Here is a 115,343-nt window from a genome sequence, read left to right as displayed (position 1 = left end):
AAAGGCTACATCGTAAAGTTTTTATTTCCAAATGGAATAGAGGATAACGAACGATGGCTGCATGCTCTCATTCGAATGGACATCAGGCGGTTACAAAAATAGAAAGGGTGAACCCAATGGCATTGCGGTTATCCGTGGAAGGAAATAGAACAAAAGTAAGTGAGTTTATAGAGGCGATCAAAAAAATCCCCCAATGGAGGTTTTACCGAGGATCAAAGGTGGCAATCGGTGGAGACGAGCTGAGAATCGACTACTTTTTCGATGAAAAACCTGTCCGGCCGTCCCTCGTAACAAATCGAGCCAGCACCGTATCCCTTAGCCTTGAAAATGGCAGCAAGCTGGAGTTTGTGCTGCTGGATACAGAAGTTGCCAATATGGGCAATGGGATTACCTATGTACATGGTAAAAGTTACGACATCTTCGCTGATTCACAGGAAAGCGATTAGAGACAAAGTTATCATGACAGCAAAAAACCGGTTCAAAACAACCGGTTTAATTTGCATGTAAATCATATGGGGTTTCTTGATAGACGTAATAGTTCAACCAATTCGTAAATAATAAATTGGCATGTGAACGCCATGTATGAATGGGAAGGTTATCTGGGTTATCTTGCGGGAAATAGTTTTCTGGCAGTTTTATCGGTAGACCACTCTTAACATCTCGAATATATTCCTCGTTTAATGTAAGTAAGTCATACTCCGAGTGACCTGTTACAAAAACTTGCTTTCGATCCTTGCTGGCGAGAAGGTAAACCCCCGCTTCCTCTGATTCCGATAATATTTCCAGTTCGCTGCACTTTTCTATGTCTTCCCGGCGGATATCGGTATAGCGGGAATGAGGTGCATAAAAAAGGTCATCAAATCCACGCAATAATCTCGTATTCGGTTTTGAAACTTTGTGAGCATATATCCCGGATAACTTTTCGGGCAGAGCGTATTTGGAAATACCATAATGAAAATAGAGTGCAGCTTGCGCTCCCCAGCATATATGCAAAGTGGAAGTGACATGCGTCATTTTCCATTCCATGATTTGCTTTAGTTCATCCCAGTAATCTACTTGCTCATACTCTAAATGCTCCACTGGGGCTCCAGTGATGATCAATCCATCGAATTTATCTTCCTTTATATCTGCAAATGTCTGATAAAAAGTCTCCAAATGGCTTGGCGGTGTATTTTTTGAAGTATGCGACTGCAAATGAAGAAGACTTACCTCTAGTTGCAGAGGCGAATTGCCTAACAACCGAAGCAGTTGTGTTTCGGTTGTGATTTTGGTAGGCATGATATTCAAGATCACCATTTTGAGCGGACGTATATCTTGATGAAAAGCCCGCTTTTCTGGCATCACAAAAATGTTTTCCTTGCGGAGGATTCCAGCCGCTGGAAGATTGTCTGGAATCTTAATCGGCACAACTATTTCCTCCTATATTTTAAATTTGTTGTTATTAATGAGCCAATTCACAAACATTTTGTGCCAAATCCGCTTGATATGCACGTCTTCCGCGTCTGTTGTAAAGAGCAACAAAGGACGCTACAGCTAAGCATATCTTCGCTTGGGATTTTTGGTATCTATTTTTGCACATTTATTGTTGGCTTTTTTCAAGTGCTTGTTCTAAATCCTCAATGATGTCATCTACAGATTCAATCCCAACTGACAAACGAATAAGTTCTGGGTTAACACCAGCTGCTTTTTGTTCATCCTCTGTGAGCTGTTGGTGTGTCGTACTTGCTGGATGGATCACAAGGGACTTCGCATCACCCACATTGGCTAGATGAGAAAATAAAGATAGATTTTCAATCAAACGTTTTCCTGCTTCTCGTCCGCCCTTGATGCCAAACGTAAAGATGGCTCCTTGTCCTTTTGCTAAATATTTTTGCGCTTTTTCATAGGAGGGATGACCTTCTAACCCAGGGTGATTTACCCATGTAATACTGTCGTGATTTTCTAAAAACTTGGCAACTTTCAGCGCATTTTCACTATGTCGTTCCATGCGCAGGTGCAGGGTTTCTAACCCTTGCAGCAATAAAAATGCATTAAATGGAGAAATAGCGGCACCTGTATCTCGCAATAGCTGGACACGTGCTTTAATAATATATGCAAGGGGTCCTACTGCTTCTGTATAAGAAACGCCATGGTAACTTGGGTCTGGTTCTGTTAGATCAGGGAACTTACCATTTTTCCAATTAAACTTTCCAGAGTCTACTAAAATTCCACCAATACTCGTTCCATGTCCTCCGATAAATTTGGTTGCAGAATGAACAATGATATCTGCTCCAAAATCAAATGGGCGACTTAAATAAGGTGTGGCAAACGTGTTGTCAATAATCAGCGGTATACCTGCTTCATGCGCTACATCGGCTACTACTTCTACATCTAATACATCTAATTGAGGGTTCCCGATGATTTCTGCAAACACAGCTTTGGTTTTATCTGTTATCGCTTTGCGAAAGTTATCTGGGTTAGTCTGATCTACGAAATGCACATGAATTCCCAGCTTAGGAAGCGTGTGCCGAAATAAATTATAGGTGCCGCCATAAAGGTTGCTTGAGGCTACAATCTCATCTCCAGCTCTGGCGATATTTAAAATCGAATACGTAATCGCAGCTTGACCTGAACTAGTTGCAAGTGCTCCAACACCACCTTCCAGCTCAGCAACTCTTTTTTCTAAAATATCCGTTGTAGGATTCATAATCCGAGTATATATATTTCCAAATTCTTTTAACGCAAATAAATCAGCAGCATGCTGTGTATCGTCAAATACATACGAAGTTGTTTGATAAATAGGAACGGCTCTTGCATTGGTAGCAGGGTCTGGTGCCTGACCCCCATGAACAGTAATCGTCTCAGGTCGAAATGTACTCAATGATAATTCCCCCTTTTTTATCGCACAAAAAAAGCCTCTTTCTTATCCAGAAGAGGCTTTGGGTTTCTAAATTCCTCATCTTATCTGTTAGAGACGTTTGTCTCTACAGGAATTGGCACCTTCTAGTGAATCACTAGGGTTGCCGGGCATCATCGGGCCAGTCCCTCCGCCTCTCTGGATAAGAGATATTAAAAATATATAGTTCAACACTCGGTTTACTCGATTATATTGAATTTTGCGGCAACCGTCAATACTCTTCCTGTCCTATCTTTTCCATATTGTATTGCTTTCCCAATGACCATTTTAATAAAGGGGACGTTATAGCCGTAGTGATAATCGCAATGAGAAATAAAATACAGTAATCATTGGCAGAAATTAATTTACTGGTTAAACCAATGTTTGCAAACACGAGTATCATCAACCCACGAGCATTCATCAAAGCCCCGATGGCACTTGATTCCCCCCAACTATATCCTATCCCTTTTGCGAAGAACAAGCAGGTAAAGTATTTGCAAATAAATGCTACACCAATAAACAGGAGAATGATCCCGATATGATAACTGTTTGTAAAAGAACGCAAATCGATATTAAAACCCGAACTTACAAAGTAAATAGGAACCAAAAGAGTATTAACAAAATCGGAAATCTTCACATTGAGATCTTTTGTGACAGGGTCTAATCTAGGTATAATTAGTCCTGCTATAAAACCTCCAAAAATAGCATGCAGTCCCATTTTTTCAGTGATCAAACTGCTGCCTAAAAACAAAATGAGAAATATTGCGAAAAATTCATTTTGGAGGGTAGGAAACTTTTGGATCAAAAACTTTAAAAGAGGTCTGATCACAAAAAACATGACTACAAGATAAAGACTCAAATACAGAAATATACTAACACTGCTGAAAGATAAATTAAGAGCAGCAATAGACAAAATGATTGGTAACATCATCCATGCGATGATATCTTCTATACTCGCGCCAAATATTACAAATCTCCCCAAATTTGTTTTGATCAACTTATGCTGATCCAAAATCCGGACAAGTACAGGAAAAGCTGTCACAGAAATGCTGGCTGCCATAAACAGCGAATAAACTAATTGTGTTGTAAATTTTGGTCCTATCGATGGGTATACATACCAACTTAACAGAAACAACATAAGAAATGCCGGTATAATACCTACAAGAGCAAGGAGAACAGCGTTTTTTATTAATTTCTCCTCTTCTAGCTTTTCGTCATTTGCATGAATCCCTACAAGAAACATATACAAAGATATCCCAAACTGACTGAGGATATATAACTGATCTTTGATATTTTTATTGAACAACCATTCTTGAAAACTTGGAAACAAAAGACCTAATACAGAGGGTCCTAGTATCAGTCCTCCAATCATCTCCCCGACAACTTTTGGTTGACCAATACGAGCAGCCAAAGCACCAAATAACTGAGCAACAACAACAATGATTAATAAGCTTAATAGAAATTTAAAAAGCATCCACATTCCTACCTGTCTTATTCAAGGATGATAACAGCACTTGGGCGAAACTTGATTGTTCCTAATTTTCCAATGTCCCAGAATAATAATAACATTTTTATGTCCATTTAGGTTTGTTTCATAAATAAATAGTTAGAGCTATCACCATGAATATATCTTTTCATAATGAATATAACTTACTAAGGAAACCTACAGCACTATCTTAAACAGCTATCGTTTTCCTATATGCTTTTGCCATGCTTCCCCCTACTCGAAGTACATCTTGCATGGTATGATAGGAAAAAAGATATGTTTTTGGGAGGACGAAAAGTTGTTTGAAACCGTACTTGCATCTATGGGAATGGGAGCAGCAAAGATTGACCTACGTTTAAACAAAGAAATAGTAACAACAGGACAAGAAGTTACTGGGCAGATCGTAGCTACTGGCGGTAGTGCCGAACAAAAAGTAGAAGGACTTTCGGTTTACTTTATGCTCCAATCCGTTCATGCTCGCAGTGGCAGTGACTTAACAGAACGAATCGCAATGATTGATGTCACACATGAAGAATTTGTGATTCAGCCAAATGAAACGATTACGTTTCCATTTTCCTTTACCTGTCCAGCAAATATACCAGCTTCCTCTATCAATACAAAATACTTCTTTATTACTAACCTAGAGATTAAAAATGCACTTGATTCACATGACCGCGATTTTATCAAAGTATTGCCTGATCAACGCGTGGAGCAGTTTTTGACTGGATTTAAACAACTTGGCTTCAAGCAAACTTGGGAAGGTCTTGTCACAGATGATCAAGGTTGGTCCCAACTTATTCAGTACCATCCAACCACTTATTTTTATGGGGTTTGCAGCCAGATCGCCGTATATTTTCATCATAATCTAGAACAAGATACGATCGATGGAGTGCTGGAAGTTGGAGAACATCATACCAATAATTATTCTGCACTTATCGATATGTTTCATTTGGATGAAAAAATACGTCGATTTGAAATCACTTCTGAAGACTTAAGCACCCAAGAGAAGGCAAAAACTCGAATAGAACGCATTGTAAAACAAATGTTAAAAAAATAATCGCGAAAGCAATCTCTCTAAGGGATTGCTTTTTCCATTTTAAATATATGATCATTTCTTGAATAATATTGAAATAAACAGTATAATTAATTAAATATTATATCTATTCCATAGATATGAATTACTAGATGAGGTTAACATCTACTGTTTTGTTAAGTATATCTTCTATGGTAGATCATTCATCACTTTCTATCAACATAACAAAGACCAAAGCGTCTAACGAAGGGATATGAATACTATGTATAAAACGATCTCAATATTCAAAAATATAGAGGACTTGGAGACCTTTCAAACACACTATTTAGAGCTATTGCTTCCTCAAATCAATAATTTACCTGGCAGTATCTGCACAGACGTAACTACAGTGTCAACACTAATGTCAGGAGATTTAGGCGAATTACAGTATATGCTCGAAACACATTTTGAATCATTAGAAATTATGAATGAAGTGTTGTCTTCCCCTAAAATTAGTCAATTTATGATGAGATGGTTTGACGAAACTCCTGGTGACATATCTTACTTCACAGGTAATACAGTTCGAATTTACTCTGATGCTGCAAAACAAAAATTGGTAGAGGTAGAAGAGGAACCTCGTAACAACACGTTAAGTGAAACACAAAAATTAAAGTACATAGAAGGCTCCACCCTTGATGACTTCAAATAAAACCTTTCTCTGATTGATTTTTAATACATAACCTTTTTATATTTCTAATCCAGAATAAATATCCCATTGAAAACGACAACATATTAATAAACACCAAAGAAAAGCTGAACTAACTCTGAAACTATTCTATCTTCTACTATGTAGGTATTTCTTGTAGATTGGGGTGGTTCCATGATACATACTGAACCAATTATTGCTGTATCCAATGTCGCAGATAGTCTAAATTGGTATACCCGGTTATTAGATTGTCATCATACACACACCCATAACGAAGTGTTTGATCAACTAATTGACAAAGACGGAAAAATACTGCTCTGCCTCCATCGGTGGGGAGATCATCAACACCCATCTTTAGAAGATCCAGATAAGGGACAAGCAGGAAATGGATTACTTCTTTACTTTCGTCTAGATAATTTCGATACAGCTTGGGAAAGAGCACTGGCTCTAGGTACTCCAATCGAAGCCCATCCCCACTATAATCCATTCGCCATGCACCAAGAGTTTACACTAAAAGACCCAGATGGTTACTATATTACGATCTGCTCCGAACGTGATAAACAACTATAAAACGGATTCATGACTTGCTAAATCGATGCAGGTCTTTTTTTTATGTAAAGGGTCAAATGAAAAAGACTCCACTTAATGGAGTCTCTTTGAAGCTATCAACCCACTGCCTTTGCAGGAGGCTCTGGGGCTGGCCTTATTTGTGTTTTTACTACTGTGTTATCAGGGATCTTCTTGATCAACATCGCTTCCCCTTGACGGAGATTTTTTAGCACGTTTGGATGGATCACTAATTCTTCATCTTCTCGCACCGTTCCCATCAATCTAGACATGTTACCAAAGAGTTTTTCCTCGGTCATGGTTGTTTTCACTAGTACTTTTTGTGTCCCTACCACGTTAGACAAATATTCTGCCGAATCCGGAACGTCCTGACGGTGAACAATTTTTACGTTGGTGTTACCAATAACTTGACCAACCAATTCTTCTCCACCTGCGGCAGATAAGTCAGCTAATTCCTGTGTAGCAATAAAACAGCAAAATCCAGCGGCACGACTTTTGTTGATCATGTTTACCACTTGTTCTCCTGCAAACAAGTTAAACTCGTCAAGAATGACATAAATATAGTCTTCCCGTCCACTTTCGACAAGTGCAGAAGCTACACTTTTCAAATCCTCTACAATCATCGCACCAAGAGCTGGGGTAAAAGAAGAGTAACTAAGTCCAGAGAGGGAAAGCATTGCAACTCGTTTTGCTTTTACTGCTTCCAGCAAATCAATGGTTTTAGCTCCTTCTTCATCTTTAAACAATCTCCCTACATCACTTTCCGTCAATAAGGCCAGACGGTCTTTTAGACCATCGATTGCATCTTTGTGACCTTTATCTAGTCCATTGATGTACTCTTTTATGTTGTCCGCTTCTTCTTTTGGTAAATTTTTCAGTTTCTTAACGGTATTCATCAAATTTTTCTGAACAAGCATACTTTGTACCACATGTAAATCTATTGGTATTTCAGCTAACTGCAAGACACGAAATACCAACTGAAGATAACGCTCTGCTGCACGTTTGTAATATGGCTCTGACCATTCTTCCATCGCCATCATTTTATCTTTTAACTCGGTCGCTTTCCCATGGCGGAATGGATTGTAGTGCACATCGCCGCTATAGGAAAAGCCTTGGAATTCCCTGCCATAAGCTTCGGACATTTCTTTCATTTCTTCTAGGAAACTGATGTCCCCTTTACCGTCGACGATAATAACTGGTTTCCCCCGGCGAATAGCACTTTCTAAAATTACAGTTAACGTATTCGTTTTACCGGCCCCTGTTGCTCCACTAACAAATACGTGCATATTTACTTCTTTATCGTAAAGCGGAACAGGCTTGCCATTATCATCTAAGCCCAATACCACACCATCTTCAATAGTAGGTAAGTTGGTTAGTTTGCTTAACTTATGAACAACGGGCTTCTCCTCTTTTGGAGGTTTTACAGGAATAGGCAGCAATTCTGGGCGGTTTTTAATAAACCACATAAAAAGGCCTGTCATTAAAACGCACACTACTAATGATGCTGGTGTCATGTTCCATAAGCTGTCAGGAACAGCATCCCAAAATAACTGAGTAGCTTTCCCTACTTTAATCCCATCAAACCACTGGGAAGCCAGATTCATCAATCCGTGAATATATAAGTTAAAAAAGCTTAACGGAATTCCAATCACACAGAGCAATAGACCGCTCCATATAAACCAAGCCGGTTTCCAAGACTGCCTTACAGCGACAATGGTTAAAATAATAGATACGATGAGCGGAACAAAGAGAAACACGATTAGAAATAGAGCACCCAGCATTTCCATGGCGAGAACTCCGCCCTGTTGCTTGCGCTGGAATTCCTTAAACTGCATCAGATCATCGTCATTACCGAACATATTCTCACTCCTCTCTTAGGAAGGGAAAACCCCTGCCAAATGACAGAGGCTAGAAGAACAGCATTAACACGAGTCCACGTATAAAAGTAACGATACAAAAAATCGCTGCAACAGCTATAATTACCAGCTTTTTTTTGTTCTCAAAAATATCCGTTGCCCATTCTTTAGCAAGTTGCTTTAATAAAATCCATCCATCAGCGGCTTTTTCTTTAAAGGAGCGATTTTTTTTTGGTTCTTGTGAATCCATCATTTTCATTCTCCTTTTCTTTAAGGGTTATTACCGCCGCGTGGTGGGGTGTTAGGTGGTTTTGGTGGTTTTTGTTGCTGCTGCTTCCTCTCCACATCTTTTAATCGTTTGGAGATTTTCTCCATCCGATCTTTGTACGTGTATAGATCTTTAAAGTCAATACCAAGCATAGGACCCAGTGTATCCATCATCTGGTTCATATCTAAACCAGCTTTACCTGTAAAGCCTTCGAATATTGTTGGTGCTTTCGCCGAGCCAGCTAAATTTCTCGTTAACTCTGACTGCATGTCAGCAATTGTTTTACGGAGTTCATCAGGAGAAACGGCGCCGCCTCTTTTTTGCTCAAGGATTTCATTGATTTTCATCGCTAGAGCACTGTCATCAAACTGTTGATGTATTTTTTGTTGCGTTTTGTTTAGTTCGCTGACGGAAACAGTCCATGTTTCATCTCCAGAACCATCCATTTTCGGCATATCAAGTTTTATATTAGCATTTCCCTTTACGCCACCGAGTTTCTGTACTTCTCGTCTAAGTTTATCTTGAAATTGACTCATTTGCTGAGGAGAAGGATTTCTATCCACTTTTACACTCAACGTCTGATCTATATTCGTCAACACATTTTGGGCGTTTGTACCAAGGAACTGCAAGTCCATAACCATATCTGCAGAATTTGCTGCCTGTTGAGCCATTCTTTGTAATTCAGACTCTATTTTAACTTGATTTGCAGATTGTACAGCTTCAAATCTTGCTCTTACATTTTCTGTTTTCAGTTTTGGTTTTTGAACGGATAATTGTTGTTTTCTGCTCAATTTATTATAATTGTCCATCGCCTTATCCACTCTTGCTTGCTCTGCGGTTTGAGCTGCCTGCCAGTCCTGGATATTGTCCTCCCCAAATTGTGCAACAAGTGCATCATATTCTGGAGTACCCTTAGCTGGAATATTGGTCGGCATATGCCTTGCCATTGCATTTGCCATGGAGTTATCGCGAATGCGGTAAAGAGCTGCCTCGTTTTGCTTCGCAAATCCAGGATCTAATTGCTCTAGCCTGTTTCGACCTTCTGCTGTGGTCACATCCGCTCCATATTTATTGCGGATTTGATCTGCTAGATTTGCATCGTTCTCATTTAAGCCCTCTTTGCGATCTTCATAATCTCGATCATCTTGTCTATGTTGTTTATCTGCATCTCGTTTCTTTTTACTTTCATCTCGCTGATCACTTCTATAATCAGCTACTTTTCCTAATCCATGTTCTACTCCTTGTCGTGCTGCTCCGCCTACACCTCTTCTGGCGATCGCCATACCAGCTTTTACTCCACCGGCACTGCCGTACATAGCACTAACACCTGCGATAGCATAACCAGCACCCTTCTCTGCTATGCTGCCAGCCTTCTTGAGAACACCTTGTGCTTCCGTAGTGTAACCTGCCAAAAATCTTCCGTTCCCAAGCGGGATACTTCCAAGTTTTTGAGTGACCTCTCCAAGTGCAATATATAATCCGATCGTCAATCCAATAATAATTACCCAAGTATTTATCAATCCGGCCTTTTGAATTTGGTCAGAAGTAGCAAAATCATATACTATAACTGTTTCCACTCCCAAAAACGTTACCAGAACCACTTTCATACACAGGGCTTGGCCGATTCTCCACAATTGGGTTATTGCCGGTTCCAGACCATAGTGCGGCCACAAACTCATGATCAAATAAAAGGCAAAGACTAACCCGCGTCCCATGGCAATAAACTGCCAAATAAGAGCCAAAACAGCTACATAAGCAAAACAGAGCATCCCGACTGTCGCTAAAAACATAATAATACTGGAGTTCACAAGCCTGTCGATCGCCTTAGCAGGAGTCAGCCACAGCATTTGCTCCATGCCTTTTTTATCATTATTGGATTTCATTTTTGCATAAGCTGTTCCCAAGACTTTTTCTCGGTCATTTGATGATAGTACGTTTTGCCAAGGAATTTTATTTGCCAGTTCTGGACTGCCAAAATCAATGAGCATATACGGTAAATCAATAAAAATGCCGTACAAATTTTCCTGCAAAGCATCTGTCACTACTTTTTGTTGATCCTTATCAGATGCAGTATTGATATCTTTATTTTGATCTTGACCTGTCAGACCAGTTAGTATCGTAACCGAAACAATGGAACTCACTCGCGTCATTGTCTGTAAATAATTCCCCATGTTGGCAAAAAGAGTAGCCGATAGAGCAATGACAAGAATAGAGTTAGCAAACGTGGACCACAACTGGGTGGTTTTCCCGACTATCCAAAAGTAAACCATCCAAGCAACTGCTACTGCCCACATTAAATACATCATCGGGTCCCAAATCGTTTTCTGGATACTCGCCATCGCATTGTTGTAAGCATCGATAACAATATTGATGATCTCTAAGCTAAAAGCCCATGTGAGCCAATAGGTAACAAAATAAGCAACCGAGACATAGTTTATCCAGAGAATCGTGTTATAGATGTTGATGTAATAATTGATATCCAAATACTTTCCAACCGTCTTACCAAATACATACGATCCTGCACTGGGCACACATTCTGCTGCTTTAAAAAGCCCTCCAATAACAGGGATTAAGTCTTTCCAACTAGGACTACATTTATTTACAACATCATTTGCGGCAGTATTCTCAAAGTCTTCCACATAATCAAGGGTAAAAGTAGATAAGCCATATTTTTTAAACATGGATTTACTGGTATTATCTTTCTCTTCTTTTGGAAGGATGTCTCCAGAAGTTGGTGTGTTATATTTATTCGGATCATTTAATGCATTAGCAGTTGAAGACATTGCTAGTAAAAACACCATGGTGCATAACAACATCGCTAAATAACGCTGCCACCTCTTCACGACTTCACCCCTTTCTTTCTCTAGATGCCGCCCTCTGACACCACTTTGGATGCTTCACTCGCTTCTGGCTTCGTATTAAAGAGTTCTACTAAGTCTTTTTCTGGGGTAATGAATTGAATAAAACCTGATCTTCCCTCTAAATCTTTCATAAATCCGTAACCAGACAGCGCTTTACTCCGCCTTTGCTGGAGTACATTGCGCAGTCCTTCATCATTTACATCTAAATTCAGCGCTTCAATAGCCAGTGTTGTCTCATTTTCATCACTTGTCCCTAAGCATACATAGATACTGACGTTGTTCAAGATTTCATTATCTATATCGGAAGGGTTTTGGGTCGCAAACCAAATACCAGCATTGGCAGAACGTCCAGCACGCTCTAACCGGTTAGCAAGTGATTTCCCTTGGTCCGTACGCAGCCATATCCATGCCTCGTCCAATGCAGCAACACGGAATCCACCGCCTGTACCGCGCAAAACAAATTGTTCAGCCAAAATGGCTGTCATAGACATAACTGCTACAGACGCTTCTTGTCTTAGCCCATTGGCACGTTGTTTTTCAGGTGGCAGTTCCAGGCCTTCTAATTGGAGAAGGATAATTCCATTATCAGGAACACGTACGCCATTACCTTCACCAAACACTAATTTCCCGAGAGGCAGGCGGGCAATCCGCATCAAATATTCTGCAAGGTCACGGCCGTCTTCATCTTTGTAAAGTTCCTCCACCATTTTGGACATACTCGGATTTTCATGTTTTAAGGCTCTTTCTGCCGCAGACAGGAGCATATTTTTATCTCCGCGGGAGAGATTCCCTTCAAACTGGGAAATAACCGACACAGCGATCTCACTTGCAAACTCGGGGTCGTGTGACAACAACTGGAATGGGTCTAAGGCTCCTGGGTTTTGTCGGCCGTCTAACTTTAAGACGTGAACACGGTCTTCCAGTCCTGGTAAACGCCCTACCCAGTGACTCCGCTCGCCTTTTGGATCAACTACGAAAATACGAGCTCCCCAGAAAAGAGCTGTTTTATGGATAAGGTTATTCAATGTATGTGATTTACCAGAACCCAAGGTTCCTGTAATGACCATCGAAGCATTTTGGTTAATCTGAGGTCCTCGTTCTGGATTTAATTTCACAACAGAGCCGCGGCGTGTCAAACCTACCGGAACACCGTTCGGATCTCCTAGTATTTCCGATGCTCCCGGCATGACGATAGAAGCAGCAACCTCTGGCAGCATTTTCTTCACGTAACCGCGAGCAGGGTAACGGTCATTTGGCAGCCAAGCTTCAAATAGATTTCGTTGTTCCCCTGTGGGTCTTGCTGCTACAAAGCCTCTACGGTCAAAAAAGTTGATCACTTGCTCGGAACGGCTGTTCACTTCTTCTTGATCGTATCCATCGACCACAAATACAACACGGCTATCCAAAATCGGAGGTCGATTTTTCTTCAATTCAAACTCAAGACCTTCAGCCATACTTTCTTGCTGCATTAAATCGAGTGGAATTTGATCCACTTCTCCAATATGGCTCGTAGCATCTTTGATATCTTTGCGCTTTCTCGTTACCATACTCGTCGCCTGTTTATTCGCGATCATCTTCCATCGGAACATCGCTTCCACTGGGAAATCAAACTCACTAGTGAGTTGATGGAAGAGCTCTGTACCAGGTGAGTAAATTTCATCAGGAAAAGCCCCTAATGTGATAAAACTGACAAAACGACTTTCATTTTCTTGATCACACAGCACATAACGGAAACCATAAGCTCGACTGCCTTCGGCAAGCCAAGCGTAGTCTTGCTGACCTTTTGGCCACACACTGCGCATAGCTTGAGGTAATGGTTTCAATGGCATACCACGGTAGAAATGATGGCGGTAAAAATCTGCAATTTCATGTTCCATAAGTGGATCAAGACGACTGAGAGATCCTGCTCTCTCTTCAAATGCCCGCTTAGACCACGAATAATCAAAAGATTTCTCCAGTGCATATTCTTTTTCTTCTTTAAATACACGTTTCCCAAGTCCAAGGAAGGCTTCAAGGGCACGAATAGGTATCCCAAAAGTTTGTGTAATCCATTTATAATTTTGAGGTATGGGAAGAGGCAGCTCAAAAGCAATGATAAAATCGTAATCGGGCAATGTACCACGCTCGATTAAGTTGAGCCATGTATTCATAGATTCATAGGCTTTATGTCTTCGTTCACCCTCTACTGTGTTTACCAATCTATCAAGGTAATCCACCCAGTTAAAACGCCTGCGCATCATCCATATTTGAGCAGCTAATCCCGGTTCTTGAATCTGGCGGAAAAACTGAGTGGCATTCATCCACTCGTTCTTCTTCCCATCAATAGACAGCGGTGAATATGAAAAAGGGATGACCCGGTAAAATGCCCAGGGTCGTCCTTCTATAAAGGCAACATTCTTTTCAATCTGTGTCGGTATCGGCAGCATAATGTTTTATCCCTCCAACCATTTGGGTTAGTTGGTAATCTCCTTCTTCGGTTACATCTGGAATCGGTAACCCTCTGGACCAAAGTTTGTGTGAAAATAAAAAGGTTAGAGAGCTCCAAAAATACTGATAAGGTGGTCTGCCCTCCAAATCAACTCTGGAGAGCAGCCACGCTGCGCCAAATGGTATAATCGCATAACGGAAAACAGGCGGGATAGTAGTAGACACCCACGGAGCAATATTACCCATTACGATAAAAAATGCTTCTAAGAGAACGATAATTAATAACTCAGAAAGACTGACAGGTATGGGGAGGCGAAAACGTTCGATATGGTAGAAAACTTTTTTCAAACCCCATACCGCATCGAAAGTAATAATCCTTTCAGGCCTCATTTATCTCCACTCCTCATTTACCATTCGTGAATATATCCTGTACAGCTTTGGAAAGGCTGTCTAACATCGTTTGTCCAGATTTACCATCACTTCCAGTAAAGAGAAAGAGAATACCTGCGACTACGATCCCACCGAAAAGTGTCATCAAGCTGCCATTCATCCAAGCCCGCAATCCTAAAATAACAAGAGCAGCTATAATAACCCAGCTTGCCTGTCCCAAAATCCACTGTGCTGAGTTTGAGAACAAATTTTTGATGTCCCCGGCCAAAAAAGTCGGTATATGTTCGATAATGTGCAACATCTTAATTCCCCCTTATTTTAATTAATGGAAACAATAAACAATTTCCCATTTCTCTCTTGGAATGTTACGTGGTAATTCAATTGGAATTCCACATTATTTGTATCTTTCATAGAGATATAAACACTAACTTTTAATGGATTGTCACTACTGTCTGGCTGTATATCTTGGACTCCTACAAATTGCGCATTCAGTTTTTCTTCCCAATTGGTTGTCGGTATTGGTTTCCCATCTGCCATATAGAGTGCGCTGGCTTCTGTGTGACCTTTTAACCAGTCACTGAAGAAATCTTCTAATACCGTCGTCATAGCATCTTTTTTCGCGCTGATGTCAGCCTGAGGCTGATCTTGATCGTCTGTACTCGTTGCTCCTTCGGGCTGTGCTATCAAAGCTGGCAGTGATGATACTTGCCAAGTACTGCCTGACTTCTCTACTGGAATAGCGAGGAAAAGTGCTTTGTCATCATTTGTTTGTAATCGTGCTATAACCTGAGCTATATTGTTTTTTTGATCTTTCCATGTAGCCTGCCAAATATCCACTTCTTTTGCACTCGCACCTTGGAATGATTGCTGCTGATCACCTGTTGAAGATGTACTTGTTGAAGTTGAATTCGTCGTGGTGGAGTTATTTGATGTTGCGGAATTTTGTGTTGCAGTACCAGAGGTTTGATTTTGATCCGAATTGATCCTTATATCTGCATTAGCATTGATATAGGTTAATAGATCTGGAGTTATAAAAGGTTTTAACTTATCAATGCGGTCATCATCTTCACCATCTGGTTTGATGGAATACCAATTTTCTAAAAATAACTTCGCGACACTCTTTGCTGTTTCCGGTACTTCATTAGATGTACTTGTCTGTTTAACTGCTGGTTCATCACTCCCAGCTATTTGGAAGTAGACATCCACTAAATTTCGAATTAAGAAGACTACCAAGACAAGGTAAATAATGATTCTTGCGACTTGTTTCATCCGTGCGTTTCTTGTTGGGTTCAAGGTAATCCCCTCCCTCAAGCCAATATCAGATAAAATAATTCATTAGATCCTGAGAACATTTTATAACATCCATTCTAAGTTGACTATATGATTCAAAAAAAGAAGCATGTTATATCGATTGATAATTGTGGAAAAATAGGAGCTAAACGGAAGAATCAATTAAGCCTTTAATTAAAGATATTAAATTTTTAAGTAATTCATTTGGAATAACGACCTTTCTCCATAAAATGAAGGCGAAAACTTCAACTCAATCACTTGTAACAATCCAATTATTTTCGCAGATAATTAAATGCCTTAATCTGCCAAATACCCTTTACTTTCTGAGTAGTATCATTGTCTGTAGTATAAGGCAATTTATAAGACTTTGTCTATCTAAAAGATAAAATTCAACTTTAGATTTTTTAAATGAATTCGCACAGAAATGATATTTAAGTTAAATATGGCTGTTTTGTTAAATTATGAAAGCACTTACAGCTTCCATTCTAATTCTAACTGGTAATCTCCTAAATTCATATGATTGCTTTCTTCTAGGGTGAACTGACAAGTGATACTTTTGGAAGTCCTGACATAGGAATGCGTATGGACAATCATCTCTATTTGACCTCCGGGCAGTTCCATCTTACAGAGGATCGGCTCCCCTACTACATACGTTTGTTGATAGCGAATAGGTCCATTTCGCAATATAATCATTTTATCTTCATAGGAAAATATCCTTACGGTTGAAATTTGTTCCCCTTCCCCCTCTTGATATAAAATCTGCAATTCGTCTTCGGTTTGCAAAAATTCAGCATCGAATTGTTGTTCAATCACTTCTGGATAATCGCTATCTGCTGCATGGATCGTTGATTTAATAAACAATGTTTTAGGCATACTCTCACCTCTTTTTATAGAATACAGAAATAGGGCCCTAAAATAGCCCTATCTGAGTAGATATGAAAGTAAAATTTTATCTTATCTACATAAGTGCAACTAGGCCTCTGTCTGCGCCTTGAAAGGCTTGCCAGTCGTCAAGTTTTCTTTATAAAACCTAATAGCATTTCTCGAATAATTTTTGCCGCAGTTATCGGTGTTTTTTCTGAAGGATCATAAGCTGGCGCTACTTCTACTAAATCTGCTCCGACCACATGGACAGATGAACGTGCTACAGCATGAATACTACTTAGCAACTCTCGAGTGGTAATCCCACCTGGTTCTGGTGTGCCAGTCCCTGGAGCATGAGCTGGATCTAACACATCAATATCTATGGTTACATACACAGGTCTCCCCCCAAGGCTAGGCAGCACTTGCTCTAATGGTTGCAAAACATCAAAGGGATAAAAATGAATGCCTGCTGACTTTGTATAATCTACTTCTTCTCTTGTTATCGAGCGAATACCAAACTGGTATACATTTTCCCCACCGATTAACTCTGAGATCTTATACAGCGGTGTAGCGTGGGAGTACATCTCCCCTTCGTAATCACTGCGCAAGTCAGCATGTCCATCGAAATGAAGGACTGCTAGATTTGGATATTTTTTCGCCACTTGTTCTACTACAGGCCAAGTAACTAAATGCTCCCCACCCATGCCAATAGGAATTTTTCCCAAATCGAGTACTTTCCTTACAAAATCACCTATTTGCTGTAAACTCTTTTCTGGATTTCCAAAAGCAAGGGGGATATCTCCTGCATCATAGTAACAAATCTCTGTAAGTTCACGACCTAGATAATGACTGTACTCTTCATGTACCAATGAGGATTCCCGAATTCGGTTGGGTCCAAAGCGGGCTCCAGGTCGAAAACTTACGGTCCAATCCATAGGCATACCATACAATACAGCAGTCGATACATCTAAATCATCGGATGCACCAATAAACACATTTCCTGCGTATTTTTCATCAAATCGCATCCACTTTACTCCTTATTCTCTGTCAATTCTTGCACAAATACAGGCAGTTGAAATAATGACTTATGCATACTAGCTTGATAATACTTGGTGTCTATCGCAGCAAACTTTGTCTCATCTGCCTCTAATGGATCGTATTGTTTGGAGCCAAGAGTAAAACTCCACAAGCCGCTTGGATAAGTAGGAATGCTTGCTGTATACAAACGAGTTACTGGAAAAGTACTGGAAATATCAGCATAGACTTGACGAATAAGGTCTCTATTAAACCAAGGAGATTCCGTTTGGGCGACCATAATCCCATCTGATCTCAATGCTTCAGACACTTTTTGATAAAAGGGTTTTTGGAACAATCCAACGGCTGGCCCAACGGGCTCTGTAGAATCAATCAAAACAACATCATATGTATTTGGATGCTCTTCAATATGACGTATACCATCTACTACTTGAATATCGACACGAGGATCAGACAGTCCAGAAGCAATAGCTGGGAAGTATTCTTTGGAAGCTTCAATTACCCGGCCGTCAATCTCCGCTAATACAACACGCTCTACAGAAGGGTGTTTTAGTACTTCACGAACAACCCCGCCATCACCTCCACCAACAATCAGCACTTGTTTTGGGTTTGGATGGGTATGAAGTGCTACATGAGAAATCATCTCATGATAGACAAATTCATCTTTATCTGTTGTCATCACCATGCCGTCTAACACGAGCAAATTTCCAAATTGATGTGTTTCTACTACATCCAAAGTCTGAAATTCAGTGACCTCTGAGTGAAGTGTTCTTTTTATTTTTGTAGTAATACCATGATTTTTCGTCTGTTTTTCTGTATACCATAGTTCCATATCCATTTTTTCATTTCTCCCTTACGCATATAAGATATGTTGTCCTTATCCTATCCAAGTCGAGCCTGTTGCATTATTCCACTCCCGCATGAATTTTTGTGTATTCTCGCCACAAAAATAAATATGAATGAATTTCCTCTTTTTCCCACAAACTATGTGTGATGTTTTACTAGTATGGTCGTGGAAAAGAGGAATACATCATGAAGAGTGATTCAAACGCTATTGATGATTTCACTTGGTGGAGACGCTTTAAACAAATTAAAAATATCTTTCGATTACTCACCATCTGTGGGTTTATCTGCTCTGTATGTCTACTCGTACTCGTTCTGTATCTCAAATCCAAACCGCTGCCACCACCAGATATCGGTGCATCCAGCATGATTTATGACGATCAAAATATGCTTATGGATCGAATAGATAATGGAGAATTGCGAGAACCTGTTCACCTGAATAAAATCCCAAAAGCCTTGGTGGGGGCCACTCTAGCTGTAGAAGACCAAAACTTCTATCACCATTTTGGTTTTTCTATAAAAGGAATCTTAAGAGCCGCTTGGGCTAATATAAAAGCAGGTCGTGTAACACAAGGCGCAAGTACGATTACCCAGCAGTTAGCAAGAAACTTGTACCTCACTCATGATCGCACATGGAGCCGAAAAATAAAAGAAGCATTGCTCACGATTCAACTCGAACTTCATTATAGTAAACAAGAAATTTTGGAGATGTATTTGAACAAAATCTATTATGGCAATGGAGCATACGGGGTTAATCGGGCTTCTCAAATGTATTTCCAACAACCAGTAGATAAATTAAATTTATCCCAATGTGCCTTTTTGGTAGGGATACCTAGAGGGCCAGCATACTATTCTCCTTACGAACATTACCAACGTGCGAAATCACGACAACACATTATTTTAAATCTTATGGCTCAAAACCATATGATTACCAAACAAGAAGCATATAAGGCGGGTATTGGTGAACTAGCAATTCATAGTCCAACCAAACTAGAAACCCAGAGGGCTAATTATTTTCGTGATTACATCATTCGTACAGCAGTAAATCAGTATGGATTAGATGAGAGCTGGGTTCGCAGCGGCGGCTTAAAAATTTATACCACCTTAAATCGAAAAATGCAAAAAGATGCTGAAAAAGCAGTGACCACAACACTTTTAAATCATCCAAAATTGCAAGGAGCACTATTATCCGTTGATCCTCGTACAGGTCAAATCAAAGCGATGGTAGGAGGTCGAGACTATCAATCCTCTCCCTATAATCGTGTATTTGCCCATCGACAGCCAGGCTCATCCTTTAAACCAATCCTGTACTTAAGCGCTTTGGAACATGGGTTTACTCCTATTACGAAGATTATGAGCCAGCCAACTTCTTTTAGTTATGGAAGTAGCGTTTATCGTCCTAGCAATTATCAACAGAACTACGCCAATAAACCAATTACGTTACGAGAAGCTATTGCCAAATCCGATAACATCTATGCAGTTACAACAGAGTTTCAAATAGGAATCGACAAAGAGATAGAGATGGCAAAACGACTTGGAATAGCAAGCAATCTGTCCCCAACACCATCGTTAGCTCTTGGTAGTTATCCAGTCACACCATTTGAAATGACAGGGGCCTATACTGCCTTTGCAGCTAACGGAAACCGACAAGAATTATTTGGGATCCGTAAAATTGTTGCTTCTGATGGGACAACTATTGTCTCAAACGAACCGAAGTCAACTACTGTTACTACCCCAGCAAATGCTTTTTTGATGACAAATTTACTTCGGAGCGTATTCCAATCCGGCGGTACAGGACAAAGAGTAAAACAAATGTTTTCTGGAGCTATAGCAGGAAAAACAGGTACTACCAATCGTGATGGGTGGTTGATCGGGTATAATCCAAATTTATTAACAACAGTATGGGTAGGCTATGACAAGAGAAGAGCGCTCTCTCATGATAAAGCAAGGCTGTCCCAATATATCTGGGGAAAATATATGAAACAAGTAGCATCGTACCAACCACTCGGGATGTTTAGTATTCCAACAGGTGTAAAAGCCGTCTATATCGATGAACAATCTGGATACTTGGCTAATGAAAATTGCCCAAGTCAAAAAATGGAGTACTTTGCAGAGGGAACGGAACCGACTATACCTTGCCCTGTACAGGAGCAGAACCCTCCATCTCTGTCTCCATCTCTGTCTCCGTCTCCATCTGTATCTCCATCTCGATCTCCATCATTAGTAGACAAAATAGCAAAATGGTTAGGCTTTTAATTAATCAACTAGGTAAAAAAACATCAAAAAAGGCGGATTCTACCAAATGGTGGAAGTCCGCCTTTTTTGTGTCCTAGTAAGGTTCCAAACATTGTAATCCTATCACAACTACAATATCTTACAATACTTTCTAAGTTATGTTCATATTATTGTCACTTATTCAGCGAGTAGTGTCTTTAACTCTTCAGAACTATTTTCCCACATACTTGGATCATGTTTGATGAAAAAGTCCTGCAATTGTTTCTTTTCTTGTTGATCCAATTCATCTAAACGAATTTTACGCTTTAATGCATCATCCATACGGTTTACATGCTGGGCCAAGTTTTTCCAACCTCTTCGTGTTTCCTTATTAACAACCATCGGACATGCTGCAACTCCAGCATAGTATGGACCATGCTCATTACGATCAACTGCTATCCAGACAACCCAGTACAGTTCTCCATCTACTTCATCTTTATTCGTCATAAATTTTATTCCACGTTCCAATGCACTTTTTGCATGAATCAGCCCAAGGTCAATCTTGGCTTGATCTTTATTCACCCAGAGAGCAGATAGATTGCTAAGATTTAAAACACCTGTATGGTAAGCACCGTGTGTCGTCGATTTGCCAGTAACAATTTGAAACTGCGGCTTTTGTTTTTTTTCATCCATCAGAATTCCTCCTCATGATACCTTTAGCTACTAATCTCTAGATTAGCCTCTAAATCAGGTTCCATACAAGAGGAATCTTCCAAAACGCGAGGGATATGAATATGGAAAGTAGTACCTCTTCCTGGGAGACTAGTCATATGAATCTGTCCCCCATGTTCTGTAATGATCCGATGACAAATAGATAATCCCATACCAGTTCCTTCATCTTTTGTTGTAAAAAATGGATCAAAAATACGGTTCATATTTTCAGGTTTGATACCTTCTCCACTATCGTGAATATGAATGCAAACTCGATCACGCATTTCTTTCCAACTCAGTTCAACTCTTCCTTTTACAACAAGTGCGTCAAGACCATTTTGAATCAAATTAATCAATACTTGCTTTAATTGTTCCCCATCTGCCTCCATCTGGACAGGATTTTTTGGGGGATGGCAAGTGAGCTCATGCCCCATCAATATTGCCTTAGGTTCCATCAAACTAAAAACATCATTCATTAACTGATCTAAACTAAATGTTGAATATTTTGTAGGTCGAACCTCGCTCAGATTGAGAAATTGTCTTAATAAATCGTTAATTCGGTCAATTTCTGGAAGGATAATAGATTCCCATTTTTTCACTTCACTTGACTCTTTAGCAGAAATTTGAACAAATCCTCGAATCGAAGTAAGAGGGTTTCGAATTTCATGTGCAAGACCAGCAGCCAGTTGACCCACGGCTGATAGTTTTTCCAAATGCCGTCGTTTTTCTTCTTCATTATGACGTACTCTCCGCTGCTCAATAGCCAGCCGTTCCTCTGCTCTTCGAATGAGCTCATCTGCATTTTTCGCATCTTCTGGATAGGTTGCGGTCCCAATACAATACCGAAGATATGGCAGTTGATTGCGCAGTTCTTCCATTACAATATCTATCGATTGAAGAACATTACGAAGATCTGCATTGTCCGCAAGTAAACCGATTGCAAACTGGTCCCCATCATATCTTGCAAGGTGTACATAAGGCGGCAAATATTTTTTCAAATAAGAGCCTAAGCGAATCAGCAATTGATCGCCAAACTCTATACCTTCTTTCATATTAATGCGTTTAAAATCGGTCAAATCAATGCTGATTACATGGTAAGCTTCATGATTACAACATTTCTCTAAGCCCCTATGAACTTGTTCTTGAAAGCCGCCCAGATTGTATAGTCCTGTCAAATAATCCCTTCGATACGTCTCTTCAATCTCATCATTATAATCCCAAAGACGATGTTGAGCTTCTTTTAGCTTATTGACTAGATGGAGATTTTTTCCACGAATCAAACGGAGTTCATGGAAGGCATGCCGTACCTTACCGCCAATCCAACTCACGAGAACAAAGGTAATAAATTTAGAAGCCATATCGTAATTTTGGCTGGAATACCAAGAAGTAGAGAATTTAAGCCCCAAATATACACCTGCAAACAACAATGTCATTATACTAATGCGCTCTCGGTCTGATCGAACAAGTACTATCCCAAAGACGATGAGGTACACTGGAAATATAGATAGTTTCAAAGTGAGGGTATCGATCAAAGCTAACATAAACAGAACACAGAACATATATGAATATCTAGGCAAACGGGCAATAGCTCGATTACTCATTAAAAGTAGGCCAGTTAATAAAAGAATAGAAGCAGCTAAAACAGTACTATATAAAAGAGGATGGCTGACAAACCATGGATCAAACACATGATATAAAAATCGAGTATAAAAACGCTGACAATCTTCTTGCAAGTTGATCCTCCTGTTCTTAATCCATCTTTATTTTGGCTGAGTTTACCTTTTCAATCCTGAAAGTGGTATTTCAACTTGTTTCCACTTTTTCCGTGAAGAATCCTCCTAATAATGGGTATTTCGACAAAACATATCAAATTTCGCTATTTTATATTTCTTCGATTATAAGATTTTTAAGCAAAAAAAATACTTTTCCTCATTAGATGGGAAAAGCACGTAAGGGATAAATTACCCTTAACCCATATAATTCACTAAATGTGTAAATCCTTTTTCGTCACGAACCTCTTTTTTTTCGGTTTCTGTTTGATTGGCAACTTTTTCCCACATGGGATAAGCTTCTTCTACAGCAACTTGTTCTCTTTTGAGCAGAGTAAGTTTTTGAGCATCGTCTCCATAAGCATACATTGCTTGTGGTTCATTAACATATTGAGCTTGTCCGACATGACGAGGAACAAACAATTGTTGATCTTGAAGCAAAGTATGCACAACGGTTTCTTTCAAAATATTCTTGATTTCTTCGCTGCGGTAACCGCTTTCCAAGTTCTTTATCCATTGATAAACAGGACCATCATCAGGTGTAAAAGTAACGTTGCGCTGAGTAGGAACATAATCACTTTTGGTTTGGATTTGTTCTTTCAACATTCTAGGATCGCAAATGGATTGTAATGGAAAATAATTGTTGCGAAGATAAGATTGGATGCAATATTTTACCAACATTGGAAATTGACCTTTTGGCAGAATTTCATACCAGTAACGAACGAGACGATCTTTTTTTCCTAAATATACACCAACTGTGATAGATGACATTTGTAAACACACCTTTTTCCAAAATTTTTCTCATCCAATTTAACAAACTTAAATGCTGAACAATTAAATTTGTTAAATTACTTTGAATTAATAATAATGGTAGCAGTATCCAATAGTCTGCGTCAACAGAATACTTTGTCGAATAAGCTCGTATATTCTCGGAAATGAAAAAAACATGCTTTTTGCATGTTAATTTTCTGTTACAACAGCAAAGATCGCACGTCAAAATCACCAAAAATGGAAAAATTAAACCAATTATACAATCTGCTTGCGAATTCTTCTTATATTGTTATACATTTGTAAATTTTTTAATCTACGGAACATTCCATAGGTAGGTCTAGTGTTCACTTCAAACACCCATATGTTCCCATTAATGTCAAGGCCAGCATCAATACCTAATTCACGAAGCCCTTTGAATCGGTCCGATAATACATATGCAACCCGATATGCTAATTTCTTAAGTTCTTCCATTTTCTTAGGTGCATTATCCGGAAAGACTTTAGCAACGGCGTCCCTCGCAGTATAAGGCTTTCCACCCTTGCAAAAGTTAGTCACGATTTTTCCTGGTGCAGCAAGCTTTGCAGCTATCCCTGTCAGCTCCCATGTATGCTCTAGTCGCTGGAGCATCAAACGAATATCAAATGGACGACCATTTATCGTCGCTAATGGTATTCCTTGTTGAATAAGGTAACGTTTATTAGGCTTTAAATAAGTATCAATGAGTGCATTAACTCTTTCCCTTGGCACAATTTTATGGTGCTTTAAACTTTTACACTCCACTAGTTCATCTATTACTTTCTTTACACGAATAATGCCAACACCACCGCCGCCTTTGTCAGGTTTAACAAATACGGTACCAAATGTATCCAACATGGTAAGCAGGCGATCTTCTCGATACCAAACCGTTTTGGGCATATAGGATTTCATCCATGAATCACGCTCTAAAATGATGGTCTTTAAACCTTTACTGGCGATTTCCTGAAACGCTCTCTTCTTTTTGACAACCATAACTCTCCCTCCTCTAACATCCATCCTATTCCCGAAATACTAGGGAAGCTCGCCCATTTTTACAGTTTTTTTAAGAAGTGTCCAGAATCGAAATAAACACACTCCTTGACAACTCCGCACGGCTAAAGCCGTGGGATTCTTGGGTAGTCCTCCAACCTACAAGGAAATTTACCAAGCTTAGACCGTGAGCCCCACGGCAAGTAATCTTTTACCTTCTTGCAAAATATTTTTGGCCGCATTGATGTCTCGGTCATGGTGAACGTTACATTCTGGGCATGTCCATTTTCGCAGCTGTAGTTTCTTCACTTCTTTATTTTTATAGCCACAACTCGAACAACGCTGGCTAGATGGGAAGGATTTTCCTACTCTCACCAATTTTCTTCCGTATTCTTTTGCTTTGTATTCCAACATCGTAACAAACTCCGACCACGAAGCATCGGTGATCGATTTTGCCAGCTTATGATTTTTCACCATGTTCTTCACTTGTAACGTTTCGATACTGATGACTTGGTTTTCGTTCACCAGTTTCGTGGATAGTTTATGTAAAAAATCATGGCGGGCATGGGTAATTTTCTCATGGATGCGAGCCACTTGGATGCGGGCTTTGTGCCAGTTGGAACCGTCTTTTTTTCTACGTGCCATCGCTTGCTGCGCTTTAGCTAGCTTTTGTTCATAGTGGCGAAAAACTCGGTTCGCATTTATTTTCGTTCCATCATCAAAAATAGCAAAGTCTTTCAGCCCCAAATCGATTCCAATGGCTTCTTTTCTCGCGGGAACGGATCGCAAGTAGCATCCCTCGCAAAGGATGGATATGTTGTATTTTCCTGTTGAGGTTCGACGAATCGTGACGGACAAAATACGACCACTTATTTCTCGGGAGGGGACAAACGTAACCCATCCTAATTTTGGTAATTTGATTTTGTTTCCTTCGATTTCGATGGTCGGTCTGCCATGTTTGGGATAGTTACACTGACTGGTATACGCTTGCACCCGATTTTTCCTACTCTTGAAACGCGGGGCATCGTTTTGTTTTTGGAAAAAGCGCCGAAAGGCGTCCGCAAGGTGTTTCAAGGTATTTTGCAGAGAAGTGGAATCAACTTCTTTCAGCCACTCGAATTCTCGTTTTTTCTCGGTCAAAACACGGGAACAAGTGGAATAGGTCAGCCCTTTCCTGGTCTCTTGATACACTTTGTTCCATTCCCCAAGAAAATGATTGAATACAAAACGGTTGCAACCGATGGATTTGTGGATCAGCATAGCTTGTGCTGGGGTCGGTCGAAGTCGATAGGAAAAGGATTTATGCATGAGATCACCTCCTTGTTGGAATTTTGCGAACATTTATAGATCGTATGTTTGCAATTTGTCAAGTATAGTAAAAAAATAGTCAGACTTGTGAGAGGACAAAAGGTATCCCTCGTCTGACGCTCGCTTCCATCCCACTACCCCTACCGTGGGTTTTCTCGCTCACAATGTTATAAGTTGTTTTCTTACATCTAATTATGCGAAAATAGCTTTATCTGTGGAAACGGGAGTTGGGTAAGTTGAATGCGAAGATTTTAGTAGTGGAAGATGAAAAACCGATCGCGGATATCATAAAGTTCAATTTAGAAAAAGAAGGCTATCAAGTCGAATGTATCCATGATGGGGATGAAGCAATTCAAGCTGCTTTGTCCGCACCGCCTGATCTGATGTTACTCGATTTGATGTTACCAGGATCAGATGGTATTGAGGTTTGCCGAAGAGTGAGACAAGTATCGGAACTGCCTATTATTATGCTTACTGCAAAAGATTCTGAAGTGGATAAAGTAATTGGGTTAGAAATGGGCGCAGATGATTATGTGACAAAACCATTTAGCAATCGAGAATTACTAGCACGTGTAAAAGCAAATTTACGCCGCAGTAAACAATCCGAAGAAAAAACAACGATTCAAGCCCCAGATAAAAATATCTTATCTATAGGAGACTTAGCAATTGATGGTGCGAGCTTTGTGGTGAAAAAGAGAGATAAGACGATCGATCTAACACATCGCGAGTTCGAATTATTATCCTACTTATCAAAACACCTCAATCAAGTATTAACACGCGAACACTTGTTACAATCGGTTTGGGGCTATGATTATTTTGGGGATGTTCGTACAGTTGATGTTACTATTCGTCGTCTACGTGAAAAAATTGAGGATGACCCTGGAGCACCTGGATATATTATCACGAGACGTGGAATCGGGTACACCATGCGAAATCCGCAGTCGGAGTAAACAACATGTTACAAGCATTTAAAAATTTACAATGGAAACTAGTTGTTATATTCTCTCTATTGATTCTCATATCGGTTCAATTAATTGGAGTAACATTTATCAATTCCTTACAAAAGTTTTACTCGGATGACTTTATTGAAAGCTTACGGTCACAGGCCAACTTATTGAATTCACCTATGACCCAAGTACTCGAAGAGAATAAATCCTTAACAGAAACCAAACAGGAAACCGATAAATTTTTGAAACAATTGCTTTACCTGAATACAAAAAACGGTACGACAACTACTGTAGAGATTGAAATATTGGATGATCAAGGATATGTTCTCAGCTCAAGTACCGCCAATTCCAAAAATATAGGTAAAAAGAATTTACGTGCCCAAAATGCTACTGGTAAACTGGATTCCACTTTTATTCGTAGAGATCGAGCTACCGGAAAAGATTATCAAATCTACATCAAACAATTGGAAAATACGAGCCAGCAAAGAATTGGCACCATATATATAGAAGCCTCGCTGGACCCAATCTATGCAAAAATCAGGAGAATTGGCGAACTATTATTCCGATCAGCATCCGTCACTTTGTTTACCACTGCCATTTTAATTATTTTATTATCACGGACCATTACTACTCCGCTAAAAGAAATAACACAACAAGCAACAGCTATGGCAGCAGGAGATTTTAATCAGCAGGTTGCAGTAAAAAGTGATGATGAAATAGGAAGATTAGCTAGAGCCTTTAATTATCTCGCTGCTCATTTAAGACGAGCCCTATCTCAAAATGAAGAAGAACGTGAGAAATTGGAGACGGTACTTGCAAATATGAGTGATGGGGTTTTAGCTACAGACCATAAAGGAAATATCATTGTAAAAAACAGCTGGGTTGAAAAAATGATTGGTTCCGAGATTAAACTTGGTGATCGATTAAAAGATATTCTGCCAATGGAAGAGAATATTGCCTTTCCACTGGATCATGTTCATGAAGAGTACATCGAACTCCATCCAAATGACCCAAACGCTTTTATGATGATTAAAGCTACTTTTACTCCCATCAAGCGCGGTGAAAAAGAACTTGTTGGGCTTATTGCAGTACTCAGTGATGTAACAGAAGAAGAAAAGCTTGATAGACAACGGAAAGATTTTGTCGCCAATGTTTCTCACGAACTTCGAACACCACTGACCACAATAAAAAGTTATCTAGAAGCATTAAAAGATGGAGCTATTCATCAACCGGATATCGCCTCTCACTTTCTCAATGTTGCCGATACTGAGGCAGAGCGTATGGCCCGACTGATAAGCGATCTTTTACAGTTGTCTAGACTAGATGCACGTGAGTCTTACTTTGATAGACAGCCGATAACGATCGAGCATCTGCTACAGCCTGTTTATGAGCGTTTTTCCATGACTTGTAAACAAAATGATATCGCTTTACGGCTTCAAATCGATAATGGACTTCCGATGGTGGTAGTAGATCGTGATAAGATGGACCAAGTTTTGGATAATATCATTTCTAATGCAGTAAAATATACACCAGCTACTGGTTCCATTACAATAAAAGCAATACAAAGCGATTCCGATATGATCCAAATATCCATTTCTGATACTGGTCTTGGTATTCCTAAACAAGATATAAGTCGCTTATTTGAACGTTTTTATCGGGTGGACAAAGCCCGATCAAGGACTCTTGGAGGAACTGGTTTAGGATTGTCTATTGCCCAGGAAATAGTTCATTCCCATAATGGGGAGATATGGATCGAAAGTGAGTATGAACAGGGGACAACGGTCTTCTTTACTTTACCTACAAGGAGCGAGGCTAATGGCATTGATCAATAAAATAAAAACCATTAGTCTGGTGATTCTCGTCATCTCTAGTGTGATTCTTACAGCTGTTTTATGGTATAGTACACCTTCCTATGATGAACAAAACATCGCCTATCTCCCAGCACCTTATATCGCCAAAGATAACTATTATGTCCCGAAATATCTATACCAACTAACTGCACCACCTTTTCTTATTTCTCATACGCAAGGGAAAAACCAATTGATCACACAACAACAGTCCACCCTATTTTCCAAGTTGATACATAACATACATGGAATAAAATTGGATGGATTTGAGGAAATCACTCCAACTACAGATGATTGGAATCTCCTGTTCCATCAGAATAATGGTTTGGAAATGTCTTTTCTTCAAGATTTACCAGTAGAACAACTAGATGCGTTCTTTTTCCAATTATTAAAAAATGAACCTCTTTTTCAAAAAATATCTACCATCAGTAGAGTGTGGTTATTTGAAAATCCTGTGACGAAAAAAAGTAGTATCTGGTTTATTTCCGATCAAGATGGAAAAGTGATCCAAGCAAATACAGATTTTGATGTTAATCAATGGTCCAAAATTTTAGAACAGGTTCAACAGACGCCAAATCTAATGAATCTTGAAGCAGTTCCTACAAATGGAGAAAATCCATGGGACAAAGCAAATCAAAATAAACCTTTTTCTCGTATTCTCTATATGCCGAATGGAAATAGTTCCATTCCACAGTTAACCTATTCCAAACAAACGATCAGCATTGATAGTATAAAAGAGTGGTTATTTCAAGGTGATAACATCGAACCGATCGATCTATCAAAAAATGAATCTGTTTTTATGAATAACAACCAAATCTTAACCTATTACAAACAACAATCATATATGGTGTATGTAGACAACTCAAAAACAGATGGCACCACATCCCTTGGTGTAGGCAATGAAATCGATGTGATTAACACCAAGTTTATGGACAAGCATCATGGCTGGACTGGGAATTATATTTTAGACAAAATGTCTCAGCAAGAGAATGCACATCTGTATACTTTTCGTCTAATAAGCCAAGCGTTGCCGGTCTATTGGGAAGGTGATACCACAAAAAATCCACATTTGGATACGATTCAACTTCAAGCAGGAAGCAGCCTCAATGCTGTATCCAAATATGTACGTTCTTTAAACTACTTGTCAAAAAAACCGACGAAACAGACTAGTTTCACTCTGCCCAATAAAGATTCAATCCTAGCCGAATTAACAAAAAAACAAATACCGATTACTTCCATAAACCGAATCTATCCTATTTACAAAGCGAAAAACAATTCTCATGGACAAGTAGTAATGACTCCTTGCTGGCAAATTGAACTATCTAATGGCGAAAAGGTCCAGATAGGAGGCGTGTCGTAATGGATTGGCAACGAGCGCAAAATTATCTGATTACAGCTTTCGTCTTAGTAAATTTATTTTTGATTTTTCAAATCCAACAAACGATGGAACAAAAAAACGCCTCCCTTGCAGTGGATAAGATTAGTAATACTCAAATTAGAAGTTTACTTGCAGATAATCGCATCGAACTAGATGTCCCAAGACCAAAAGACGTTGATGAATTAAAGATATGGCAAGGAACACCTACTAAAATCAGTGGTTGGCAAGAGTTAAATCGGGGTTACCAAAAACGTATTGCCCCTAATACCATGACGATACACAATGTGACACAGTTAAATGCAGTACTATCCAAAGAAGTACCTAATTTCTCAGACTATCAGCTGCAATCTAAACCCCACAAACTAACTGGAAAATGGGTATTTGTACAACACATCGATCGTCGACCATTGTATGGAGGAAAAGTAGAAGTCGAAGTAGCAAACAACCAAATTCAATCGATCTATTTGAATCACTTTAACCTACAAGAAACATCAAAAGTATTTGCAGTTACCGACTTTAACACTGCTCTGTACAACTTGATCAATGCAACAGCAAGCAGCAAAACACAACATATCACAAAAATTCAATTGGGATACCAAACACAAGCATATAACAATGGGACATACTTCTTCATTCCGGTATGGAGATTTTGGCTAGATGAGAAACAGTATGATGTCTACGCCATCAGCTTTGGTTCAGTTAAAAGCGTAGAAGTGGTAAAGTAATACACAAAGGATTGACAAGTTAGATCTTTGCGCAGGTCTACAGGGAAAATGGATGTATAGATAGGAGTATTTACTGTGAAGTTTAGTGTACTAGCAAGTGGTAGCTCTGGAAATGCCCTCTACATAGAAACTGAAAATACCCGTCTGTTAGTCGATGCAGGACTAAGTGGTAAGCAATTAGGAGGGAGACTAACACAAATTGGTGTGAATCCAGAAAGCCTCACTGCTATCCTTGTAACTCATGAACATATTGATCACGTAAAGGGACTAGGTGTCATGGCAAGAAGATATCAGCTGCCAATTTATCTAAACGAAGCAACCTATCAACATCTTCCATCTAGTGTTGGAGATATACCCACTTCTATGCTTCATTTTATGGATACAGGTTCCTCTATTTCCATTGCTGATATAGGCGTTGAGTCTATTCCTATCTCTCATGATGCAGCTGAACCGATGGGATTTCGTTTCTTTGAAAAAGATGAATCAATGGCAATCGTTACAGACCTCGGTTATGTCAATGAGAAAATCATCCAATCTCTCGCTGGAGTCCATAGTCTGATTTGGGAAAGTAACCATGATGTTAATATGCTGCGAATGGGAAGCTATCCATGGAATGTAAAACGCAGAATATTAGGAGATACTGGTCACTTATCGAATGAAGACTCAGCAATTGCCCTTTTAGAAATTATAAAAGGAATGGGTGAACAAGTATATCTTGCACACTTAAGTCAAGATAATAACTTGCTGGAACTAGCACATCTTACAGTCAAAAATACGTTAGAAGAAGCTGGTCTTCAAGTTGGAAAAGACATTGTACTCAAAGAAACATATCCAGATAGACCTACTCCCTTACAAGAAGTAAAAATACAATCGGCAATAGTTAGTGCTTAAACTGCATATTATGTGGGGTAGAATCAAATACTTTATGAGACTCCACACGACTGAATTCGTAGGATTCTTAGGCAGTTAACGCACTCAATCCATTCATCACATGATTCAAACCGTGGACTTTCAATAAATGATCTCGAGGGGGAAATCCTATGGGGTACTATAATGACCAATATTACGGTAATAGTCATGGACCGCGTCCACGTCGTCGATCTCTTGTATTTTTATGTATCGTCTCGGCGATCATCGGTGGACTGATTACACTTTTATTCGTGCCTTTACTAGCACGAATAGGATACTTTGATAACTCACTCGGGCAAAATCAGAATACAACTACACAGTATACCCCCAGTAAAACAACGAGTGTCAAAGTCAACTCACAGATTACAGAAGCGGTAAACAAAGTACGGTCAGCAGTTGTTGGAGTTGAAAATCTCGGTAGCTCTGATGATCCTTTTAGTACCGAAAATGTAAAACAAGGAACAGGTTCCGGGATTATCTTTCAAAAATCCGATGGGAAGGCCTTAGTTGTAACGAATTTCCATGTAATTGAAGGGAACAAAAAAGTACAGGTTGTCATTCCATTGAGCAACGATAAATCTAAAACAGTACCAGCAAAGGTTTTAGGTTATGACCAAATTACAGATTTAGCTGTCCTGCAAATTGATTCAGCAGGTGTAACCGAAGTCGCTCAGTTTGGAAACTCTGACACCTTGCAGGCTGGAGAACCTGCGATAGCCATTGGGAATCCACTTGGACCTCAGTTTTCCCAATCTGTAACCGTAGGTGTAATCAGTTCACCGAAACGCACAATTGATGTAACGGAAACAAATGCTACCGATGTTATTCAGACAGATGCAGCGATCAACCCCGGAAATAGTGGGGGAGCTTTGGTAAATGCAGCTGGTCAAGTCATTGGTATCAATAGCTTAAAGATCGCCGAAAGTGGAGTAGAAGGACTTGGATTTGCTATTCCTGTTAATGACGCTCAACCTGTCATTCAACAACTGATCAAATTAGGTCATGTACCTAGACCATACTTAGGCGTTCAACTTTATGATTTACAAGAAATGTTACCTTCTGCATGGGATGAATTAAAACTTCCTCAATCTGTACAAACCGGTGTTTTAATCAAAACAGTTGATGCAAACACTCCTGCTTCCAAAGCCGGATTGAAATCACGTGATGTAATTGTAGCAATCGATAAACAATCTATCGCCAATAGCTCTGAACTACGTAAATATCTTTATACGAAGAAGATCGGGGATAAAGTTACGCTGACAATTTATCGTAGTGGAAAGAAATCTACTGTATCTGTAACTCTTGCAGAAGGGCCTTGATGAAATAGACAAGACAACCAAAAAGATTTATCATAAACAATGCTTCGCTATATAGCGGAGCATTATTTTTATAGTAGATAAGAAAAATATAAATCAAGTGCAACTAGGCCTTTGTCTGCGCCTTGAAAGGCTGGCAGTCGGCAAGTTTTCTTTAGAGGATGTGGATAGAAATGTATGCCTGCAAGGAACATATCGACTATGTAATGGAAGATTTTATCGACAAATACGCAGTAGCTCCAACGATGGAAGTAATTGATTCGGACGACCATAAAAGTTGTGACTGGTGCAAACAACCTGCTGCTTATTTTCTAACAGTAGAAGAAGAGACGGAGGAATCAAACCTTGCAGATTAATATCATTGCCGTAGGAAATGTAAAGGAAAAATACTTGAAAGACGCTTGTGCAGAGTATCAGAAAAGGTTACAAGCTTATACAAAACTTACTATTTTTGAAATCGAAGAAGAGAATAAGGGGAGCATTACCACAAGAAAACAAAAAGAAGGAGAAAAAATCATCAAGAAGATTTCAGATGATACTTTTGTCATTGTCTTAAGTATCGAGGGGAAAAGCTTCTCTTCCGAGCAGTTCGCTGAGAAAATAAACCATTTAGGAACATATGGAAATAGCCATCTTACCTTTATTATTGGCGGTTCCGATGGCTTATCTTCTGAAGTGATACAAAAAGCAAACCTACAGCTCTCTTTTTCCAAATTGACATTTCCTCATCAATTGATGCGTGTATTTTTGCTGGAACAAATTTATCGAGGATTTAAGATTATTCGAGGGGAAAATTATCACAAGTAAGTTTATTAGTTGAGGCCAGTTTTTTGCTTTGCATAATTTATGATTTTTTCTTGGTTTGTGCTTTTAGCAAAATCCATTGCTTCTTGAAGGCGGCCTTCACTTGCATAAGCTCGAATGATTGCTTTTCCTCTTCGAACATTAACCGGTACTTGCCTATATAGCTCAAGAATTGTCTTGTTTTCTCTTTTATAAACCGCTTGCTCAAATTGAATGATGACGGAGTTACTCTTGATTGGCAGAAGTTTTTTTAATTGATCCCTCTCCTCCAAATACTGAACAATGCTATGAGCGTATGTTGAATCTAAATCTAATGCTTTTTGAATCTGCCCTGTTCTCACATATGTATACAAAACTACTTTTTTATCCTCTGAAGACAAAGAAGAAAAATTTAGCTGTTTAAATATCTTTTCAGCAGCTTGATATTTGCCTGTAGCAGCATATCGGACGCCATTTTGCAAAAGAGCTGTTTGTTGTTGTTGATTTGGAACAGGGTCTGCATGATTAATCTTTTGCTTAGGCAACAAAAAGGGGGTGAGAAGGGCGAGTACACCAAACGTTATGGCAATCCATTTCGGTTGGATCACTATTTTCTTTTTTTTAGCACCATTTCCATTTTGATTAGAGACAGAAGGTAAGACTTGCCTTGGTTTTGTAGGAATCAAGCTCCATTTCTTTTTGGGCTTTGCTTGATCCTCGATCGCTATACGATTGGTATAATCAATATTTTCTAGTTCAAACCAAGTCGATGCCTTTGCTAATTTTTTTCCAATATGGGAATACGCAGGATGGATCTTTGTGCCTACTTCTTTTCCCCATCTCTTTATTTCTCCAAAAGACATATTATCTGTCAGCAAATAAAAAATGAGCTGTTTGATGGATTCCAATATCACATCAGGTTCACGGTCTGGAAACAGCCCTTGAACCCCGCGAAACAAAACTTTCACCTCATTTGAGGGGCCAATTACAATATTGATTGGCTGATAGAAGGTATATACTTCTTGTTGTCTCTCAAAATATTGCCCGAGAAATATTAACTGTGTCACAATCTCAGCAACATTATTGGCTAAACGAAATTTCTCCAATGGCATATAACCTGGGTCTATTTCAAAAAAAACCCGAAATACCCCTTCTTGCATTGCACTTTCAAATGTAAACGGCACTGCACAGTCTACATCTGGCACAGCCTCACTATACTCTTCATAACTATGTATCCGCACTTTTGATATTGGCAACTCATAGCGGACTTGATTGCCATCTAATACAAATGTTCCATCTTCACACTGTATTCGTTTCATATGTAACTCCTCTGCCAAAACATTGGTGATTTCATTTCTTTGTAAAGGAATATATACCTACTCCAGATGAGCAAATTCACTAACATTTCATTCCAAATCCGCTAATCCACCCCAAAAAGTAGTACTTTGGAACCGTAGGTTCCAATATGCACGTCTTCCGCGTCTGTTGTAAAGAGCAACAAAGGACGCTTCAGCCGTGCAAAGCGAGACTAGGAACGAAGTGACGTAGCGAGACTTGTGCCCTTGTCTGAGGTGCATATCTTCGCTTGGTATTTTTTGTATCTATTTTTGCTCAAATAGAGTACCTATTAAAAATAATCTCCCTTTCTTCTCATTACTTCATTTATTATCTTTCCACCCCATCCCAAGGGATATCTTTTGCATCTATCTCTAAGTGATCTCTTGGTTGCTGCCTTTCCAAGCTTCGATCAGTCGCCTGTAATTCCTCATTTGCTTTGAAAATATCGTCTATGTTTTTCCATTTCCCATCGACATAGACTAACTGTGGTTGAAACTGACCCTTTTTATCAAAATGACCTAGCAGCACATCGCAGTTTTGAAAAAGCACCCGATCTTTATAAGAAATTTGATATTCTGGAATAATCATATTATTTCTTGCAGAAGTAAAACCATTCCCTGTAAATGGATTGTAAGGTACGTTATCTGAAACTTCACCTTTCTCGTTTACTGTGATCTCTCGTTGAAATGGAACTTTACTTTTTTCACCTACATCTGGACCTGAAAAATATACAGCATACATCTTTGTATCATCTCCATCCAGATGATCTGATCCTTCAAAATCCAACCTTAGAACACTGTAGATGAGTTCCTCTTTCGTAAAGTTATCTTGATAGAGGCGAGGATCAGCAACAAAACCTACGATACCATCGAAATTCCTCTCTTTCGATGTTCCTAAGTAACTATCTTTTTCTAACTCATGGAAAACTCTTACCCCTTCCTGTAAAGGTGGTATCTTTTCTCGTGCTTCCTTTATAAACTTCCACTCTTGATCTGTCATACAACAAGCTGGTAAGTGAATTAGACTCATCAACTTCGTTAATTCATCTTTACTATAACCAGCCTTTTCTAAAGCTTCTGAGAAATGATTAGCGGTAAACCCTTCTCTTTTTACCTCTGCGGAGCGCGCGAATTTGAAATAAGTTTCAGGGGTATCGTATATATCTTTAATTATTGTAGCTATTTTACTTGACGATAATTTTAGCTGCTTTACCTCGGATTTAGCCATATCAATTCGACTCCGTAAGTTCAATTACTTCTTCATTATTTATACGTCCTAGTTTTTCCATGTCATCTTTTATATACTCTATACAATTTCCGTTGAGTTCCATTTGCTCTTTTATTTTTTCAGCGAACACATCATCTCTAGAGATTTCATTTAACCTTGCAATCCCTTTTAATGAATCAACACCTTCTACAATAGATTTAATCTCTTTAAATTTTCCCAAAATATTTTTTGATGCCAAAATTTCTTTTGAATTAATGCTCTTTAGTGTAGAAGTACTTCTCTTCTTAACTGTAGGTTTACCAAAATCTTTGAACTTCCCTCGAGACAATACCATATTTTTTTTGCTAAACAAAATTCTATTCATCATATTGTCTGATAATAAATAATTAATATTAAATACTCCTTTACTATACAATTTAGAAAGGATAGAACTAGTGACTTTCTTTTAGCCTATCCTTTTTTACTATTTCTATAGTACTTCTTTTAATCTCTAATATATTTCCGATCTAATACCAATCCATTTTTGTCATAGTAAACAATGATTATAGATTGATCTACACCATAATTCTTCATTCCATATACCTGAGAAGTTCCTGTGTCCGTTATTTTCTCATTTCCAATGGAATCCAAAAAGAGAATATTTTCTATTTTATCCTCTGTTTCTTGCTTGCCTTCACCTATTAATATGTGTTTTTCTAAATCTCGTATCATTCTTCTTTTAAACTGCTTTGCTAAAACATATTCCAATTCTTGATAGCTTACTAAAGAACCATGTTTGTCATAGATATACTCCCAATGACCTTCTTCTTCCAATGATCTTCCATAATAACAGACGGTCCTATCTCCATCTTTCACTTCTTTTTTTAGTGATAAAGACTTCCTACCCAACATTTCCTCCACATAATGCCTCGGCGCCCCAATCATATCGGACAAAGCTCTCATCCTTTCTTTTTCTATGGTTTTCATTACTAATTTAAATCTCATCTCTGCGAACAAAGCGTTTTTGCTTAATTTCATCTTTGGAATTGTACATGATACGGTAGATAAAGATATCTTTACCGCCTCTGTTCAGACCATATTTTTGAACTGTCGTTCTTTCATTTAGCCGTTCTAATTCTCCTAATGGGATATATCCTGCTGATGCGAGAATTTTTTCTACTTCTGCTTTTTCGGTTCCCATTAAGATTTCTTCTTTTAAAAGTTCCATTCTTTTATGATAAAGGTATTGTAATTGTTCTTCGATCTCTTGATAAGAGATCAGCTTTTGTTTATCGTTGTAGACAAAGTGCCAATATCCGTGCTCATCTTCGACTTTGCTATAAGAGCAATTGAAAAATCCTTCTTCTATTTCCGCCTCTTTTTTCGGTACAAATTGATGCTCACCAGCTAGATACTCCTCTACTTTTGAGCGTTCTTCTCCTCTTAAATCCTTCATTCTTGCCCGGATGTATTCTCTGTCTCGCTGCTCCTCTTCATATCTGCCAGTAAGACCTGTGTCGTTAAGTGCAACTTTGAAAAAGAAGTTTTCCAAGTCTTCTGGGGTAGCATCGGGAATATTTTCTTCCACATGAACCATAAATTGTTTCAATACTTCCCTTATTTGATCTGTATGATCTTCTATATCTTCTGAGGAAGCTGGGCTTGCAACCTCACCGATCTCTTTTAGTTTTTGATCAAGTAAAGCTTCTTGTTCAGGTTTGAGGTTTCGCCGTATCCGCTGTTCTAATTTAGTAATTCGCTGTTGTCTGTCAATTGCTTTGAGCAGATCATCTATTTCTTGGTATTCATCCAAGCCTAAGTCCCCCTTTGGAAAAGGCTTTTTAATCCACGCTTTTTTGTTGCATATCCATAAAAAACGCACGTAACAAATCGAATTTTTGTTCTGAGTAATTGGGAGCAGTTGGTGATAACTTTGCCAATTGATCATCTAGCTCTTTTGCCAATTCTGCCGATAAATTCGCACGAAGACGACTTTCCAGCTGCTCCACTGCCTTAAGAAGGTTGGTGTCCGTGTTTTGCTCTTGTTGTGTGTTGACTGTTTCTTCTTTTGATTCTTCCTTTTGTACGGAATCTGGTGTAGCTCCCACTTCAAAAGCCATTGGTACTCTGTAGTCAAAACGACTTTGTCGATTATATTCATGTAAGATACCTTTAAAAAACTCCCATTGGTACACTTTTCGTAATTTTGCTGGATACATTCCTGAGATTAGTAACATTCCCTCATCTCGGCCCATTCGAGAAAGCTCATCAGGTGTAATCAACATTCGTTCCCCATACTGTTCGGATAAGGAAGAATTCTTTTCTTTCCCTTGTGTTTTGGAAGTGGATTTGGTCTGAATCGTTGTTTTCCCGATCAATTCAGAGAAATATTCCGCAGTCATCTTATCATCTACTCCAAGGAGATACCGCAGGCTACAGTTTCCAATAATTCCTTCTGCTTTTTCTTTCGTATACTGATCGACTAGCTGCCCCATCGATTGCACAATGGTACTTATACTGATACCATAACTGCGGCATGTCGCTAATATTTGTTCAAACCTTGGGATTTTCCCGATATTTACAAATTCGTCGAGCAGAAAGTTAACTTTTACAGGCAGCTTGTTATAATTGTGATCTGCTACATAGTAAAGACGTTGGAACAATTGCGTGAAAAAAGTAGAGGTTAAAGGTTCCCATGTCGCATCTGCAATCGGCAGGATACAATAGATCACCATCTTTTTCTTCCCTAGATCATCGAGGGAAAAATCACTTTTCTCTGTAAACTTGCGGACATCAGATGCGTCAAACTTCGATAAGGTAATCCCCAAGGAGATAAAAATACTTGCCCTTGTCTTGTCTTCCGCCATACGAACGATGAGATAGGATTGATATGCAGGGTGATCAGGAGGCAACTTTCCAAAAAACTGATCCAACTTTTTGGGAGTACGTCCTTGCACTGTAAGGATTTCCTTCACTTTGGCGAGGTTGGCCTCTTCGGGACACTCATAACGAACATATAAGAGTAGTGTTTTTAACAAAGCAATCTCTGATCTCGTCCAAAAATCATTTTCCGAATTACTTTTATCCCCGGAATTAGCTACGATGGTAGTCGCTACTTGTTCAGCCTCAATCTCTTTTGTAATGTAATCAAGTGGATTGTAGCGGTCACTGAGATTCATTTCCAAAAAATTAACCAAGTGAACTTCATAACCTTGTTCTTGTTTTAATTTCGCGGTCGCCTCATAGATTTCCCCTTTCGGGTCGGTAACCACAATCGAGCGTTCCTGTTCATGAATAAGGTTGGTTAAGAGATAAGATTGCGTTTTTCCTGATCCTGGTGAACCAACAATAAAAACATTGCGATTTGGTATTATTGTCTCTTCTGGTAAAATAAGAGGTCTGTTTCCAAGGAGTCCTAGCATGATTCCAGATGGATTCTGCAAATTTTCCTGTGCACTTTTTTTCCACGTATCTCTAGCAAAGTAGCGGTCATTCATCAATTCCGATTTCTTGGCAAAACGGGAAGTACCATGAGCCCCATAAGATGCCGCTTGTTTATATCTTTTTCCTGATAAGAACAAAAAGGTTTTATAAGTAAAAAAGCAGAATAAAAAGAGAACAATCACTTGAAACTTGATAAAAAGATCAAGGGAAATAGCTTTACTGATAATCTCTGATAAATTCGCCCAATCAACGGTATCTTTAAGCATTCCAGTGGGAATGGCTACTAAGATGACCGCAAGAACTATATCGATGAGAAGAACTCCTAGCAATGCTAGGAGTAAAGCTCCAATGAAAGGACGAATATATTGTTTGAGTTGAATATCACATCATCCTCAACTTTATTAAATTTTAGTAAAGACAGAAGTAACGAAATTCGTTATTTTTGATGCTCCTGTTGAATGCATCCATTCTTTCAAAAATTTAGGAGTTCTAATTAATAAAATAAAGAATCCAACACTTAAAAAATAATTTACTATGCTCATAACTACACCTTCTTTAGTTGGTACGAGCATTTTAAGTCCCATAACAAGGATCAATATTTGTATAGACTGAGTAAATATTACTGCGAGTAGATGCTTCCACCAACTAGGAAATAAATTAAACTCCTCATTTAAACTAGTTGCTATCGCAATAGGACCAATGACAATTAATAGTACTATTTCTGCATAACGTATAACCGTTTGGAAACAGAAAATCACAAAGGCAATAGCAATAATTGCAATTAAAAATAATACGATATTATAGTTGAGGATTAGAAGTCCTGAAGCTGCTACTAAATAATACATCTTATCGTATATTGTTATACCACCTACTATTGTTGTTACAATTTCTTTATTTAGTTCAACTAGTTTTTCAAATATCCAAGGTAATGTTCCTAGCATTGCTGCTGCAAAAATCACTTTACGTAATAAGGGCATCAGTTGTGACTGATTTTCTTGGATTGCATACAACGACAAAATACGAATGGCTTGATACGAAAGAAATAGAAGCAGGAAAGTCCAGGAAACATTTCGAAAACCTACAGAGTAATACTTGAATGTGTCACTATCAAGAACTGTGCCATTAAATAAAATTTTATTCAGAACAGAACTAGCCTCTTTAATAATAGATCTAGATTGATGGTACATGGATTTCTTTATCTGACACCCAATCATTTCCCAATCACAATCTTTATACTCTTCTTCTGCCGCTTTCAATGCTTTATCTGCTTTTTGCGATTCCGTTTTTGCTTTTTCCCATGCTTTTTTTGCTTTTTTATATGCTCCTTCTGCTTTCTTTGCTTCTGTATCTGCTGTCTTCCATTCTTTATCTGCTTCTATCCATTCATTATTTTTATCTTGTATATCTTCTGGGTCTTCTTTATCTTTCTTAGCTTCATCCAAGATTCTCTTAGCGTATCTTACATCTACCCCAGCTTCATCTGCTTTTGATCTAGCATTATCCGCATTATTCTTAGCGTCTTCCTTTGCTTGCCTAGCATCTTCTACTTTTTGCTTAGCATCTTCTGCTTTATCCTCAGCTTGTTTCACAGGGTCAGCAAATGAAGATTCTACCGTGAAAAAATTTACAACTAAGAAACTTATACAAAGAAGCAAGAAAAAGTTTATATACGTTTTATACATGTTTTTATCAACTCACATCCTTTTTCCTTGGACTGTGTTCATCCATCTAAAGGACTTCTTTATCTCCCGCCATATTTCTTTTCGTACCAATTAACATCCCAAAGTTTTAATTCTGCTGGGGTAAGTTCGACTTGAAGGTGGACTTTCTTACTCCCTACCACATAGATGCCTTTTCCTGCATTTTGGTGTTTATCTGCATCTTGGATCACAAGTAAGCGCTGTTCTTCCTCGGAAAAGCTTTCGGATGTTCTTTCTCGGATGCTGTTCATCTCTTCCTGCACCATCGGCAAGTATAGTTTGGTAACAGAATTTAAGATCACAGCTTCTCCATAATTTCGCGATCCTTCAACAGCACTTAAAAAATCTCCTACTTGCTGGGTAGCGGATGTAACACCGCCGGAGAAAGAACGAATTAGCTTATACATAGAAGCAAGAAATTCCATTGCTAGTGGATTTTTTGGATCTGAGAGAATATGGGCTTCATCGACGAAAATCTGGTGGATTTTCTTCTTGTCCATCGTGACATCATCCCACAAAAAGGTGAGGATGTTATACATGGCAACCTGCTGTAAATCGCCTTCGTTACGCAGGTCAAATAAATCAAACACAATTAAATCGTTTGATAAGTCCACATTGGTAATTCCATTAAACGCTTTGGAGTATGAACCTTCCACGTAAGGATACAATACTTGGTAAAAACCAGCTAAAGGTGTATATTGCTCTTCTGTATGCATTAACAAATCTATCTTCTGATGTAAATCTTTTATAGTCGGGTAATCCGAACTCTGTTTGGTTTTAAAGTTGGTCTCCCACGTTATTCCCTTATCTCGATAAACTTCAACCAACACTTTTTCTAACAGAGCCATTCCTACTTGCTGTTCTTTTAAATCTTTATACATCAATGTAAACATTGTCTTTAAACGTGAAATCTTTTGATGCAAAAGGGATGCTTCTAACGGCTGGCCGGTTTCATCTGTAGCAATCGTTGCGTTCATGATCTCAAAAGGATTGATGACGTTATCATTCATTGGTGATATTTTGATCCATTCTCCACCAAGTTTTCGAGCTTTCTCACCAAACTCCCCTTTTGGATCTACAATTCGGATCGTAGTACCCTGCATCCAGCGACGCATCATATCACCAAAGAGATAGGTGGACTTCCCTCCACCACTTGTTGCAATCACGACTTCATTGCGGTTTAATAATTCATCATGATCGACCAATACGATGCTATTGGTTTTTAAGTTTTTCCCTTTGATAATTCCTTTCTCACTGACAATTTCACATTCATCAAATGGGAATAATGAAGAAATAGACTCGCTGTCAAAGTTTCGATAGGTCATCTCTGGTACACGATGAGATCGCACAGGGAGAACACTTTGAAATGCTTCTAACATCCGAAAATGAGGAGTGAGTAGTTTGATTGATTTACTCATCTGTGTTTTTACTTGATGGGTAATAGTATTGAGCTTCTCTAAGGTATCTGCTTGAATATGAACTAACATATGCTCTACAAACATTTCGCTTGATCCATTTACGAGATTTTGTAAGAGGATTTCTGCATCTTGCAGGTCGTTCTCAATTGTGATCTGATCTACAGGTCTTAATCGAGGTTCTTGCAGGCGGGTTTTATATTCAATAACTGCACGATTTAATGATTTAATCATTTCCCCGGATGGAGTAGGTTCTATGTGATGAATCACAGAAACATTAGAAGAGATGGTATGTAATTTCTCCAGAAAACCAGCTTCTACTTGGTTAGCGAAGTGAGAAACTACTAAAGTACGAACATAGTTCCCACCCAACCGTAAATAGTTGGCACTTTCTTCAATACTGTCCGGAGAAAAGAGATCGAGCATAGAGTTAATCTCTGTAACGCTTTGTTCTATATCTGACTCTTCCTTTTGTTTCGGCTTTTTAAAAAAACGGGTAAACAATTCTATTCCTCCTCCCGTTTTTTGTATTGCTCAACGGCCTTCATTAGATTTCCTTGTCCAATAATATAGGGATATTCTTTTTCATAGCTACCAACTGCTAACTGAGCATTTTCATAATCAAAGAACATATGAATATATTTAGCTAACTCATGATTCCATAATTCTTTCACTTGCAATTTGTGTCGATAAAGCATTTCTTCTAAAGCTAACTTTATATCTCTTGTACGAAGTTTCAGTTTTTCTATAGCTTCTTCTTTGGCGTTCTCACTAGAAAATGGCTCATCTAAAATAACATACCGGCTTCGGCGAATCATATCTCTATCTTCTTGTAATGCTTTTGCATATTGAATATAACTAGATAACATTTCTTTTTTATAAGGGTTTACCAACCGTCTCAACTTATCTTTTAACTGGAGAATATACTCTTTTAAATCCATTGGTTCAGCTACCCTAGCTATTTGTATCGGCTTTCTCAATCCCCGTAAAAATGATTCATAGCCTTCCAGTACTTCTTTCTCTTCTGCATAGGACATCAGATGTGTATTTACAGCACTTACAGATAAAACTTTAATCAATCTCTTATCTGTGGTTTCAATCATTTCATTGTAGATACCCTTTATAGGGATAAGCTCTTGTGCAGTTCGCACTATTCTCCCACTCCTCTCATCTTTCTTTTGAAAATGGGTAGACTCGTTGCCGTCGATTAAAACGAATTCTCCATATAAGTTGTTGATAGAGAGCGATATTTTTTCGTTCTGGAATAGGGCGAACAAATAACATCGCTCCTCCTAAAGTAGCAGGGAGCAATGCAAAAAATAAGCGATAAGATAAATCCCAGCTATCAGGGACAAAGTATTGATAACAAAGATATCCTAAAAGACCGAGTGGCAATAAAATTAAACCTTCTCGTAGTGTAATTCCCCGCCAAATATGAAATGATTTACTAATTTGATTTGGTATTAAAAATCGCTTTCTTTCTGCTGCCATTCCGTTCTCCTTTTCTAGAAAGCACCATCTAACCAACTAACGATACTCTTAGCCATAAAGCACAGAGCTGCTGCTGCTCCAACCCACCACATTCCTGTTTTTAATTTTGCACGAGCATGTTCATCTGAAGCTAACATAGAAGCAATCCCCAGTCCTATAAAAGCAAGTGTTGCTATCGGGGTTGCAATACTGAGTAACCCATCAATGACATTATTGGTTAAGAATTTAGAGATCTTCGTAAATGGGTCGTTAGCAGCTGGAGGTTTTTTGGCTGCAAGAAAATGATAGATTTGCCACTTCATAAAAAATTTCAGTCCTTTTTTTTCGAATTATCACACCTTCTATTATAAATTAATTTGTTTTCCATTTTACTTAATTGTTATTATTTTTCATAAATTATTCTTCTTTACATTTACTCTTATAATCATGTATTTTAAATAGAAAGAATCCTGCCCATAAAAAAATCCTCTGATTTGCATCAGAGGATAAGGAGGAACTGTTCTATACATATGCAGGTCTTACTTGAATTGTCTGATCACGATCCGGTCCTACTGAGAAAATGGTCAGTGGGATACCAGTTAATTGTGTGATCCGCTCAACGTAGTGCTGAGTTGCTAATGGGAGCTCATGCAAAGAACGGGCACCGGTGATGTCTTCTGTCCAACCTGGAAGCTCCTCAAAAACGGGTTCGCACTCTGCTAATAGGCTGAGGTCTGCTGGATAGTTTTCAATAACCTGCCCTTTGTAACTATATGCTGTACAGATTTTGACGGTTGGTAAACCAGTCAATACATCAAGGGAATTAAGAGATAGACCAGTGATTCCACTCACACGGCGCGCATGGCGTACAACAACAGAATCAAACCAGCCAACACGTCGTGGTCTTCCTGTCGTAGTACCATACTCTCGGCCAACCTCGCGAATTTGGTTTCCTACTTCATCATGTAATTCGGTAGGAAATGGACCATCTCCAACACGAGACGTATATGCTTTTGCAACTCCAATGACTTGGTGAATTTTTGTCGGGCCTACTCCTGAACCGATGCAAACACCACCTGCAACAGGGTTAGAGGAAGTTACAAAAGGATACGTTCCTTGATCGATATCCAACATGACACCTTGAGCACCTTCAAACAATACTCTTCTACCTTGATCAATTGCATTGTTTAGAAAAACAGATGTATCCGTTACATATGGGCGAATACGATCGACTATTGCCATATAAGTATTGTAAATATCGTCAAACTGTAATCCTTCTTGATGGTAGAGCTGTTCCAACAACCGATTTTTTTGCTCTAAATTACGGCGCAATTTATCTGCAAAAATCTCAGGTGTCAATAGATCAGCAACTCGGATACCAACTCGCGCTGCTTTATCCATATACGCAGGGCCTATTCCTTTCCCTGTCGTTCCAATTTTATCGGTTCCTTTTTGTGCTTCTTCTGCCAAATCCAGCTTGATGTGGTAAGGCATAATCAGATGAGCACGGTCAGAAATCCGCAAGTTGTCTAGATTCACATTATGTTTTTCTAAGTAATCCAATTCTTCTACTAACGCAAGAGGATGGATCACCATTCCATTGCCTAATACACATTTTTTATCATCATAAAATATACCAGAGGGAATCATATGCAATTTATAACGTGTTCCACCAAACACGATAGTATGCCCTGCATTGTTGCCACCTTGATATCTTGCTACAGTTTCTGCTTTTTCTGCTAAAAAATCGGTTATTTTGCCTTTTCCTTCGTCTCCCCACTGTGTTCCAACAACGACTACGGTAGACATATAATCCCTCCAGGATTCATCTTTTTCATGTAAAAAGTTGCATGCTATTACCCTGCTAGGCAAGTGTAAAAAGTTTTCATCTTATTTTGATCAGAAAAGATCTTATACATGCTTAACTACCAAACCATGTACATTCTATAGGTTGAACAAAGACATGTCAAATAAAAAAACGAACATTAACCAAAATGATTGGCAATATATTCGTTATTTAGGCAGTCGGAGCTCCAGAGATAAAAATTTATTATAGTTTTTTAAGAACAATAACTCAACACGACCAACAGGTCCATTTCTCTGTTTGCCGATGATAATCTCTGCTATATTCTTTTTCTCAGATTCTTCATTGTAGTAATCATCTCGATATAAAAACGCAACCATATCTGCATCCTGCTCAATAGAACCAGATTCACGCAGGTCAGATAACATAGGGCGTTTATCTTGTCTTTGTTCTACAGCACGAGATAACTGGGACAAAGCGATAATTGGCACGTTAAACTCTCTCGCCATCAACTTAAGTGATCGAGATATTTCCGATATCTCTTGTTGACGACTATCGATCCCTCTCCCTGAAATGAGTTGGAGATAATCAATCATAACCAAACCAAGTCCATGTTCTGCTTGAAGTCTGCGGAGTTTTGCACGAATATCAAAAATGGTGATACCAGGAGTATCATCTATAAAAATAGACGCTTCATTCAATGTCCCAATCGACATCGTTAGTTTTTCCCAGTCTTCCTCATTTAAATTCCCCGTTCGAAAAGCTTGTGCATCTATATTTCCTTCTGAAGCGATCATCCTCATGACCAACTGAGGAGAGGACATCTCCAAACTAAATATAGCTACTGTTTCTCCTGTTCTGGTTGCCACATTTTGAGCAACATTTAACGCAAATGCTGTTTTCCCCATACTAGGGCGAGCTGCTACAATGATTAGATCAGATTTTTGAAATCCAGATGTCATCTTGTCCAAATCAATGAACCCAGTAGATAAACCTTTTAGTCCCCCCTTATTATAATGAAGGGCTTCTATTTGCTCATAAGATTCTACCAAGACATCTTTAATCGATGCAAAAGAACCTTTTATTCTTCTCTTCGCAATATCCAAAATCTTCTTTTCGGCTGATTCCATAATACCTGTTATATCTTCTTCACTCGTGTAAGCATCACCAATGATCTCGGAAGCAGTCCGGATCAGGGTTCTTTGCATCGATTTGGTTTCAACGATTTTCGCATAGTAATCAACATTAGAAATAGCAGGGACAAGTGCAGCTATTTCTGTTAAATAGCTAACTCCCCCCACCTCTTCTAATAAATTTTTATCTTGCAGAAGAGCTGTCAGCGTAACTAGATCGATAGGTTCCCGCTTTTCGGCTAACTCATTCATTACTTGAAAAAGTCGTTGATGTCCCTGCCGATAAAAATCTTCTGCTCTAATACTTTCATTTACATTGGTGAGTACATCGGGATTAAGAAGAATGGCTCCAAGTACTGCTTGTTCCGCCTCTATATTTTGCGGAGGCAGGCGATCTGTCATTAAATCATTCATCTATTAAGTACCCCTTAAGATACCCCTCATTTACTTTCCTTCTACAACAACAATTTGGACTGTCAGGGTAGTCGTTACTTTTGGATGTAATTTAACAGGAATTTTTACGAATCCAGCTAGTTTGATTGGCTCTTTTAATGCTATTTTCTTTTTATCAATTTCGATTTGAAATGCATCTTTAAAGGCTTTACTGATTTGTTTAGAAGTTATTGCTCCAAATAAGCGGCCGTCCTTACCGGCTTTTGCTTCAATCTGTAAAGTATGTGCCGCGATTTGTTCGCTCAGTTCATTCGCTTCCGCTAATTCTCGCTTCTGTTTTTCTTCATCTAGTCGTTGTTGTTCTTTTAGCGAGTTCATATTTCCACCAGAAGCCGCTACAGCGAGTTTACGTGGAAGTAGGAAATTCCGACCATATCCTTCTGCTACTTCTTTAATCTCTCCCTTTTTACCAGTACCTTTTACATCTTGCAATAAAATAACTTTCAACTTACGTCTCCCCTTCGCTGTTTAGCATATCTTCTAGATGTAAAATCAGATTGGATTCTGCTTGTTCCAAGCTGACACCTTTCAATTGACAAGCAGCATTGGTAAGATGGCCTCCGCCACCCATCTCTTCCATAATTACTTGTACGTTTAATTTACCTGCTGATCTTGCGCTGATAGCCACCATTTTATCATCTCGACGAGCAATAACGAAAGATGCTTCTACTCCATACAGATTTACCAAAGCATCTGCTGTTTGAGCAATCGTTATTTGATCATAATACTTATCTTCTTCCCCAACAACAATTGCATATCGATCCAATACTGTTTTGGTATGCTGCAATAATTCAGAACGATTCATCAACGAAGATAAATCTTCACGAAGCAGGGATTGAACCAAAAATAGATCAGCGCCATGCCTCCTGAGAAAAGAAGCAGCTTCAAAAGTTCGAGAGCCAGCCCTTGCTGTAAAATTTTTGGTATCCACCACAATCCCAGCTAATAGGGCGGTCGACTCTAATGGGTCTAATGTAAGATCATCTTGGTATTGTAGTAACTCTGTTACTAGTTCACAAGTAGAGGACGCGTATGGCTCAATATAACTGAGTACAGCATCTTCAATGTACTCTTCACCTCGTCGATGATGATCAATAACGACAATTTTCTCTGCACGTTTGATCACTTCTGGTTCGATAACAAAAGAAGGTTTATTCGTGTCAACTAAGATCAATAATGTGCCTGGTTCTTCAATTACTTCTAATGCTTCTGCTGCTGTCACTAAATTTTCAGCTAAGTCATGCTGTTCTAATTCCCTCATCAAACGCTGAGTTGTCATATCAGGGCGATCTACTACCATAAAAGCAGAACGACCATGCAACGAAGCAAACCGAAGCATCCCGATAGCTGCACCCAAGGCATCCATATCAGGATCACGATGTCCCATCACCAATACTTGCCGACTATCATCTATCAGTTTGGAGAGAGAACCAGAGATCACACGAGCTCGTACACGGGTTCTTTTCTCCATTGCATTTGTCTTTCCACCAAAAAACTTCACACGTTCTTTCCCTTGGACAGCCGCTTGATCTCCTCCACGTGCTAGAGCGATCTGGAGTGCCGCTTGAGCGTGATTCGAGCGGTCTACCATATTGACACCTACACTGGTAATTCCAATACTCAACGTGATCGGAATCTTATGTTGTCTAGTCTGTTCCCGAACCAAATCTAAAATATCAAATCGATTTTGAATTAACTGCTCCAATGTTTGTTGATTCGTCACTACAAACATTTTATCTGTATCAATCCGTTTAAGCGCAATATCATATCGTTTCGCCCAAGTAGTGATGGTATTTAAGATATTTGCCTGAAGCTCTGCTTCTTCTTGATCCGATAATCCTTGCCCGGCTTCATCATAATTATCCAATTGTAAAAACCCTAAGACTGTTCGCTCCAACTCAATTCGCTTATGCAAGGTAGCAAGCGGAGTAACATCTTGAATCATGTATAAGCGATGTTCGGGGTAATGGGTAAATTGATACGAGCGATCTCCCATAATTAAGGAAAACGCGCCAGCGGTCGGCGCCTCAGGTGTGGGGAAAATATCCGATATCGGTTGATCTATCAAATCTCGATCACCAAACATATCTTGAATATATGAATTATGCCAAGCAATCTTATTTTCTTCATCATAAAGAAACACACCAATAGGTAACTTGGACAAAGCCAACTTGCTAGAACGGTCTAACTGATCTACTAAATTTTCCGTATAAGATCGAAATCGTTTTTGAAATATCGATTCAGTAATAAATATACTTGCGACAAGAACAACAAAACTTATCGCAACGAAAATGATCATCAACCATCTATTTGACCACCAAAGATAACTGGTCCAAACTATCCATAACAGAGCACAGATTATGACTAATCCACGCCATCTAGTAGTAACAAATTTCGGCATTGTATTCCCTCACCAACGGATAAATGAGATATCCATGGAACTATATATGTATATTCTACCCCAGATATACGTCTGATCAACTATCGCCGAAAAACTTTATCGTATTGTCAAAGAGCATACACTTTTTGAGTTCATACATGTACTTACTAGCATGCGGGCTGTGGTTCGTTGATTCTCTAAGGTAAGTTAACCCTGTCTGATAAATGAATGCAGGTATACTTCAAAACGAAAAATCCAATAATTACCAAAAAAGAACCTCTTAGAGAGTAACCATTAATGGTGTCTTCAGATGAGAAAAAAGGGAACATGTACCAATTCATATTGCATGAAGATCAATTGAAAACATAGCGTGATCATTATGAGGCGTAAAAAAGATGAAATAGACCAATAAAATTTCTGAAACAGAGGATATAGGTTTTGATTATAGCATCATCGCTTTGTTATATATTCATCTAATGTAGATAAATCCCCATACCATTGCTCCAATTGATGCCCTTCTGATACATGTTCCCTAAGTTTTGTTGTCACTGCTTGATCCAATTCTCTAAAAGGTAAACCCATACGTCGCGCTAATACATAAATAGTGACAAGCAAACTAGATAAGCTATCTATTATCATATTTTGATTAGCATGGTGCAAACCTTTAAATAAGTTAGAGATTTGATCCAACACTTCCGTTTTTAACCAATCTATAACACGAATATTTTTCGCAAATTGCATACCCCGCTCTGGTCGAGACACCTTGATCCCTCCTATCTAGGAGAGATTTCCACAAAACTATTGGTAATTCCTTCCTGACAGGGCATTTCATGTACATGATTAGAAAATAAATTATGGAATAGAGTAGCTCTTCTTATCTCTCAAGGGGGAATTTTGAGGTTAAAAAACTTCAAAAAACAATATTTCCTTAGAATGACAAAAAATCAAACTGTGATTACCTTTGTTGGACAAATCCGCTTAAAAGAAAAACTGCCGACCTATTGGTCCGCAGTTTTCTGTTTTCTAGTCGTTTGTATATGGAAGCAATGCCATTTGACGAGCACGTTTGATTGCATGAGTCAACTGACGTTGATATTTCGAGCTAGTTCCAGTTACACGACGAGGCAAGATTTTACCACGTTCACTTACAAACTTACGAAGCAAATCTACATCTTTGTAGTCGATGTAGGAGATTTTGTTCACCGTAAAGAAACAAACTTTACGACGTTTATGTCCACGACGACGAGCCATCACAGGTCCCTCCTTTTCTTTTCATTTCCGTTTTCACTTAAAAAGGAAGATCATCATCAGACAAATCGATAGGTTTACCAACACTTTGAAATGGGTCTTGGTTGGGCTGTTTGTTCTGCTGGTTTTGGTTGCTGTATCCCATGTTGTTATCGCCAAAGTTATTATCGTTGTTTTGACTGTTTTTGGAATCCAAAAATTTCACTTGGTCTGCTACTACTTCCGTAGACCAGGCAGTACGACCTTCTTGGTTTTCATAGCTTCGAACTTGCAAACGACCCTCTAACGCAACTAAGGAACCTTTGTGTAAATACTTCGCACAATTTTCAGCTAAACCCCGCCATACAGAAATGAAAATAAAATCGGCTTCTCGTTCTCCTTGCTGGTTCGTATAATTGCGGTCTACAGCAAGCGTAAATCTTGCGATAGCTGTGCCACCATTCGCAGTATACCGAAGTTCAGGATCACGTGTCAGCCTACCAACTAGAACGACCCTATTAAGCACTAGCAACCTCTCCCTTTTGCATGATGATCGGTCTCACATTCTCTATTTTTGATCCAAATTAATGGTCAGATATCTCATTACACTGTCATTGATGTTCAATACACGTTCAACTTCTTGCACTGCATCAGCGTTTGATTGGAACGTCGTAACGGTATAGAAACCTTCACGATGGTTATCAATCAAATAAGCTAAACGACGTTTTCCCATATCTTTCACTTCATCTACCTGTCCACCCATATCGTTTACAATGGATTGTACTCGTTCACGGGTAGAGGTAAGAGCAGCTTCGTCCACATCTGGACGTACGATAAACATCAGCTCATACTTTGACATAATTACACCTCCCTTTGGACTAACGGCCCTATGAAGACATAGAGCAAGGAGTGAGCTATACTCACACAATAACCTATTCTAGCAAATGACTCTAGTAAAAGCAAGGAAGGTTATCCTTTTAAATGGATCAGCTTTACGCCGATCGTATGTTCTACACTACACAAGTAAAAGGAATAATGCAACCCTTTTTTCATAAGAGTTTGTTAACGATTAGAACGAGCTGTTATCATTTGTCTCCTCAATCACCAAAGATTTCACGCATTTTCGTATACTGTCATAATTAGATCATTCATCACTCATCGAGTTGTTTCATCTTTTTGAGCTATCATCTGCTTTAGAGCTAGGCGAATTTGTTAAACGCAGCGGCGCCCGGCGCATGGAATGCAACAATTCCATGCGCCGGGCGCTGCTCATCAGATGTTGAGGGAATTTCCTTCTCCGGAATCGATGAGCTTGTTGAGAGTGTCCCTGAACCTCCGGATGCCCTCCTCAAGGTGCCTCCGGGCATTGATCAGGTTGGACTTAGAGAGCTGATCCGTTGTGTTCAGGAGTTGCTTGATCTCCGTCACCTCGGTCAGTTCCTCGGGACGAACGCTCTGGTGAAGGGTGTTGATCACCATCCGCACCATTTCGATGATGACACGTTCGGCCGCTGTCAGCACCCACACCTCATGAGTGATGAACGATTGGAGGGTCTCCTCGAACTTCTTGATACCTTCCCTGAGGTGCTCCCGAGCTACGTTCAGGTTGCCCTTGGAAACTTGCTGCTTCGCTCGGGTGTGGTTGAGGAGTGTGTCCTGAAATGTGTCGGGTACCTCCTCCAGCTCTCCCATCATGACGAGGCGGCCGAGGAACAGCCCCATGCCATCGATGATGATGTACTCGGCCTCGCTCAGCTTCACCGGCTCGCCGGTCTTGGAGTCGCTGGTTTCCTGAGACATACTGTCCCTCTTTTTCTGTTTGGGAGTCCAAAAATTCCTCGGACTCAAACCTACTTTGTAAATCTATTTTATTGCAAAAAAAAGCAAGAAACAATCTAGGATTGTTTCTTGCTAACAGATTCAATATTAAACATTAAAACGGAAAGTAATAATATCTCCATCCTGTACAACGTATTCCTTGCCTTCCAAACGCATCAAACCTTTTTCTTTAGCCCCAACAAAACCGCCAGAGGAAATCAATGCTTCATAGCCTACGATTTCCGCACGAATAAACCCACGTTCAAAATCAGTATGAATAACTGCACCTGCCTGTGGAGCTTTCGTTCCTTTTCGGATCGTCCATGCTCTTACTTCTTTTTCTCCTGCGGTAAAGAACGTATACAGTCCAAGTAAACGATATGCTGCATGGATCAAGCGATCTAAACCGGATGACTCTAGTCCAAGTTCTTCGATGAACATCTCTCTTTCTTCCCCATCAAGTTCCGCAATCTCAGCTTCTACTTGTGCACTGATCGTTACTACACCGGCACCTTCTGCCTCAGCGATTTCCCGCACACGCTGAACATATGGATTATCATCCGCATTTGCTACTTCATCTTCGCTAACATTCGCAACATATAGGACATCTTTCATGGTTAACAGGTTGTACGTTTTTAGTTGTTCCAATTCATCTTTAGCAGCATCGGTCATTCTCGCTGGCTTCTCTTCTTGCAGAGTCGTCAAAACCTTTTGTAGCAATGCTTGTTCTTGAACTGCTGCTTTTTCCCCTGTTTTCGCTTGGCGAGCAACTCTGTCTAGCCGTTTCTCCACTGTCTCCATATCTGCCAATATCAATTCTAATTGGATCGTAGCCATATCACTGGGAGGATCGACTTTCCCAGATACGTGAGTGATATTGTCGTCTTCAAAACATCGCACTACATGTAAAATCGCATCTACTTCACGAATGTGTGATAAAAACTTATTCCCTAAACCTTCTCCTTGGCTGGCACCCTTTACCAAACCTGCAATATCGACAAATTGACAAGCAGTTGGCACTACTTTTTGAGGATTGATCAGTTCTGCTAACCTTCTCAACCTTTCATCTGGTACATCAACTACTCCTACATTGGGTTCAATCGTACAAAAAGGATAGTTTGCTGATTCTGCGCCAGCTCTTGTAATTGCGTTAAATAAAGTGGATTTGCCTACATTCGGTAATCCCACAATTCCTGTTGTCAATGCCACTGCCTTTTCCCCTTTACGATATATCTCAAAATTACTTTGCTTGATCTCCATCTTTTTCTGCTGGGATCAACACTTTTTTTAAGCGTTGTTCAAATCGATTTCTTGGAAGCAGGACACTATGATCACATCCTGTACACTTCATCCGAATATCCATGCCCATTCGAATTATTTTCCATGCATTTGTCCCGCATGGATGTCCTTTTTTCATTTGGACAATATCGCCTAAGCCAAACTCTTTTCGTTGCACTATTTATCACCTACTAATAGTGGTATTAACCTATCAACGGCAGGAGTTTTTCTCCTTAACTCTCCAAATCTAGTAATTCAAATGATAGGATACGTATAAATTACCAGCTTCTTCCGTATACTGTTAAAGAGCTTGAGAGTAATGGAGGGAGTTACCTTGAACCAAACAATTTCCTATAGCATTCCCCATACTGAACCTTCTGCAACCCTAGATGTTACCCAGTCCATTGCATCTATTTTAGATACTTTTTCTTATCAAAAGATTGTATGTGTCTGTATTGGAACAGACCGCTCTACAGGTGATTCCCTTGGTCCGCTTGTTGGTACTTTTCTCTCCAAACAGGAATCTGATCACATCATTGTGCTTGGAACACTAGATGATCCAGTTCATGCTTTAAATTTACCAGAAAAATTGACTTACCTTCAACGTCTCTATCCTGATGCTTTAGTCATTGCAATAGATGCCTGCCTAGGTAAATTAAATAGTGTTGGTTCGATCCAAATAGGAGTAGGCCCAATTAAACCTGGAGCAGGTGTAAATAAACAATTACCTGAAGTTGGACAAATTCATGTAACGGGTATCGTCAACGTCGCTGGATTTATGGAATATATGGTACTACAAAACACACGTTTAAGCACAGTAATGCGAATGGCTCAGATTATCTCTGATTCCATCTTAAATGCGATTAGCATGCAATCTGCCCGAGATGTATGGACCCATGAAGTCTAACATGTTCGAACAAAAAAATAGAGGGAGAGCTCCCTCCCTTTGCTTCCAATTATTGAATCATATGATCTTGTTGGATCAGTTCAATAAGTCGTTCTAATTCTCTATCGGAAAAATATTCGATTTCTATTTTCCCTTTTTTCCGCCCAGGTTTGATCTTCACAGGCGTGGAAAATACTTGTTGTAACATATCTTCATACCGTTTTATAGTAGGTTCCACTCTTTTTGGAGCCTCTTTTGTTTTTTGTGGTTTCTCGTGATGGACTCGTTGAATCCATTCCTCTAATTGACGAACGCTGGCTCTTTCTTTGATGGCTTTTGTTGCTAATTGTATTTGCAACTGCTCTTCTTTTACTCCTAAAATCGCCCGAGCATGTCCCATTGATAATGTTCCACGTGAAACATCAGATTGAATTTCCATTGGTAATTGCAAGAGACGAAGGAAATTGGTAACATGTGGTCTGCTCTTTCCTACACGACCCGCTAATTCTTCTTGTGTCAAGGTTAAACGATCCATCAATTTCTGGTATGCCGTAGCAATTTCCATCGGATTAAGATCTTCTCGTTGCAAATTTTCTACTAAAGCAATCTCCATCATCTGCTCATCTGTAAATTCTCGTATGACAATAGGGACTTTCTCTAACTCTGCTAATTTTGCAGCTCGAAGTCGCCTTTCACCTGCGATTACTTCATAACCGCGAATACTTTTTCGAACAATAAGCGGCTGAACTACTCCATGTTGTTTGATCGATTCAGATAATTCCTGAATTCCTTGATCATCGAAATTTTTGCGTGGCTGATACGGGTTAGGACGAAGTTCTTCTACATTTGCCTCGCTGATCACATCTTCATTCTCAACATCTACCTTTGTAAACAGTGCATCCAAACCTCTACCTAGGCCTTTAGCCATTCGCAACTACCTCCTTGGCTAAACTCACATAACACTCTGCACCACGCGACTTTGGATCATATGCAAGAATAGGTACACCATGACTCGGGGCCTCACTTAATCGAACATTTCTTGGAATCACAGTTTGATATACTTTGCTTTGGAAGTACTTTTTTACTTCCTCCATTACTTGCATCGACAAATTGGTCCGCCCATCAAACATGGTAAGTAAAACACCTTCTACTTCCAAACGTTTATTTAAATGCTTTTGGACAATACGAATGGTATTTAATAGCTGTCCTAAACCTTCTAGTGCATAAAATTCACATTGAATCGGGATCAGAACAGATTCTACAGCTGTTAATGCATTCAAAGTAATAATTCCTAGTGAAGGAGGACAATCAATAAAAATATAATCAAATTGATCTTTTATCTGTTGAATGGCCCACTTTAATCTAAGTTCTCGTGATATAGCTTGGCTTAACTCAATTTCAGCACCAGCTAACTGAATGGTCGCTGGCAATAACCACAATCGATCTACACTAGTGGAAATTATCACTTCAGCAGGATTTTTTTCATTCATCAATACATCATACACACATTCTTCCACATCCGCTTTATTTATGCCTAATCCGCTTGTTGTATTTCCTTGGGGATCTATATCTATCAATAAAACTTTCTTTTTCATAGCTGCTACACTAGCTGCTAAATTGATTGATGTCGTCGTTTTTCCGACGCCCCCCTTTTGATTTGCAATTGCAATTACTCTTCCCACGGTGTCACCTACTCACTTTTTAACATTTTTCTCTATTATTCTATAGGAAAATCGTTTTACCTATCAATCCCTTGTAGCTTTTGGAATACGAATTTTTAGTTCATAAAACTGATCAGACTCTTCTTCAGAAGCAATGACATCCATTCCTGTCTGCTTAATCATATCCAAAGATTGGCGGATTGTATTGACAGCTAAACGAAAATCCCGTGAATATGGTTTAGCTGTTCTCTTTGCAGTTTCTTTTGTTTCCAATAATTTTTTAACTCTTTCTTCTGTCTGTTTTACATTAAGCTCTTTCTCGATTATTTCAAGTAAACATTTGTGCTGTTTTTCCTCATCTTTTAAGGCTAAAAGAGCACGCGCATGCCTTTCTGTAATCGATCGATCTAACAATGCTTCTTGCACAAATGGCGGCAGCTGTAATAACCTTAGTTTATTCGCAATCGTGGATTGGCTTTTCCCAAGCCTTTGGGCTAATCCTTCTTGTGTCAAATGATGCACTTCTAATAACTGTTCTAAAGCTTTTGCTTCTTCTATTGAGGTTAGGCCTTCTCGCTGTAAATTTTCAATCAGTGCAGCAGAAGCTGCTTGAGAATCACTGAGTTCTCGAATAATGGCTGGAATAGTAGGGAAATTCAACTTCTTAACTGCTCTTAACCTTCGCTCCCCTGCTATTAATTCATAATGTTTGCCTCTTTGGCGAACTACTACAGGCTGGATAACTCCGTGGATCCGGATGGTCTGACACAATTCTTCTAGTCGATCATCTAAGAAAATTGCTCGTGGTTGATAAGGACTTGGTTTGATGAGGCTCACAGGAATTTGTTTTACTTCCTCAATTTGTTGTTTCTCTGCTAAGCCAAATAACCGACTAAACGGTTCTTTCATACCTTTCCACCGCCTGTTCATCGTATTATGTAAGCAGAATCCGTGTAATTCTTCTTATCCTGTCTCTAAAATTTTCAATCCTAACGATGTATACACAAAAATCTGCTCTTATTCTTTATAGTTTCGCTATACTTTCGTTACTACCTGCTAAAAAAGTCAAAAATTGGTTGTTCCACGTGAAACATTTTAGCCTCCCCTACTTATTACCTATAAACATATTTGCATTTAACAAGAATTAGATTGTCCTTTTATCAGTCATTGCTTTCGATGAGAAAGTCCTTGATCCTATTACTTGTAATTGGTAGAATCGTTGAGAGGGAAGATAGAAAACTACGTGATTGACTTAGGGGGAAACCAAATAATGAGTACACCAGTCTACATAGGTAACGACCAAGGTTACTACGGTACAAAGGTAGTAAGCCGTGCTAATGGTAAATTCTATAAAATGTTTATCCGCAATATGGTTGTTCCAAACCGTGTAGGTGAAATCACTTACAACAATGATCCACATAACATTATGTATCGAGAAGCAGATGGAGATCGGGAATGGTTTTGCGGAAAATTAGCAGTAGAACAATCTGGTGACGATGAATTATTTGATTCACACAAACGTCGTTTGTTTAGCCCAACCTGGTTCCGTGAACAAGAATATCTCATTATGTTCCGTGTAAGTACAGGTTTGATGCTACAGGGGAACAATGAGCCAGTAGTATCAGTAGCTCTGCCAACAGATAGTTACATCGATTACAAAGACGAACTGAAAAGGCGTCTAATTGGTAAACATACTTTCGAGGTAAAACAAGGAAACCTCCCTTATCGTAAAATTGAATTTGAAATTAAAAAAGAAAACTTATTTGTTATCAGCCAACCAATGGCTACTCTGTTCCACATCGCATTAGACCGGGATGGAAAGCTGTTAAATGAAGATCTATTTATCCAAAAAGTGAGTATTAATGATCTAGGATTTGGTACTTCTGATATTGAAACACTCCATGGGGAAACCATCATTAAACGCCAGAGTTTTACCTCTCGTCATGCTATGCTTAATGTGTATAATTTACTTTCTAAAAGATTATTGGATTTTACTCGCAATGCAGATGCCGAAAACAACGGTAAAGAATATCCTATTTGGAGTTTACCTCGAATTGTGAATTCTGGTGAAATTAGCTTTAAAGGAAAAACTCATGATGTAAGCGCCATTGTCCAAGAATGTGTTCGTGAAGTAGGTTCTAACCTAGTAGAAGAAGTTTGGCAACGTCTAGACTTTGGTGATGATATTACCTATATTATCTTGACTGGTGGAGCATCCATTCCATTTAAACCATTCTATCGGGAACGCTTTGGTGATAAACTCATATTTGCTGAAGATTATGGGATCGAAGCTCAGTTTGCAAACGGATTCGGACTGTGCAAATTCTCTCAATCCAAATCCAAAGCAGTACCTGTCAAAGACCTGCTTGAAGCTGCTGCAACTATACAGCAAGAATTCACTGTCCCAGATGCACTTAGTGAAGCAATGAATAAGAAACAACAACATCAACCACAAAAAATGAAAAAATAGAGAAGTAGAATAGATACAACTTCTATCCTTTGAATCCCCCAATATTTTGGGGGATTCTGCTGTATTTTTAATGAAACAGGCACGAACCAAACGAAATTGGAACTAGCCTTATGCCGAAAAAAAAGAGATAATAGGATGGAAGAAATGGGCGATCTATTTATAGCTAAAAAAGGAGGGATTACGAGATGAATATACATGATCATGAATTTGACACTGTTGTATTGGGATTTGATGATGAATCAAAGGAGACGGTAGAGGCTCTAGAACAAGAAGGCAAGCGAGTCCTTTACATACCTATAGATCCCCAAATGATGATAACTATGATGGCTCAGAAAAGAGTTCACACAACAGAATCAAATGAAACAATTACTCACCTACAGATTCAACAACATCAGATGCAAACTTCTTTTCAAAACACCACAACCTATCTTTTGCAACCGATCGTACAAATGTATGATCCTGAAGCAATCGAAGAGCAAATAAACGATCAAGTAGAAGAAGTCATAGAGATGGATTTACCTAATACACCGGAAGACAATACTGAAAATGAAGTTGTGCTCCAAGATGAGGCAGAAGCAGAAAAGGTTGCATTTACTTTTACTGATGATGATTCGGAAGAAACAAAAGAAAAAGTAGAGGAACCAATAAAAATTTCATCTCCAACATCTGAAGAATTAGAAGAAGAGTTAGAAGAAGATCACGATATATCAGAGGAAGATAGAACATTCTCATTCCCAATCATCACTCCCTTAGCCAAAGAGAGTTCCCTTATTGATAATCGTATGTTAGGAATCCGTCGTAACAAATTTCCAGGGCTTCAGCGGAACGAAAAAAATAGTTTATCAAGCTCTATGATCTCTTCCTATCATCTGTTTAATCCAATCCGAATAGAGGAAGAAGAACAAGTAGAAGAAAAACAGGAAAACCAAAATGAGCTGGAAATAAATCTGGAAGAACAAACAAACGATAATATTGAAATAGAATCCGAACCATATATCATTCCCAAACCAAACTTTTTCGATGACAAAAACAATTTCATTTTTCATGGTCCACCGCCTATCAACAAGACTGCAAATCTAGAAGGAGAAAACATAGAACTATCTAAAACAAATTCATCTGATGTCCGCATAGATCAAGATGAACAATACGAACAAGAAACAGAAGAACAACCTGTAATGAAACAAAATAAGTTACCTGATATGGATGAACTTATTTTGCAATCTCATATAGAAGAATCTGAAATAGAAGAATCAAACTCTATTCTTGAAGAAAATACAGAGGAAAAAGAAGAAGTAATAATAGAAGCAGCTGAAATCCAATCAGTAGATGAAAATGAGGTTTTTACTGAAGACGAGACTAACTCTCATACTCTTGTCTTAAATCGAGATATACGGTTAAGAAAAAAATTTTCTTTCCACAATTTGCACCAAGAAACAACATCTAATTCAACTGTTAACCCAACCAATCAAGAAAAAATAACAAATGACCAAACTGATGAAGAGCAAACAAAAAAACCTGATGTATTTCCATTGGAACCATTTTCTTCTCGCCGTAGAAATAAAAAGAGTCGACTTTTTTCATCACTAGAAGCTGCCATTCCAAATCCAATTGTACAACCTAGTTCAACATCTCAACCTGAAAATTCATTTTCGTCGCTTGTACAAGAGTCTCTCATACAACCTGATATAGAAGACGAATCAATCAAAGCAACCAAACCTGATCCTTCAGCTAAAGCTATCCCTTCTGAGGAAGAAGAGACAAAATCCGATACGATAGAAACAACCTCAGACAATCTCAAAATCGATAATATCGAATTCGAAGAACCATATGGTTATAATAGCTTTGAAGACTTTTTCCCGTCTTTTTCTAATAGTAATGATCGAAAAAGACAAGAGATGGATAAAATCGAAAAACGCAAGATCGCCCTTCGCGGTCTTCATAACTTAATTAATAATTTAGGATAAACATTCTTCTCCCCCTCCATGGGGGATTTTTAATTTCCTATTATCCTAATGATCACCATCCTCTAACTAAAAAACTTGACCTCAACACTTTGAGATCAAGTTTTGTTTCCTCCAAGAGGGGATTTTTTTATCATCCCAGCATTTCTGGGATATTTTTTGGGTGTAGATTGCCTTTTTCTCATTAGTACTAATTTCCTCTCCCCCATTTCCTCAGGGAGTGTTAAAGGATGAATCGCTTGTGACACTTTTCCTAACAAGGTAAGAGCTTGCTCTGCATTCGCTACTTCCTGCTCTGCCTCTCCTGCTTTCATTGCTACAAAAGTCCCGCCAACACTTGTAAAAGGTAAACAATACTCCGCTAAAATATTTAATCCTGCCACTGCTCGGGAAGTTACTATATCATATTGTTCCCTATAGCGATGATCTTTTGCTATATCTTCTGCTCTACCATGAATATATTCTACTTTATCCAAACCTAATGCTTCTCCAACTTCCTGTAAAAAGAAAATACGTTTTTGCAACGAATCCAGAAGCGTCAGATGTAAATGCGGAAATGCAATTTTAAGTGGGATTCCCGGAAAACCAGCTCCTGTACCAACATCCATAATGGTATTGACTTCATGAAAGTTTATTACCTGGGAAATAGTCAAGGAATCAAAAAAATGTTTTATCTCTACTTCTTGTCTGTCTGTAATAGCAGTAAGATTCATTACTTTATTTTTTTCTACCAGCAAACGATAGTAGGTTTCAAACTGCTTCAATTGTGAATCATTTAACTCAAAAGCATTTTGCAAGTAGCTCGTCATGCCGTTCTCCCGCCCTGTTCAATATAAATCATCAGAATGGAGATATCAGCTGGATTTACCCCAGAAATACGAGAGGCTTGTCCCAATGACACTGGTTGAACTTGCTGTAGTTTTTCACGAGATTCAGAGGACAGACCAGAAACTTTGGTGTAATCCACCCAATGTGGAATACGTTTCTCTTCCATTCGTTTCATCTTTTCTACCTGCTGCAATGATTTTTGAATGTAACCTTCATATTTCAGCTGTATCTCTACTTGCTCCATGACTTCTGAACTCAGTTCTTCTGATGATGGAGACAGTTTCATAATATCTTGATAAGAGAGCTCTGGACGCTTGATGAGATTTGCTAACTCCATTACATTGTTTATTTCTGATGTTCCTAACATTGCTAACTTCGTTTGCACCTCTGCATTTGGAGTCAACTTTGTTTTGCGTAATCTAGCAATTTCCTTTTCAATAGCATCCCGTTTCGCGACAAATCGCCCATAACGCTCCTCTTTAATCAGACCAATTTCATACCCTTTATCTGTTAGGCGTAGGTCTGCATTATCATGTCGAAGCAATAAACGATATTCAGCTCTAGAAGTTAACAAACGGTAAGGTTCGTTGGTTCCTTTTGTCACAAGATCATCAATCAACACACCAATATAGGCTTCCGAGCGGTCTAAAATGACTGGCTCTTTGCCCTGTACCTTTCTTGCAGCATTAATTCCAGCCATAATACCTTGTGCTGCTGCTTCTTCATAGCCAGATGTACCATTGATTTGTCCCGCAGTAAATAATCCCGGAACTAGTTTCGTCTCTAAGTTTGGCCACAACTGAGTTGGTATGATTGCGTCATATTCAATCGCATAACCAGTACGGACCATTTCTGCCTTTTCTAATCCATCAATCGTACGCAAAATATCTTGTTGTACATCTTCTGGTAAGCTAGTAGATAAACCTTGGACATACATTTCCAGTGTTTCTCTACCTTCTGGTTCAATAAAAATCTGATGGCGACTTTTATCTGCAAATCGGACGATTTTATCTTCAATCGATGGGCAGTAACGTGGACCTCTACCTTCTATTTTTCCAGAATACATAGGAGCTCGATGTAAGTTGTCTTGAATAAATTGATGTGTTTTTTCATTTGTATACGTCAACCAACATGGTAACTGATCTGTGATATATTCTGTTGTTTCGAAGGAAAAAGCCCTCGGTTCTTCGTCTCCTGGTTGAATTTCCATTTTACTCGTGTCAATCGTCCGACTATTGATACGTGGAGGAGTTCCTGTTTTAAACCGTACCATATCAAATCCCAGTTCTTGCAAATGAAGTGCCAAATTGACCGACGGTTGTTGGTTATTGGGTCCACTTTCATATTGGAGATCGCCAATAATAATTTTCCCACGTAGATATGTTCCAGTTGTCAACACCACTGTTTCAGCATGATACTCTGCTCCAGTACGGGTGATAACTCCTTTACATACACCATCTTGGATAAGTAGCTTCTCTACCATGTTTTGATGCAGAGTAAGATTTGGCTCTTCTTCTAATACTTTCTTCATTTCTCTTTGATAGAGAACTTTATCTGCTTGCGCACGGAGTGCATACACGGCCGGCCCTTTCCCAGTGTTTAACATACGCATTTGAATATGGGTTTTATCAATATTTTTACCCATTTCCCCACCAAGTGCATCCAGTTCACGTACCACATGTCCCTTTGCTGGCCCTCCGATAGACGGGTTACAAGGCATATAAGCAATCGTATCCAAACTTAAGGTAAGGAGTAGCGTTTGGCAACCCATTCGGGCAGCTGCTAATGCTGCTTCACAACCTGCATGACCAGCCCCGATCACAATAACATCGTAAGTACTCGCATGATAACTCACTTTTTACACCTCTCACTTTTCATTTTCTAATGTTCCTTTTCATCTGTCCTATTTTCCGAGGCAAAACTGGGAGAAGATCTGATCGATTAAATCTTCCGCAACCGCTTCGCCGATGACTTCACCCAGTGCTTGCCAAGCATTTTTCATATCGATTTCGGCCATATCGAGTGGTATACCAAGTTCTACCCCATTCATCACTTCCATTATGCTTGCTTTTGCTTGTTCTAATAGCCTAATATGTCTCGCGTTACTGACATAAGTTTGGTCATTCATATCTACTTGACCTGAAAAAAACATCGTTTTGATCGTTTCTTCTAACTGAGTTAAACCTTGTTCTGCTTTGACAGATAATGAAATCATAGGACGATTGCCAATATGTTTCTTTATTTCTTCGTAATCAATCTGTTTAGGTAGATCTGTTTTATTGATAATAAGAATAGTAGGATAAGTTTTACTTTTTTCGATCAGCCGTATATCTTCCTTTTGCAATGCTTCCGAATGATTTAGCATGAGCAAAACCAAATCTGCATTTTGTAATGCCTCTTCAGAGCGTTTTACTCCGATTTGCTCTACTATGTCTTCTGTCTCCCTAATCCCAGCTGTATCCAATAATTTTAAAGGAATCCCACGTACATTGACATATTCTTCTATGACATCCCGTGTAGTACCAGGGATATCCGTCACTATAGCCTTATTCTCTTGGGTTAATGCGTTCATCAGAGAAGATTTTCCTACATTTGGACGGCCAATAATCGCTGTAGCAATGCCTTCGCGTAAGATTTTTCCTTGTTTTGCTGTTATTAATAACTTATTGATATCCTTTTTAATGGACATACAACGATCTACAACATACTGACTTGTCAACACATCTGCATCATATTCTGGATAATCGACATTTACGGCTAAGTGGGCCAGAGTTTCCACAATTTCACTTCGCAAGGCTCGAATATGATGAGATAATTTTCCTTCCGACTGGCGAATTGCTACCTTAGCTGCTTTATCCGTCTTGGCACGAATTAGATCAATCACAGCTTCCGCTTGAGATAGATCAATACGCCCATTTAAAAATGCACGCTTCGTAAATTCCCCAGGTTCAGCTAAGCGAACACCTGTGGACAATAAAAGGCCTAATGTTTGCTCCACTGCAACCAAACCGCCATGGCAGCTAATTTCCACTACATTTTCCCTTGTAAATGTCCGTGGAGCCAACATAACTGTCACCAGTACTTCATCAATCTTCTCTTTTGTAGAAGGGTCGATAATATGCCCATAATGTACAGTATGAGTTGCTTCTGTACTCAGTTTGTTTTTTCCTTGATATATATGATCAACAAGAGTAACTGCATCTGTTCCACTAACGCGAATGATGGCAATGCTACTCTCACCCATTGCTGTTGCAATAGCTGCAATTGTATCGTTTTCCACAACATCCACCTCTTCATCTAATAACTTATCTTAGCACAAATGCAAGAAAAAAAACCCCCGCAAAGGGAGTCAAAGGCATAAGCGATTATTTTGTCGCCCCAGCTGGTTTTTTTAGCAAAGGCTTGAGGATCAATTGATATTGTAAGATAGTAAAAACGTTACCATATACCCAGTACAAGGCCATCGCGGCAGGGAAACTAAATGCAAGTACAAAGATCATAACAGGGAATATCCAAACCATAATACGCATTTGCGGATTATCTCCAGTACCAGATGACACAAACTGAATGTATGTAGTTATGGCAGCTAGCAATGGTAATATGTGATACGGATCTGGTTGTCCTAACTGCAAGTAAAGAAAGGATGACTTTGCAATATTTGCATCTCGAACGATCGCTTGATAAAACGCAATCAGTACAGGCATTTGGATCAAAATTGGAAAGCAGCCTGCCATCGGGTTAATGCTGTGTTCTTGATATAATTTCATCGTTTCTTGCTGCATTTTTTGTGGGTCTTTTTTGTATTTTTCCCGGATTTTTAGCATCTGTGGTTGGATTTTCTGCATCTCTTGCATACTTTTTTGCTGACGATAAGTGAGAGGGAAAATAATCAATCTCACTAAGAAAGTAACAATTAGAATAGACCAACCATAGTTCCCCAATAGTTTGGCAAACCAGTCTAATAAGTGAGCCAGTGGAATAACAAAATATTTATCCCAGAAACCTGCATGACTTGGATCTAACTTCGCATAATGCGCTCCCGTTGGTGAACAACCACTCAATACGAGGACGGCAAAAAGGGCGATTAAGGCAAACAAAAAATACTTTCGCCGCTTACTCAACAATAATTCCTCCTTAAGGATAAAGCCAAATCTTTTCTAGGGGACATGATCAATCCCGCCAGGGTGAAAGGGATGGCATTTGCAAATTCTCTTCACTGTATAGTAACCACCGCGCCAAAATCCATGTCGCTCCAAAGCAGTTAATCCATATTGGGAACAAGTAGGGTAAAAACGACAACTGGGAGGCAAAAGCGGTGAAATAAATTTCCGATAAAAGTGGATAATAAGAATAGCTAGCTTTTTCAATTCTGCTCACTCCTCTTTTTCACTTTTGGCAGTTGAGTGAACACATTTGCTCGTTTCATTACATGACGAAGGCTAGATTCCATCTCTATATAGTCTAACCCTGCTACTGGATTACGGGCGATGAGGATAAGGTCCAGTTGTGGGTGAATCTGATTCATCCACTGCCTGACAACCTCTTTGACCAATCTCTTTATCCTGTTTCGCACGACGGCTTTTCCTACCTTGCGACTAATAGAGATACCCACTCGAGCTACTTCCCCGTCTGTCCGCTTGAAAGTGTATAACACAAATTGGCGATTGGCGACGGAAGTACCTCCACGAAAAACTTTGCGAAAATCGCTGCGTCTCTTTAAACGATATGCTCGTTGCAAGGTAGAACTCCTCCATTCTCCAGCGAGGAATTATTTATATCGAAAAAAAGACCACAGTTAGTGAGTGGTCCTAGAATTAAGCAGATAGCACTTTTCTTCCTTTACGACGACGTGCTGCTAACACTTTGCGTCCGTTTTTAGTTGCCATTCTCGCACGAAAACCGTGTACATTCTTGCGTCTACGGTTACTTGGTTGATAAGTTCTTTTCATTTATATTCACCTTGATATAATTCAAGGTTACCTCCCTTCTCTTCCCTTAGTAGTCGTATTTGCCGACAATCCTCCATATTATAGCTATCTTAAGGGCATAGTGTCAAGAAAATAGGAGATTGGTTATCGATTTCTAATCACAATCATATCGCTAATCAAATCCACTAGTAATTCCCCCTATAACCCTTCCATATCTAGCATAGAAGGAACAATACCAGCAATTGTTTATTTCAAGAATCTAGAAATGAGTTGCTCGTCACTTAGAAATTCAAGCTCTAATATTTCTTGATAAGCATCCCCTTTCAGATTTAACAACTTAGCAAAGGCATGTTCTGTTTTTAAACCCTGTTTTTTGTATCGAATCACATTATTTCTGAATGTAGAGCCCATCAGCTTCAATATTCTGTGTTCAATTACCATATGCCGATAACCGTTTTGATGAATGGTTGGTATATTTTGACCATAAAGTTCAAAATCGAATCTATCGTAACGAAATCTCGCTACCACATATTTTCTGGCATCTCTTTCTTTCTCCAATACGAAAAAGCATGGATACTCTCCAAATTCTTTCTGTAAGTAATCATTGAAACTCCCAAGTTCGTATACTTCACATAAAATGTCTAAATCGCTGCTTTCTATATCTATCTCAATTGGAATCGTTCCAGCTAAAATTGGATTGTATTTCTGTAGTCTATCCATGATACACAGCTTTTCTAATACTGCATATGCCTTTTTCTGTCGATCATTTCCATGTCTTAAATATGTAATATCCAAAAATTTTCTTTCTCTTTTATATTGTGAACGCATAAAACAACCCACCTTACAAAGGAATTTGGCGTTTCTGTTTTTGTGAAATGTCTTCACCAATCAGTCTCATATAAAAGCATACTATTCAACTTTCAAATTCTATACACCTCACAACATAAGCCTTTCCATGACTTATCCACTGCTTATCAACAACTTACTAACAGGTTATGAACAACTTTTCCACAGGTTATCCACAGAAAAAGAGAAAATCTTGGTACAACGCAAAAGGGAAAAGTCTTTTCAGATAAAAAAATTCCTATAAAATACCACTTGGATTTATTTTTATTGTTTTATGTATAGAAACACCATAATAAAATATATAATTCTATAACAAAAGGAATGTAAGGCTTTTCTTTTGTTATCCACCGCTTATCAACAACTTACTAACAAGTTACCAACAGGTTATCCACAAGTTATCCACAGATGAAAATTTTCTTCGATCCTTTTGTGGATTCCATGACAACCGTCCTATTACTTGATTTGAAAAATACAAAACCCATATCACCTAAAAGTAATATGGGTTCAAAGCTTCCTCTTCAGGTGACTTCTTAGTATCACCTTAATCAATCCATTTATAATGAAGTTGTTTCTTTTTCCAGCTGGGCAGTGAGTTGCTTCACTACCCAGTTGAGCTCCCTTAGTATGGGAACCCTCTTTCCCGCTCGACAATCGTCAACGCATGGTGGATTCCCTCCAGTGTAAACGAATCAAGCCCGCTGGAAGGCAGCTCCTCCTTGGAAATCCATGCAAAACCCGTATGATTCTTGGGGTTGGTTACTACTTGGATCTGTTCTTGGGTCAAAGGGATATAAACCACTACACCAATGAGATGATATACGATGAACTTAAACTTCCGAATTTTATGTTCGTTATCGGGAAGAATCCTGTAGCTCGTAACTTTATCCCATCCGATTTCGGTTTCCTCAAGCAATTCCCTAGCCACTGCTTCGATGGAAGTTTCAACCTTTCTCACACAACCACGGGGAACCTCTTTCTGAACATCACCTTGATCCTTATCAGATGCCTGAAGGATTACTGGATCTTTAGGAGATCGATCGAGAATGAGTGCTTTGCCATCACTGTTAATCAAGTATACTTGGACAACAGAAAGGGTCAAATGAATATCCCATTCCCATCGAATTAGCTTTTTGAGAAGATTGAGGATTCGGTAAATCCACACGATGTTTCCTTTCTTCTTGACGAACGGGACATATCTATTACTAGCTTAGCACAATAGGTAAGCTGAACAATTCATTTCTTCCTAAACATCATAGGAAAACATTTTGGTGTATTAATAAATCCTATCGCCCTAGTTATATAAGGATTTTTTTCAGTTATCCACTGATTATCAACAGCTTACTAACAGGTTATTAACAACTTTTCCACAAGTTATCCACAGGTTGATGGATTTTACGTCGATTTTGTGAAAATATCATGACCTGTGGACAACTATTTTTGAACTTTTCCACAACTTTTCCACTGATTATTCACAGAAAAACAGCCTGTGGATAAGTAGTTATCCACAGGCTGTGAGTAAGTGGATAACTAGACAAAAGTCCTTGTCATCTCTAGCCTATTTTGATATTCTTATTTTGTTTTCTCCGTGGATAAGTTTTTAACAAGACTTAGTTTTCCACAGACTGTGGATAAGTCAAGTTGTACATAACTTATACTTTTCATATAAAAGTTATCCACAGATTGTGGATAATGTGTATAACTCTGTGGAGTACTTGATCTTCATCTATTTTTTTTGTGGATAACAATTGATAACTAGAAAGAAAGGAGGATTTTGCTTATGTATTCTGCTGATGAACTATGGCTCCATGCCTTAAAATCAGCTTGCTCCGATGAATCTGCAGATGTAGAACAATTATTGATTCAAACGAAAGTTGTAGAGAGCCGACCTAACTTCTTACTTATTGCAGTCCCTGATTTTTTTACTAGAGATTGGCTTGTACATCGAGCAAAGAGCAAAATATTAATCGCTTTAAAAGAAATTTCTGGTGTGCCGATGGAAGTGGACTTTATTCTCCATTCTTTAGATGAAACAGAAACCGATGCTACAAATAAAAACATGGATTCGGATGAAATCTCTGCTCAAAAACAAGAAGAACAAACAGTTCCTGACTTAGTAACAGCAATAGATGAAACACCTACTTCGGCTCAACTCAACCCCAAATATACTTTTCAAACTTTTGTTATAGGCCCTGGTAATCGTTTTGCACATGCTGCCTCCCTAGCAGTAGCTGCTCAACCAGCTAACACCTATAATCCGCTTTTTATCTATGGAGGAGTCGGGCTGGGGAAAACCCATTTGATGCATGCTATTGGCCATTATGTAAAAGAACAAAATCCAGAAAGCCGGATTTGTTATATATCTTCAGAGAAGTTTACAAATGAATTTATCAATGGGATTGTTAGCGGGAATGTTGAGCCATTTCGTAATAGATATCGCTCTGTAGATGTGTTATTGATCGACGATATTCAATTCCTTGCTAAAAAAGAAGGAACACAAGAAGAATTTTTCCACACTTTTAATACACTGCATGAAGCTCATAAACAAATTATTATTTCAAGTGATCGTCCTCCCAAGGAAATTCCCTTTTTAGAAGATCGCTTACGCTCTCGATTTGAATGGGGACTTATCACAGATGTACAACCACCAGATTTAGAAACAAGAATAGCAATTCTCCGAAAGAAAGCAATTGCAGATAACTTGGAAGTCACCAACGAAGTCCTCTACTACATTGCAGATCAAGTTGCTAATAATATTCGAGAATTAGAAGGTGCACTCATACGTGTCGTCGCTTATTCTACTATGCTTAATCAATCAATTTCGTTAGATCTAGCCCATGAAGCATTAAAAAATCTCGTCTCGCCTAATCAACCAAAGTTGATTGGTATTCCAGAAATTCAGCAAGTAGTAGGTGGTTATTACCAACTGCGAGTCGAAGATCTCAAAAGCAAAAAACGTACGAAAACCATTGCCTATCCTAGACAAATAGCAATGTATCTCTCCCGTGAATTAACAGATAGCTCCTTACCTAAAATTGGCGAAGATTTTGGAGGCAGAGACCACACTACTGTTATTCATGCACATGAAAAAATTAGTCGCATGTTATCCAGTGATCGAGAATTAGAGCAAGTCATCATGGAATTAAAAAATCGTCTCAGCCGAAACAGTTAACCACAGGCAATTGTGGGAACTGTGGATAACTCACCTCTGCCTATACACAGCTTATCCACAACGTGTATAGGCTTTGTTGCTTGGCTCAACCCACTTATCCACAGTATCCACAGGTACTACTACTATTACTACTAGTCTTTATTAAAAAATAAATAATTAATTAATAGGATTAGGAAGAAATTTTTCAATCAAAAATTGTTAAAGTATTTTTTTTTAAATGCTGAGGAGGTAATTATGAAATTACGAATCTTACAGAATGTATTGGTTGAAGCAGTGTCACAAGTAACAAAAGCTGTTTCGACAAGAACTACTATCCCAATTTTAACAGGAATAAAAGTAACAGCAGAAGATGATCACTTGATACTGACAGGTAGTAATTCAGATTTGACAATTGAAACCAAAATTCCTAAAATAAAAGAAGAAAAGGAACAATTGTTCGTAGGAGAAAGTGGTAGTGTTGTAGTTCCAGGCAAAATTTTTGCAGAAATAGTTCGCAAACTACCTGGAAATGAGGTAGAGTGGATTGTTGGTGAACGAAATAACATTACCATTCGTTCTGGAAAAGCAGAATTTCAATTACATGGATTACCAAGTGAAGAATATCCAAGTCTCCCTCAATTATATGAAGAGCAAGTGTTCTCTCTACCAGCTGACTTACTTCGTACACTTGTACGTAAAACGAGTTTTGCGGTTGCAGTGAATGAAGCTAGAGGAGTATTTACAGGAGTTTTATTTCAATTAGAAGATGGTCTGCTCACTTGTGTCGCTACAGATAGTCATCGACTGTCTCGCCAACGTGCACAAGTAGAAAGTTTGCCAGAACTTAATTTAAAAAATGTGATCATCCCTGGAAAAAGTATGAGTGAACTAGCAAAAACATTTGCTGATGAAACAGAATTAGTAGATTTAGTTGTAGCAGGAAATCAGTTACTGGCACAAAATCAATATCTTTCGTTCTACACCCGGCTACTTGAAGGCAGTTATCCAGACACAAACCGTGTTATCCCCCCATCAGGAGATGTAGAAGTAACGACGAAAACAAAAGAATTGTTACAATCTGTTGAGCGTGCGTCACTTATTAGCAGGGATGGCAGAGATAATGTGATAAAATGGACTGTGAGTGATAACCAAGTGCAAATCACCTCTGCTTCTCAAGAAATCGGAAGTGTAGTAGAAGAGATTAAAGCTGAAGTAAAAGGTCATCCCTTGACTATTTCCTTTAACGCTCGTTATATGATCGAGGCACTCCGCACCATTGATAGTGAGGAAATTCATATCCAATTTACAGGGTCTATGACACCTTTCCTCATTCAACCCACTGATCGTAATGACTCACTTCACTTGATTGTGCCCATTCGTACTCGGTGATGAAGAAAGGAACTTACAATGAAAAAAATTCCTATTCAGGGTGAATACATGACACTTGGGCAGCTGCTAAAATCATTAGATGTTATTGCCAGTGGAGGAGAAGCAAAAATCTTTTTACAATCATATCAAGTTGTTGTAAACGGAGAACCCGATGATCGGAGAGGTCGCAAACTTTATCCACAGGATGAAGTGGAGATTGAAGGCTTTGGCAAGATACATTTGGTTTAGTGGGGGGATTGTTCTTTGCGTGTTACGTCGCTGCAACTTCAACATTTTCGCAATATCCCTGAACTACAACTAGACTGTCCAGAGGACCTTCACTTGTTTATAGGTGAAAATGCACAAGGTAAGACCAATTTGTTGGAATCTTTATATATGATTTCTTTTGGTAAGTCGCATCGCGCTCGTTCCCTTCAAGAATGTATACAATTTGGTGAGCAATCTGCGATGGTACGGGTTAAAACACAAGGAAATAAGCAAAAATGGAGATTGGAATTAAAACTCCTTCCCAAAGGTAGAAAAATCAAGAAAAATGGTGTGGATGTAGCGAGGTTAAGTCAATATATTGGAACTTTACCAGTCGTATTATTTGCTCCAGAAGATTTGCAACTGGTAAAGGGAGGTCCACAAGTTAGGCGAAAATTTTTAGATGTGGAAATTGGTCAAGTCAGTCCTACTTATGTCCATCATTTGACACAGCTGAAAAATTTGTTGAAAGAACGAAATCAACTTCTCAAAAATTTGTCAAAAAACAATACTTTTCCACTCACTTTTTTGGATGTTTTGGATGAACAACTCGTGCAGTTGTCCGTATCGATTTGGAGAAAGCGATTGGAATCATTGTCCAAACTGCAAACTTATGCAGCAGAAATTCACCTTTCGATCACAAAAGGAGAAGAGCACCTCCAAATAGAATATATTCCATCTGTGCCGATTTATGCCCACATGTCCGAGCAAGAAATGCAACAATGCATGTTTGCGGCACTTGAAAAAGTGAGAAAGAAAGAGATAATGTTAGGAAATACCTTACTTGGACCTCATCGAGATGATTTTTCCCTCCAACACAATAAATTGGATTATCATACATTTGGATCTCAAGGGCAGCAACGAACAGCTGCTCTTTCCCTGAAATTAGCAGAATTACAATTAGTGAAAGAAGCCACAGGTGACTTTCCAGTGTTATTATTGGATGATGTGCTTTCTGAATTAGATGATTCGAGGAAGACTCATTTATTAGAATCGATCCGGGGCCGGGTACAAACTTTTGTTACTGCTACTGGATTAGAAGGAATAGATTTACAAACCCAAAAACAAGCAGTTGTGTACCATGTTCAAAATGGTCATGTTACTCGCGCATGATGAGGTGATGTTTTTTTGTTTATTCACCTTGGTGGAAACCAAATGATTAGATTGAGTGATGTCGTTGCAATAATCGATGCGGTGGGTGCTGTAAAATCTTCATCTAGCATCCATTTCCCGAATCTTGATGAAGATGTGAAATCATTTATCATCACAACAAGCCAGATTTATACATCACCAATCTCTTCCAACACATTATTAAAACGTTCTCAATCAGGAATAAAGGTGGTGAATGTGTTATGACAACTGGATATGATGAATCACAAATTCAGGTTTTAGAAGGGTTAGAACCTGTAAGAAAACGGCCAGGGATGTATATAGGTTCTACATCCAGTAGAGGTCTGCATCATTTGGTGTGGGAAGTAGTAGACAACAGTATCGATGAAGCCTTGGCTGGACGATGTGATACGATTGGGGTCACTATTAATCCAGGCAATAGTGTGACAGTTGTGGACAACGGAAGCGGGATTCCGGTTGGTATTCAACCCAAAGTAGGAAGACCTGCGGTGGAAGTTGTCATGACAGTACTGCACGCTGGAGGAAAATTTGATGGGGAAGGATATCAATTTTCCGGTGGTTTGCACGGAGTTGGTGTTTCTGTTGTAAATGCATTATCCAGCGAGCTAGAGGTTATTGTGAAACGGGATGGAAAGATTCATCGGCAGACTTATGCCCAAGGTATACCCCAAATGGATCTGGAAGTGATTGGGACTGCGAAAGAAACCGGTACTACCATCACATTTCAACCTGATCCAGAAATATTTACGGAAACAATCGAGTACGAATATGATATTTTACGAAATCGTCTACGTGAGCTTGCTTTCCTCAATCGTGGTGTGACCATTGTTCTGACAGATAAACGCGGGGAAGAGATAAAAGAAGAGTCATTCCAATTTGAAGGTGGCATTTCCTCCTTTGTGGAGTACCTCAACCGTAATCGTGAAGCATTGAATCAACCTCCGATTTACATTGAGGGGGAACGTGAAAGTATTCAAGTTCAAGTTGCAATGCAGTACAACGATTCCTACTCTTCCAATATCTACAGTTATGCTAATAACATCCACACTCATGAGGGTGGTACACACGAATCTGGTTTTAAAGCGGGTCTCACCCGGGTGATAAATGATTATGCACGTCGGAACAATTTGTTGAAAGATAGCGAAAGCAATTTGACAGGAGACGACGTACGTGAAGGATTGACTGCTATTATCAGTGTGAAAATCCCTGATCCGCAGTTTGAAGGCCAAACCAAAACAAAATTGGGAAATAGCGAAGCTCGTTCTGCTACGGAACAATTATTTGCTGATTATTTTCAAGCTTACCTCGATGAAAATCCAGCTATTGGGAAAAAGATCATCAATAAATCTGTTACAGCGGCTCGGGCTAGAGAAGCTGCTCGAAAAGCTCGGGAGTTAACGAGACGGAAAAATGCATTAGAGGTAAGTTCATTGCCCGGGAAATTAGCAGACTGTACAAGCAAAGATGCTTCTATCAGTGAATTGTATTTGGTTGAAGGTGACTCAGCTGGCGGTACGGCAAAACAAGGTCGTGATCGAATGTTCCAAGCGATCCTTCCTCTTCGTGGTAAAGTTATCAACGTTGAAAAAGCACGTTTGGATAAAGCCTTGTCGAATGAAGAAGTACGAACTATTATTACGGCGCTTGGAACTGGGATAGCAGATGATTTTCAGATTGATAGAGCCCGCTATCACAAAGTAATCATTATGACGGATGCGGATGTCGATGGAGCGCACATCCGCACTCTACTATTGACTTTTTTCTTCCGGTATATGAGATCCCTGATCGAAGAGGGATATGTGTATATTGCTCAGCCGCCACTGTACAAAATCGCACAAGGAAAAGTTATTCGCTATGCATATTCTGATGCAATGAAAGCACAAGTAGTCAAAGAATTAGAAGGCAAAGGTAAGATTGAAATTCAGCGTTACAAAGGTTTGGGAGAGATGAATGCTACCCAGCTTTGGGAGACAACGATGGACCCTGATAGTCGAACACTTCGTCAAGTGTCCTTTAGAGATGCGATGGATGCTGATCAAGTGTTTGAAATGTTGATGGGAGATCGAGTAGAACCTAGACGAGATTTTATTCAAGAGTATGCAAATCAAGCAACACTAGACGTGTAGGAGATAGCTGGAAACGGATATATCCGTTAGTTGGAGTTGATGAAACGGATGGCAAATACAGAACGTGTAGAAGAAGTAAATATCAGCCAAGAGATGAAATCTTCTTTTCTTGACTATGCTATGAGCGTTATCGTGAGCCGAGCATTGCCAGATGTCCGTGATGGACTCAAACCGGTACACCGACGCATTTTATACACCATGTATGAGTTGGGAATGACACCTGACAAACAGTATAAAAAGTCATCAAGGGTAGTTGGAAATGTCACCGCCCAATACCATCCCCATGGCGATGTAGCTGTATACGAAGCAATGGTTCGTATGGCGCAAGATTTTTCATACCGTTATATGTTAGTCGATGGACATGGTAACTTTGGTTCTGTCGATGGTGATCCACCAGCAGCAATGCGTTATACGGAAGCTAAAATGGCTTCTATCACACTAGAATTGCTGAGAGAGATCCAAAAAGATACGATTGATTTTGGACCTAACTATGATGGACAACAGCTAGAGCCACTTGTGCTCCCTGCCCGTTTCCCCAATCTACTAGTCAATGGTACATCTGGGATTGCGGTCGGAATGGCAACCAATATACCACCGCACAATTTACGTGAAATCATTGATGGTTTATTGCTTATTATCGATAATCCAGAAACGACAGTTGAGGATCTATTACCAATCGTCAAAGGTCCTGATTTTCCCACAGGTGGAATTATTCTCGGTTACGAAGGAATTCGGAAAGCGTTCCGTACAGGGCGAGGCAGTATCCAAATCCGAGCGAAAACACGCATCGAAGAAGCGCAAAATGGAAAAATGCGCATTATCGTGGAAGAGCTCCCTTATCAAGTAAATAAGGCGAAATTAGTAGAAAAAATTGCGGAATTGGTTCGAGATAAAAAAATCGACGGAATAACTGATCTTCGTGATGAATCAGATCGTAACGGTATGCGTGTTGTCATTGAATTGCGCAGGGATGTAAATCCTCGTATTGTCTTAAATAATTTGTACAAGCATACCACTTTACAGACAAGCTTTGGAGTAAATACTCTAGCCTTAGTGAACGGTCAACCTCGTGTGCTCAATTTGCATCAGGCACTCTCTCACTACTTAGATCACCAAATTGAAGTGATTCGTCGCAGAACCCAATTTGATCTCAATAAAGCAGAAGAACGTGCTCATATTTTAGAGGGTTATCGCATTGCATTGGATCAAATCGATAAGGTGATCGCTTTGATTCGTGCTTCTGCAACAGCAGGGGAAGCTAGAAGCGGTTTGATGGAGCAGTTTGGGTTGAGTGAAAAGCAAGCGCAAGCAATTTTAGATATGCGTTTGCAGCGATTAACTGGCTTGGAACGCGATAAGATTGAAAGTGAGTATCAAGAACTGCAAATTACGATCAAAGAACTAAGAGCGATTCTAGCGGATGAGGCTAGGATTCGTGGAGTTGTCCGCAAAGAATTGGTAGAAGTCAGAGAGCAGTACGGCGATGAACGGAGAACTGTCATCAAAATCAATGTGGATAGCATTGTGGAAGAAGACTTGATTCCAGAAGAAGAAGTTGCCATTTTGCTGACACATAGAGGCTATGTCAAACGTATGCCACTATCCACTTACCGAGCACAGCGTCGCGGTGGAAAAGGTGTTACAGGTATGGGAACACGCGAGGATGACTTCATCCAGACGCTATTTGTGACCAGCTCTCATAATCATATCCTCTTCTTTTCCAATAAAGGTAAAGTGTATCGCTTAAAAGGTTATGAGATTCCTGAGTTGGGACGATCTGCAAAAGGTACACCAATCATCAACCTGATCCAGATTGAGCAAAATGAGCGAATTCAGGCAGTTATCCCAGTAAAACAATTTACCGATGACTTTAATCTTTTCTTTGCTACAACAGCTGGAGTAGTGAAAAAGACAAAGCTGTCTGATTTTGAAAACATCCGCAAAAATGGTCTGTTTGCTATCAATCTTCGTGAAGGCGATGAGTTAGTAAGTGTGAGACTAACAGATGGGGATCAAGAGGTTATCATGGGTACCAGTCATGGTATGTCTATTCGCTTCCCAGAGCTGGATGTGCGGGAGATGGGCCGGTCAGCTACAGGTGTGAAAGGAATCACGCTTGGAGATAACGATTATGTCATCGACATGGATATTGTCGAGCCGGGTAAAGATGTCATGATCGTGACCAAAAAAGGGTATGGGAAACGAACCCCGATCAGTGAATACCGATCCCAGTCCCGTGGCGGGAAAGGAATCAAAACCCTCAACATCACGAAGAAAAATGGTCCTGTTGTTGGGCATACGATGGTTTCCGAAGAAGAAGACTTAATGATCGTTACCCAAGCGGGTGTAGTCATTCGCATGAACATCTCAGGCATATCATGCCTTGGACGCTATGCGCAAGGTGTGCGATTGATCAAGATGGCGAAAGATGAAGAAGTAGCAACAGTTGCACGGGTACAGATTACAGATGAAGAAGATGAGTAAATTTTCTCCTGCCCAAATGGGTGGGGGATTTTATTTTTTTGAGATATAATGATAGTAGTCAGGAGACTCTATGTCTCCCTCTGACCTGAAGGGAACATCGTGAACCTAGATCGTGCAGAGCTGTTGGAAAAGTCGCAAGAATGTACTGATAAAGCGGGGGAGCTGCGTCGAGATTTCGAGCGAGATAAGCGACGCGGTTACATCAGGCTTGCCAACTACTACACCCTCATGGCGGGGATAGCGAGGCACCCCGCAGAGCTCCCCGCTGGAGTGGTAGAGCAACTGAAAGAGGCTAATCAACTGGCCGTCAGTGCAAAGAAGCAACTCGATGGGGATTCGTTTATGTACTCCAGCGGGTTGGACGACGCTGAACTTGCTGAGAGCATCACCTTCCGAGTGAAGGAAATGTTGCAAGACGCATAGGGTCAGTTCACCCCACATAGGCGAAGCACAATTAAGTGCATGTCACTTCTTGTGTGCGTCTATGATGGGGATCCGTAAATTAAGTTCATGTAGATATATTGCCCCAACCAGTAGCATTAGCTTTGGAATTCGATCTATAACCGTGATTTCTTGGATAATCTATTTTTTCTAACTTTATATTTATGTTTAGCTTTCTCCTTCGTATTTTTCATTTGTCGTATGCTCCACAAGTAGCCTGTGATCATTCGGATGAACATATCAGGTATATCATGTCTAGGGCGCTATGCACAAAGTGTTCGCTTGATTAAAATGACCAAAGACGAAGAAGTAGCAACAGTTTCTCAAGTACAAATTACAGATGAAGAAGAATAAATGCTACTCCTGTCGCTTTCAGACGGGAGTTTTTCTTATGAATTTGTTGTAGTATGATGACATTAACAGACCCATTTTTTGAGAAGGGAAAGTTTCATGCAGTTGATGACTGGGAAGCAGAAGGCCGAGGCGGTCAGTGCAGTTCTTGCAATGGCTCTGAAGAGTGCGAAGATCGGGGAGAAGCAACTCCCGTGTAGTGAAGGTCTGGCAAGTGCCTACAGCCAGCATGCGGAGGCTCTTGCCGAGATCGCCAGGGTCATGGAAGGATGCCAAGAGCTGGATGTGGCCCTCCTTGAGCTTGTGAAGCCCCTGAACTCCTAGATGTCGCTGGACAACAGTGATGCGCCTTCAAGGGTTTGTCCCCCATTACCAATCTGGTAGTGGGGGATGATTTTTAAAGCTGTAAATGAGAAGTTTTATCCTAATTATTTCAATCCTGTTATTTTTGAATGGTATGTATGATAAATAAACATTAAGAAGAGTTTTCTTCATCATCAATGCTTATTAAGCAGTTGCACCAGCCGTTAAAAATTGATGAGTAAGCATAACCATATTCTGTATTTTTGGGTAGGGTTTATCTTTTATTTGAATAATATTATTTTTCGGTTATAATAATGGAGTCAGTTGACCCATCTCTTTACTGAGGGGAATCCTATGTTCATCAACGACGACGAGAAGAAGAACCCGCTCTTGGGCGGTGTCGGCTGGCCGTGATGATAGGCTGACCTGAGGGACAACTCCTCTCATAGGGTGGCACATCGTTTGTGCCTGCACGTGTTTACGTGATACCTATGAGAGGAACCGAGAATAATGTTTTTATAATAGATTTAAATGCTCTATCCCTCCATACTAGGAGGGGTTTTTTCATACCTAGGCAATGGACAAAATACAAAATAATCACTAAAATAGAAGAGGCATGCTAAAATAATTGGTATAGCAAATCGGGAAAATTTCGCATAACTAGATCAATTAGTTGTTGAATGATAAGTTGTTCTTTTTCAATGTCATTGTTGAGCTCATACCAAACGGGTGGATCATACCGGCAAAGCATACTTAGTGCAAAAAATAGGGCATAGTAGGTTAGAATCTCAGGAAGTGGATCGATTGATGTATGAGATGAATTCCAAAGGTACAGTTTTCCTTGTCCGTTTTGTTTCAGCCAAGAATGTTTCAAGATGTCATTCGTGCCTTCCACTTTTAGTTGAAAGGACTGCTCTGTAAAACTATGCATGGAGAAACAGACAGCAGATTTTTTTTGATTTAAGCGATAGACGAATGATTCAGCAGAAATGCATAATTGATCCAATACTTCTACAGGACAAGTTAAGGTTCCATTTTGATAGGAAACTTCCCACCAGTAGGATTTGAGACTCAAATGTTGGAACAGCAGCTGTAAGTCAGGGATAAAGGAACACAACAATTCCAATTTATACCGTTCCCCAGTAGGAACAGGATGAGAAAATAAGTTGCACAGGTAAGGGAAAAATCCATCTTTCTGCACTCGAACCTCATCATAAAAAAAGCGGTAAGGCTCTTTTTTGCGTTTTGGACTAGTTAAACCATGTTGCAATATGGTAGTACTGTGTGGATAATTAGGATCTATACTCAGTGCAAATGCTTTTAACAGGCTCATCATTCCATAGTAAAGTAAGAGTGAGGAAGACCAAAAATCACTCTGTTCAGCAGTCTGAAATAAAGCCATGCCTTGTTTGATATAGGATGTAAATGCATGTACATTGCGATATGAAAGAGTTTTGGCTTCTGATTTTGGGTATTTTTTGATGAGAAAGTTGCGTGCAGTTGTTTCGTTCTTTAACAGCTCATATGATAAATATTTCATAATTCCTCCGAAAAAATTGTCTTATTCATGACTTATCCACAATTATTCACAAGTTATACACAGATAAACTGTGGATAACTTTTATAAAAAGATATTTAATTTCAACAATAGCGGTTTTCTTGATTCGCTTTTTTTTATTTGATACACTTGCAAAAAAATGGAGACTTGAAGATAAGGGGCGATACGCCATGTGGGAAGAGAAGTTCAGCAAAACAGGCCTCACATTTGATGATGTGCTATTGTTACCAGCCAGATCCGAAATTTTACCTCGTGATGTTAGTGTTTCCACTCAACTGACAAAAAAAATAAAGTTAAATATTCCATTAATCAGTGCGGGTATGGACACCGTAACTGAATCATCCTTAGCAATCGCTCTAGCGCGACAAGGTGGTATTGGAGTAATCCATAAAAATATGACGATTGAAGAGCAAGCAGAGGAAGTAGATCGTGTAAAACGTTCCGAAAGTGGTGTCATTACAAACCCATTTTACTTACACCCAGGTCATCAAGTTCATGATGCAGAGGCATTAATGTCCAAATATCGTATTTCTGGTGTGCCGATTGTGGACAAGGAGAAAAGGCTTGTCGGAATCATAACGAACCGTGATATGCGTTTTGTGCATAATTACAGCACTCCTATTTCAGAAGTGATGACAAAAGAAAATCTTGTCACTGCTTCAGTTGGAACAACAATGAAAGAAGCAGAACATATCTTGCAACTACACAAGATTGAAAAACTGCCATTGGTTGATGAACATGGTGTATTGAAAGGCTTAATTACGATTAAGGATATTGAAAAAGCTACCCAATTCCCCAATTCTGCTAAAGATGAGCAAGGACGTCTGCTTGTAGCAGCAGCAGTAGGTGTCTCAAAAGATACAGACCAACGGATCGCAGCATTGGTAGAAGCAGAAGTGGATATGGTGGTAATTGATACAGCACATGGACATTCGAAAGGCGTGCTGGAAACAGTTGCTAAGGTTCGAGAAAATTATCCTGATCTCACCATTGTTGCAGGTAATGTAGCTACCGCTGAAGGGACAAGAGATTTGATTGAAGCAGGAGCGAGCATCGTCAAGGTAGGGATTGGCCCGGGTTCAATATGTACGACTCGTGTGGTTGCGGGTATTGGTGTTCCTCAAATCACTGCAATTTATGATGCTGCTAGTGTAGCTCGTGCATATGGTGTGCCTATTATCGCTGATGGTGGTATTCGCTTCTCTGGCGATATTGTTAAAGCCCTCGCCGCCGGAGCAGATGCTGTTATGCTCGGAGGATTGTTTGCAGGAACAGAAGAGGCTCCAGGGGAAAGTGAAATCTACCAAGGCCGTCGTTTTAAAGTATATCGAGGCATGGGGTCCATTGGTGCTATGCAAGCAGGTAGTAAAGATCGTTATTTCCAAGAAAATGAGCAGAAATTAGTCCCAGAAGGTATCGAAGGACGTGTTCCTTATAAAGGTCCAATCGTGGATATCGTATATCAATTAGTTGGTGGAATTCGTTCTGGTATGGGTTATACAGGGTCAAAAACGTTGTTAGATTTAAAGGATAATTCACAGTTTGTACGAATTACTTCTGCTTCGTTGCGGGAGAGTCATCCTCATGATGTACAAATAACAAAAGAAGCTCCAAACTACCAATTAGGTGGTTGAGGAAAAGCGTCCCGTTGAGGGCGCTTTTTTATTCTTTTTTAATGTAAAGGGCTTGTATTGTCGGATCGAACGTGTGAAAATGAGTAGGATTGAGCTAACGAAGGAGTAAAAGGAAAATGCGTCGTAAAATTGTATTTTTATTCTGCATTATCAGTTTATTTACGATAAGCAATCCTGTATTTGCAGATGAATTACCGACGATAAATGCCAAATCATATATATTAGTCGATACTATTTCTGGGGAAATATTAGCTGCAAAAAATGCAAATGAACCGAGACCACCTGCTAGTATGACAAAAATGATGAGCGCAATTGTTATTTTTGATCAGATCAAGCAAGGTATACTTAAGTGGGATGATGTGGTTACGGTCAGCAATAGAGCAGCTGCTATAAATGAAGCAGAAATACGCTTAGTTGGAGGAGAAAAACAGACTGTCAAGCAGTTATTCACTGCTTTATTTGTTCAATCGGCCAATGATGCTACTGTTGCATTGGCGGAACATATTGCCGGGTCAGAAGAAGGCTTTGTGGATATGATGAATAAAAAAGCAAGCGAACTGGGGTTGAAAAATACACATTTTCAAAACAGTACTGGATTAAACACAGAATCGTACCCTGATCCTCCAGCCACTAGCAAAGTAGGCCAACATGACATGTCAGCTTATGATACAGCTGTTGTTGCACAATTTTTGTTAAAAAATTATCCGGAAGTACTACAATATACAAGCATCCCGACCTATACCTTTCACCAAAATCAACCAAACCAACAAAAAATAGACAATTGGGATCAGATGCTTCCCTCACTGAAATACTATTATCAAGGTGTGGATGGCTTAAAAACTGGTCATACCAATGCAGCAGGGTATTGTTTCACAAGTACAGCAGATCGTAATGGTCTACGGGTAGTTTCAGTTGTTATGGGGACAGATTCGGAGTTTGCACGGTTTCATGAGACAAAAAAATTGTTGGATTATACATACGATAATTTTGAATTGGTAACAGCTATTACAAAAGGAAAAGTTATTCTTGGTCATGATCGTTTTACGTTACCAAACGGCGTAGAACGTACAGTACCAGTTGCTCCAGAATATTCCCTACAGTTAGCAGAAAAGAAAGCAGATAAAGAGTCTTATACTTATAAAGTTGTTCTAAAAAAAGGGATACAAGCTCCCATTTCAAAAGGGACTGTAATTGGTGAAGTTTCTCTCTTGTATAAAGGGGAGTCTATACCAGGAGTTCATTCAGTTCCATTGATTACCCAAAAAACAGTAGAAAAAGGGAGCGTGTTCCGGTTATTTTTTCGTCATGCGTGGGATAGAGTAAATTCTTGGATAAACTAATGCTATAATTCTGTTCCTTGTAAATTTACATTTATTCCTTTACAATGTTATTGGCTAAAGGACTAAAATTAACAAATTGGCAATCTATACACGATCTAGGAGGATATAGGATGACACAGACAGGGACAGACCGTGTAAAACGCGGAATGGCAGAAATGCAAAAAGGTGGCGTCATTATGGACGTCGTAAATGCAGAACAAGCAAAAATCGCAGAAGAAGCTGGGGCAGTCGCTGTAATGGCTTTGGAGCGAGTTCCTTCCGATATTCGTGCAGCTGGCGGAGTCGCTAGAACGGCTGATCTTAAGATTGTAGAGGAAATTTTAAATGCAGTCTCCGTCCCAGTGATGGCAAAAGCGAGAATCGGGCATTTTGTAGAGGCGCGTTTATTAGAATCCATGGGTGTAGATTATATTGATGAAAGTGAAGTTTTAACACCAGCAGATGAAGTTTATCATATTGATAAATCTACATTTACTGTTCCGTTTGTCTGTGGCGCTCGTAATCTTGGAGAAGCACTCCGTCGTATCGGTGAAGGAGCATCCATGATCCGTACAAAAGGTGAACCAGGGACAGGCAATATCGTAGAAGCAGTTCGTCATATGCGTATGATGCAAAGTCAAATTCGCAAAGTAACAGGTATGTCTCGTGACGAGTTAATGACAGAAGCAAAAGAATTGGGTGCTCCATATGAACTCCTTTTACAAATTCACGAAACAGGGAAATTACCGGTTGTTAACTTTGCAGCTGGTGGAGTAGCAACCCCAGCTGATGCGGCTTTGATGATGCACTTGGGATCTGATGGTGTATTTGTTGGTTCTGGTATTTTCAAATCCTCCACTCCTGCTAAATTTGCAAAAGCTATTGTTGAAGCTACTACTCATTTTGAAGATTTTGCACTTATTGCTGCGCTATCCAAAGATTTGGGAAGTCCAATGACTGGTATTGAGATATCAAAATTAGAAGCGCATGAACGGATGCAAGAACGTGGCTGGTAATATCAAAGTAGGTGTTCTTGCTCTTCAGGGGGCTGTGCGAGAACATATACAACTTTTGAATAAGCTAGGCACCGAAGCAATTGCTGTTAAAAGAAAAGAACAATTAGCTGATGTCGATGGCTTGATTATTCCTGGAGGGGAATCTACTACTATAGGAAAGCTTTTACGTCAGTATGATCTTCAGGAACCGATTTTAGAATTCCATGCAAAGGCTAAACCTATATTTGGGACTTGTGCTGGGCTTATTATAATTGCCAAACATATCACAGAGAACAGTGAACCTCATTTGCCCCTGTTAAATGTGACTGTTCAGCGGAATGCTTTTGGGAGACAAGTAGATAGTTTTGAAGCTGATCTACCGATTAAAGATGTGGCAGAAGATTTCCAAGCTGTTTTTATTCGTGCTCCTCTCATTACAGAAGTGGGAGCAGATGTAGAAGTGCTTTCTACAGTGAAAGATCAAGTGGTAGCAGTGAAACAGGAAAACCTTTTAGGCATATCTTTTCATCCAGAGTTAACAGATGATACGCGCTTGCATGCTTATTTTTTGAGTATGGTGGAAAAGGCGATTGAAAAAGATCTATAACCTCTGTATAATGAGCGCATATTAATAAACATGATTGCGATGAAGAGACAAGTAACAAGACAGATCTTTCCAGAGAGGCGATGGTTGGTGGAAATCGCTAAGAGAAGTCTTGTGAATTCCACCTCAGAGCTGATCTCGGCAGCGTTCCGATAACTACGCATTAAGGTGGACTGTTTAGGAAAGTGACAGTCAACAAGGGTGGCAACGCGGAACCTCCGTCCCTTAGGGATGGGGTTCCTATTTTATTTGAGGAGGAATTTCTATGCTAGATATCAAATTGTTGCGGAATAACTTTGCGGAAGTAAAAGAGAAACTAGCTTCCCGCAACGAAGATATCAGTGGTCTGGATTCGTTTGAGCAAATTGATAACAGACGTCGTGAAGCGATCACAAGATCCGAGAAACTAAAAAGTGAACGGAACCAAGCAAGTCAAGAAGTGGCGAGAAAAAAGAAAGCAAAAGAGGACGCAGAATCCCTTATTCTTAGCATGCGTCAAGTCGGAGAGCAGATCAAAGAACTTGATGAAGAAATTCGTCAACTCGATGAGCAATTGCAGCAAATATTATTATCCTTACCAAACATCCCTCACGAGTCGACGCCTATTGGATTAACGGAGGAAGAAAATATACCAGTTCGATTTTGGGGTGATGTTCCAGAGTTTAGCTTTGAACCAATTCCTCATTGGGACTTAGCTCAACATCTAAAACTATTAGACTTTGAGCGGGCTAGTAAAGTGACAGGTTCACGTTTTGTATTTTATACAGGTTTAGGTGCTCGCTTGGAGCGTGCGCTTATGAATTTTATGCTGGATTTGCATACTTCTGAACATGGTTATAGAGAAATGATACCTCCTTATATTGTAAACAGCCAAAGCATGACAGGAACAGGACAACTGCCTAAGTTTGCAGAAGATGCATTTGCGCTTGCGAATACAAATGGCTATTATCTCATTCCAACATCAGAAGTATCGGTAACAAATTTCCATCAAGGAGAAATCCTTACTGATCAAGAATTACCTATTTATTACGCAGCATACAGTGCTTGTTTCCGTTCGGAAGCGGGGTCGGCCGGCCGCGATACAAGAGGATTAATTCGCCAGCACCAATTTAATAAAGTAGAGCTGGTGAAATTTGTTAGACCTGAAGATTCTTACGATGAGTTAGAAAAACTTGTCCAGAACGCAGAAAAAGTTTTACAGCTATTGGAATTACCTTATCGTGTACTTTCTATGTGCACAGGAGATCTTGGTTTTACAGCAGCAAAAAAATATGACCTAGAAGTTTGGCTGCCAAGTTCTGGTGCGTATCGTGAGATTTCATCTTGCAGTAACTTTGAAGATTTTCAAGCTAGACGAGCTAATATCCGTTTCCGTCGGAGCGCCAAGGATAAACCTGAATTTGTCCACACACTCAATGGCTCTGGATTAGCAATTGGCCGCACTGTTGCTGCGATTTTAGAGAACTATCAACAAGAAGATGGTACAGTGCGAGTGCCAAATGCACTTGTTCCCTATATGGGAAGAGAAGTATTGAAGTAAACCAGACATTATTAGGCTGCTATGCTAGCAGTCTTTTTGTTTATTCAAAAACGGACTTTAAAAATATTTTTTTAGAAAATATATAGTATAGTGAATCTATAGGTGAAATCTACCCATGGAGGTCAAAATGATTCGTCTTGCACACTTTTCCGATCTGGAGCGTGTCCAGTATCAGGTGCTCCGTTATGTCAAATAATATCCATTGTTAGATATAGTTATTGAAACCGGTAAGTCTGGAATATGACAAAAGAATTGTTCCCTGTCTTATGTTTTTATAAAAATTTATTAGTTTGATTAATGAATTTTTACATTTTTATGTATACTAACAATTAATTTTCTTCGGAAAATATGGTAATATATACTTGATACAAGTTCTTTTTACATATCATAAGGGGGCAAGTATTCAATGAGTAATAAGTTTTTGATTGTCATCCAAGCAGGTGCAGAAGATGTTGGAAGAGCATTTCATGGGTTAACATATGGACAAGAATTGCATGATGAAGGTTTTGAGGTGAAAATTTATTTTGATGGAATGGGAACCCGATGGATAAAGGAATTTGATAACCCATCTCATATTTTCCATTCTGTGTTTAAAGAAGTTCAAAAACTAGGAATTATCAAAGGGGCATGTGGTTATTGTACCAGTTTTTTTGATATCCAAGATGAAGTGAACACAGCAGGGGTATATATTGTTGGCGGTGCAAAAGATGGGCATTTTAGTTTTGTAGAACATATCAAAGAAGGCTATAAACCTATTATTATGTAATATTTAAAAGTATTCTCCTATTCCGTTCTGTTGAACGGATAATTTTTATGAATTAATTCCAGTAATCTAGGTAGATGTGTAACAATGTTTATGTTTGATTAATTCCTCTAAAGGAGGACAAGAAGGATGAAAGAAAAGTTTTTGATTGTGATTCACGCAGGACCAAATGAGATTGGAAAAGCACATCATGCTTTAACATATGGACAAGAACTACATGAAGAAGGTTTTGATGTAAAAATATATTTTGATGGGTTAGGTCCCAAATGGTTAAAAGAAATTGATGATCCATCTCATCCTTTTCATTCATTATTTAAAGAAGTTCAGGATTTGGGGATTATAGCAGGGGCATGTGAATTTTGTACAAGTTTTCTTGAGGTAGATGAGGATGCAAATGCTTGTGGAGTATTCTTAGTTGGTGGAACAAAACTGGGGCATTTTAGCATTGTAGAACAAATAAAAGAAGGTTATACACCGATCATTATATAAGATATGGGACCTGAATTTATATGATATTCACTATATATTTGGGTCTCTTTCATTGGGCTTCAACATTAAAACAGTATTTTGTTCTTGACTGCAAACTACATTTAAGCTAAAATGTGTGAGTATGTTTTTAAATATAATAAGAGTATGTTTAGGTTCTATTTACCATATGGAGAGGTGGTCGAGTGGTTGAAGGCAACGGTCTTGAAAACCGTCGTAGTCGTGAGGCTACCGTGGGTTCGAATCCCACCCTCTCTGCCAAATGTGTATATGTTATAAAACAGATGAACACGTACCTAAACCGTTGGTTATAACGGAGAAGGTTACGTGTTTTTTGTGTTTGAAAATAAAAGGAAAACCCCATGGGTTCGAACAACGCTATTTTTCAGCCCACGATTTAAACCGTGGGTTTTCAACCAGCATAATTATGTAAACGGATGTGCAGAGACTGCGATTCATCAGCTGTATAGCCCTTTTGATGGTTATTTTTATTCTAAAGAACATTACATTTCGATGATATGAAATATGAACATATATATGACTGAATATGTTATACGTTTAAAATTTTCCTAATAATTCAATAATACAATAGACCTAGTATATCTTTTTGCTTATAATATTATAAATGCTGGTGAATATCTGTTATTTCTGAATTTTCTTCTGAAAATAAATATTGGTGTAAAAAATTTATTTCAGATATCCCCAACATCAGAATATTAGGGAGACTATTGGAGTGTTTATAATGAAAAACAACATTGGTCAACTACTCACAAATCGCGCGAATAATTCACCAGAATTTGAAGCAGCAGTTGATTTAAAAAGTCGAATCACTTACTTCCGATTAAATGAACAAGTAAATCAACTCGTTCATTGGCTGAAAAAACAAGGTGTCAAACCAAAGGAACGTATTGCAACCCTGTGTCAAAATAGTATTTCAATGTTGACTATTTTTTACGCAACTGCCAAATTAGGTGCAATTGTACTCCCATTGAACGTTAGTTTAGAAATGGAAGATTATAATCACGTCTTAAAGGAAAGCCAACCGACGGTATTGTTTTACGATACAAAATTTACAGAGTTGGCAAACAAATTAGGACAAGTAAAATCCATTCACACAATGGTTCAAATTGGTGATAATCAGGATGATGCTGAGTTTATATTTCCTAAATTATTAGAAGGGGAATCGACAGATGAACCAACTATCAGCATGGGAGGCGATGATCAGTTTTTGTTGATCTACACCTCTGGCAGTACAGGGAAACCAAAAGGTGTAATGATAAGCCATCATAATTTATGGATGTGTGGATATGCAATAGGAAATCATTTAGATTGGAGATTGACTGATCGAAATTTAATCATTACTCCCATGTTTCATATAACTGGTTGTATGTTTTCAGTGACGAATGCAGTAAGAGGTTCTACAGTTATTTATACACAGTTCCATCCTAAACTCATTTGGGATTTGATTGAGAAGGAAAGAATCACCCAGTTTATGACAGTTCCTGCTATGCTTAAATTGATGATAAATGAAACTGATTGGACGGAGAAGGATATTGATACTCTCCGTTATATTATGTGTGGTGCTGATACTGTACCACCACAGTTAATTAAGAAATTTCATTTATATGGCATCGAAATTTATCATGGCTATGGATGTACGGAGCATTCAGGGACAACCACTATGTGGACAAGCAGAATGAGTAGAGATAAAAATCATACAGTTGGAAGACCATTTCCATTTACGGAAGTAAAAATATTGGATCCACTCACTGGAAAAGAGTTGCCAAGAGATACAATAGGTGAGATTGTATTCCGTGGTCCACAGCAATTTTTGGGATATTGGAGAAACAAAGAGGAAACCAAAAAAGTTATCCGAAAAGGTTGGTATCATTCAGGGGATTTAGGTAAGTTGGATCAAGATGGATATCTACTGATAGTTGATCGCTATAACGATATGATTGTTTGTGATAAGCAAAAACTTTATCCAGCAGAAATCGAAGGAATTTTATTAAATTTAGATGGAATTTATGAGGTTGCGGTAGTAGCTGCTCCGGATAGTTCCAAAGGCCAAGTTCCAATGGCATTCATTGTGAAGTGGGAAAATTCCATGATGACAAAAGATGATGTGTTACGTTTTTGCAGCCAACGACTTTCTTATTTCACCCATCTAAATCAAATACAATTTATAGAAGCAATGCCACGCAACGCAACAGGAAAAGTACTCAAAAAAGATCTGAGAGCTATGGCCAAAAGAATAATGGAAAAACAAGTAGATCAACCCTGAAAACGGTTGCAATAAAAACAGCCAGTAGGGGAACCTGCTGGCTTAAACAAAACTTCTTCTCTCTGTAAAGAATAAAATAAAGAGGATGATAGAGCTGATAAAGAAAAATGCTCCACTAAATAAGGATGAAATACGAGCTACAAAATCCCATTTTCTACGCCATGTATTTATCATATAACTCCACCTTTGCCGTGTATTTCGTTGATATACGGTATGCCTTTTTTATATGTTGGTGTCAAAGTTAGGAATACATAAATGTTCCAATTAAAAATCCCAAAATACTAGACGAAATTCCTAATGAATAACTGAGTATGATGTATAACAGAAGTATGAAATGTTGACGTTCTTGATAAAGACGAAGTATTTCCCATTGTAGTGTAGAAAAAGTAGTAAAAGCACCACAAAATCCCGTTCCTAAAAATAACATCCATTTTTCGTCTACCATACATCCCAATAATAATCCCAATAATAAACTGCCCATCATATTGATGATAAATGTTCCAAAAGGGAAATGGTTCGTAGATGATGGAAAGTATTTACTTATAAGGAAACGACATAAAGCCCCAAGGGACCCTCCTATCGTGATTAATAATATATTCATTTTATTTCATCCTCGTTTTTGGCTATTTCATTCTCGTTTTTGGCTATTTCAAATCCCAGCCAACTGAAGAGATAACCACCTATTGTGCTGCAAATAAAATACAAAATAGCATAGAGTAATTGATTTTTCTCCACTAATTGAATAAGTTCTATGTTAAAAGTAGAAAAAGTGGTAAATGAACCAATAAAACCAGTTGCAATAGCAGTTCGTGCCCAGTTAGGAAACGAATGATGCTTCGTGACCGATGTGAAAAACCAACTTAAACCCAAAGATCCGGAAAGATTTATGCCTAGTGTACTAACAGGAAATCCCATAAAATAAGTGGAAGGAATAAGAACTTCAAAAAGATATCGAAGCAATGCACCGATTGCTCCAGCAATGCCGACCATCACATATACCAAATTTATCACCTCATTTACATAAAAATTGATTTTCGTGTTAGAATACGACTTTGGTCTTAGCAGAATTCCTGCTAATGTTTGTGTTGGTTTTCAATAAGCTTGTGTATGCTGTAGATAGAAGTTTAAATAGGGAGAGGCTTTTATGAAAAAAATAGCAGGGGTACTTCTTGTTATTTTGGGAATGATCATGTTTGCTCACGCCATATGGTGGAGTCCATTTAATTTTTTTGTAGCACATACAAAAAAGCAGGAAGAAAAATTATCTGTGAGTTCCGTTGATTCTATCGATCTCGATGTTACGAGTGAAGATTTGACGATTCTTCCTACCGATGAGGATAAACTGAGAGTGATTGCTACAGGTAGGGACTTAAACCATGTAAGTTTCATTGTAGATCGAGACGATCATACCGTCCAGATCAGTCTAAAACCGAAGTGGTATTCATTTTCCAACACAAATGAATTAAAGTTGTTAGTATATGTTCCTAGAAACCAATTGTTCCATATATCAGCTAAAGCTGCATCTAGAGTGATACAAATTGGTGATCATAAAACCCCAAAGTGGAATATAGGAAATCTAAATGTTGATATCAGTTCTGGTATTGCCAATCTGCGAAATCTAAAAATAGACAACTTCATATACAATGGTACTTCCGCTGATGTATTGTTGGACCGGGTAAATGCTGAAAGAGCAACGATGGGTACATTCTCTGGTAATATGAATATTAGTCATTATACAGGAATGCTGAATTTATCTTCTACTAGTGGAAATATTCGTATTCAAGTCGATAAATTAATCGGGAATATCCATACTGAATTGGTTTCCGGAGATGCAACATTATATTTACCGAAAAATGCATCTTTTACCCTTCATTCTAAATTGCAATCTGGTCAATTAACAGCTACTTATTCATTACAATTACAAAAGCCATCTGCATCAGAGACTACTGCAAAATCAGGCAGTGGAAAATATAAGATTGAAACAGAAATTTCAAGCGGTGATTTTATAATCCATTGATAGGTGGTGACAAATATGCGTCGAACAGGCGGGATTTTCTTTTTTGTAATAGGATTAATCTTACTGTTTGTGGCTATGGGGCTCAATGATTTATTGGTTAGTCCCGTTATGTTGATTTTTGCTAGTTTTCTATGTTGGCGATTTTATTACCGCAAGATAGCTGTTTTTTTACTTGTCATTGGTGGTCTTGCTCTGATTGACGTAAATTTGTGGGCATTGCTATTCTCGTTTGTACTCTTCTATGCGAGTTATAAATTATTGTGGTCTAAAAAGAAGAAAAAAACAGAGAATGATATCAATGGAAACAAAGAAGATCACAACCTTCAATGGGAAGAGAATTTTACCAAATACGATCAAGCTTTTTATCGGAAATTCCGTTTAGGTGATATGCAGTATGAATTATTTGATCTTCATGCGACCAATGAAGTGCAGAGTATATACCTTGATTTGTCTAGAGCGATTATTCCGGAAGGAGAGACATCCATTACTTTAAACGGCGTCGCTGGACGAGTGTATTTGTATCTTCCAGCTGATCTAGATGTATCCATCTCTTCATCTGCTGCACTTGGGGAATGTGAGGTATTAGGCAAGAAAAAGATGGGTTTACACAATCAATTTCAGGTAACTTCTCAAAAATATTCAGAAGCAAATCGAAAAGTAAAGATTTCTATATCGTTTTTGCTAGCGAATATACAGGTGAGGTACCTTTGATGCGAAAACAACAAGGGAATTTGTCCATTAAATGGCATACAGCACGGTACTCTTTCGTTTTGACTTTTTTCAGTTTGATAGCGGTCATTACTGTTATTCTTCTTCATTACCAATTAAAAATTGATATATTGTTAGCGCTGGGTTGGGCAATACTTCCTATCTTAGCGATGCTTGTTATTTCTAGTATGATAGGATTTCTATATGGGACAAGAATCGTTCATCGATTATCACCTGTAAAAGAAGCCCTTGTTCAATTAGAGCGAGGTAATTTCCAATATCGGATCAAGTCCATGGGTACGGATGAAATTGGTAATATGGCTATACAAATCAATCAGATGGCACATCGGGTAGAACAGCAAGTCGCTTCCTTACAAAAGCTATCAACAGAACGAACAGAATGGCAAACTCAAATGAAACAGGAAGTAGTATCGGAAGAGCGAGGACGTTTGGCAAGAGAATTACACGATACGATAAGTCAACAATTATTTGCGATATCCATGATGTCATCCGCTATAAGTGCCATGAATCTACAAGAGACAAAAGAAGTAGCCAAAAAAATAGGATTTATTGAGAAGTTAGCAGGGGAAGCACAACAAGAAATGCGAGCATTGCTCATGCATTTACGTCCTGTCACATTAGAAGGAAAAGATTTGAAGACGGGATTAGAAGATCTGCTTTTGGAGTTACAAGAAAAGCAATCTCTGCAAGCCACATGGGAATTGGAAGATATTCCTTCGTTGGCTCGTGGAATAGAAGATCATTTATTTCGAATCGTACAAGAAGCATTGTCCAATGTACTCCGACATGCAAAGGCTAATAAGGTTCATATACGTTTGGTAGTGAGAGGGAAGTACTTACATCTTAAAGTGATCGATGATGGAATTGGTTTTGATGAATCAAAAATGAAGATGTCTAGTTATGGTTTAAAATCGATCTCTGAGCGGGCAAGTGAAATAGGAGGTATAGGTGAAGTACTTTCCCTTCTTGGAAAAGGGACACAAATCAATGTGAAGGTACCCATCTTGTAACATGGAGGCAAAGTAATGATACGAGTAATTTTGGTCGATGATCATGAGATGGTACGCATAGGTTTATCTGCCTACTTGTCAACACAGCCAGATATAGAAGTAGTTGGAGAGGCCTCTGATGGCAAGGCAGGGGTTCAATTAGCATTAGAGAAAAAACCAGACGTTATTTTGATGGATTTATTGATGGATGGTATGGATGGTATTCAAGCAACGAGAGAAATCGTGAAAGTGTTACTAGAGCCTAAAATAATTGTGCTCACCAGTTTTTTAGATGATGACAAAGTATATCCTGCTCTGGAAGCTGGTGCTTTGAGTTATCTTCTGAAGACATCTAAGGCGGATAAGATAGCAGAAGCAATTCGCAGTGCTGCCAGAGGAGAATCGGTACTTGAGGCAAAGGTGACAAGCAAAGTCATTTCGAAGATGCAAGGAGCAAACCAAGAGAAACCCCATGAATCATTAACTGCGCGGGAAATGGAAGTACTGCAATTGATCGCGGATGGCAATACCAACCAAGAGATTGCAGATAAGTTATTTATTACTGTGAAGACCGTGAAAACGCATATTACAAATTTATTATCAAAGTTAGAATTAGATGATCGAACACAAGCTGCGATTTATGCCTATCGGAATAATTTAGTAAAATAGATGAAAAGAAAAAGCGCTGGGCTCATTAGCTCAGCGCTTTTTGAATTAACGAAGATGTGTATAAAAAGTAACGAGCTTATACACTGCTGACAATACAATGAGATAGGAAAGTAACCATATTAACAAGTAAAGTTTGCTCTCTAATTTTAGGGTAGATGAATAATCACGACTTAGTTTCCGATCTAAAAAGAATGTCGCAAAAGGGATAATGGAAGCAACCACAGTAATAACTCCTTGTGAAAATTTCCATTTATCACGGAAATATACATGAGCGAGTGTCAGTAGATAAGCAATAAACAATACCCCATGAAAACTTCCTGCGACAGTGACGGTTATGGGCATATCAGCATAATACTTTAAAGGCATAGCAATAAATAACAGAACAAGAAAAGAAATCCCTTCTGATAAGGCGATGACTCGAAATCGTGCAAGAGGTGTTTGTAACATCTTCTTTACTCCGATCGTTTGGTTTGTATTCCTCCAGTGTCCAATAGGATGGTAACACAAAATTTTCACCGAGAGGAGGATGGTAAATAAGTTCTTATTTTAGACAAATTTTTATTGTTTTCTCAAAATGAAAAATCGTCACCCTTTCCCTCCTCTTTCCATACGCTGAAGTAGACAGTTGCCTATGGGAAGGTGGGAACTTGGATGTGCGGGATAACAGGGTGGATTAATCTAGAACAAGACATAAGTAATCAAAAAGAGATATTAGATGCGATGAATATTCAAGTGGAGCATCGTGGTCCTGATGCTACTGGTACTTGGATTTCGGAGCATGTTGCACTTGGGCATCGCCGTTTATCGATAATCGATCCAGCAAATGGAATTCAACCGATGGTTAAGCAAATGGGAGAACAGAAGTATGTCATTGTTTACAACGGTGAGCTGTACAACATGGATGAGTTGCGAAGTACATTGCTTTCCAAAGGATATCATTTTACAACAAGATGTGATACCGAGCTGATACCGGCAGCTTTTTCTGCGTGGAGAGAAGATGCTCCAAAAGAGCTAAATGGTATCTTTGCTTTTGCGATTTGGGATGAATCGCGAGAGGAACTATTTATCGCGAGAGATCGGATTGGTGTAAAACCTTTATTTTACACAATAGTTGGTAGGTCACTATTGTTTGGATCAGAGTTAAAATCGATCTTAGCTCATCCAGATGTGCCAAAAGAAATCGATGAAGAAGGCTTAAATGAACTGCTTGTGATGGGGCCGGCCCGCACTCCTGGAGTTGGTATATTCCGCAATATACATGAATTAAAGCCAGGTCACTGGCTCAGATTCAATCGAGATGGACTAACGATTCGACCTTATTGGGAATTAGTAAGTGATTTTCATCAAGATGACTTGCCAACGACTATAGCAACAGTTAGAGAATTATTCCAAGATGCAGTAGGAAGACAATTGGTATCTGATGTGCCAATCGGTACAATGTTATCTGGAGGCTTGGATTCCAGTGCGATGGCAGCATATGCTGCTCATGTATTCAAACAAGAAAATCGAGGAATACTCCATACTTTTTCTGTTGATTATATCGATAATGATAAGTATTTTAAACAAAATGAATTTCAACCAAACCCAGATGCACCTTGGGTAAAAGTCATGGCTGAACATATAGGATCAGAGCATCACAATGTGATGTTAGATAATGAACAATTATACGAAACACTGATAGATGCAATGCGCGCTAGGGATTTACCAGGAATGGCTGATGTAGATGCATCTTTGATTTTATTTTCTAAAGCAATTAAAGAAGATTTAACGGTTGTTCTATCTGGGGAATGTGCGGATGAAGTTTTTGGAGGCTACCCATGGTTCCATCGGGATGAATTAGTGAATGCAGATACATTTCCCTGGGCTAGGTTGTCCCATCTACGGATTCCTTTTTTAAGACATGAGTTGGTAGAGCATATCAGACCATTGGATTACGTGGATAATCGTTATCAAGAAGCACTTTCTGAGGTACCGCGTCTACAAGAAGAAAGTGCAAAAGATGCTAGAATACGTGAGATTTTTTATTTGAGTTTGACAAGATGGATGCCCACCTTATTAGATAGAAAAGATCGGATGAGTATGGCTTGTGGCTTAGAAGTGAGGGTTCCATTTTGTGACCATAGATTGGTGGAGTACGTATGGAATGTTCCTTGGTCTATGAAGTATCTCGGGAATCGTGAAAAAGGTTTGCTGCGTCAAGCAGTATCACATCTACTGCCTAAAGAAGTGATGGAGAGAAAGAAAAGTCCTTATCCAAAGACACATCATCCAGGGTATCTCACTTTTGTGACACAAAAAATGCATGAACTAGTGGAAAACAACAATGCACCTATTTTTGAGCTTTTAGATCGGGAAAAAGTGAAAGGTTTTTTGGAAACTGACCTTAAAAATAAGCACCTTCCATGGTTTGGACAATTGATGAATGTACCAGCACTGCTTGCTTATTGGCTGCAATTAAACGAATGGCTTGTCTCGTATCGTGTTTCTATCAAATAGTCATCAATCAACTCCTTGTTCGCTGAAAAGAATGAGGAGTTTTTGTACGTCTTGATTGGAACTTATTCTGTGAAAATGATATACTTTTAGCACTCAAAGAGCAGAAAGCAGGGGTATGGAAATGACTGTAAGAGTCCGTTTTGCGCCTAGTCCTACGGGGCATTTGCATATTGGTGGGGCGCGGACCGCATTGTTTAACTATTTGTTTGCCAAAAAAATGGGTGGTTCTTACATACTAAGGATAGAAGACACAGATACGAGCCGAAACAAAGCTGATGCAGAAGAGAAGCTGATCCGTGCCTTTCGTTGGCTAGGTTTAGATTGGGATGAAGGTCCCGATATCGGTGGAAAGTATGGACCTTATCGAAGCATGGAACGCTTAAACAGCTATCAGCCTTATTTAGATAAATTAGTGGCAGAAGGTAACGCTTATCCATGTTTTTGTACCAAAGAAGAGTTAGAAGCAGAGCGAGAAGCAGCACAACAAAATGGTCAAACTCCAAGGTATTCTGGTAAATGTCGTCATCTGTCAAAAGAAGAACGACAAGCTAAAATTGATGCAAATGTGCCTTATACAATTCGTTTTGCCGTATCTGGAAATGATGAGATTACATTTCAAGATCATATTCGTGGAGATATGAGTTTTCAACGTGCCGATATTGAAGATTTTGTAATCTGTAAATCTGATGGTGTACCTACTTACCATTTTGCTGTTACCATCGATGATGCACTGATGGAGATTACACACGTGATTCGTGGAGAAGAACATCTTTCAAATACACCAAAACATGTGCTTTTATTCGAGGCTATTGGTTACTCCATCCCCGAATTTGCTCATATTCCACTCATCTTAAATGAAAACGGGAAAAAATTGTCCAAGCGTGACGAGACGATATTACAATTTATCGAGCAATATCACGACTTAGGTTATCTGCCTGATGCCGTTAACAACTATTTGGCATTATTGGGGTGGTCGCCTGGCGGGGAATACATCGAAGAAGAAATTTTTTCTTTGGAAAAGTTAGTAGAACTGTTCTCTCTTGATCGAATCAACAAAGCTGGAGCGATCTTCAATCAAGAAAAATTGATGTGGGTTAACAGTCAGTACATTAAAGCGATAGAACTTGAAAAATTGGTAGAACTAACAAAACCATATTTAGAAGAAGATGCAGGATATCAAATATATTTGAAGCAAAACGAACTTAACAGAGAGCAAGCTGAAGCAAGGACTCGTGAGTTAGTTGCTTTATTTCAAACAGCAATGTATCAACTAAGTGATATTCAATCTCTGACGAAACTCTTCACAGTAGAAGAAACACAATACGATGAAGAGGCGAATCAAGTGTTACAGCAAGAACAAGTTCCTGAAGTATTGGCATCATTTGCAAAGAAACTCAAGGAACTCACAGCGTATACGCCTACAGAAATTAAAAAAGCGCTAAAGGCAGTGCAAAAAGAAACAGGATTCAAAGGCAAACAACTATTTATGCCCATTCGTGCAACTACTACCGGTCAAATACATGGACCAGATTTGAATCAGACATTATATCTCCTCGGGAAAGAAAAAGTACTTGCTCGAATCGGTTATGTACAAAAACAAGTTGTTTCATAAAGCTCCTAGACGGAGCTTTTTTTGCTATAAATTATCGATGAAGTTGTATTCGTATTTACGAGTGTGACTCTTCTTCTATCTTCTTATTTATTTCTGTGTTTGACTACTCCGCACGGCTAAAGCCGTGGGATTCTTGGGTAATCCTCGGTAATCCAAGGAAGTTTACCAAGCTTAGACCGTGAGCCCCACGGCAAGTAACCTTTTTCCTTCGTTCAAAATGTTTTTGGCTGCATTGATATCTCGATCATGGTGAATACCACATTCTGGGCATGTCCATTCTCGCAGCTGAAGTTTCTTCACTTCTTTGTTTATATAGCCACAACTTGAACAAAGCTGACTGGATGGGAAGGTTTTCCCTACCCTTACCAATTTCCGTCCGTATTCTTTCGCTTTGTATTCTAACATCGTAACAAACTTCGACCACGAAGCATCGGTGATCGATTTCGCCAGCTTATGATTTTTCACCATGTTTTTTACTTGCAACGTTTCGATACTGATGACTTGGTTTTCGTTCACCAGTTTTATCGCCGGAGCGGATCGTAAGTAGCACCCCTCGCAAAGGATGGATATTTTGTATTTTCCGGTGGGAGTCCGACGGATCGTAGCAGACAAAATACGACCACTTACTTCTCGGGAGGGAACAAACTTTACCCAGCCTAGTTTCGGCAATTTGATTCGATTTCCCTCGATTTCGATGGTTGGTTTGCTATGTTTGGAATAGTTACACTGACTCGTATACGCATGGACCTGATTTTTTCTGCTTTTGAAACGCGGCGCATTGTTTTGCTTGCGAAAAAAACGCTGGAAGGCATCCACAAGGTGTTTCAGTGTGTTTTGCAAAGAAGTGGAATCGACTTCTTTTACCCACGCTAACTCCCGTTTTTTCTCCGTCAAGAAACGGGAACAGGTGGAATAGGAAAGCCCTTTTCCTGTTTCTTGATATACTTTGTTCCATTCTCCAAGAAAATGATTGAATACAAAACAGCTGCAGCCAATGGATTTGTGAATCATCGTCGCCTGTGCTTTGGTAGGTCGAAGCCGGTAAGAAAATGCTTTATGCATGAGATCACCCCCCTGTAGGAATTTTGCGAATATTGTAGATCATATGTTTGTTATTTGTCAAGTATATTTCAAATATAGTCAGGGTTGGGAAAGGCAAAAAAAGATTTTTCTAACACTCGCTTTCATCCCACGATTCAAACCTTGGGTTTTTTCGCTCGCAATGTTATAATAAGGCTTGATATGCGCCCGTAGCTCAGCGGATAGAGCACTCGTTTCCTAAACGAGGTGTCGGAGGTTCGAGTCCTCTCGGGTGCGCCAACTTTGGATATATTTAAAATTAGAAGACATCTATTGCAGCTAAAGCTGCTATTTTTTTTGTTTTTTCATCAATCTAAATACAATCATTTTAATTTTAAAACGTAATATTTACGATTTACATTTAATGTCGATATCGTTATAATTGTTTTTGATTAGGAAATAATAAGAGGTTGTTTGGAGGATCATGATGAAAAATAGAATAATTCTGCTTCTGGCTTTCGCTTTAGCGTTTGTACTTTTAGTTGGTTGTGGAAGGGAATCTCGCTCTTCCAAACCTCAAATTATTGTGTCCCTCTATCCACTCCAAGATTTTGCCCGGAAAATTGGAGGTAATTTAGTAGAGGTTACGAATATTGTACCACCAGGTACAGAGCCTCATGATTTTGATCCATCTCCACAAGACATGATTAAATTAAATAAGGCTGATTTATTTCTTTATAATGGGGCTGGATTAGAGGCATGGGTGAATCATGCTATATCGAATATCGATCAAACACATACCCTTGTTGTCAATACATCAGCTAAGCTACCTTTGAAAAAAGCACAAGACTCGACAGAACTTGATCAGGTATATGATCCTCATGTTTGGTTGAATCCATATATGGCGGAGCAACAAGCAAAAGTAATCTATGATTCCATGATAAAAATAGACCCGAAACACAAAAAAGAATTTACTGAAAACTATCAAAGGCTGAACAAGCAATTTATCGATCTTCAGAAATCTTATGAGAGTCTCCTGCATACGCCAGGGCGAGAATTTGTAACCTCTCATGCTGCATTTCGATACTTAGCAGATCAATATCATCTGAAACAAGTAGCGATTTCTGGTTTAAGCCCAGAAGATGAACCGAGTCCAAAAGAAGTAAAAAACCTTGTAGATATGCTGCGAAAACATAAAGCGAAAGTTGTTTTTTTTGAAACGTTAGTCAACAATAAACTGGCAGATACGGTGAAAAATGAGATTCATGCTGAGGCAATTGTGTTAAATCCATTGGAAGGTTTATCAGAACAAGAAATTGCTAATAAAGAAGATTATTTTTCGGTAATGAGAAATAATTTGGCTAATTTGAAGAAAGCATTAGGTGTTGCCAAATGAATAAATCAATTTTGCGGTTGGACAATGTATCCTATTCTTATCAACATCAATCGGTATTAGAAGATGTGACGTTATCTGTGGAAGAAGGGCAATTTCTTGGAATTGTTGGACCAAATGGTTCTGGAAAATCGACTTTACTAAAGATCGCATTGGGTGTATTAGAGCCGAGGAAAGGTACTGTCACCGTTTTTGGAAGCTCCATGCGGGAACAAAAACAGAAATATAATATTGGTTATGTTTCACAGAAGTCCAATAGTTTCCAACGGGATTTTCCTGCTACTGTTCAAGAAGTTATAGCGGCCGGCCTTGCATCCAAAAAAGGTATTATTCGTAGATATAATAAAAAAGATTATTTGTTGGTAGATGGAGTATTGGAGCAAGTTGGACTTCAACATTTGCGGAAAAGGAATATTGGACAACTTTCTGGAGGACAGCAGCAACGAGTTTTTATCGCACGAGCGATGATCAGTAAACCTAAGCTATTGATACTAGATGAGCCAACTGTTGGAATCGACAGAGAATCGACAAAGCAATTTTATGATTTATTACATCATCTGCATAAAAACAGCGGTCTGACTCTAATAATGGTCACACATGATATCGGAGTGGTAACAACTTTGGTAGACCGAGTAGCATGTTTAAATAAAAAACTATTCTTTCATGGGACAAGGTCTCTGTTTGTGAAACAAGAAAAAGAACTATTATCAAAAGCATACAATCATGATGTCCAAGTTATTAATCATCAGCACTGAGGAGAGAGAAAGTTGATTACTGATTTTTTAGAGTATGCCTTTTTGCAACATGCGCTTATTGCAGGGATGGTCGTTGGACTCGTTTCTCCTCTTGTGGGAATCTTTTTAGTTGTCCGACGCCTATCTTTAATCGCTGAAGCTCTATCCCATATTACCCTTTCCGGGGTTGCAGCTGGCCTTCTTCTGCAAAAGAATTTTACGTTGTTTGCGGGGATCAGTCCGTTGTTTGCAGGAATGAGTTTTGCTATTATCGGCTCTGTTGTTGTGGAACGAATCCGGCAATTTTATCGTTCTTTCCAAGAGCTGGCTATTCCGATTTTATTATCTGGTGGGATTGCAGTTGGAGTTGTTCTCATCGGTTTAGGCAATGGGTTTGGAGTAGATATTTCTGGCTTGCTATTTGGAAATATATTAGCAATTAATAAACAAGATTTGATTTTAATCAGCATAGTTGCATTTCTCGCTATTTGTTTTATTTATCTTTTTTTTAAAGAATTATTTGCCTTGGCTTTTGATGAAGAACATGCAGTATTGACAGGTATCCGGGGGAAATGGATTCATCTGATTTTTATGGTCTTGGTAGCGATGGTGATCTCTGTGGCAATTCGAGTGGTAGGGATATTACTCGTTTCTGCGTTGATGACTTTACCAGTAGCAACAAGTATGCAATTATCGCTCAGTTTCCGTAAAACTGCTTTCTTTTCTGTTTTATTTGCAGAGTTCTCTATTGTGGCAGGGTTAGTATTTGCATACTGGCTTGATATTGCTTCAGGTGGAGCGATCGTACTTGTTTCTATCGCATTATTGCTACTTGTGATCATCGGAAAGAAACTCATTTCTGTGCTACAATATAAGAAAGCGAATGTGCGAGGCGAAAGATAATGGATACAGTAACTGCCTTAGAAATGCTAAAGAAAAAAGGCTATAAATATACAGGTAAACGAGAGACGATGGTGCATATTTTTGAACGGGAAGCTCGTTATTTAAGTGCGAAGGAAATGTTGGAATATATGCAGCAAGATTATCCAAGTCTCAGTTTTGATACAGTATATCGCAACCTCTCTCTATTCGAACAGTATGGTATTTTGGAGGCTACTGAGTGGTCAGGGGAGAAAAAATATCGTCTAGCTTGTAGTGCTAACAACCATCATCACCACTTAATCTGTACCAATTGTGGTCGGACAACAGCAATTGATTTATGTCCAATGAATGCTATTTTGGGTGAACCGAAAAACTTTGAGATCACAGGTCATAAATTTGAGATATATGGACATTGTGGGGAATGCATGAAAAGCTAGGAGTGAAATAAATGAATCATGAAGATTATATGCTCTTAGCGATTGAGGAAGCAGAGAAAGCAGCTGCATTAAAAGAAGTTCCAATTGGGGCTGTTGTCGTATACCAAGATAGAGTGATTGGAAGAGGATTTAATTTGCGTGAGCAAAAACAAGATCCTCTTTTGCATGCGGAAATCTTGGCTATTCGGGAAGCTGCCAAATGTTTAGGCAGCTGGCGTCTGGAGGAATGTACGCTCTATGTTACATTGGAACCTTGTCCCATGTGTGCTGGAGCAATTTTGCAGGCACGTATCCCTCAATTAGTTTATGGGACGAGAGATCCCAAAGCAGGTTGTGTGGATAGTTTGTATCATTTATTAAACGATGAAAGATTTAACCATCAGACGACCGTGATAGATGGAGTATTACAAGAGACTTGCAGCCAAATGTTACGAACTTTTTTTCGATCACTTCGGGAAGAAAGGAAGCAAAAAAACAAGCAAACTCAATTATGACTTGAAATTAAAGCATAATCGTGTATAATATTTTTGTTATAGCGATTTGGAGAGGTGTCCGAGTGGTCGAAGGAGCTGGCCTCGAAATCCAGTGTAGTTTCAAAGCTACCGTGGGTTCGAATCCCACCCTCTCTGCCATAATGAATATGTTACAGAAAAAGACTCTAGTAAATAGAGTCCTTTTTTTATATTTATTTTTTTGGGTTTAGGGGTCTTTTGAAATATGCGATAATACGGTCTTGGTGAGGAACGATATTCACAAGTTCCCAGCCGTTTCGCCCCCAACTGGCAAGAGCGTAATCTACTGCACCCCCAAAAACTTGACCGCGGAAAGGTTTCAAGTAATCCCCTAAACTTATATCCACACTGTACTCCCACTGTTGCACTTCCTCTTTAGATGAATCTTGATAACCTTCGCTGGTCCAGTCATGAATGCGTGTAGTAGCAAGGGAAAGCATATTCATAATTTCATCGCGTTCCGTCACTTCTAGTGAAAATATATGCGGCGCTTTAGGAAGATAAAATCGTGTATGAGAATGATAAAGTTGTAATACCAGAGTTCCTAAAGGTGTTCCATCGTTTTGCTTAATAACATACCAGATACACCTCTCACGTTCTTCGGGTGGCCCCCAGTTTTCAATGGAATCGCCCATTTGAAAGCCTTTCTTTACAATAAAACCGGTATCTAACAGTTCATTTTGGATTGGCTCCATAAATTTCTGTACATAAACTCCATACGCACGGTCACCATACTTCTCATGAATTTGTTGTAATTCCTGTTGATTTTCGTGTAATATCGTTTCCCATGTCTCTTTTACATACTGTTTTGCATATCGAATGATGTTGTTTATAGTGTTTTCTTTCTCTATAAATTGTTTTAAATTTTTCATAAATGACTTACTCCTTTTATTTTAATAAATACCATATTTCACAGAAGGATCATGATTTGCAATGACAGCAACACAGTCATCTCTCTTGGAGAAATCAGAAATCCATTGCAAAGATTGCAGTGCTTGTTGATCATTTGTTGTATTGCCAGGTAGTATGGGTTGATCCCAAGATTTTTTAGAATATCCTGCATCAGAAGCAAGGAGCAGCCAGCCGTTTTGAACACGAGCAACCACCGAGACCAAGCCATCCGTGTGTCCAGGTGTAAAAACAAGATAAACTAGCCCATCATCAAATAAATCTTTTCCTAGCTGGTAAGGACCGAAAGGGATAGGGTCTAATTTAAAAGGTTCAAACGCAATCCCCTCACACCTTGCTTTTTGAAAGGATTTTGCTCCATTCCATTCAGGTTCACTAACTAGAAAGGATTTTGCATCAGCAAGAAGGTGAATTCCACTGATATGATCAATATCTAAATGTGAAATCACAACATAATCGATATTTTTTACAGATTGCCTTTTTGATGCCAATTGTTCTTTTATCGACTGCCCTGATGGTAAGTGAGGATGACAAAATTTATATGCGTGTCCTAAGTGCTCTTCTGGACGAGTGCGTACATCTTCACTCCAGCCGGCATCAATGACTACTGTTCCTTTTGGATGTTCGATTAAATAACAAGATACAGGAATACATAGTTGATACTTCTCAGGTCTTTGGTCAACAAATGGCACATGATCAAGGTCAAGATCTTTATAAGCCAATCGACGGTCGACTTTTACGTTACCACAATGCATTACATGTACTTTTACAAAATTACTCATAATTTAGCACCACCACGAATTTTAACGATGTTAAATTTAATTAACAGTGTTAGAATAATAGAGTATTAATCATTTGTCAAGTAAAGGAGTTAAAAATGTCTAAAAGTATTGAAAAAATAATTGGCTACTCAACAGAAGAGTCTGTACATCCATTGAGTCGAGATCGAATCGTAAAAGCAGCCTTGCAATTATTACTACAGATGAGCTTAAAAGAACTAAGTATGAGGAAAATAGCAAGTAAACTGGATGTTAAGGCAGCAGCTTTGTATTACCATGTAAAAAATAAAGATGAACTTTTACAATTATTAGCAGATGAGATAAGTGTACAGATGGGTGAAGAATGGTTAAATCCTTCTCTAACTTGGAGAGAACAATTAGTGGAATGGTCTTCAACTTTTCGTAATGCATTAAAAGCCTATCCAAGTGCAGTAGATATTTTTACAGAAACAATAGCAATGAGTTATCATCGTTTATTACAAATTGAATGGTTATACAGCGTTTTGGCAAAAGCTGGTTTTGGAGATGAACAAATTCCTTGGGCTGCTTCAATGCTTAAAAACCATGTAGTTGGTTTTGTAGCAGAAGAAGTTCGTAAAACTGGATTTGCAGATGAAAAAGAAGCAGAAAGTACAGAAGGGTCTGAAAAATTTACTTCTTTTTTTGAGAATCTTCCCAGTGATCAATTTCCCCAAATGATTCGTCTGGCAAAAGTAACAACAAATCCGGATTGGGAAAAAGAATTTCAGTTCGGAATAAGGGTTCTATTAGACGGGTTTGAAAAACGATTAAAAAAAGAAAATAAATAGCGAATGAAAGTACCTTATTAAGCAGACATATGAAAAATAGTCTACCTATAGGGTACTTTCTCGTATATAAGGATTTTATAGTGATCAAAAAATTCTTTACATACCGCCAGTCGGTGTGGTACGATGATTTCAGACAAACCAACTGGCGGTACTACATCAAAGGAGAATGAACCATGGATAATAAAACATATCAACTGATTTTTCATGATTTAGATCAAGAGCATCCACATCTGCGATTGCAAGTAAAAGGGAACGTCCCCAATATGGAGGCTTCACATGAAAAAAGGTAAATCAGAAATCATTATCACGATTGTTATCAATATCGCATTGCCTTATCTCATCTACACACTTTTGAAAGATCATACTTCCAATGTGGTAGCATTATCCATTGCAGCTTGTGTCCCATTGTTAGATTCTGTTTATCACCTGATAAAAGATAAAAAATTCGACGCATTCTCTTCTTTTATTTTCTTAGGCATTGTACTTGGAGTTATTGCTGCATTAATTGGTGGAGATGAACGCTTTATTCTATTGCGGGAATCTTATGTAACAGGGGTTATGGGCATATTATTTCTTGCTTCTTTGTTGTTCGACAAACCACTCATCTATCATTTTGCAGTAAGATTTACTCCCGATAGTGATATCATTGCAAAACGTTGGGAAGAAGAGCACGGATTTCGTCGTTCTATGAGACTAATGTCTCTTGTTTGGGGAGTTGGACTAGTCATTGAAGCATTAGTCAAAGTGGTACTTGTTTATAATCTGACCATTCCAACTGCGCTGTGGGTTTCCCCAATAGTACAGTATGTTATCATCGCGTTGTTGATTGTTTGGAATATACGCTATGTGAAAAGTAAACACAGAGCTTAAAATTAAAGGGATGTATAAAAAATGAAACAAAATGAGTTGAATCCAACATTACGTTTGTTATTAGATACAACAGAGGAATTAATTTTAGAAAGAGGATGTCAACGTACTACTTTACAAGACATTTTGCAAAAAACAGGTGTATCGAAAGGCGCTATTTACCACTATGTAAATAGTAAAGATGAGCTTTTTGCCCTGATCTTAAAACAAAAACTAGTTCAAGTAGATGAACAATTCAATAAAGAAGTTTCCACTGCTAACGACGGAAATGAACCATTTAGAGGAATAGCTGGGCGTTTTAATAAAATCGCAAATACAGATAGTGTATCTAATCTAATCTTTATTTACTTACTCAGTAAAATGGAGAACCAAGCTATTCGAGAAACATTACAAAATTTACATGAAAGTGCAGTGCAAATGGGATCAGGGTGGATAAATGTTGGAAAAGAACATGGAGTTATTCCAAAAGAAGCAGATGAGGAAAAATTAAGCGAAATGTTCAATGTTTTTAAGTATGGACTTGTGGTGCAAAATTTAATTGCAAAAAATGACAAGTTAGATGAGATGGATATCTATCAGTTGCTTATACAGAATCTAAAAAAATAATATTTTGAGAAGTTATTTAATAGCAGTGGAAATTAAATAAGAGGACCCCTGTTTATTTAGAGGTTCTCTTGGAGTGTATTTTCTATCATGCTATTGATCTATTTTAAATCTTCTCTTTCAATGACTTTGTCAATTATTCCATATGCTAATGCTTCTTTTGCATCCAAGTAGTTATCGCGATCTGTGTCCTGTTCAATTTCCTCGATTGTTTTCCCACAGCGTTCCGCGTAGATTTTATTCAGTGTATTTCTCGTCTTCAACATGTTTTTTGCACGAATTTCAATATCGCTTGCTTGACCATTTATTTGTTGTACCCATGGTTGATGAATTAATATTTCAGCATTTGGTAAAGCCATCCGTTTTCCTTTTGCACCGCCAATGAGGATCGTAGCACCCATGGAAGCAGCGAAACCTACAGCAATGGTAGATATATCAGGTTTAATAAATTGCATAGTGTCAAAGATTGCAAGTCCTGCTGTTACAGAACCGCCTGGGGAGTTGATAAACATTTGAATATCTTTTTCCTCATCTTCAGCGGCGAGAAAGAGCAATTGAGCAATAACGGCATTTGCAACTTGGTCGTCAACTGCTGATCCCAAAAAAACAATCCGATCTTTAAGCATTCGAGAGTAAATATCATAAGTTCTTTCTCCATACTTAGTTTGTTCAATAATATAAGGGATTTGCATGGTATACCATCCTCTCTATTTTACTATTGATTACGCAGCAAACTGCATACGGGTAGAAGAGTGATTTTGTGTTCTGCCAAATCCAGAAGAAATAATTTTTAATTTAACTTCCTCTTTTTCTGTATGAATGGCTAATTCTTGGTGGATAGCTTCTTGATGTTTTTGCGGAAATTTCACTACATTGCCAGTTGTACTTGCTGATGTTGTTGTTTGCCAAACAATGGTAGATTGGGTCTTTCCAGCAGAAACTCGTTTTTTATTCATTTGTATCACTACTCCCTTGATCTGGATCAGGATAAACAGATAATAAAATTTGATAAGGGTTTGTATGATCTTTTTTTGTCTGGTATCTCTTCACCAAATTTTCAACCAAAGATACATAATCTTCCACAAATTGTTCCCTTACGGATTCATTCGCTAAGTTTACTTGCATTTGCAGGGAAGCACTTGGTATTACTTCATTTTGATCGGATTGTTCCATCAGCAAAAGTGCATCCTGTTTCATACGCTCTGAAGTGTGTATCAGGTGGAGAAGAGAGCCTTGATCTTTCATTTTTTGAATGGTGTCTTTTCCTATGGAGAGTGACTCTGACAGTAGAAATGTTTTGGCAATACTTTGATAGAGCACCTCCACCAAATTCCTCACTTGGCGAGTACCAACTTTGGTCACTAATCCTACCTTTTGCAGTGTTTTCAGATGATAATTGATGCGTTGCGGGGTTTCTTTTAACTTTTTCGCTACTTCTGTTGCTGAACCCGGTTGCTTTAATTGAGCTAAAATTTCTGCTCGCAAAGGATTTATCAGGGCAGAAGCTTGCTCAGGTAATTCAATTAAATACGTTTCTTGTAGTGGCTGTTTCATCATAAAAATTCACCTTCTTAAAACATAACTTCTACGTAAAAATAATTTATTACATAAAAATAAATTTGTCAATAAATTTGCAACCAAATAACGGATGTTGTTGTTTGTCTCAATTTGTGTTAAGATAGTTTTTGCCGTGCTAGATGGGGAGGTGGCGGTGCCCTGTAACTCGCAATCCGCCTTAGCGGGGTTGAATTCCTATCCGAGGCTTATTCTGTGTGAGGCTTGGCCTTTCTGGACAGTGTTGACGATTGGGTCCTGCGCAACGAGTACTTCTGAACCGTGTCAGGTCCTGACGGAAGCAGCACTAAGGTTGACCACTTGTGTGCCGTAGGGTTGCCTGATTTGAGCTGAAAGGGAAGTTACCGCTTGGACAGATAAGTCAAAGATAGGTGCGCGGTTTACATATGCAAAAAGAGATTTTGCCAATATAGATGTGTAGAAAAACCAGTCTAGTGAATAGATCACTAAGCTGGTTTTTTTTATATATAATAATGGAAAATATATACAAAAAAGAAGGAAGAAAGGCAAAAAAAGAGAATCTAAGTAATAGTAACTTTGCACTATTTGCACCTTTGTCATGTTGATTTGTATGCAGGATGATAAATAATTTCTTTTCTGGACTGGTGGTTGTTCGTATGGTTTCAAGGGAAGTGATAGTGTGGTGGAATCAATGATCCATGCAGACGCTAGTATCGTTAGGAGATCCGAAGATCCCCCTTCTTATCCGGTGGTACATTCTTATCCATTTCCACACTACGAGCATATGACAGATCTTTTTTCACAATTGCAGATTGGAATTTGGTTAGTTGATCAGCGAGGCTCTATTGTTGAGTTGAATAACATTTCAAGTCGATATCTTGGATTAGATCGCGATGCTGTATTATACCGTCCCATTGACCACGTCATTACACAACTTGATCCCTCACAGCCGAACTACAAACAATTTATCTCTTTCCTTACCAGTACACATCCACAGCAAAATGAAATGGAACTTGAATGGGAAACTGCTGAAGGCAGGCATCTTTTTCTTGTTCGGAGAAGGCGAATCCAAAATATTGAATCCAATTTTAATGGAGATCTTTTTATGATGGAAAATAAGACTGAATTTGATTCGCTCGCCAAACAAGCACAATTGAGTAACCGGTTGGCAACAATCGGGCAAATAGCAGCCGGAACGGCCCATGAAATAAGAAATCCGCTTACTTCCATACGCGGTTTTTTACAAGTAATTGGTCATAAGTTAAAAGAAAACGGCCAACAAAAAGAACATGCTTATATTGATATCATGTTAAAAGAAATAAATCGTATCAATAGCCTTGTTAGTGAGTTTTTAATGTTGAGTAAACCTCGGCTCGTAAACAGGCAAACTTCTACCATTATGCTTCAAGAAGCAATAGATGAGATTCTCCTCATTGTTCAGAGTGAAGCTACTTTACATAATATTGATCTCCAATATCAACAAGAAGTAGAAGGAGCTCTCTTTATAGAAGCAGATAGTGAATTAATCAAGCAAGTATTTCTCAACTTGTGTAAAAACGCAATTGAAGCCATGGTGAGTGATGGAGTGCTCTCCATTTGTATTCGTATAGATGAGCTAGGGCAATGTGCAGTGGTAGAAATAGCTGATCAAGGACCTGGTATTCCGAGATGTATGATGGAAAAAGTTTTTGATCCTTTTTATACAACAAAAGAAAATGGAACAGGACTCGGTTTACCTATTTGTAAACAAATCCTGAGAGAACTAAATGGCAAAATGGAGGTTTGCTCCGATGAAAAAGGTACTACCTTTTATATTTATTTGCCACTTGCAACCCTCTCTTCATGAGATGGGTTGTTTTTTTGGAAAGAGTATGTAAGATGTAGTATGATGAGAGTTGAATTTAATAAATAGGATGGTGTTTTCCCTATGTCCTATCGAGCATTATATCGGGTTTGGAGACCGCAGCATTTTCGCGACTTGGTTGGGCAGGAACATGTCACTACTACCTTAGCAAACTCACTAACAGGGGGGCAGATTTCACATGCTTACTTGTTTAGTGGTCCAAGAGGGACAGGGAAAACTAGTGCAGCTAAGATATTTGCCAAAGCAGTCAACTGTCAACATGGGCCAGCCGCAGAACCATGTAACGAGTGCGAATCGTGCAGAGCTATCACAGAAGGGTCTTTATTAGATGTGATTGAAATTGATGCAGCTTCTAATCGTGGTGTAGACGAGATTCGTGATCTTCGCGATAAAGTTAAATACGCACCCACAGAAGTACGATACAAAGTATATATTATTGATGAAGTTCATATGTTGACGACTGAAGCATTTAATGCCTTACTTAAAACTCTGGAAGAGCCACCTTCACACGTTATATTTATTCTTGCAACTACAGAACCACATAAATTACCAGCAACGATTATCTCAAGGTGTCAACGGTTTCCTTTTCGGCGTATCCCTCATCAGCGAGTGGTACAGAGGCTGCAACATGTTGCGGAGCAAGAAGGAATTTCTGCTGATTTGGCTGCATTGGAGCAGATTGCTCGTGTTGCAGATGGAGGTCTCAGGGATGCTTTAAGTTTATTGGATCAAGCAATCTCTTTTTCCGAGAAGGCTTTGACTGAAGAAGTCGTTCTTTCCATTATTGGAGGAGTTTCCGAACATTCTCTTCTCCAACTATTAACTTACTTACAGGAAAAAGATCGATCTGCGGCATTGAGCCAGATAGCTGATTTTATCATCTATGGCATAGAAGTTGATCAAGTTGTACAGGACTTATTACTAGTCACAAGAGATCTTTTGTTAGCTAAAACAGCTGTGGAAAAAGCGAGTATTTCGGAAACAATTAAAAATCAGTCATCTCGGTATCAATCTGAAGAACTAATGCGCTGGATTGAACAATTGGTATTGATAGAACAGCAATTAAAATGGGTAAATTATCCACAAATATTATTAGAACTTTTTATATTGAAACAAACAAGTACTTCTATTTCTAAACAACAAGAAGGGATAGACTCTATTTATGAACAACCTCCACAGAAGGTGGAGAAAGTAGCATCAGTAGAGCAAGTGGTGGAACAAAAGGAAGAGGTTCCTAAGGTTCAAAAAGCACCTGCAAAAACAACAAATCATAATCAAGGTTCAAGAAATTCGTCCATTAATCCAGAGATTAGCCGTATATGGCCGGATATTTTGTATGCTATTAAACAACAACGTGTAACCCTTCACGCATGGTTAGCTGATGGTGAAATTGTGGAAACATCAGACTATGCCATCACTATTGCGATGAAAGGCGCTTTCCATCGAGATACTGTTTTAAAACCAGAAAATAAAAAGCTCATTGAACAAGAACTGGAAAAGATTTTCCATAAAACATATGAATTAAAGGCTTGGACCCGAGAGGAATGGGAAAGCCAAAGAGGGAAAGATGAGATTTCTATTACGACTCCTGCTGAAACAAAGGATTTCGATGATGATATAGTAAAGAAGGCTATTTCGCTTTTCGGTGAAGAATTGGTTACAATAGAAAAATAAATGTTGAGAGGATAAGATCGTATGAAGCAAATGAATCAAATGATGAAACAAATGAAAAAAATGCAAGATCAGTTGATGAAAGCACAGCAAGAATTAGAAGCAAAAGAGTTTGAAGGAACAGCCGGCGGTGGAGTAGTAAAAGTCACAGTGAACGGTAAAAAACAAGTAGTAGGTTTGAATATCCAACCAGATGTAGTAGATCCAGATGATGTGGAGATGCTGCAAGATTTAATTATCGCTGCATTTAATGAGGCACAAAAACAAGTGGACGATGCAACCTCTAAAGACTTAGGCAAGCTTACTGGCGGATTAAATATTCCAGGGCTTTTTTAGGCAGGTGAACACCGTTGTATTTACCTGAGCCTATAGTTAACCTTATCGATGGATTTCAGCGATTACCGGGAATTGGTGCTAAAACGGCACAGAGATTAGCCTTTACTATTTTAAAAATGGATGATGAAGATGTGGCAGATTTTGCCCAAGCATTAATTCAAGTGAAACGTGACTTGAAAGTTTGCACGGTTTGTCAGAACATATCCGATCAAGATATATGTCTTATTTGCCAAGATAAAAGCAGAGACCGCTCCGTTATCTGTGTGATACAAGAAACAAAAGATTTGATAGCGATGGAGAGAACCAAAGAGTTTAATGGCATGTACCATGTATTAGGTGGTGCCATCTCTCCTATTGAAGGAATAGGACCTGAGCAACTTAAAATTCCTGCGCTTTTAGAACGTTTATCCGATGAAAAAGTAAAAGAACTCATTTTGGCAACTAACCCCAATATGGAAGGAGAGGCGACCGCAATGTATTTATCTCGTCTCGTCAAGCCATTTGGAATCAAGGTTACTCGTATAGCACATGGTCTGCCAGTCGGTGGCGATCTGGAATACGCAGATGAGGTTACTTTAACGAAAGCATTGGAAGGAAGAAGAGAAATATAGGTTTTTTTCATTCTTGTGACAATCCAATAATAAACAAAAGTCATTTTTCTTTCACAGAAGAGTGGCTTTTTTATTTGTGGAAGTTTTCGTAATAGGGAAGAGGGGAAGGAAAGACCTTCAACTTATTCATCTTTGGTTATCACTGTATTTAAAGTTAGATCACACATTCTAAACTAGAAATTTTACTTAGATCATTGTTAGAAAGTGGTACTGAATGAGACACTTGTCCCATAGAAATAAAGATAAGTGGATTTATGGGATAAGAGGTGGGGCTAAGTGTTAGAACTAAAGTGGTGGCTTATTGCAGGTGTTGGTGGTGTGCTTTTTTTTATGCTGATCAGTAGGTCGGTAAAACAACCTTTGATTTGGTTGTGGCAGGGAATTCTATATTCGGCAATTGGAAGTCTAATTATCTTTTTGATAAATTTTATTGGACAATCATTTCACTTTTCATTACCAATCAATTTCCTTACAGCTATTGCAGTAGGTTTTTTAAGAATTCCTGGCTTAGCATATATCGTAGCAGTGAAATTATTGGTATTACCTTAGTTATTTTTCCTCCATACATTAGACATGGAGGAATCTTTGATTGGGTATCAAGAAATGGTTGGATGAAAGTGAATTCCATGCATAAAACCAAGAGAGTAAAATAAAAAT

116 protein-coding genes, 3 tRNA genes, 1 other RNA gene, 1 riboswitch and 1 other annotated feature (1 of these 122 running past the window's edge) are annotated in these 115,343 nt (G+C 38.8%); of the genes, 57 read left to right on the top strand and 63 right to left on the bottom strand.

The window, feature by feature from the left end; translation table 11 throughout:
• Together AC5WOE_RS10185 and AC5WOE_RS10180 are read left to right on the top strand one after the other, a co-directional pair.
• A protein-coding gene (locus tag AC5WOE_RS10185) for a hypothetical protein (RefSeq protein ID WP_496052541.1) crosses the window boundary here: on the top strand, positions 1 to 102 show its final stretch. 171 nt of this gene lie to the left of the window's left edge; 102 of the gene's 273 nt are visible here — the last part of the coding sequence; its start codon lies beyond the left edge, outside the window; it ends in the stop codon at positions 100 to 102.
• A 14-nt stretch (positions 103 to 116) separates the two neighbouring features.
• Positions 117 to 446: a hypothetical protein gene (locus AC5WOE_RS10180; RefSeq protein ID WP_496050082.1), complete on the top strand. Its 330-nt coding sequence runs from the start codon at positions 117 to 119 to the stop codon at positions 444 to 446.
• A gap of 46 nt (positions 447 to 492) precedes the next feature.
• Here AC5WOE_RS10180 and metA read toward each other — a convergent pair whose 3' ends face one another.
• From metA to AC5WOE_RS10165, 3 genes are all read right to left on the bottom strand, one after another.
• Entirely contained in the window at positions 493 to 1,407 is a 915-nt protein-coding gene (gene metA, locus AC5WOE_RS10175; RefSeq protein WP_496050081.1) for a homoserine O-acetyltransferase MetA, read from the bottom strand.
• A gap of 172 nt (positions 1,408 to 1,579) precedes the next feature.
• Entirely contained in the window at positions 1,580 to 2,860 is a 1,281-nt protein-coding gene (locus tag AC5WOE_RS10170) for a homocysteine synthase (protein ID WP_496050080.1), read from the bottom strand.
• A 77-nt stretch (positions 2,861 to 2,937) separates the two neighbouring features.
• Positions 2,938 to 3,045: riboswitch (SAM riboswitch) on the bottom strand.
• A gap of 62 nt (positions 3,046 to 3,107) precedes the next feature.
• Positions 3,108 to 4,349: a cation:proton antiporter gene (locus AC5WOE_RS10165; RefSeq protein ID WP_496052540.1), complete on the bottom strand. Its 1,242-nt coding sequence runs from the start codon at positions 4,347 to 4,349 to the stop codon at positions 3,108 to 3,110.
• 310 nt (positions 4,350 to 4,659) lie between these two features.
• Here AC5WOE_RS10165 and AC5WOE_RS10160 point away from each other — a divergent pair, with 310 nt between their 5' ends.
• From AC5WOE_RS10160 to AC5WOE_RS10150, 3 genes are all read left to right on the top strand, one after another.
• On the top strand, positions 4,660 to 5,418 hold the full coding sequence (locus AC5WOE_RS10160) for a sporulation protein (protein WP_496050078.1): 759 nt from the start codon (positions 4,660 to 4,662) through the stop codon (positions 5,416 to 5,418).
• 238 nt (positions 5,419 to 5,656) lie between these two features.
• The gene (locus AC5WOE_RS10155; RefSeq protein ID WP_496050077.1) at positions 5,657 to 6,082 is read left to right on the top strand and encodes an EthD domain-containing protein; all 426 of its coding nucleotides are present in this window, start codon (positions 5,657 to 5,659) and stop codon (positions 6,080 to 6,082) included.
• 171 nt (positions 6,083 to 6,253) lie between these two features.
• On the top strand, positions 6,254 to 6,649 hold the full coding sequence (locus AC5WOE_RS10150) for a VOC family protein (protein ID WP_496052539.1): 396 nt from the start codon (positions 6,254 to 6,256) through the stop codon (positions 6,647 to 6,649).
• Between the two features lie 95 nt (positions 6,650 to 6,744).
• Here AC5WOE_RS10150 and AC5WOE_RS10145 read toward each other — a convergent pair whose 3' ends face one another.
• The 10 genes from AC5WOE_RS10145 to speE form a co-directional block, all read right to left on the bottom strand.
• A complete protein-coding gene (locus AC5WOE_RS10145; protein ID WP_496052538.1) occupies positions 6,745 to 8,505 on the bottom strand; it encodes a type IV secretory system conjugative DNA transfer family protein in 1,761 nt (586 codons plus the stop codon).
• Between the two features lie 49 nt (positions 8,506 to 8,554).
• Positions 8,555 to 8,752, bottom strand: coding sequence for a hypothetical protein (locus AC5WOE_RS10140; RefSeq protein WP_496052537.1), 198 nt, complete (start codon positions 8,750 to 8,752; stop codon positions 8,555 to 8,557).
• A 20-nt stretch (positions 8,753 to 8,772) separates the two neighbouring features.
• Positions 8,773 to 11,613 (bottom strand): hypothetical protein, encoded by a 2,841-nt coding sequence (locus AC5WOE_RS10135; protein WP_496052536.1) that lies wholly within the window; start codon positions 11,611 to 11,613, stop codon positions 8,773 to 8,775.
• A 20-nt stretch (positions 11,614 to 11,633) separates the two neighbouring features.
• Positions 11,634 to 14,057 (bottom strand): ATP-binding protein, encoded by a 2,424-nt coding sequence (locus AC5WOE_RS10130; protein WP_496050072.1) that lies wholly within the window; start codon positions 14,055 to 14,057, stop codon positions 11,634 to 11,636.
• Positions 14,032 to 14,448 (bottom strand): conjugal transfer protein, encoded by a 417-nt coding sequence (locus tag AC5WOE_RS10125; RefSeq protein WP_496050071.1) that lies wholly within the window; start codon positions 14,446 to 14,448, stop codon positions 14,032 to 14,034. Before AC5WOE_RS10125 ends, AC5WOE_RS10130 begins: the two co-directional genes overlap by 26 nt.
• Before the next feature lie 13 nt (positions 14,449 to 14,461).
• Complete coding sequence (locus AC5WOE_RS10120; RefSeq protein WP_496050070.1) at positions 14,462 to 14,749, bottom strand: TcpD family membrane protein; 288 nt, start codon at positions 14,747 to 14,749, stop codon at positions 14,462 to 14,464.
• A 17-nt stretch (positions 14,750 to 14,766) separates the two neighbouring features.
• Complete coding sequence (locus AC5WOE_RS10115) at positions 14,767 to 15,741, bottom strand: conjugal transfer protein (RefSeq protein ID WP_496052535.1); 975 nt, start codon at positions 15,739 to 15,741, stop codon at positions 14,767 to 14,769.
• Positions 15,742 to 16,209: 468 nt separating this feature from the next.
• Positions 16,210 to 16,611 (bottom strand): YwiB family protein, encoded by a 402-nt coding sequence (locus tag AC5WOE_RS10110; RefSeq protein WP_496052534.1) that lies wholly within the window; start codon positions 16,609 to 16,611, stop codon positions 16,210 to 16,212.
• A gap of 137 nt (positions 16,612 to 16,748) precedes the next feature.
• Positions 16,749 to 17,627, bottom strand: coding sequence for an agmatinase (gene speB, locus AC5WOE_RS10105; protein ID WP_496052533.1), 879 nt, complete (start codon positions 17,625 to 17,627; stop codon positions 16,749 to 16,751).
• Positions 17,628 to 17,632: 5 nt separating this feature from the next.
• Positions 17,633 to 18,469 (bottom strand): polyamine aminopropyltransferase, encoded by an 837-nt coding sequence (gene speE / locus AC5WOE_RS10100; RefSeq protein WP_496052673.1) that lies wholly within the window; start codon positions 18,467 to 18,469, stop codon positions 17,633 to 17,635.
• 200 nt (positions 18,470 to 18,669) lie between these two features.
• On the opposite strand from speE, the gene AC5WOE_RS10095 reads away from it, so the two are divergent.
• A complete protein-coding gene (locus AC5WOE_RS10095) occupies positions 18,670 to 20,736 on the top strand; it encodes a transglycosylase domain-containing protein (protein ID WP_496050066.1) in 2,067 nt (688 codons plus the stop codon).
• Positions 20,737 to 20,892: 156 nt separating this feature from the next.
• On the opposite strand, the gene AC5WOE_RS10090 is transcribed toward AC5WOE_RS10095, so the two are convergent.
• The 5 genes from AC5WOE_RS10090 to tnpB all read right to left on the bottom strand — a co-directional run bounded on the left by AC5WOE_RS10090 (position 20,893) and on the right by tnpB (position 26,258).
• Positions 20,893 to 21,387, bottom strand: a complete 495-nt coding sequence (locus tag AC5WOE_RS10090; RefSeq protein WP_496050065.1) for a YwhD family protein — start codon at positions 21,385 to 21,387, stop codon at positions 20,893 to 20,895.
• Between the two features lie 23 nt (positions 21,388 to 21,410).
• Positions 21,411 to 23,138, bottom strand: a complete 1,728-nt coding sequence (locus AC5WOE_RS10085; RefSeq protein ID WP_496050064.1) for a sensor histidine kinase — start codon at positions 23,136 to 23,138, stop codon at positions 21,411 to 21,413.
• A 234-nt stretch (positions 23,139 to 23,372) separates the two neighbouring features.
• Entirely contained in the window at positions 23,373 to 23,945 is a 573-nt protein-coding gene (locus AC5WOE_RS10080; RefSeq protein ID WP_240875309.1) for a hypothetical protein, read from the bottom strand.
• Between the two features lie 255 nt (positions 23,946 to 24,200).
• Positions 24,201 to 24,953 carry a YheC/YheD family protein gene (locus tag AC5WOE_RS10075; protein ID WP_496050063.1) on the bottom strand — a complete coding sequence of 251 codons (753 nt, stop codon included), beginning with the start codon at positions 24,951 to 24,953 and terminating at the stop codon, positions 24,201 to 24,203.
• A 177-nt stretch (positions 24,954 to 25,130) separates the two neighbouring features.
• Positions 25,131 to 26,258 (bottom strand): IS200/IS605 family element RNA-guided endonuclease TnpB, encoded by a 1,128-nt coding sequence (tnpB, locus tag AC5WOE_RS10070; RefSeq protein WP_496052532.1) that lies wholly within the window; start codon positions 26,256 to 26,258, stop codon positions 25,131 to 25,133.
• A gap of 236 nt (positions 26,259 to 26,494) precedes the next feature.
• On the opposite strand from tnpB, the gene yycF reads away from it, so the two are divergent.
• From yycF to rlmH, 8 genes are all read left to right on the top strand, one after another.
• Complete coding sequence (gene yycF / locus AC5WOE_RS10065) at positions 26,495 to 27,208, top strand: response regulator YycF (protein ID WP_496050061.1); 714 nt, start codon at positions 26,495 to 26,497, stop codon at positions 27,206 to 27,208.
• Between the two features lie 5 nt (positions 27,209 to 27,213).
• Complete coding sequence (locus AC5WOE_RS10060; RefSeq protein ID WP_496050060.1) at positions 27,214 to 29,037, top strand: ATP-binding protein; 1,824 nt, start codon at positions 27,214 to 27,216, stop codon at positions 29,035 to 29,037.
• Positions 29,021 to 30,412 (top strand): two-component system activity regulator YycH, encoded by a 1,392-nt coding sequence (yycH, locus tag AC5WOE_RS10055; protein ID WP_496050059.1) that lies wholly within the window; start codon positions 29,021 to 29,023, stop codon positions 30,410 to 30,412. The genes AC5WOE_RS10060 and yycH overlap by 17 nt, the downstream gene beginning before the upstream one ends.
• Complete coding sequence (gene yycI / locus AC5WOE_RS10050; RefSeq protein ID WP_496050058.1) at positions 30,412 to 31,155, top strand: two-component system regulatory protein YycI; 744 nt, start codon at positions 30,412 to 30,414, stop codon at positions 31,153 to 31,155. Before yycH ends, yycI begins: the two co-directional genes overlap by 1 nt.
• Positions 31,156 to 31,230: 75 nt before the next feature.
• On the top strand, positions 31,231 to 32,046 hold the full coding sequence (locus AC5WOE_RS10045) for an MBL fold metallo-hydrolase (protein WP_496050057.1): 816 nt from the start codon (positions 31,231 to 31,233) through the stop codon (positions 32,044 to 32,046).
• 149 nt (positions 32,047 to 32,195) lie between these two features.
• Positions 32,196 to 33,383 (top strand): S1C family serine protease, encoded by a 1,188-nt coding sequence (locus AC5WOE_RS10040; protein ID WP_496050056.1) that lies wholly within the window; start codon positions 32,196 to 32,198, stop codon positions 33,381 to 33,383.
• 170 nt (positions 33,384 to 33,553) lie between these two features.
• A complete protein-coding gene (locus tag AC5WOE_RS10035) occupies positions 33,554 to 33,736 on the top strand; it encodes a CxxH/CxxC protein (protein WP_496050055.1) in 183 nt (60 codons plus the stop codon).
• A complete protein-coding gene (gene rlmH, locus AC5WOE_RS10030) occupies positions 33,726 to 34,187 on the top strand; it encodes a 23S rRNA (pseudouridine(1915)-N(3))-methyltransferase RlmH (RefSeq protein WP_496050054.1) in 462 nt (153 codons plus the stop codon). The genes AC5WOE_RS10035 and rlmH overlap by 11 nt, the downstream gene beginning before the upstream one ends.
• Positions 34,188 to 34,192: 5 nt before the next feature.
• Here rlmH and AC5WOE_RS10025 read toward each other — a convergent pair whose 3' ends face one another.
• The 22 genes from AC5WOE_RS10025 to AC5WOE_RS09920 form a co-directional block, all read right to left on the bottom strand.
• Positions 34,193 to 35,482, bottom strand: coding sequence for a hypothetical protein (locus AC5WOE_RS10025; protein ID WP_496052531.1), 1,290 nt, complete (start codon positions 35,480 to 35,482; stop codon positions 34,193 to 34,195).
• A gap of 346 nt (positions 35,483 to 35,828) precedes the next feature.
• Positions 35,829 to 36,728: a hypothetical protein gene (locus AC5WOE_RS10020; RefSeq protein ID WP_496052530.1), complete on the bottom strand. Its 900-nt coding sequence runs from the start codon at positions 36,726 to 36,728 to the stop codon at positions 35,829 to 35,831.
• Between the two features lies 1 nt (position 36,729).
• Positions 36,730 to 37,080 (bottom strand): hypothetical protein, encoded by a 351-nt coding sequence (locus AC5WOE_RS10015; RefSeq protein ID WP_496052529.1) that lies wholly within the window; start codon positions 37,078 to 37,080, stop codon positions 36,730 to 36,732.
• 131 nt (positions 37,081 to 37,211) lie between these two features.
• Positions 37,212 to 37,661, bottom strand: a complete 450-nt coding sequence (locus tag AC5WOE_RS10010) for a hypothetical protein (protein WP_496050051.1) — start codon at positions 37,659 to 37,661, stop codon at positions 37,212 to 37,214.
• A 40-nt stretch (positions 37,662 to 37,701) separates the two neighbouring features.
• Positions 37,702 to 38,520 carry a hypothetical protein gene (locus AC5WOE_RS10005; RefSeq protein WP_496052528.1) on the bottom strand — a complete coding sequence of 273 codons (819 nt, stop codon included), beginning with the start codon at positions 38,518 to 38,520 and terminating at the stop codon, positions 37,702 to 37,704.
• A 28-nt stretch (positions 38,521 to 38,548) separates the two neighbouring features.
• Positions 38,549 to 40,480: a VirD4-like conjugal transfer protein, CD1115 family gene (locus tag AC5WOE_RS10000; RefSeq protein WP_496052527.1), complete on the bottom strand. Its 1,932-nt coding sequence runs from the start codon at positions 40,478 to 40,480 to the stop codon at positions 38,549 to 38,551.
• Between the two features lie 72 nt (positions 40,481 to 40,552).
• Positions 40,553 to 41,833, bottom strand: coding sequence for a conjugal transfer protein TrbL family protein (locus AC5WOE_RS09995; RefSeq protein ID WP_496050048.1), 1,281 nt, complete (start codon positions 41,831 to 41,833; stop codon positions 40,553 to 40,555).
• Positions 41,834 to 41,892: 59 nt separating this feature from the next.
• Complete coding sequence (locus tag AC5WOE_RS09990) at positions 41,893 to 43,770, bottom strand: VirB4 family type IV secretion system protein (RefSeq protein WP_496050047.1); 1,878 nt, start codon at positions 43,768 to 43,770, stop codon at positions 41,893 to 41,895.
• Positions 43,771 to 43,772: 2 nt separating this feature from the next.
• Positions 43,773 to 44,417, bottom strand: a complete 645-nt coding sequence (locus AC5WOE_RS09985) for a TraC-like domain-containing protein (RefSeq protein ID WP_496052526.1) — start codon at positions 44,415 to 44,417, stop codon at positions 43,773 to 43,775.
• A 16-nt stretch (positions 44,418 to 44,433) separates the two neighbouring features.
• Positions 44,434 to 44,757: a hypothetical protein gene (locus tag AC5WOE_RS09980; RefSeq protein ID WP_496052525.1), complete on the bottom strand. Its 324-nt coding sequence runs from the start codon at positions 44,755 to 44,757 to the stop codon at positions 44,434 to 44,436.
• A 14-nt stretch (positions 44,758 to 44,771) separates the two neighbouring features.
• Positions 44,772 to 45,059 carry a pilin gene (locus AC5WOE_RS09975; protein WP_496050044.1) on the bottom strand — a complete coding sequence of 96 codons (288 nt, stop codon included), beginning with the start codon at positions 45,057 to 45,059 and terminating at the stop codon, positions 44,772 to 44,774.
• Positions 45,060 to 45,258: 199 nt separating this feature from the next.
• Positions 45,259 to 46,545 (bottom strand): adenylosuccinate synthase, encoded by a 1,287-nt coding sequence (locus AC5WOE_RS09970; RefSeq protein ID WP_496050043.1) that lies wholly within the window; start codon positions 46,543 to 46,545, stop codon positions 45,259 to 45,261.
• A 204-nt stretch (positions 46,546 to 46,749) separates the two neighbouring features.
• Positions 46,750 to 48,087: a replicative DNA helicase gene (gene dnaB, locus AC5WOE_RS09965; RefSeq protein ID WP_496052524.1), complete on the bottom strand. Its 1,338-nt coding sequence runs from the start codon at positions 48,085 to 48,087 to the stop codon at positions 46,750 to 46,752.
• Between the two features lie 30 nt (positions 48,088 to 48,117).
• Complete coding sequence (rplI, locus tag AC5WOE_RS09960; protein ID WP_496050041.1) at positions 48,118 to 48,573, bottom strand: 50S ribosomal protein L9; 456 nt, start codon at positions 48,571 to 48,573, stop codon at positions 48,118 to 48,120.
• Between the two features lies 1 nt (position 48,574).
• Positions 48,575 to 50,527 carry a DHH family phosphoesterase gene (locus AC5WOE_RS09955; RefSeq protein ID WP_496052523.1) on the bottom strand — a complete coding sequence of 651 codons (1,953 nt, stop codon included), beginning with the start codon at positions 50,525 to 50,527 and terminating at the stop codon, positions 48,575 to 48,577.
• A 429-nt stretch (positions 50,528 to 50,956) separates the two neighbouring features.
• Positions 50,957 to 51,268, bottom strand: coding sequence for a MazG-like family protein (locus AC5WOE_RS09950; protein WP_240875256.1), 312 nt, complete (start codon positions 51,266 to 51,268; stop codon positions 50,957 to 50,959).
• A gap of 261 nt (positions 51,269 to 51,529) precedes the next feature.
• Positions 51,530 to 51,757 (bottom strand): 30S ribosomal protein S18, encoded by a 228-nt coding sequence (rpsR, locus tag AC5WOE_RS09945; protein ID WP_160800395.1) that lies wholly within the window; start codon positions 51,755 to 51,757, stop codon positions 51,530 to 51,532.
• Positions 51,758 to 51,794: 37 nt separating this feature from the next.
• A complete protein-coding gene (locus tag AC5WOE_RS09940; RefSeq protein WP_496050039.1) occupies positions 51,795 to 52,259 on the bottom strand; it encodes a single-stranded DNA-binding protein in 465 nt (154 codons plus the stop codon).
• 42 nt (positions 52,260 to 52,301) lie between these two features.
• Positions 52,302 to 52,592: a 30S ribosomal protein S6 gene (gene rpsF, locus AC5WOE_RS09935; RefSeq protein ID WP_496050038.1), complete on the bottom strand. Its 291-nt coding sequence runs from the start codon at positions 52,590 to 52,592 to the stop codon at positions 52,302 to 52,304.
• Between the two features lie 413 nt (positions 52,593 to 53,005).
• Positions 53,006 to 53,533 (bottom strand): hypothetical protein, encoded by a 528-nt coding sequence (locus tag AC5WOE_RS09930; RefSeq protein ID WP_496052522.1) that lies wholly within the window; start codon positions 53,531 to 53,533, stop codon positions 53,006 to 53,008.
• A 126-nt stretch (positions 53,534 to 53,659) separates the two neighbouring features.
• Positions 53,660 to 54,760 (bottom strand): redox-regulated ATPase YchF, encoded by a 1,101-nt coding sequence (gene ychF / locus AC5WOE_RS09925; protein ID WP_496050036.1) that lies wholly within the window; start codon positions 54,758 to 54,760, stop codon positions 53,660 to 53,662.
• 31 nt (positions 54,761 to 54,791) lie between these two features.
• Complete coding sequence (locus tag AC5WOE_RS09920) at positions 54,792 to 55,007, bottom strand: DUF951 domain-containing protein (protein WP_496050035.1); 216 nt, start codon at positions 55,005 to 55,007, stop codon at positions 54,792 to 54,794.
• Positions 55,008 to 55,163: 156 nt separating this feature from the next.
• Here AC5WOE_RS09920 and yyaC point away from each other — a divergent pair, with 156 nt between their 5' ends.
• Positions 55,164 to 55,736, top strand: coding sequence for a spore protease YyaC (gene yyaC / locus AC5WOE_RS09915; protein WP_496052521.1), 573 nt, complete (start codon positions 55,164 to 55,166; stop codon positions 55,734 to 55,736).
• Between the two features lie 49 nt (positions 55,737 to 55,785).
• On the opposite strand, the gene AC5WOE_RS09910 is transcribed toward yyaC, so the two are convergent.
• The 3 genes from AC5WOE_RS09910 to noc form a co-directional block, all read right to left on the bottom strand.
• Positions 55,786 to 56,643 (bottom strand): ParB/RepB/Spo0J family partition protein, encoded by an 858-nt coding sequence (locus AC5WOE_RS09910; protein ID WP_496050033.1) that lies wholly within the window; start codon positions 56,641 to 56,643, stop codon positions 55,786 to 55,788.
• Positions 56,636 to 57,397, bottom strand: coding sequence for a ParA family protein (locus tag AC5WOE_RS09905; protein WP_496050032.1), 762 nt, complete (start codon positions 57,395 to 57,397; stop codon positions 56,636 to 56,638). The genes AC5WOE_RS09910 and AC5WOE_RS09905 overlap by 8 nt, the downstream gene beginning before the upstream one ends.
• 63 nt (positions 57,398 to 57,460) lie before the next feature.
• The gene (noc, locus tag AC5WOE_RS09900) at positions 57,461 to 58,285 is read right to left on the bottom strand and encodes a nucleoid occlusion protein (protein WP_496050031.1); all 825 of its coding nucleotides are present in this window, start codon (positions 58,283 to 58,285) and stop codon (positions 57,461 to 57,463) included.
• A 361-nt stretch (positions 58,286 to 58,646) separates the two neighbouring features.
• Here noc and AC5WOE_RS09895 point away from each other — a divergent pair, with 361 nt between their 5' ends.
• Together AC5WOE_RS09895 and AC5WOE_RS09890 are read left to right on the top strand one after the other, a co-directional pair.
• Positions 58,647 to 59,846: a ParM/StbA family protein gene (locus tag AC5WOE_RS09895; protein ID WP_496050030.1), complete on the top strand. Its 1,200-nt coding sequence runs from the start codon at positions 58,647 to 58,649 to the stop codon at positions 59,844 to 59,846.
• A 185-nt stretch (positions 59,847 to 60,031) separates the two neighbouring features.
• The gene (locus AC5WOE_RS09890; RefSeq protein ID WP_496052520.1) at positions 60,032 to 61,810 is read left to right on the top strand and encodes a hypothetical protein; all 1,779 of its coding nucleotides are present in this window, start codon (positions 60,032 to 60,034) and stop codon (positions 61,808 to 61,810) included.
• Positions 61,811 to 61,905: 95 nt separating this feature from the next.
• On the opposite strand, the gene rsmG is transcribed toward AC5WOE_RS09890, so the two are convergent.
• From rsmG to AC5WOE_RS09845, 9 genes are all read right to left on the bottom strand, one after another.
• Positions 61,906 to 62,616 (bottom strand): 16S rRNA (guanine(527)-N(7))-methyltransferase RsmG, encoded by a 711-nt coding sequence (gene rsmG / locus AC5WOE_RS09885; RefSeq protein ID WP_496050028.1) that lies wholly within the window; start codon positions 62,614 to 62,616, stop codon positions 61,906 to 61,908.
• Positions 62,613 to 64,490 carry a tRNA uridine-5-carboxymethylaminomethyl(34) synthesis enzyme MnmG gene (gene mnmG, locus AC5WOE_RS09880; protein WP_496050027.1) on the bottom strand — a complete coding sequence of 626 codons (1,878 nt, stop codon included), beginning with the start codon at positions 64,488 to 64,490 and terminating at the stop codon, positions 62,613 to 62,615. The genes rsmG and mnmG overlap by 4 nt, the downstream gene beginning before the upstream one ends.
• A 48-nt stretch (positions 64,491 to 64,538) precedes the next feature.
• Entirely contained in the window at positions 64,539 to 65,915 is a 1,377-nt protein-coding gene (gene mnmE, locus AC5WOE_RS09875) for a tRNA uridine-5-carboxymethylaminomethyl(34) synthesis GTPase MnmE (RefSeq protein ID WP_496050026.1), read from the bottom strand.
• An 85-nt stretch (positions 65,916 to 66,000) separates the two neighbouring features.
• Entirely contained in the window at positions 66,001 to 66,756 is a 756-nt protein-coding gene (locus AC5WOE_RS09870) for a YidC/Oxa1 family membrane protein insertase (protein WP_496050025.1), read from the bottom strand.
• Between the two features lie 36 nt (positions 66,757 to 66,792).
• Positions 66,793 to 67,002 carry a membrane protein insertion efficiency factor YidD gene (yidD, locus tag AC5WOE_RS09865; RefSeq protein ID WP_240875221.1) on the bottom strand — a complete coding sequence of 70 codons (210 nt, stop codon included), beginning with the start codon at positions 67,000 to 67,002 and terminating at the stop codon, positions 66,793 to 66,795.
• Positions 66,999 to 67,373, bottom strand: coding sequence for a ribonuclease P protein component (rnpA, locus tag AC5WOE_RS09860; protein ID WP_496050024.1), 375 nt, complete (start codon positions 67,371 to 67,373; stop codon positions 66,999 to 67,001). Before rnpA ends, yidD begins: the two co-directional genes overlap by 4 nt.
• Positions 67,374 to 67,449: 76 nt before the next feature.
• On the bottom strand, positions 67,450 to 67,584 hold the full coding sequence (gene rpmH / locus AC5WOE_RS09855; protein WP_028778273.1) for a 50S ribosomal protein L34: 135 nt from the start codon (positions 67,582 to 67,584) through the stop codon (positions 67,450 to 67,452).
• 225 nt (positions 67,585 to 67,809) lie between these two features.
• Complete coding sequence (locus tag AC5WOE_RS09850; RefSeq protein ID WP_496052519.1) at positions 67,810 to 68,391, bottom strand: DUF4269 domain-containing protein; 582 nt, start codon at positions 68,389 to 68,391, stop codon at positions 67,810 to 67,812.
• 637 nt (positions 68,392 to 69,028) lie between these two features.
• Positions 69,029 to 69,571, bottom strand: coding sequence for an NUDIX domain-containing protein (locus AC5WOE_RS09845; protein WP_496052518.1), 543 nt, complete (start codon positions 69,569 to 69,571; stop codon positions 69,029 to 69,031).
• Positions 69,572 to 70,186: 615 nt separating this feature from the next.
• Between AC5WOE_RS09845 and dnaA the strand changes: the two genes are divergently transcribed.
• The 9 genes from dnaA to AC5WOE_RS09800 all read left to right on the top strand — a co-directional run bounded on the left by dnaA (position 70,187) and on the right by AC5WOE_RS09800 (position 80,049).
• Positions 70,187 to 71,578: a chromosomal replication initiator protein DnaA gene (dnaA, locus tag AC5WOE_RS09840; protein WP_496052517.1), complete on the top strand. Its 1,392-nt coding sequence runs from the start codon at positions 70,187 to 70,189 to the stop codon at positions 71,576 to 71,578.
• A gap of 234 nt (positions 71,579 to 71,812) precedes the next feature.
• Positions 71,813 to 72,946 carry a DNA polymerase III subunit beta gene (gene dnaN, locus AC5WOE_RS09835; protein WP_496052516.1) on the top strand — a complete coding sequence of 378 codons (1,134 nt, stop codon included), beginning with the start codon at positions 71,813 to 71,815 and terminating at the stop codon, positions 72,944 to 72,946.
• 18 nt (positions 72,947 to 72,964) lie between these two features.
• Complete coding sequence (gene yaaA, locus AC5WOE_RS09830; protein WP_496050019.1) at positions 72,965 to 73,174, top strand: S4 domain-containing protein YaaA; 210 nt, start codon at positions 72,965 to 72,967, stop codon at positions 73,172 to 73,174.
• Between the two features lie 15 nt (positions 73,175 to 73,189).
• Complete coding sequence (gene recF, locus AC5WOE_RS09825) at positions 73,190 to 74,305, top strand: DNA replication/repair protein RecF (protein ID WP_496052515.1); 1,116 nt, start codon at positions 73,190 to 73,192, stop codon at positions 74,303 to 74,305.
• Between the two features lie 15 nt (positions 74,306 to 74,320).
• A complete protein-coding gene (locus AC5WOE_RS09820; protein ID WP_496050017.1) occupies positions 74,321 to 74,548 on the top strand; it encodes an extracellular matrix regulator RemB in 228 nt (75 codons plus the stop codon).
• On the top strand, positions 74,545 to 76,449 hold the full coding sequence (gene gyrB, locus AC5WOE_RS09815; RefSeq protein ID WP_496050016.1) for a DNA topoisomerase (ATP-hydrolyzing) subunit B: 1,905 nt from the start codon (positions 74,545 to 74,547) through the stop codon (positions 76,447 to 76,449). Before AC5WOE_RS09820 ends, gyrB begins: the two co-directional genes overlap by 4 nt.
• A 48-nt stretch (positions 76,450 to 76,497) precedes the next feature.
• Positions 76,498 to 78,933 (top strand): DNA gyrase subunit A, encoded by a 2,436-nt coding sequence (gyrA, locus tag AC5WOE_RS09810; RefSeq protein ID WP_496050015.1) that lies wholly within the window; start codon positions 76,498 to 76,500, stop codon positions 78,931 to 78,933.
• Positions 78,934 to 79,032: 99 nt separating this feature from the next.
• Complete coding sequence (locus AC5WOE_RS09805; RefSeq protein WP_496050014.1) at positions 79,033 to 79,356, top strand: hypothetical protein; 324 nt, start codon at positions 79,033 to 79,035, stop codon at positions 79,354 to 79,356.
• A 468-nt stretch (positions 79,357 to 79,824) separates the two neighbouring features.
• Positions 79,825 to 80,049 (top strand): hypothetical protein, encoded by a 225-nt coding sequence (locus AC5WOE_RS09800; protein WP_496050013.1) that lies wholly within the window; start codon positions 79,825 to 79,827, stop codon positions 80,047 to 80,049.
• A 598-nt stretch (positions 80,050 to 80,647) separates the two neighbouring features.
• Here the strand turns inward: AC5WOE_RS09800 and AC5WOE_RS09795 are convergent.
• Entirely contained in the window at positions 80,648 to 81,568 is a 921-nt protein-coding gene (locus AC5WOE_RS09795) for a YaaC family protein (protein WP_496050012.1), read from the bottom strand.
• 188 nt (positions 81,569 to 81,756) lie between these two features.
• Here AC5WOE_RS09795 and guaB point away from each other — a divergent pair, with 188 nt between their 5' ends.
• The 9 genes from guaB (at position 81,757) to AC5WOE_RS09750 (ending at position 91,211) form a co-directional block, all read left to right on the top strand.
• Positions 81,757 to 83,220, top strand: coding sequence for an IMP dehydrogenase (gene guaB / locus AC5WOE_RS09790; RefSeq protein WP_496050011.1), 1,464 nt, complete (start codon positions 81,757 to 81,759; stop codon positions 83,218 to 83,220).
• Positions 83,221 to 83,336: 116 nt separating this feature from the next.
• Positions 83,337 to 84,560, top strand: a complete 1,224-nt coding sequence (locus AC5WOE_RS09785; protein WP_496052514.1) for a D-alanyl-D-alanine carboxypeptidase family protein — start codon at positions 83,337 to 83,339, stop codon at positions 84,558 to 84,560.
• Between the two features lie 110 nt (positions 84,561 to 84,670).
• Complete coding sequence (gene pdxS / locus AC5WOE_RS09780) at positions 84,671 to 85,555, top strand: pyridoxal 5'-phosphate synthase lyase subunit PdxS (protein WP_496050009.1); 885 nt, start codon at positions 84,671 to 84,673, stop codon at positions 85,553 to 85,555.
• Between the two features lies 1 nt (position 85,556).
• The gene (pdxT, locus tag AC5WOE_RS09775; RefSeq protein WP_496050427.1) at positions 85,557 to 86,141 is read left to right on the top strand and encodes a pyridoxal 5'-phosphate synthase glutaminase subunit PdxT; all 585 of its coding nucleotides are present in this window, start codon (positions 85,557 to 85,559) and stop codon (positions 86,139 to 86,141) included.
• Between the two features lie 30 nt (positions 86,142 to 86,171).
• Positions 86,172 to 86,367 (top strand) — a binding site (T-box leader).
• Positions 86,368 to 86,403: 36 nt separating this feature from the next.
• Positions 86,404 to 87,678: a serine--tRNA ligase gene (serS, locus tag AC5WOE_RS09770; RefSeq protein ID WP_496050008.1), complete on the top strand. Its 1,275-nt coding sequence runs from the start codon at positions 86,404 to 86,406 to the stop codon at positions 87,676 to 87,678.
• 406 nt (positions 87,679 to 88,084) lie between these two features.
• Positions 88,085 to 88,444 carry a hypothetical protein gene (locus AC5WOE_RS09765; RefSeq protein ID WP_496050007.1) on the top strand — a complete coding sequence of 120 codons (360 nt, stop codon included), beginning with the start codon at positions 88,085 to 88,087 and terminating at the stop codon, positions 88,442 to 88,444.
• A gap of 126 nt (positions 88,445 to 88,570) precedes the next feature.
• A complete protein-coding gene (locus AC5WOE_RS09760) occupies positions 88,571 to 88,930 on the top strand; it encodes a hypothetical protein (protein WP_496050006.1) in 360 nt (119 codons plus the stop codon).
• Positions 88,931 to 89,098: 168 nt separating this feature from the next.
• Positions 89,099 to 89,188: transfer RNA gene (locus AC5WOE_RS09755), tRNA-Ser, on the top strand.
• 481 nt (positions 89,189 to 89,669) lie between these two features.
• Entirely contained in the window at positions 89,670 to 91,211 is a 1,542-nt protein-coding gene (locus tag AC5WOE_RS09750; RefSeq protein ID WP_496050005.1) for a class I adenylate-forming enzyme family protein, read from the top strand.
• A 42-nt stretch (positions 91,212 to 91,253) separates the two neighbouring features.
• On the opposite strand, the gene AC5WOE_RS09745 is transcribed toward AC5WOE_RS09750, so the two are convergent.
• The 3 genes from AC5WOE_RS09745 to crcB (AC5WOE_RS09735) all read right to left on the bottom strand — a co-directional run bounded on the left by AC5WOE_RS09745 (position 91,254) and on the right by crcB (AC5WOE_RS09735) (position 92,204).
• Entirely contained in the window at positions 91,254 to 91,385 is a 132-nt protein-coding gene (locus AC5WOE_RS09745; protein ID WP_496050004.1) for a hypothetical protein, read from the bottom strand.
• A gap of 67 nt (positions 91,386 to 91,452) precedes the next feature.
• Positions 91,453 to 91,812: a fluoride efflux transporter CrcB gene (gene crcB, locus AC5WOE_RS09740; protein WP_496050003.1), complete on the bottom strand. Its 360-nt coding sequence runs from the start codon at positions 91,810 to 91,812 to the stop codon at positions 91,453 to 91,455.
• Positions 91,809 to 92,204 carry a fluoride efflux transporter CrcB gene (crcB, locus tag AC5WOE_RS09735; protein WP_496052672.1) on the bottom strand — a complete coding sequence of 132 codons (396 nt, stop codon included), beginning with the start codon at positions 92,202 to 92,204 and terminating at the stop codon, positions 91,809 to 91,811. The genes crcB (AC5WOE_RS09740) and crcB (AC5WOE_RS09735) overlap by 4 nt, the downstream gene beginning before the upstream one ends.
• Before the next feature lie 151 nt (positions 92,205 to 92,355).
• Between crcB (AC5WOE_RS09735) and AC5WOE_RS09730 the strand changes: the two genes are divergently transcribed.
• The 4 genes from AC5WOE_RS09730 to AC5WOE_RS09715 are packed head-to-tail and all read left to right on the top strand — an operon-like array spanning position 92,356 to position 95,615.
• Positions 92,356 to 93,228, top strand: coding sequence for a DUF4097 family beta strand repeat-containing protein (locus AC5WOE_RS09730; RefSeq protein ID WP_496050002.1), 873 nt, complete (start codon positions 92,356 to 92,358; stop codon positions 93,226 to 93,228).
• Between the two features lie 15 nt (positions 93,229 to 93,243).
• A complete protein-coding gene (gene liaF, locus AC5WOE_RS09725; protein WP_496050001.1) occupies positions 93,244 to 93,939 on the top strand; it encodes a cell wall-active antibiotics response protein LiaF in 696 nt (231 codons plus the stop codon).
• Positions 93,939 to 94,967, top strand: a complete 1,029-nt coding sequence (locus AC5WOE_RS09720) for a sensor histidine kinase (RefSeq protein WP_496050000.1) — start codon at positions 93,939 to 93,941, stop codon at positions 94,965 to 94,967. Before liaF ends, AC5WOE_RS09720 begins: the two co-directional genes overlap by 1 nt.
• 15 nt (positions 94,968 to 94,982) lie before the next feature.
• A complete protein-coding gene (locus AC5WOE_RS09715) occupies positions 94,983 to 95,615 on the top strand; it encodes a response regulator (RefSeq protein ID WP_496049999.1) in 633 nt (210 codons plus the stop codon).
• Positions 95,616 to 95,660: 45 nt separating this feature from the next.
• Here AC5WOE_RS09715 and AC5WOE_RS09710 read toward each other — a convergent pair whose 3' ends face one another.
• Positions 95,661 to 96,062: a DUF3817 domain-containing protein gene (locus AC5WOE_RS09710; RefSeq protein WP_496052513.1), complete on the bottom strand. Its 402-nt coding sequence runs from the start codon at positions 96,060 to 96,062 to the stop codon at positions 95,661 to 95,663.
• A 204-nt stretch (positions 96,063 to 96,266) separates the two neighbouring features.
• On the opposite strand from AC5WOE_RS09710, the gene asnB reads away from it, so the two are divergent.
• The gene (asnB, locus tag AC5WOE_RS09705; protein ID WP_496052512.1) at positions 96,267 to 98,111 is read left to right on the top strand and encodes an asparagine synthase (glutamine-hydrolyzing); all 1,845 of its coding nucleotides are present in this window, start codon (positions 96,267 to 96,269) and stop codon (positions 98,109 to 98,111) included.
• Between the two features lie 115 nt (positions 98,112 to 98,226).
• Positions 98,227 to 99,723, top strand: coding sequence for a glutamate--tRNA ligase (gene gltX / locus AC5WOE_RS09700; protein ID WP_496052511.1), 1,497 nt, complete (start codon positions 98,227 to 98,229; stop codon positions 99,721 to 99,723).
• Positions 99,724 to 99,894: 171 nt separating this feature from the next.
• Here gltX and AC5WOE_RS09695 read toward each other — a convergent pair whose 3' ends face one another.
• A complete protein-coding gene (locus AC5WOE_RS09695) occupies positions 99,895 to 100,785 on the bottom strand; it encodes an RNA-guided endonuclease TnpB family protein (RefSeq protein ID WP_496052510.1) in 891 nt (296 codons plus the stop codon).
• A gap of 182 nt (positions 100,786 to 100,967) precedes the next feature.
• Between AC5WOE_RS09695 and AC5WOE_RS09690 the strand changes: the two genes are divergently transcribed.
• The 7 genes from AC5WOE_RS09690 to AC5WOE_RS09660 all read left to right on the top strand — a co-directional run bounded on the left by AC5WOE_RS09690 (position 100,968) and on the right by AC5WOE_RS09660 (position 104,821).
• A tRNA-Arg gene (locus tag AC5WOE_RS09690) sits at positions 100,968 to 101,043 on the top strand.
• A gap of 187 nt (positions 101,044 to 101,230) precedes the next feature.
• A complete protein-coding gene (locus AC5WOE_RS09685; RefSeq protein ID WP_496052509.1) occupies positions 101,231 to 102,139 on the top strand; it encodes a metal ABC transporter substrate-binding protein in 909 nt (302 codons plus the stop codon).
• Positions 102,136 to 102,891, top strand: a complete 756-nt coding sequence (locus AC5WOE_RS09680; protein ID WP_496049995.1) for a metal ABC transporter ATP-binding protein — start codon at positions 102,136 to 102,138, stop codon at positions 102,889 to 102,891. Before AC5WOE_RS09685 ends, AC5WOE_RS09680 begins: the two co-directional genes overlap by 4 nt.
• 12 nt (positions 102,892 to 102,903) lie before the next feature.
• Positions 102,904 to 103,773, top strand: a complete 870-nt coding sequence (locus AC5WOE_RS09675) for a metal ABC transporter permease (protein ID WP_496052508.1) — start codon at positions 102,904 to 102,906, stop codon at positions 103,771 to 103,773.
• Positions 103,773 to 104,189 (top strand): Fur family transcriptional regulator, encoded by a 417-nt coding sequence (locus tag AC5WOE_RS09670; protein WP_496049993.1) that lies wholly within the window; start codon positions 103,773 to 103,775, stop codon positions 104,187 to 104,189. The genes AC5WOE_RS09675 and AC5WOE_RS09670 overlap by 1 nt, the downstream gene beginning before the upstream one ends.
• Positions 104,190 to 104,200: 11 nt before the next feature.
• Positions 104,201 to 104,683, top strand: coding sequence for a tRNA adenosine(34) deaminase TadA (gene tadA, locus AC5WOE_RS09665; protein ID WP_496052507.1), 483 nt, complete (start codon positions 104,201 to 104,203; stop codon positions 104,681 to 104,683).
• A 48-nt stretch (positions 104,684 to 104,731) separates the two neighbouring features.
• A tRNA-Ser gene (locus AC5WOE_RS09660) sits at positions 104,732 to 104,821 on the top strand.
• Positions 104,822 to 104,874: 53 nt separating this feature from the next.
• Here AC5WOE_RS09660 and AC5WOE_RS09655 read toward each other — a convergent pair.
• Both AC5WOE_RS09655 and AC5WOE_RS09650 read right to left on the bottom strand, forming a co-directional pair.
• Positions 104,875 to 105,573, bottom strand: a complete 699-nt coding sequence (locus AC5WOE_RS09655) for a DUF6022 family protein (RefSeq protein WP_496049991.1) — start codon at positions 105,571 to 105,573, stop codon at positions 104,875 to 104,877.
• Between the two features lie 21 nt (positions 105,574 to 105,594).
• Positions 105,595 to 106,392, bottom strand: a complete 798-nt coding sequence (locus AC5WOE_RS09650; RefSeq protein WP_496049990.1) for an N-acyl homoserine lactonase family protein — start codon at positions 106,390 to 106,392, stop codon at positions 105,595 to 105,597.
• A gap of 95 nt (positions 106,393 to 106,487) precedes the next feature.
• Between AC5WOE_RS09650 and AC5WOE_RS09645 the strand changes: the two genes are divergently transcribed.
• From AC5WOE_RS09645 to AC5WOE_RS09635, 3 genes are all read left to right on the top strand, one after another.
• Entirely contained in the window at positions 106,488 to 107,198 is a 711-nt protein-coding gene (locus AC5WOE_RS09645) for a TetR/AcrR family transcriptional regulator C-terminal domain-containing protein (RefSeq protein WP_496049989.1), read from the top strand.
• A 276-nt stretch (positions 107,199 to 107,474) separates the two neighbouring features.
• The gene (locus AC5WOE_RS09640) at positions 107,475 to 108,068 is read left to right on the top strand and encodes a VC0807 family protein (protein ID WP_496049988.1); all 594 of its coding nucleotides are present in this window, start codon (positions 107,475 to 107,477) and stop codon (positions 108,066 to 108,068) included.
• A gap of 21 nt (positions 108,069 to 108,089) precedes the next feature.
• Complete coding sequence (locus AC5WOE_RS09635; RefSeq protein ID WP_496049987.1) at positions 108,090 to 108,671, top strand: TetR/AcrR family transcriptional regulator; 582 nt, start codon at positions 108,090 to 108,092, stop codon at positions 108,669 to 108,671.
• Between the two features lie 98 nt (positions 108,672 to 108,769).
• Here the strand turns inward: AC5WOE_RS09635 and AC5WOE_RS09630 are convergent, their stop codons facing one another.
• From AC5WOE_RS09630 to AC5WOE_RS09620, 3 genes are read right to left on the bottom strand one after another with little or no spacing between them, the layout of a single operon-like run.
• Positions 108,770 to 109,360 carry an ATP-dependent Clp protease proteolytic subunit gene (locus tag AC5WOE_RS09630; protein ID WP_496052506.1) on the bottom strand — a complete coding sequence of 197 codons (591 nt, stop codon included), beginning with the start codon at positions 109,358 to 109,360 and terminating at the stop codon, positions 108,770 to 108,772.
• A gap of 30 nt (positions 109,361 to 109,390) precedes the next feature.
• Positions 109,391 to 109,624, bottom strand: coding sequence for a hypothetical protein (locus AC5WOE_RS09625; RefSeq protein ID WP_496052505.1), 234 nt, complete (start codon positions 109,622 to 109,624; stop codon positions 109,391 to 109,393).
• Positions 109,617 to 110,225 (bottom strand): ArsR/SmtB family transcription factor, encoded by a 609-nt coding sequence (locus tag AC5WOE_RS09620; protein ID WP_496052504.1) that lies wholly within the window; start codon positions 110,223 to 110,225, stop codon positions 109,617 to 109,619. The genes AC5WOE_RS09625 and AC5WOE_RS09620 overlap by 8 nt, the downstream gene beginning before the upstream one ends.
• A 131-nt stretch (positions 110,226 to 110,356) precedes the next feature.
• Between AC5WOE_RS09620 and ffs the strand changes: the two genes are divergently transcribed.
• From ffs to AC5WOE_RS09590, 6 genes are all read left to right on the top strand, one after another.
• An RNA gene (gene ffs, locus AC5WOE_RS09615) (signal recognition particle sRNA large type) lies at positions 110,357 to 110,622 on the top strand.
• A 261-nt stretch (positions 110,623 to 110,883) separates the two neighbouring features.
• Entirely contained in the window at positions 110,884 to 112,050 is a 1,167-nt protein-coding gene (locus AC5WOE_RS09610; protein ID WP_496052503.1) for a two-component system sensor histidine kinase NtrB, read from the top strand.
• 81 nt (positions 112,051 to 112,131) lie between these two features.
• On the top strand, positions 112,132 to 113,742 hold the full coding sequence (gene dnaX / locus AC5WOE_RS09605; RefSeq protein WP_496052502.1) for a DNA polymerase III subunit gamma/tau: 1,611 nt from the start codon (positions 112,132 to 112,134) through the stop codon (positions 113,740 to 113,742).
• Between the two features lie 21 nt (positions 113,743 to 113,763).
• The gene (locus AC5WOE_RS09600) at positions 113,764 to 114,075 is read left to right on the top strand and encodes a YbaB/EbfC family nucleoid-associated protein (protein WP_496049981.1); all 312 of its coding nucleotides are present in this window, start codon (positions 113,764 to 113,766) and stop codon (positions 114,073 to 114,075) included.
• 14 nt (positions 114,076 to 114,089) lie between these two features.
• Positions 114,090 to 114,686, top strand: coding sequence for a recombination mediator RecR (gene recR / locus AC5WOE_RS09595; protein ID WP_496049980.1), 597 nt, complete (start codon positions 114,090 to 114,092; stop codon positions 114,684 to 114,686).
• Between the two features lie 276 nt (positions 114,687 to 114,962).
• Positions 114,963 to 115,235 carry a pro-sigmaK processing inhibitor BofA family protein gene (locus AC5WOE_RS09590; protein ID WP_496049979.1) on the top strand — a complete coding sequence of 91 codons (273 nt, stop codon included), beginning with the start codon at positions 114,963 to 114,965 and terminating at the stop codon, positions 115,233 to 115,235.
• Positions 115,236 to 115,343 lie beyond the last annotated feature (108 nt).

The sequence above is a fragment of the Shimazuella sp. NTD248 genome, assembly GCF_059510395.1.
The sequence above is the reverse complement of the archived record's forward strand: the minus strand, read 5'-3'. Positions and strand labels throughout refer to the sequence as shown.

Excerpts from the sequence above, each read along its gene's own strand:
- dnaN (WP_496052516.1), top strand. The coding sequence starts at position 71,813 with ATGAAATTACGAATCTTACAGAATGTATTGGTTGAAGCAGTGTCACAA.
- AC5WOE_RS09970 (WP_496050043.1), bottom strand. The coding sequence starts at position 46,545 with ATGTCTACCGTAGTCGTTGTTGGAACACAGTGGGGAGACGAAGGAAAA.
- gltX (WP_496052511.1), top strand. The coding sequence starts at position 98,227 with ATGGAAATGACTGTAAGAGTCCGTTTTGCGCCTAGTCCTACGGGGCAT.
- AC5WOE_RS09635 (WP_496049987.1), top strand. The coding sequence starts at position 108,090 with ATGAAACAAAATGAGTTGAATCCAACATTACGTTTGTTATTAGATACA.
- AC5WOE_RS10180 (WP_496050082.1), top strand. The coding sequence starts at position 117 with ATGGCATTGCGGTTATCCGTGGAAGGAAATAGAACAAAAGTAAGTGAG.
- AC5WOE_RS09760 (WP_496050006.1), top strand. The coding sequence starts at position 88,571 with ATGAAAGAAAAGTTTTTGATTGTGATTCACGCAGGACCAAATGAGATT.
- AC5WOE_RS09620 (WP_496052504.1), bottom strand. The coding sequence starts at position 110,225 with ATGATGAAACAGCCACTACAAGAAACGTATTTAATTGAATTACCTGAG.
- serS (WP_496050008.1), top strand. The coding sequence starts at position 86,404 with ATGCTAGATATCAAATTGTTGCGGAATAACTTTGCGGAAGTAAAAGAG.
- yycH (WP_496050059.1), top strand. The coding sequence starts at position 29,021 with ATGGCATTGATCAATAAAATAAAAACCATTAGTCTGGTGATTCTCGTC.
- AC5WOE_RS09655 (WP_496049991.1), bottom strand. The coding sequence starts at position 105,573 with ATGAAAAATTTAAAACAATTTATAGAGAAAGAAAACACTATAAACAAC.
- AC5WOE_RS09930 (WP_496052522.1), bottom strand. The coding sequence starts at position 53,533 with ATGTCTCAGGAAACCAGCGACTCCAAGACCGGCGAGCCGGTGAAGCTG.
- AC5WOE_RS09890 (WP_496052520.1), top strand. The coding sequence starts at position 60,032 with ATGAATATACATGATCATGAATTTGACACTGTTGTATTGGGATTTGAT.
- dnaA (WP_496052517.1), top strand. The coding sequence starts at position 70,187 with ATGTATTCTGCTGATGAACTATGGCTCCATGCCTTAAAATCAGCTTGC.
- yaaA (WP_496050019.1), top strand. The coding sequence starts at position 72,965 with ATGAAAAAAATTCCTATTCAGGGTGAATACATGACACTTGGGCAGCTG.
- AC5WOE_RS09795 (WP_496050012.1), bottom strand. The coding sequence starts at position 81,568 with ATGAAATATTTATCATATGAGCTGTTAAAGAACGAAACAACTGCACGC.
- AC5WOE_RS09745 (WP_496050004.1), bottom strand. The coding sequence starts at position 91,385 with ATGATAAATACATGGCGTAGAAAATGGGATTTTGTAGCTCGTATTTCA.
- AC5WOE_RS09895 (WP_496050030.1), top strand. The coding sequence starts at position 58,647 with ATGAGTACACCAGTCTACATAGGTAACGACCAAGGTTACTACGGTACA.
- speE (WP_496052673.1), bottom strand. The coding sequence starts at position 18,469 with ATGGAACTATGGTATACAGAAAAACAGACGAAAAATCATGGTATTACT.
- AC5WOE_RS10025 (WP_496052531.1), bottom strand. The coding sequence starts at position 35,482 with ATGAAACGAATACAGTGTGAAGATGGAACATTTGTATTAGATGGCAAT.
- rpsF (WP_496050038.1), bottom strand. The coding sequence starts at position 52,592 with ATGTCAAAGTATGAGCTGATGTTTATCGTACGTCCAGATGTGGACGAA.
- asnB (WP_496052512.1), top strand. The coding sequence starts at position 96,267 with ATGTGCGGGATAACAGGGTGGATTAATCTAGAACAAGACATAAGTAAT.
- pdxS (WP_496050009.1), top strand. The coding sequence starts at position 84,671 with ATGACACAGACAGGGACAGACCGTGTAAAACGCGGAATGGCAGAAATG.
- AC5WOE_RS09695 (WP_496052510.1), bottom strand. The coding sequence starts at position 100,785 with ATGCATAAAGCATTTTCTTACCGGCTTCGACCTACCAAAGCACAGGCG.
- guaB (WP_496050011.1), top strand. The coding sequence starts at position 81,757 with ATGTGGGAAGAGAAGTTCAGCAAAACAGGCCTCACATTTGATGATGTG.
- AC5WOE_RS09850 (WP_496052519.1), bottom strand. The coding sequence starts at position 68,391 with ATGCGTTCACAATATAAAAGAGAAAGAAAATTTTTGGATATTACATAT.
- AC5WOE_RS09650 (WP_496049990.1), bottom strand. The coding sequence starts at position 106,392 with ATGAGTAATTTTGTAAAAGTACATGTAATGCATTGTGGTAACGTAAAA.
- yycI (WP_496050058.1), top strand. The coding sequence starts at position 30,412 with ATGGATTGGCAACGAGCGCAAAATTATCTGATTACAGCTTTCGTCTTA.
- AC5WOE_RS09640 (WP_496049988.1), top strand. The coding sequence starts at position 107,475 with ATGAAAAAAGGTAAATCAGAAATCATTATCACGATTGTTATCAATATC.
- AC5WOE_RS10150 (WP_496052539.1), top strand. The coding sequence starts at position 6,254 with ATGATACATACTGAACCAATTATTGCTGTATCCAATGTCGCAGATAGT.
- AC5WOE_RS10035 (WP_496050055.1), top strand. The coding sequence starts at position 33,554 with ATGTATGCCTGCAAGGAACATATCGACTATGTAATGGAAGATTTTATC.
- rpsR (WP_160800395.1), bottom strand. The coding sequence starts at position 51,757 with ATGGCTCGTCGTCGTGGACATAAACGTCGTAAAGTTTGTTTCTTTACG.
- AC5WOE_RS09685 (WP_496052509.1), top strand. The coding sequence starts at position 101,231 with ATGAAAAATAGAATAATTCTGCTTCTGGCTTTCGCTTTAGCGTTTGTA.
- rsmG (WP_496050028.1), bottom strand. The coding sequence starts at position 62,616 with ATGACGAGCTACTTGCAAAATGCTTTTGAGTTAAATGATTCACAATTG.
- AC5WOE_RS10110 (WP_496052534.1), bottom strand. The coding sequence starts at position 16,611 with ATGCCTAAAACATTGTTTATTAAATCAACGATCCATGCAGCAGATAGC.
- AC5WOE_RS10060 (WP_496050060.1), top strand. The coding sequence starts at position 27,214 with ATGTTACAAGCATTTAAAAATTTACAATGGAAACTAGTTGTTATATTC.
- AC5WOE_RS10130 (WP_496050072.1), bottom strand. The coding sequence starts at position 14,057 with ATGCTGCCGATACCGACACAGATTGAAAAGAATGTTGCCTTTATAGAA.
- AC5WOE_RS10140 (WP_496052537.1), bottom strand. The coding sequence starts at position 8,752 with ATGGATTCACAAGAACCAAAAAAAAATCGCTCCTTTAAAGAAAAAGCC.
- dnaB (WP_496052524.1), bottom strand. The coding sequence starts at position 48,087 with ATGAATGATTTAATGACAGATCGCCTGCCTCCGCAAAATATAGAGGCG.
- AC5WOE_RS09630 (WP_496052506.1), bottom strand. The coding sequence starts at position 109,360 with ATGCAAATCCCTTATATTATTGAACAAACTAAGTATGGAGAAAGAACT.
- AC5WOE_RS09955 (WP_496052523.1), bottom strand. The coding sequence starts at position 50,527 with ATGCCGAAATTTGTTACTACTAGATGGCGTGGATTAGTCATAATCTGT.
- AC5WOE_RS10120 (WP_496050070.1), bottom strand. The coding sequence starts at position 14,749 with ATGTTGCACATTATCGAACATATACCGACTTTTTTGGCCGGGGACATC.
- noc (WP_496050031.1), bottom strand. The coding sequence starts at position 58,285 with ATGAAAGAACCGTTTAGTCGGTTATTTGGCTTAGCAGAGAAACAACAA.
- AC5WOE_RS10040 (WP_496050056.1), top strand. The coding sequence starts at position 32,196 with ATGGGGTACTATAATGACCAATATTACGGTAATAGTCATGGACCGCGT.
- AC5WOE_RS09670 (WP_496049993.1), top strand. The coding sequence starts at position 103,773 with ATGGATACAGTAACTGCCTTAGAAATGCTAAAGAAAAAAGGCTATAAA.
- crcB (WP_496050003.1), bottom strand. The coding sequence starts at position 91,812 with ATGAATATATTATTAATCACGATAGGAGGGTCCCTTGGGGCTTTATGT.
- AC5WOE_RS09765 (WP_496050007.1), top strand. The coding sequence starts at position 88,085 with ATGAGTAATAAGTTTTTGATTGTCATCCAAGCAGGTGCAGAAGATGTT.
- gyrA (WP_496050015.1), top strand. The coding sequence starts at position 76,498 with ATGGCAAATACAGAACGTGTAGAAGAAGTAAATATCAGCCAAGAGATG.
- AC5WOE_RS09710 (WP_496052513.1), bottom strand. The coding sequence starts at position 96,062 with ATGTTACAAACACCTCTTGCACGATTTCGAGTCATCGCCTTATCAGAA.
- AC5WOE_RS09730 (WP_496050002.1), top strand. The coding sequence starts at position 92,356 with ATGAAAAAAATAGCAGGGGTACTTCTTGTTATTTTGGGAATGATCATG.
- AC5WOE_RS09995 (WP_496050048.1), bottom strand. The coding sequence starts at position 41,833 with ATGTATAAAACGTATATAAACTTTTTCTTGCTTCTTTGTATAAGTTTC.
- AC5WOE_RS10075 (WP_496050063.1), bottom strand. The coding sequence starts at position 24,953 with ATGGTTGTCAAAAAGAAGAGAGCGTTTCAGGAAATCGCCAGTAAAGGT.
- AC5WOE_RS10155 (WP_496050077.1), top strand. The coding sequence starts at position 5,657 with ATGTATAAAACGATCTCAATATTCAAAAATATAGAGGACTTGGAGACC.
- dnaX (WP_496052502.1), top strand. The coding sequence starts at position 112,132 with ATGTCCTATCGAGCATTATATCGGGTTTGGAGACCGCAGCATTTTCGC.
- AC5WOE_RS09980 (WP_496052525.1), bottom strand. The coding sequence starts at position 44,757 with ATGGCAGCAGAAAGAAAGCGATTTTTAATACCAAATCAAATTAGTAAA.
- tadA (WP_496052507.1), top strand. The coding sequence starts at position 104,201 with ATGAATCATGAAGATTATATGCTCTTAGCGATTGAGGAAGCAGAGAAA.
- tnpB (WP_496052532.1), bottom strand. The coding sequence starts at position 26,258 with ATGCATAAATCCTTTTCCTATCGACTTCGACCGACCCCAGCACAAGCT.
- AC5WOE_RS09715 (WP_496049999.1), top strand. The coding sequence starts at position 94,983 with ATGATACGAGTAATTTTGGTCGATGATCATGAGATGGTACGCATAGGT.
- AC5WOE_RS09800 (WP_496050013.1), top strand. The coding sequence starts at position 79,825 with ATGCAGTTGATGACTGGGAAGCAGAAGGCCGAGGCGGTCAGTGCAGTT.
- speB (WP_496052533.1), bottom strand. The coding sequence starts at position 17,627 with ATGCGATTTGATGAAAAATACGCAGGAAATGTGTTTATTGGTGCATCC.
- AC5WOE_RS09720 (WP_496050000.1), top strand. The coding sequence starts at position 93,939 with ATGCGAAAACAACAAGGGAATTTGTCCATTAAATGGCATACAGCACGG.
- AC5WOE_RS10095 (WP_496050066.1), top strand. The coding sequence starts at position 18,670 with ATGAAGAGTGATTCAAACGCTATTGATGATTTCACTTGGTGGAGACGC.
- rpmH (WP_028778273.1), bottom strand. The coding sequence starts at position 67,584 with ATGAAAAGAACTTATCAACCAAGTAACCGTAGACGCAAGAATGTACAC.
- AC5WOE_RS09975 (WP_496050044.1), bottom strand. The coding sequence starts at position 45,059 with ATGAAGTGGCAAATCTATCATTTTCTTGCAGCCAAAAAACCTCCAGCT.
- gyrB (WP_496050016.1), top strand. The coding sequence starts at position 74,545 with ATGACAACTGGATATGATGAATCACAAATTCAGGTTTTAGAAGGGTTA.
- AC5WOE_RS10090 (WP_496050065.1), bottom strand. The coding sequence starts at position 21,387 with ATGGATGAAAAAAAACAAAAGCCGCAGTTTCAAATTGTTACTGGCAAA.
- AC5WOE_RS09645 (WP_496049989.1), top strand. The coding sequence starts at position 106,488 with ATGTCTAAAAGTATTGAAAAAATAATTGGCTACTCAACAGAAGAGTCT.
- AC5WOE_RS10165 (WP_496052540.1), bottom strand. The coding sequence starts at position 4,349 with ATGCTTTTTAAATTTCTATTAAGCTTATTAATCATTGTTGTTGTTGCT.
- AC5WOE_RS10125 (WP_496050071.1), bottom strand. The coding sequence starts at position 14,448 with ATGAGGCCTGAAAGGATTATTACTTTCGATGCGGTATGGGGTTTGAAA.
- AC5WOE_RS10080 (WP_240875309.1), bottom strand. The coding sequence starts at position 23,945 with ATGTCATCTATCACAGTTGGTGTATATTTAGGAAAAAAAGATCGTCTC.
- liaF (WP_496050001.1), top strand. The coding sequence starts at position 93,244 with ATGCGTCGAACAGGCGGGATTTTCTTTTTTGTAATAGGATTAATCTTA.
- AC5WOE_RS09910 (WP_496050033.1), bottom strand. The coding sequence starts at position 56,643 with ATGGCTAAAGGCCTAGGTAGAGGTTTGGATGCACTGTTTACAAAGGTA.
- AC5WOE_RS09625 (WP_496052505.1), bottom strand. The coding sequence starts at position 109,624 with ATGAATAAAAAACGAGTTTCTGCTGGAAAGACCCAATCTACCATTGTT.
- AC5WOE_RS09600 (WP_496049981.1), top strand. The coding sequence starts at position 113,764 with ATGAAGCAAATGAATCAAATGATGAAACAAATGAAAAAAATGCAAGAT.
- AC5WOE_RS09680 (WP_496049995.1), top strand. The coding sequence starts at position 102,136 with ATGAATAAATCAATTTTGCGGTTGGACAATGTATCCTATTCTTATCAA.
- AC5WOE_RS09750 (WP_496050005.1), top strand. The coding sequence starts at position 89,670 with ATGAAAAACAACATTGGTCAACTACTCACAAATCGCGCGAATAATTCA.
- AC5WOE_RS09785 (WP_496052514.1), top strand. The coding sequence starts at position 83,337 with ATGCGTCGTAAAATTGTATTTTTATTCTGCATTATCAGTTTATTTACG.
- AC5WOE_RS10145 (WP_496052538.1), bottom strand. The coding sequence starts at position 8,505 with ATGTTCGGTAATGACGATGATCTGATGCAGTTTAAGGAATTCCAGCGC.
- AC5WOE_RS10020 (WP_496052530.1), bottom strand. The coding sequence starts at position 36,728 with ATGGCTAAATCCGAGGTAAAGCAGCTAAAATTATCGTCAAGTAAAATA.